General features: G+C 40.9%; 127 protein-coding genes, 11 tRNA genes, 3 rRNA genes, 2 pseudogenes and 1 other annotated feature (2 of these 144 running past the window's edge). Of the genes and pseudogenes, 40 read left to right on the top strand and 103 right to left on the bottom strand.

Features of this window, described 5'->3' with window-relative positions:
- Together MHH61_RS12130 and MHH61_RS12125 are read right to left on the bottom strand one after the other, a co-directional pair.
- On the bottom strand, positions 1-407 hold the 5' end (the start) of the coding sequence (locus tag MHH61_RS12130) for a DUF4179 domain-containing protein (protein WP_125587206.1). Its footprint begins 1039 nt before the window's first position; only the first 407 of its 1446 coding nucleotides appear in the window; the start codon lies at positions 405-407; its stop codon lies off the left edge, out of view.
- Complete coding sequence (locus tag MHH61_RS12125; RefSeq protein ID WP_041116055.1) at positions 376-921, bottom strand: sigma-70 family RNA polymerase sigma factor; 546 nt, start codon at positions 919-921, stop codon at positions 376-378. The genes MHH61_RS12130 and MHH61_RS12125 overlap by 32 nt, the downstream gene beginning before the upstream one ends.
- Positions 922-1100: 179 nt before the next feature.
- On the opposite strand from MHH61_RS12125, the gene MHH61_RS12120 reads away from it, so the two are divergent.
- Positions 1101-1274: a Fe3+ hydroxamate ABC transporter substrate-binding protein gene (locus tag MHH61_RS12120; protein WP_098676695.1), complete on the top strand. Its 174-nt coding sequence runs from the start codon at positions 1101-1103 to the stop codon at positions 1272-1274.
- Between the two features lie 45 nt (positions 1275-1319).
- Here MHH61_RS12120 and MHH61_RS12115 read toward each other — a convergent pair whose 3' ends face one another.
- Positions 1320-1889 (bottom strand): hypothetical protein, encoded by a 570-nt coding sequence (locus MHH61_RS12115; RefSeq protein ID WP_024426710.1) that lies wholly within the window; start codon positions 1887-1889, stop codon positions 1320-1322.
- Positions 1890-2030: 141 nt separating this feature from the next.
- Between MHH61_RS12115 and MHH61_RS12110 the strand changes: the two genes are divergently transcribed.
- The 5 genes from MHH61_RS12110 to MHH61_RS12090 all read left to right on the top strand — a co-directional run bounded on the left by MHH61_RS12110 (position 2031) and on the right by MHH61_RS12090 (position 5854).
- The gene (locus MHH61_RS12110) at positions 2031-2597 is read left to right on the top strand and encodes a GNAT family N-acetyltransferase (protein WP_125587205.1); all 567 of its coding nucleotides are present in this window, start codon (positions 2031-2033) and stop codon (positions 2595-2597) included.
- A gap of 749 nt (positions 2598-3346) precedes the next feature.
- Complete coding sequence (locus tag MHH61_RS12105) at positions 3347-4276, top strand: S8 family serine peptidase (protein ID WP_024424495.1); 930 nt, start codon at positions 3347-3349, stop codon at positions 4274-4276.
- A gap of 1 nt (position 4277) precedes the next feature.
- Positions 4278-5126, top strand: coding sequence for an SAR2788 family putative toxin (locus MHH61_RS12100; protein WP_125587204.1), 849 nt, complete (start codon positions 4278-4280; stop codon positions 5124-5126).
- On the top strand, positions 5102-5572 hold the full coding sequence (locus tag MHH61_RS12095; protein ID WP_024424493.1) for a hypothetical protein: 471 nt from the start codon (positions 5102-5104) through the stop codon (positions 5570-5572). Before MHH61_RS12100 ends, MHH61_RS12095 begins: the two co-directional genes overlap by 25 nt.
- Positions 5573-5644: 72 nt before the next feature.
- On the top strand, positions 5645-5854 hold the full coding sequence (locus MHH61_RS12090; protein ID WP_024424492.1) for a hypothetical protein: 210 nt from the start codon (positions 5645-5647) through the stop codon (positions 5852-5854).
- Between the two features lie 809 nt (positions 5855-6663).
- Here MHH61_RS12090 and MHH61_RS12085 read toward each other — a convergent pair.
- Positions 6664-6855, bottom strand: a pseudogene (locus MHH61_RS12085) (GMP synthase (glutamine-hydrolyzing)); the annotation flags it as partial.
- A 104-nt stretch (positions 6856-6959) separates the two neighbouring features.
- Here MHH61_RS12085 and MHH61_RS12080 point away from each other — a divergent pair.
- The 4 genes from MHH61_RS12080 (at position 6960) to MHH61_RS12065 (ending at position 11609) form a co-directional block, all read left to right on the top strand.
- Positions 6960-7847: an AraC family transcriptional regulator gene (locus MHH61_RS12080; protein WP_120208711.1), complete on the top strand. Its 888-nt coding sequence runs from the start codon at positions 6960-6962 to the stop codon at positions 7845-7847.
- 219 nt (positions 7848-8066) lie between these two features.
- Positions 8067-8331: a binding site (T-box leader), on the top strand.
- Positions 8332-8387: 56 nt separating this feature from the next.
- A complete protein-coding gene (locus tag MHH61_RS12075; protein WP_125587203.1) occupies positions 8388-10049 on the top strand; it encodes a 2-isopropylmalate synthase in 1662 nt (553 codons plus the stop codon).
- A complete protein-coding gene (locus tag MHH61_RS12070; protein ID WP_056767497.1) occupies positions 10050-11105 on the top strand; it encodes an AraC family transcriptional regulator in 1056 nt (351 codons plus the stop codon).
- Between the two features lie 18 nt (positions 11106-11123).
- Positions 11124-11609 carry a YbaK/EbsC family protein gene (locus MHH61_RS12065; RefSeq protein ID WP_125587202.1) on the top strand — a complete coding sequence of 162 codons (486 nt, stop codon included), beginning with the start codon at positions 11124-11126 and terminating at the stop codon, positions 11607-11609.
- A 79-nt stretch (positions 11610-11688) separates the two neighbouring features.
- Here MHH61_RS12065 and guaA read toward each other — a convergent pair whose 3' ends face one another.
- From guaA to MHH61_RS12040, 5 genes are all read right to left on the bottom strand, one after another.
- Positions 11689-13230: a glutamine-hydrolyzing GMP synthase gene (guaA, locus tag MHH61_RS12060; protein WP_024424487.1), complete on the bottom strand. Its 1542-nt coding sequence runs from the start codon at positions 13228-13230 to the stop codon at positions 11689-11691.
- A gap of 186 nt (positions 13231-13416) precedes the next feature.
- Positions 13417-15621: a transglutaminaseTgpA domain-containing protein gene (locus tag MHH61_RS12055; protein ID WP_125587201.1), complete on the bottom strand. Its 2205-nt coding sequence runs from the start codon at positions 15619-15621 to the stop codon at positions 13417-13419.
- Between the two features lie 9 nt (positions 15622-15630).
- Positions 15631-16716, bottom strand: a complete 1086-nt coding sequence (locus MHH61_RS12050) for a DUF58 domain-containing protein (protein ID WP_241218600.1) — start codon at positions 16714-16716, stop codon at positions 15631-15633.
- A gap of 101 nt (positions 16717-16817) precedes the next feature.
- Positions 16818-17780, bottom strand: a complete 963-nt coding sequence (locus MHH61_RS12045) for a MoxR family ATPase (RefSeq protein ID WP_024424484.1) — start codon at positions 17778-17780, stop codon at positions 16818-16820.
- Positions 17781-17882: 102 nt separating this feature from the next.
- Positions 17883-18782, bottom strand: a complete 900-nt coding sequence (locus MHH61_RS12040; protein WP_044335634.1) for a cation diffusion facilitator family transporter — start codon at positions 18780-18782, stop codon at positions 17883-17885.
- Positions 18783-19264: 482 nt separating this feature from the next.
- On the opposite strand from MHH61_RS12040, the gene gabP reads away from it, so the two are divergent.
- The 3 genes from gabP to MHH61_RS12025 all read left to right on the top strand — a co-directional run bounded on the left by gabP (position 19265) and on the right by MHH61_RS12025 (position 22928).
- Positions 19265-20653, top strand: coding sequence for a GABA permease (gabP, locus tag MHH61_RS12035; protein WP_024424482.1), 1389 nt, complete (start codon positions 19265-19267; stop codon positions 20651-20653).
- Between the two features lie 97 nt (positions 20654-20750).
- Positions 20751-22283 (top strand): multicopper oxidase family protein, encoded by a 1533-nt coding sequence (locus MHH61_RS12030; protein WP_024426720.1) that lies wholly within the window; start codon positions 20751-20753, stop codon positions 22281-22283.
- Between the two features lie 273 nt (positions 22284-22556).
- Positions 22557-22928 (top strand): carboxymuconolactone decarboxylase family protein, encoded by a 372-nt coding sequence (locus MHH61_RS12025; protein WP_034622193.1) that lies wholly within the window; start codon positions 22557-22559, stop codon positions 22926-22928.
- Between the two features lie 214 nt (positions 22929-23142).
- On the opposite strand, the gene MHH61_RS12020 is transcribed toward MHH61_RS12025, so the two are convergent.
- Positions 23143-24192: a hypothetical protein gene (locus MHH61_RS12020; protein ID WP_034622191.1), complete on the bottom strand. Its 1050-nt coding sequence runs from the start codon at positions 24190-24192 to the stop codon at positions 23143-23145.
- A 73-nt stretch (positions 24193-24265) separates the two neighbouring features.
- Positions 24266-24634 carry an RlpA-like double-psi beta-barrel domain-containing protein gene (locus tag MHH61_RS12015; protein WP_024424478.1) on the bottom strand — a complete coding sequence of 123 codons (369 nt, stop codon included), beginning with the start codon at positions 24632-24634 and terminating at the stop codon, positions 24266-24268.
- A gap of 209 nt (positions 24635-24843) precedes the next feature.
- Between MHH61_RS12015 and MHH61_RS12010 the strand changes: the two genes are divergently transcribed.
- The 3 genes from MHH61_RS12010 to MHH61_RS12000 all read left to right on the top strand — a co-directional run bounded on the left by MHH61_RS12010 (position 24844) and on the right by MHH61_RS12000 (position 26598).
- On the top strand, positions 24844-25518 hold the full coding sequence (locus MHH61_RS12010; RefSeq protein ID WP_034622189.1) for a hypothetical protein: 675 nt from the start codon (positions 24844-24846) through the stop codon (positions 25516-25518).
- 123 nt (positions 25519-25641) lie between these two features.
- The gene (locus MHH61_RS12005) at positions 25642-26109 is read left to right on the top strand and encodes a hypothetical protein (RefSeq protein ID WP_034622188.1); all 468 of its coding nucleotides are present in this window, start codon (positions 25642-25644) and stop codon (positions 26107-26109) included.
- A 138-nt stretch (positions 26110-26247) separates the two neighbouring features.
- Positions 26248-26598, top strand: coding sequence for a DUF4064 domain-containing protein (locus MHH61_RS12000; RefSeq protein WP_024424475.1), 351 nt, complete (start codon positions 26248-26250; stop codon positions 26596-26598).
- Between the two features lie 30 nt (positions 26599-26628).
- Here MHH61_RS12000 and MHH61_RS11995 read toward each other — a convergent pair whose 3' ends face one another.
- On the bottom strand, positions 26629-27063 hold the full coding sequence (locus MHH61_RS11995) for a hypothetical protein (RefSeq protein WP_034622185.1): 435 nt from the start codon (positions 27061-27063) through the stop codon (positions 26629-26631).
- Positions 27064-27308: 245 nt separating this feature from the next.
- Here MHH61_RS11995 and MHH61_RS11990 point away from each other — a divergent pair, with 245 nt between their 5' ends.
- Positions 27309-27845, top strand: coding sequence for a lipoprotein (locus MHH61_RS11990; RefSeq protein ID WP_024426726.1), 537 nt, complete (start codon positions 27309-27311; stop codon positions 27843-27845).
- Between the two features lie 130 nt (positions 27846-27975).
- Here the strand turns inward: MHH61_RS11990 and MHH61_RS11985 are convergent, their stop codons facing one another.
- The 6 genes from MHH61_RS11985 to groES all read right to left on the bottom strand — a co-directional run bounded on the left by MHH61_RS11985 (position 27976) and on the right by groES (position 31958).
- Positions 27976-28581 carry an FMN-binding negative transcriptional regulator gene (locus MHH61_RS11985; RefSeq protein WP_034622183.1) on the bottom strand — a complete coding sequence of 202 codons (606 nt, stop codon included), beginning with the start codon at positions 28579-28581 and terminating at the stop codon, positions 27976-27978.
- A 20-nt stretch (positions 28582-28601) separates the two neighbouring features.
- Positions 28602-29120: a GNAT family N-acetyltransferase gene (locus MHH61_RS11980; protein WP_125587199.1), complete on the bottom strand. Its 519-nt coding sequence runs from the start codon at positions 29118-29120 to the stop codon at positions 28602-28604.
- Positions 29121-29141: 21 nt separating this feature from the next.
- Positions 29142-29594, bottom strand: a complete 453-nt coding sequence (locus tag MHH61_RS11975) for a MarR family winged helix-turn-helix transcriptional regulator (RefSeq protein WP_125587198.1) — start codon at positions 29592-29594, stop codon at positions 29142-29144.
- Positions 29595-29712: 118 nt separating this feature from the next.
- Entirely contained in the window at positions 29713-29844 is a 132-nt protein-coding gene (locus tag MHH61_RS11970; RefSeq protein ID WP_254968466.1) for a hypothetical protein, read from the bottom strand.
- 139 nt (positions 29845-29983) lie between these two features.
- A complete protein-coding gene (groL, locus tag MHH61_RS11965) occupies positions 29984-31618 on the bottom strand; it encodes a chaperonin GroEL (protein ID WP_041108751.1) in 1635 nt (544 codons plus the stop codon).
- Between the two features lie 55 nt (positions 31619-31673).
- Positions 31674-31958 carry a co-chaperone GroES gene (gene groES, locus MHH61_RS11960; protein WP_024426730.1) on the bottom strand — a complete coding sequence of 95 codons (285 nt, stop codon included), beginning with the start codon at positions 31956-31958 and terminating at the stop codon, positions 31674-31676.
- 229 nt (positions 31959-32187) lie between these two features.
- Here groES and MHH61_RS11955 point away from each other — a divergent pair, with 229 nt between their 5' ends.
- From MHH61_RS11955 to MHH61_RS11945, 3 genes are read left to right on the top strand one after another with little or no spacing between them, the layout of a single operon-like run.
- A complete protein-coding gene (locus tag MHH61_RS11955; protein WP_024424466.1) occupies positions 32188-32922 on the top strand; it encodes a CPBP family intramembrane glutamic endopeptidase in 735 nt (244 codons plus the stop codon).
- Positions 32919-33113, top strand: coding sequence for a YdiK family protein (locus MHH61_RS11950; RefSeq protein ID WP_125587197.1), 195 nt, complete (start codon positions 32919-32921; stop codon positions 33111-33113). Before MHH61_RS11955 ends, MHH61_RS11950 begins: the two co-directional genes overlap by 4 nt.
- Positions 33114-33169: 56 nt before the next feature.
- A complete protein-coding gene (locus MHH61_RS11945; RefSeq protein ID WP_125587196.1) occupies positions 33170-33796 on the top strand; it encodes an NUDIX domain-containing protein in 627 nt (208 codons plus the stop codon).
- 38 nt (positions 33797-33834) lie between these two features.
- On the opposite strand, the gene tatC is transcribed toward MHH61_RS11945, so the two are convergent.
- From tatC to moaC, 4 genes are read right to left on the bottom strand one after another with little or no spacing between them, the layout of a single operon-like run.
- A complete protein-coding gene (gene tatC / locus MHH61_RS11940; RefSeq protein ID WP_125587195.1) occupies positions 33835-34593 on the bottom strand; it encodes a twin-arginine translocase subunit TatC in 759 nt (252 codons plus the stop codon).
- Between the two features lie 6 nt (positions 34594-34599).
- Entirely contained in the window at positions 34600-34779 is a 180-nt protein-coding gene (locus MHH61_RS11935) for a twin-arginine translocase TatA/TatE family subunit (protein WP_008355689.1), read from the bottom strand.
- 27 nt (positions 34780-34806) lie between these two features.
- The gene (locus tag MHH61_RS11930) at positions 34807-35460 is read right to left on the bottom strand and encodes a redox-sensing transcriptional repressor Rex (protein WP_008355687.1); all 654 of its coding nucleotides are present in this window, start codon (positions 35458-35460) and stop codon (positions 34807-34809) included.
- Between the two features lie 15 nt (positions 35461-35475).
- Positions 35476-35967 (bottom strand): cyclic pyranopterin monophosphate synthase MoaC, encoded by a 492-nt coding sequence (gene moaC, locus MHH61_RS11925; protein ID WP_024424463.1) that lies wholly within the window; start codon positions 35965-35967, stop codon positions 35476-35478.
- 138 nt (positions 35968-36105) lie between these two features.
- Between moaC and MHH61_RS11920 the strand changes: the two genes are divergently transcribed.
- Positions 36106-38028, top strand: coding sequence for an ABC-F family ATP-binding cassette domain-containing protein (locus MHH61_RS11920; RefSeq protein ID WP_125587194.1), 1923 nt, complete (start codon positions 36106-36108; stop codon positions 38026-38028).
- A 270-nt stretch (positions 38029-38298) separates the two neighbouring features.
- Here the strand turns inward: MHH61_RS11920 and tsaD are convergent, their stop codons facing one another.
- The 12 genes from tsaD to MHH61_RS11860 all read right to left on the bottom strand — a co-directional run bounded on the left by tsaD (position 38299) and on the right by MHH61_RS11860 (position 47492).
- The gene (gene tsaD / locus MHH61_RS11915) at positions 38299-39327 is read right to left on the bottom strand and encodes a tRNA (adenosine(37)-N6)-threonylcarbamoyltransferase complex transferase subunit TsaD (protein WP_024426735.1); all 1029 of its coding nucleotides are present in this window, start codon (positions 39325-39327) and stop codon (positions 38299-38301) included.
- A complete protein-coding gene (rimI, locus tag MHH61_RS11910; RefSeq protein WP_034622166.1) occupies positions 39320-39748 on the bottom strand; it encodes a ribosomal protein S18-alanine N-acetyltransferase in 429 nt (142 codons plus the stop codon). Before rimI ends, tsaD begins: the two co-directional genes overlap by 8 nt.
- Before the next feature lie 25 nt (positions 39749-39773).
- Complete coding sequence (tsaB, locus tag MHH61_RS11905; RefSeq protein WP_025092761.1) at positions 39774-40463, bottom strand: tRNA (adenosine(37)-N6)-threonylcarbamoyltransferase complex dimerization subunit type 1 TsaB; 690 nt, start codon at positions 40461-40463, stop codon at positions 39774-39776.
- Positions 40444-40875, bottom strand: coding sequence for a tRNA (adenosine(37)-N6)-threonylcarbamoyltransferase complex ATPase subunit type 1 TsaE (gene tsaE, locus MHH61_RS11900; RefSeq protein ID WP_231120778.1), 432 nt, complete (start codon positions 40873-40875; stop codon positions 40444-40446). The genes tsaB and tsaE overlap by 20 nt, the downstream gene beginning before the upstream one ends.
- A gap of 58 nt (positions 40876-40933) precedes the next feature.
- Positions 40934-41911 (bottom strand): thiamine-phosphate kinase, encoded by a 978-nt coding sequence (thiL, locus tag MHH61_RS11895; RefSeq protein ID WP_125587193.1) that lies wholly within the window; start codon positions 41909-41911, stop codon positions 40934-40936.
- A 273-nt stretch (positions 41912-42184) separates the two neighbouring features.
- Positions 42185-42261: transfer RNA gene (locus MHH61_RS11890), tRNA-Asp, on the bottom strand.
- Between the two features lie 4 nt (positions 42262-42265).
- Positions 42266-42342: transfer RNA gene (locus MHH61_RS11885), tRNA-Met, on the bottom strand.
- A gap of 18 nt (positions 42343-42360) precedes the next feature.
- Positions 42361-42476 (bottom strand): 5S ribosomal RNA (rrf, locus tag MHH61_RS11880).
- Between the two features lie 61 nt (positions 42477-42537).
- Positions 42538-45468: ribosomal RNA gene (locus tag MHH61_RS11875) — 23S ribosomal RNA — on the bottom strand.
- A gap of 182 nt (positions 45469-45650) precedes the next feature.
- Positions 45651-47199 (bottom strand): 16S ribosomal RNA (locus MHH61_RS11870).
- Together the 16S, 23S and 5S rRNA genes with 4 tRNA genes alongside form the textbook arrangement of a ribosomal RNA operon.
- A 131-nt stretch (positions 47200-47330) precedes the next feature.
- Positions 47331-47404, bottom strand: a tRNA-Gly gene (locus MHH61_RS11865).
- A gap of 11 nt (positions 47405-47415) precedes the next feature.
- Positions 47416-47492: transfer RNA gene (locus tag MHH61_RS11860), tRNA-Arg, on the bottom strand.
- A gap of 369 nt (positions 47493-47861) precedes the next feature.
- On the opposite strand from MHH61_RS11860, the gene gltP reads away from it, so the two are divergent.
- Positions 47862-49112, top strand: a complete 1251-nt coding sequence (gltP, locus tag MHH61_RS11855) for a glutamate-aspartate/proton symporter GltP (protein ID WP_024425437.1) — start codon at positions 47862-47864, stop codon at positions 49110-49112.
- 36 nt (positions 49113-49148) lie between these two features.
- Here gltP and MHH61_RS11850 read toward each other — a convergent pair whose 3' ends face one another.
- Complete coding sequence (locus tag MHH61_RS11850) at positions 49149-50168, bottom strand: S66 peptidase family protein (protein WP_125587412.1); 1020 nt, start codon at positions 50166-50168, stop codon at positions 49149-49151.
- Positions 50169-50246: 78 nt separating this feature from the next.
- Positions 50247-51122 (bottom strand): DMT family transporter, encoded by an 876-nt coding sequence (locus MHH61_RS11845; RefSeq protein WP_125587413.1) that lies wholly within the window; start codon positions 51120-51122, stop codon positions 50247-50249.
- Positions 51123-51419: 297 nt separating this feature from the next.
- Here MHH61_RS11845 and MHH61_RS11840 point away from each other — a divergent pair, with 297 nt between their 5' ends.
- Positions 51420-52145 carry an AzlC family ABC transporter permease gene (locus MHH61_RS11840; RefSeq protein WP_075610951.1) on the top strand — a complete coding sequence of 242 codons (726 nt, stop codon included), beginning with the start codon at positions 51420-51422 and terminating at the stop codon, positions 52143-52145.
- Positions 52142-52468, top strand: coding sequence for an AzlD domain-containing protein (locus MHH61_RS11835; protein WP_075610950.1), 327 nt, complete (start codon positions 52142-52144; stop codon positions 52466-52468). The genes MHH61_RS11840 and MHH61_RS11835 overlap by 4 nt, the downstream gene beginning before the upstream one ends.
- Positions 52469-52504: 36 nt before the next feature.
- Here MHH61_RS11835 and MHH61_RS11830 read toward each other — a convergent pair whose 3' ends face one another.
- Positions 52505-53167: an O-methyltransferase gene (locus MHH61_RS11830; protein WP_025093548.1), complete on the bottom strand. Its 663-nt coding sequence runs from the start codon at positions 53165-53167 to the stop codon at positions 52505-52507.
- Positions 53168-53315: 148 nt separating this feature from the next.
- Positions 53316-53501 carry a CsbD family protein gene (locus MHH61_RS11825; protein WP_024427790.1) on the bottom strand — a complete coding sequence of 62 codons (186 nt, stop codon included), beginning with the start codon at positions 53499-53501 and terminating at the stop codon, positions 53316-53318.
- A 123-nt stretch (positions 53502-53624) separates the two neighbouring features.
- On the opposite strand from MHH61_RS11825, the gene MHH61_RS11820 reads away from it, so the two are divergent.
- A complete protein-coding gene (locus MHH61_RS11820) occupies positions 53625-54176 on the top strand; it encodes a GNAT family N-acetyltransferase (RefSeq protein WP_125587414.1) in 552 nt (183 codons plus the stop codon).
- A gap of 4 nt (positions 54177-54180) precedes the next feature.
- Here the strand turns inward: MHH61_RS11820 and MHH61_RS11815 are convergent, their stop codons facing one another.
- Positions 54181-54768: a LysE family transporter gene (locus MHH61_RS11815; RefSeq protein WP_024425429.1), complete on the bottom strand. Its 588-nt coding sequence runs from the start codon at positions 54766-54768 to the stop codon at positions 54181-54183.
- A gap of 110 nt (positions 54769-54878) precedes the next feature.
- Between MHH61_RS11815 and MHH61_RS11810 the strand changes: the two genes are divergently transcribed.
- A complete protein-coding gene (locus MHH61_RS11810) occupies positions 54879-55442 on the top strand; it encodes a helix-turn-helix domain-containing protein (protein WP_024425428.1) in 564 nt (187 codons plus the stop codon).
- A gap of 32 nt (positions 55443-55474) precedes the next feature.
- Here MHH61_RS11810 and MHH61_RS11805 read toward each other — a convergent pair whose 3' ends face one another.
- The 6 genes from MHH61_RS11805 to MHH61_RS11780 form a co-directional block, all read right to left on the bottom strand.
- Complete coding sequence (locus tag MHH61_RS11805) at positions 55475-55768, bottom strand: hypothetical protein (protein WP_025093551.1); 294 nt, start codon at positions 55766-55768, stop codon at positions 55475-55477.
- A 350-nt stretch (positions 55769-56118) separates the two neighbouring features.
- Positions 56119-57171 carry an LLM class flavin-dependent oxidoreductase gene (locus MHH61_RS11800; RefSeq protein WP_024425426.1) on the bottom strand — a complete coding sequence of 351 codons (1053 nt, stop codon included), beginning with the start codon at positions 57169-57171 and terminating at the stop codon, positions 56119-56121.
- Positions 57172-57188: 17 nt separating this feature from the next.
- Positions 57189-57812 (bottom strand): nitroreductase family protein, encoded by a 624-nt coding sequence (locus MHH61_RS11795; protein WP_125587415.1) that lies wholly within the window; start codon positions 57810-57812, stop codon positions 57189-57191.
- Positions 57796-58269 carry a MarR family winged helix-turn-helix transcriptional regulator gene (locus MHH61_RS11790; protein WP_125587416.1) on the bottom strand — a complete coding sequence of 158 codons (474 nt, stop codon included), beginning with the start codon at positions 58267-58269 and terminating at the stop codon, positions 57796-57798. Before MHH61_RS11790 ends, MHH61_RS11795 begins: the two co-directional genes overlap by 17 nt.
- 108 nt (positions 58270-58377) lie before the next feature.
- Positions 58378-58920: a dihydrofolate reductase family protein gene (locus MHH61_RS11785; RefSeq protein WP_025093553.1), complete on the bottom strand. Its 543-nt coding sequence runs from the start codon at positions 58918-58920 to the stop codon at positions 58378-58380.
- Between the two features lie 77 nt (positions 58921-58997).
- Positions 58998-59549: a TetR/AcrR family transcriptional regulator gene (locus MHH61_RS11780; protein ID WP_125587417.1), complete on the bottom strand. Its 552-nt coding sequence runs from the start codon at positions 59547-59549 to the stop codon at positions 58998-59000.
- A gap of 149 nt (positions 59550-59698) precedes the next feature.
- Here MHH61_RS11780 and MHH61_RS11775 point away from each other — a divergent pair, with 149 nt between their 5' ends.
- From MHH61_RS11775 to MHH61_RS11765, 3 genes are all read left to right on the top strand, one after another.
- A complete protein-coding gene (locus tag MHH61_RS11775) occupies positions 59699-60322 on the top strand; it encodes a GNAT family N-acetyltransferase (protein WP_125587418.1) in 624 nt (207 codons plus the stop codon).
- 68 nt (positions 60323-60390) lie between these two features.
- On the top strand, positions 60391-60786 hold the full coding sequence (locus MHH61_RS11770; RefSeq protein WP_024425420.1) for a VOC family protein: 396 nt from the start codon (positions 60391-60393) through the stop codon (positions 60784-60786).
- Entirely contained in the window at positions 60783-61322 is a 540-nt protein-coding gene (locus tag MHH61_RS11765) for a GNAT family N-acetyltransferase (RefSeq protein ID WP_073204019.1), read from the top strand. Before MHH61_RS11770 ends, MHH61_RS11765 begins: the two co-directional genes overlap by 4 nt.
- Here the strand turns inward: MHH61_RS11765 and MHH61_RS11760 are convergent.
- Positions 61319-61588 carry a YesK-like family protein gene (locus tag MHH61_RS11760; protein ID WP_024425418.1) on the bottom strand — a complete coding sequence of 90 codons (270 nt, stop codon included), beginning with the start codon at positions 61586-61588 and terminating at the stop codon, positions 61319-61321. The two genes, MHH61_RS11765 and MHH61_RS11760, sit on opposite strands and share 4 nt — an antisense overlap.
- A 41-nt stretch (positions 61589-61629) precedes the next feature.
- Between MHH61_RS11760 and MHH61_RS11755 the strand changes: the two genes are divergently transcribed.
- Positions 61630-62103 carry a GNAT family N-acetyltransferase gene (locus MHH61_RS11755; RefSeq protein WP_125587419.1) on the top strand — a complete coding sequence of 158 codons (474 nt, stop codon included), beginning with the start codon at positions 61630-61632 and terminating at the stop codon, positions 62101-62103.
- On the opposite strand, the gene MHH61_RS11750 is transcribed toward MHH61_RS11755, so the two are convergent.
- The 4 genes from MHH61_RS11750 to MHH61_RS11735 form a co-directional block, all read right to left on the bottom strand.
- Positions 62095-62883, bottom strand: a complete 789-nt coding sequence (locus MHH61_RS11750; protein ID WP_125587420.1) for a GNAT family N-acetyltransferase — start codon at positions 62881-62883, stop codon at positions 62095-62097. The genes MHH61_RS11755 and MHH61_RS11750 overlap by 9 nt on opposite strands.
- Positions 62884-63069: 186 nt before the next feature.
- Positions 63070-64098 (bottom strand): acyltransferase family protein, encoded by a 1029-nt coding sequence (locus MHH61_RS11745; protein WP_125587421.1) that lies wholly within the window; start codon positions 64096-64098, stop codon positions 63070-63072.
- Positions 64099-64236: 138 nt separating this feature from the next.
- Positions 64237-65433: an MFS transporter gene (locus tag MHH61_RS11740; RefSeq protein WP_125587422.1), complete on the bottom strand. Its 1197-nt coding sequence runs from the start codon at positions 65431-65433 to the stop codon at positions 64237-64239.
- A 31-nt stretch (positions 65434-65464) separates the two neighbouring features.
- A complete protein-coding gene (locus tag MHH61_RS11735) occupies positions 65465-66070 on the bottom strand; it encodes a TetR/AcrR family transcriptional regulator (protein ID WP_122631434.1) in 606 nt (201 codons plus the stop codon).
- 420 nt (positions 66071-66490) lie between these two features.
- Between MHH61_RS11735 and MHH61_RS11730 the strand changes: the two genes are divergently transcribed.
- Positions 66491-66943, top strand: a complete 453-nt coding sequence (locus tag MHH61_RS11730) for a MarR family winged helix-turn-helix transcriptional regulator (protein WP_025093559.1) — start codon at positions 66491-66493, stop codon at positions 66941-66943.
- Positions 66944-66999: 56 nt separating this feature from the next.
- A complete protein-coding gene (locus MHH61_RS11725; protein WP_125587423.1) occupies positions 67000-67893 on the top strand; it encodes an alpha/beta fold hydrolase in 894 nt (297 codons plus the stop codon).
- Between the two features lie 35 nt (positions 67894-67928).
- On the opposite strand, the gene MHH61_RS11720 is transcribed toward MHH61_RS11725, so the two are convergent.
- On the bottom strand, positions 67929-69077 hold the full coding sequence (locus MHH61_RS11720) for a type II asparaginase (RefSeq protein WP_029707961.1): 1149 nt from the start codon (positions 69075-69077) through the stop codon (positions 67929-67931).
- Positions 69078-69354: 277 nt separating this feature from the next.
- Here MHH61_RS11720 and MHH61_RS11715 point away from each other — a divergent pair, with 277 nt between their 5' ends.
- Positions 69355-69723, top strand: coding sequence for a UPF0715 family protein (locus MHH61_RS11715; protein ID WP_025093561.1), 369 nt, complete (start codon positions 69355-69357; stop codon positions 69721-69723).
- 24 nt (positions 69724-69747) lie between these two features.
- On the opposite strand, the gene MHH61_RS11710 is transcribed toward MHH61_RS11715, so the two are convergent.
- From MHH61_RS11710 to MHH61_RS11685, 6 genes and pseudogenes are all read right to left on the bottom strand, one after another.
- Positions 69748-69873 (bottom strand): hypothetical protein, encoded by a 126-nt coding sequence (locus MHH61_RS11710; protein ID WP_277600443.1) that lies wholly within the window; start codon positions 69871-69873, stop codon positions 69748-69750.
- Between the two features lie 85 nt (positions 69874-69958).
- Entirely contained in the window at positions 69959-70720 is a 762-nt protein-coding gene (locus MHH61_RS11705; protein WP_024427808.1) for an SDR family oxidoreductase, read from the bottom strand.
- Positions 70721-70887: 167 nt separating this feature from the next.
- A pseudogene (locus MHH61_RS11700) lies at positions 70888-71016 on the bottom strand (MmcQ/YjbR family DNA-binding protein); the annotation flags it as partial.
- 102 nt (positions 71017-71118) lie between these two features.
- Positions 71119-72012 (bottom strand): alpha/beta hydrolase, encoded by an 894-nt coding sequence (locus MHH61_RS11695; RefSeq protein ID WP_125587424.1) that lies wholly within the window; start codon positions 72010-72012, stop codon positions 71119-71121.
- A 185-nt stretch (positions 72013-72197) separates the two neighbouring features.
- On the bottom strand, positions 72198-73637 hold the full coding sequence (locus tag MHH61_RS11690) for a DHA2 family efflux MFS transporter permease subunit (RefSeq protein ID WP_125587425.1): 1440 nt from the start codon (positions 73635-73637) through the stop codon (positions 72198-72200).
- A 79-nt stretch (positions 73638-73716) separates the two neighbouring features.
- The gene (locus MHH61_RS11685) at positions 73717-74289 is read right to left on the bottom strand and encodes a TetR/AcrR family transcriptional regulator (protein ID WP_368004472.1); all 573 of its coding nucleotides are present in this window, start codon (positions 74287-74289) and stop codon (positions 73717-73719) included.
- Positions 74290-74560: 271 nt separating this feature from the next.
- Here MHH61_RS11685 and MHH61_RS11680 point away from each other — a divergent pair, with 271 nt between their 5' ends.
- Positions 74561-75289, top strand: coding sequence for a glycoside hydrolase family 16 protein (locus tag MHH61_RS11680; RefSeq protein WP_041116776.1), 729 nt, complete (start codon positions 74561-74563; stop codon positions 75287-75289).
- 43 nt (positions 75290-75332) lie between these two features.
- Here MHH61_RS11680 and MHH61_RS11675 read toward each other — a convergent pair whose 3' ends face one another.
- Entirely contained in the window at positions 75333-75734 is a 402-nt protein-coding gene (locus MHH61_RS11675) for a MerR family transcriptional regulator (RefSeq protein ID WP_008346757.1), read from the bottom strand.
- Between the two features lie 208 nt (positions 75735-75942).
- On the opposite strand from MHH61_RS11675, the gene MHH61_RS11670 reads away from it, so the two are divergent.
- Together MHH61_RS11670 and MHH61_RS11665 are read left to right on the top strand one after the other, a co-directional pair.
- Positions 75943-76992, top strand: a complete 1050-nt coding sequence (locus MHH61_RS11670) for an NAD(P)-dependent alcohol dehydrogenase (RefSeq protein ID WP_047202481.1) — start codon at positions 75943-75945, stop codon at positions 76990-76992.
- Between the two features lie 228 nt (positions 76993-77220).
- Positions 77221-77682: a CarD family transcriptional regulator gene (locus tag MHH61_RS11665; protein WP_125587426.1), complete on the top strand. Its 462-nt coding sequence runs from the start codon at positions 77221-77223 to the stop codon at positions 77680-77682.
- A gap of 273 nt (positions 77683-77955) precedes the next feature.
- Here the strand turns inward: MHH61_RS11665 and MHH61_RS11660 are convergent, their stop codons facing one another.
- The 20 genes from MHH61_RS11660 to MHH61_RS11565 form a co-directional block, all read right to left on the bottom strand.
- Entirely contained in the window at positions 77956-78159 is a 204-nt protein-coding gene (locus MHH61_RS11660; protein ID WP_003214229.1) for a cold-shock protein, read from the bottom strand.
- A gap of 361 nt (positions 78160-78520) precedes the next feature.
- A complete protein-coding gene (locus MHH61_RS11655) occupies positions 78521-78898 on the bottom strand; it encodes a hypothetical protein (protein ID WP_125587427.1) in 378 nt (125 codons plus the stop codon).
- A gap of 437 nt (positions 78899-79335) precedes the next feature.
- Positions 79336-80136, bottom strand: a complete 801-nt coding sequence (locus tag MHH61_RS11650; RefSeq protein ID WP_125587428.1) for an alpha/beta fold hydrolase — start codon at positions 80134-80136, stop codon at positions 79336-79338.
- Positions 80137-80861: 725 nt separating this feature from the next.
- On the bottom strand, positions 80862-81296 hold the full coding sequence (locus MHH61_RS11645; protein ID WP_125587429.1) for a hypothetical protein: 435 nt from the start codon (positions 81294-81296) through the stop codon (positions 80862-80864).
- Complete coding sequence (locus tag MHH61_RS11640) at positions 81293-81745, bottom strand: hypothetical protein (protein WP_125587430.1); 453 nt, start codon at positions 81743-81745, stop codon at positions 81293-81295. The genes MHH61_RS11645 and MHH61_RS11640 overlap by 4 nt, the downstream gene beginning before the upstream one ends.
- A gap of 16 nt (positions 81746-81761) precedes the next feature.
- Positions 81762-82109, bottom strand: a complete 348-nt coding sequence (locus tag MHH61_RS11635) for a hypothetical protein (protein WP_125587431.1) — start codon at positions 82107-82109, stop codon at positions 81762-81764.
- Positions 82110-82430, bottom strand: coding sequence for a hypothetical protein (locus MHH61_RS11630; protein WP_125587432.1), 321 nt, complete (start codon positions 82428-82430; stop codon positions 82110-82112).
- 844 nt (positions 82431-83274) lie between these two features.
- Positions 83275-83358 (bottom strand) — tRNA-Leu (locus tag MHH61_RS11625).
- Between the two features lie 48 nt (positions 83359-83406).
- Positions 83407-83489: transfer RNA gene (locus tag MHH61_RS11620), tRNA-Leu, on the bottom strand.
- 7 nt (positions 83490-83496) lie between these two features.
- A tRNA-Lys gene (locus tag MHH61_RS11615) sits at positions 83497-83572 on the bottom strand.
- Positions 83573-83603: 31 nt separating this feature from the next.
- Positions 83604-83678: transfer RNA gene (locus MHH61_RS11610), tRNA-Gln, on the bottom strand.
- A gap of 20 nt (positions 83679-83698) precedes the next feature.
- Positions 83699-83770, bottom strand: a tRNA-Glu gene (locus MHH61_RS11605).
- Between the two features lie 9 nt (positions 83771-83779).
- Positions 83780-83870 (bottom strand) — tRNA-Ser (locus MHH61_RS11600).
- A 4-nt stretch (positions 83871-83874) separates the two neighbouring features.
- Positions 83875-83949, bottom strand: a tRNA-Asn gene (locus tag MHH61_RS11595).
- Between the two features lie 223 nt (positions 83950-84172).
- A complete protein-coding gene (locus MHH61_RS11590; protein ID WP_125587433.1) occupies positions 84173-86020 on the bottom strand; it encodes a sigma-54-dependent Fis family transcriptional regulator in 1848 nt (615 codons plus the stop codon).
- A gap of 103 nt (positions 86021-86123) precedes the next feature.
- Positions 86124-87503, bottom strand: a complete 1380-nt coding sequence (gene lpdA / locus MHH61_RS11585; protein WP_125587434.1) for a dihydrolipoyl dehydrogenase — start codon at positions 87501-87503, stop codon at positions 86124-86126.
- Between the two features lie 16 nt (positions 87504-87519).
- Positions 87520-88653 (bottom strand): dihydrolipoamide acetyltransferase family protein, encoded by a 1134-nt coding sequence (locus MHH61_RS11580; protein ID WP_125587435.1) that lies wholly within the window; start codon positions 88651-88653, stop codon positions 87520-87522.
- A gap of 17 nt (positions 88654-88670) precedes the next feature.
- Entirely contained in the window at positions 88671-89708 is a 1038-nt protein-coding gene (locus MHH61_RS11575) for an alpha-ketoacid dehydrogenase subunit beta (RefSeq protein ID WP_034622614.1), read from the bottom strand.
- Between the two features lie 19 nt (positions 89709-89727).
- Positions 89728-90705: a thiamine pyrophosphate-dependent dehydrogenase E1 component subunit alpha gene (locus MHH61_RS11570; RefSeq protein ID WP_125587436.1), complete on the bottom strand. Its 978-nt coding sequence runs from the start codon at positions 90703-90705 to the stop codon at positions 89728-89730.
- A 199-nt stretch (positions 90706-90904) separates the two neighbouring features.
- Positions 90905-91378: a SprT family protein gene (locus MHH61_RS11565; RefSeq protein ID WP_025093579.1), complete on the bottom strand. Its 474-nt coding sequence runs from the start codon at positions 91376-91378 to the stop codon at positions 90905-90907.
- 99 nt (positions 91379-91477) lie between these two features.
- On the opposite strand from MHH61_RS11565, the gene cmpA reads away from it, so the two are divergent.
- A complete protein-coding gene (gene cmpA / locus MHH61_RS11560; protein ID WP_008346893.1) occupies positions 91478-91612 on the top strand; it encodes a cortex morphogenetic protein CmpA in 135 nt (44 codons plus the stop codon).
- 19 nt (positions 91613-91631) lie between these two features.
- On the opposite strand, the gene MHH61_RS11555 is transcribed toward cmpA, so the two are convergent.
- The 14 genes from MHH61_RS11555 to acpS form a co-directional block, all read right to left on the bottom strand.
- Complete coding sequence (locus MHH61_RS11555; RefSeq protein ID WP_125587437.1) at positions 91632-93791, bottom strand: Tex family protein; 2160 nt, start codon at positions 93789-93791, stop codon at positions 91632-91634.
- A 76-nt stretch (positions 93792-93867) separates the two neighbouring features.
- Positions 93868-94467: a PP2C family serine/threonine-protein phosphatase gene (locus MHH61_RS11550; RefSeq protein ID WP_024427379.1), complete on the bottom strand. Its 600-nt coding sequence runs from the start codon at positions 94465-94467 to the stop codon at positions 93868-93870.
- Positions 94467-95255 carry an RNA polymerase sigma factor SigB gene (gene sigB, locus MHH61_RS11545; RefSeq protein ID WP_024427378.1) on the bottom strand — a complete coding sequence of 263 codons (789 nt, stop codon included), beginning with the start codon at positions 95253-95255 and terminating at the stop codon, positions 94467-94469. Before sigB ends, MHH61_RS11550 begins: the two co-directional genes overlap by 1 nt.
- On the bottom strand, positions 95221-95709 hold the full coding sequence (rsbW, locus tag MHH61_RS11540) for an anti-sigma B factor RsbW (RefSeq protein ID WP_024425393.1): 489 nt from the start codon (positions 95707-95709) through the stop codon (positions 95221-95223). The genes sigB and rsbW overlap by 35 nt, the downstream gene beginning before the upstream one ends.
- Complete coding sequence (locus tag MHH61_RS11535) at positions 95706-96035, bottom strand: anti-sigma factor antagonist (RefSeq protein WP_024425392.1); 330 nt, start codon at positions 96033-96035, stop codon at positions 95706-95708. Before MHH61_RS11535 ends, rsbW begins: the two co-directional genes overlap by 4 nt.
- A 59-nt stretch (positions 96036-96094) precedes the next feature.
- Positions 96095-97102: a PP2C family protein-serine/threonine phosphatase gene (locus MHH61_RS11530; protein ID WP_024425391.1), complete on the bottom strand. Its 1008-nt coding sequence runs from the start codon at positions 97100-97102 to the stop codon at positions 96095-96097.
- 10 nt (positions 97103-97112) lie between these two features.
- Positions 97113-97514 (bottom strand): anti-sigma regulatory factor, encoded by a 402-nt coding sequence (locus MHH61_RS11525; protein WP_024425390.1) that lies wholly within the window; start codon positions 97512-97514, stop codon positions 97113-97115.
- A gap of 2 nt (positions 97515-97516) precedes the next feature.
- Positions 97517-97885 (bottom strand): RsbT antagonist protein RsbS, encoded by a 369-nt coding sequence (gene rsbS, locus MHH61_RS11520; RefSeq protein ID WP_003214235.1) that lies wholly within the window; start codon positions 97883-97885, stop codon positions 97517-97519.
- A gap of 4 nt (positions 97886-97889) precedes the next feature.
- The gene (locus tag MHH61_RS11515) at positions 97890-98720 is read right to left on the bottom strand and encodes an RsbT co-antagonist protein RsbRA (RefSeq protein WP_034622604.1); all 831 of its coding nucleotides are present in this window, start codon (positions 98718-98720) and stop codon (positions 97890-97892) included.
- Between the two features lie 116 nt (positions 98721-98836).
- Positions 98837-99187 (bottom strand): type II toxin-antitoxin system endoribonuclease NdoA, encoded by a 351-nt coding sequence (gene ndoA / locus MHH61_RS11510; RefSeq protein WP_024425388.1) that lies wholly within the window; start codon positions 99185-99187, stop codon positions 98837-98839.
- 4 nt (positions 99188-99191) lie between these two features.
- Positions 99192-99473, bottom strand: a complete 282-nt coding sequence (locus tag MHH61_RS11505; RefSeq protein WP_003214273.1) for a hypothetical protein — start codon at positions 99471-99473, stop codon at positions 99192-99194.
- Positions 99474-99767: 294 nt separating this feature from the next.
- The gene (gene alr / locus MHH61_RS11500; protein WP_111927705.1) at positions 99768-100949 is read right to left on the bottom strand and encodes an alanine racemase; all 1182 of its coding nucleotides are present in this window, start codon (positions 100947-100949) and stop codon (positions 99768-99770) included.
- Between the two features lie 141 nt (positions 100950-101090).
- A complete protein-coding gene (locus MHH61_RS11495) occupies positions 101091-102107 on the bottom strand; it encodes a DUF4367 domain-containing protein (RefSeq protein WP_368004447.1) in 1017 nt (338 codons plus the stop codon).
- Between the two features lie 160 nt (positions 102108-102267).
- Positions 102268-102633 (bottom strand): holo-ACP synthase, encoded by a 366-nt coding sequence (gene acpS, locus MHH61_RS11490; RefSeq protein ID WP_024427373.1) that lies wholly within the window; start codon positions 102631-102633, stop codon positions 102268-102270.
- A 94-nt stretch (positions 102634-102727) separates the two neighbouring features.
- Between acpS and MHH61_RS11485 the strand changes: the two genes are divergently transcribed.
- Positions 102728-103333 carry a rhomboid family intramembrane serine protease gene (locus MHH61_RS11485; RefSeq protein WP_024425384.1) on the top strand — a complete coding sequence of 202 codons (606 nt, stop codon included), beginning with the start codon at positions 102728-102730 and terminating at the stop codon, positions 103331-103333.
- 54 nt (positions 103334-103387) lie between these two features.
- Here the strand turns inward: MHH61_RS11485 and MHH61_RS11480 are convergent, their stop codons facing one another.
- The 7 genes from MHH61_RS11480 to MHH61_RS11450 all read right to left on the bottom strand — a co-directional run bounded on the left by MHH61_RS11480 (position 103388) and on the right by MHH61_RS11450 (position 110838).
- Positions 103388-104884 carry a PH domain-containing protein gene (locus MHH61_RS11480; RefSeq protein ID WP_034622599.1) on the bottom strand — a complete coding sequence of 499 codons (1497 nt, stop codon included), beginning with the start codon at positions 104882-104884 and terminating at the stop codon, positions 103388-103390.
- Entirely contained in the window at positions 104874-105353 is a 480-nt protein-coding gene (locus tag MHH61_RS11475; protein WP_024425383.1) for a PH domain-containing protein, read from the bottom strand. Before MHH61_RS11475 ends, MHH61_RS11480 begins: the two co-directional genes overlap by 11 nt.
- A 115-nt stretch (positions 105354-105468) precedes the next feature.
- Positions 105469-106968: a DEAD/DEAH box helicase gene (locus tag MHH61_RS11470; protein WP_024427371.1), complete on the bottom strand. Its 1500-nt coding sequence runs from the start codon at positions 106966-106968 to the stop codon at positions 105469-105471.
- Positions 106969-107133: 165 nt separating this feature from the next.
- Positions 107134-107472 (bottom strand): glutamate synthase, encoded by a 339-nt coding sequence (locus MHH61_RS11465; protein WP_046313963.1) that lies wholly within the window; start codon positions 107470-107472, stop codon positions 107134-107136.
- 127 nt (positions 107473-107599) lie between these two features.
- On the bottom strand, positions 107600-108292 hold the full coding sequence (locus MHH61_RS11460; protein WP_024427369.1) for a carboxylesterase: 693 nt from the start codon (positions 108290-108292) through the stop codon (positions 107600-107602).
- A gap of 18 nt (positions 108293-108310) precedes the next feature.
- Positions 108311-109675, bottom strand: a complete 1365-nt coding sequence (gene murF, locus MHH61_RS11455; RefSeq protein ID WP_025093586.1) for a UDP-N-acetylmuramoyl-tripeptide--D-alanyl-D-alanine ligase — start codon at positions 109673-109675, stop codon at positions 108311-108313.
- Between the two features lie 80 nt (positions 109676-109755).
- Positions 109756-110838 carry a D-alanine--D-alanine ligase gene (locus MHH61_RS11450; RefSeq protein ID WP_368004446.1) on the bottom strand — a complete coding sequence of 361 codons (1083 nt, stop codon included), beginning with the start codon at positions 110836-110838 and terminating at the stop codon, positions 109756-109758.
- 184 nt (positions 110839-111022) lie between these two features.
- Between MHH61_RS11450 and MHH61_RS11445 the strand changes: the two genes are divergently transcribed.
- Together MHH61_RS11445 and fbpB are read left to right on the top strand one after the other, a co-directional pair.
- Complete coding sequence (locus tag MHH61_RS11445) at positions 111023-111343, top strand: thioredoxin family protein (protein ID WP_012008983.1); 321 nt, start codon at positions 111023-111025, stop codon at positions 111341-111343.
- A gap of 315 nt (positions 111344-111658) precedes the next feature.
- Entirely contained in the window at positions 111659-111808 is a 150-nt protein-coding gene (fbpB, locus tag MHH61_RS11440) for a Fur-regulated basic protein FbpB (protein ID WP_065215285.1), read from the top strand.
- A gap of 97 nt (positions 111809-111905) precedes the next feature.
- On the opposite strand, the gene MHH61_RS11435 is transcribed toward fbpB, so the two are convergent.
- From MHH61_RS11435 to MHH61_RS11420, 4 genes are all read right to left on the bottom strand, one after another.
- Positions 111906-112241, bottom strand: coding sequence for a hypothetical protein (locus MHH61_RS11435; RefSeq protein ID WP_017366657.1), 336 nt, complete (start codon positions 112239-112241; stop codon positions 111906-111908).
- A 117-nt stretch (positions 112242-112358) separates the two neighbouring features.
- Positions 112359-113126 carry an ABC transporter permease gene (locus MHH61_RS11430; RefSeq protein WP_125587438.1) on the bottom strand — a complete coding sequence of 256 codons (768 nt, stop codon included), beginning with the start codon at positions 113124-113126 and terminating at the stop codon, positions 112359-112361.
- Complete coding sequence (locus tag MHH61_RS11425) at positions 113119-114030, bottom strand: ABC transporter ATP-binding protein (RefSeq protein ID WP_025093589.1); 912 nt, start codon at positions 114028-114030, stop codon at positions 113119-113121. The genes MHH61_RS11430 and MHH61_RS11425 overlap by 8 nt, the downstream gene beginning before the upstream one ends.
- A gap of 127 nt (positions 114031-114157) precedes the next feature.
- On the bottom strand, positions 114158-115343 hold the 3' portion of the coding sequence (locus MHH61_RS11420; protein ID WP_024425376.1) for a dicarboxylate/amino acid:cation symporter. 56 nt of this gene lie beyond the right edge of the window; the window shows 1186 of its 1242 coding nt (coding positions 57-1242); the start codon falls outside the window, past its right edge; its stop codon occupies positions 114158-114160.

Here is a 115343-nt window from a genome sequence, read left to right as displayed (position 1 = left end):
GTATGGAGATTCTCCACCGTAAACGTATAAACAAGCCGCCCGGCATCATAGTACACGCTGTTTACTTTCACAGTCACCCCTCTTGATTCAGCCCCTTCATTGACATGCTTCACCAAATCACTCTGAAAAAGAGACATTCCTACTTTATCGTGAAACATCATATAAAACTGCCCAATAATCGGTACACGTGCCATTGCTGTATTAAGAGAAGGAAAAAGAAAACCTGAAGAAAAATAAAGGACGATGAGAACAATGACAGAGTATATTGGCGTTCTCCAGTTCCATTTGAACCAATGTCTTTTCTGTTCCGCTTTTACATCTCCTATTGCTTGGCGAATCGCAGAGGTTACTTCAACCATTGGTACATCAATCTCATCATAAAGCTTTTTCATTTCTTTTCGTTTCATCGACACTCTCCTCCTTCTCCAATGTTTGCTTTAATAACTTTCTTGCTCGATACAAATGAGTTTTAACCGTTCCTTCAGGCACACCCATCTGCTCAGAAATCATCGAAATTGAATAATCTTGAAAATAAAACAACTGAATGACCACCTGGTATTGCTCATCTAACACTTCAAGTGCATTTTTTAAATCGAGCTTGTCTTCCAAAAAATCATGACGCTCCACGCTTTCGTGTTGCTGTTCAAACGGAACAACATCTTGCTGTTTTTTCTTCATCGCAAAAATTGTATGAATCAAAATTCTCGTCAGCCAGCTAGAAAAATAAGCCGGTTCTTTCAAACCAGATAGATGCTTAAACGCTTTAAATACCGTCTCTTGAACAGCATCTAACGAATCCTCTTTATTTCTTGTGTAGAGAAAAGCTGTTTTATATAAACGCTCTTGATACATCAGCATTAATTTCTCAAATGCCGGGACATTCCCTTTTTGTGCTTTTTTAATTAGACGCACTTGCTTCATCACACTCACACCTCCTACACCTGTTAGAGCAAGCTTTCTTTCAAACGGTTTCAACAAATGGAAATTTCTTTTACTTAGCATATGTCGGATAAAAATAGAGAAAGTGAAGAACGAGCCGCAAAGAACATGTCGAACATTTGATATAATGGAAGAAATATGTACAAAAAGGAGTAAGTCGATTGTTTCTATTTGAAGAACCCACGTGTGCTAGCTGTCAGAAAAAGATAGAAGGAAACGAAGAAGTGTACGTCAAGCTGACCTATCCAAAGAGAAAAGGAATGACAGAGGTAAAGGCTTGGCTCAGGAATGAAGGGGTTTTTTATTGTAAGACATGTTATGGAAAAGAAACATAAAAACAAGCATTTCAATTGAAATGCTTGTTTTTACTTTCTACTTTTTTATTTCCGCTTACTACGAAGTTCAATGAGTGCTAGTTTATTGTCATTGAAAAAGAACTCCAGAATGATACCGTTTGATTGATCTTGATATTGTATACCTTTGCTATACCCTTCGACAAACCAGAGCTTCTTGAATTGATCTCCATATGTTTGTAGCACAGATGAATAATCGTCTCCAATAGTGATTCCCTTAGATGTTTTGAGTTTTTTCTGTTTTGACTGATTGTAAATAGATGTAACTCGATGATGTTGATCAACTGATACTACAAAATCTTGATTTTCTTTTTCCATATAGACCCTCTGTTTAGGATGGGAGAATTGAGTATTCTCCACAAAAGTATGATCTCTCTCAAATTTTTCACCAATCTTAAAATGACCTAGCGATTCATTTGTTAAAGATACAGAGTGAAAATTAAAAAACATAGCCACCCAAACAAATAGTGCGGTTCCTCCTAAAACAGAACCTACAATCACTAACACTTTAGAATGGATGATTCCCTTTTTAAACAAATAGATCGCTAAAGATACGATGATCATCACGATGACGATCATAATTAGAAAAATACCCATTTCAATTATCCTCTTTTGCTTTTAATCGAATTCTGTTTGTGAATTATCCCCGCAATCACATTCTCACATATTATACCAAAGCATTACACAAAATCGACCAGTACAGGTATAATTTAAATAAAATTGCACGAGGAGAAAAATATGTATAGACATAAACTGATATTCCCGCAATCATTTCCAACCATACATACCGAAAGACTAATCTTAAAACAAGCAACAATCGAAGACGCTGAGGATATGCACATCTACTTATCCAATGAAACCGTGTGCCGCTACATGGGCATTGATGCTCATGAAACGATTGAAGACACAAAAGGAGAAATCAAGTGGTATCACGACATCTTCAAAGAACAATCAGGCATCCGCTGGGGCATTTCTCTAAAAGATGATCCTGCGATCATCGGCAGCTGCGGCTTTCTCAACCTAGAAAAACAGCACTGCCGCACGGAAATCGGCTATGAATTACACCACGATCATTGGAGAAAAGGCATCATGAGCGAAGCAATTGCTGCGGTGTTACGATATGGGTTTCAGGAAATGTATCTGAATCGGATTGAAGCGATTATTGATCCAGCAAATACGTCCTCTGTTCAATTATTGGAGAATGTTGATTTTGTTCGAGAGGGTTTATTAAGGGAGTATGATCTTGGTCAGAATGGGTTTGATGATGTGTTTATTTATTCGATTTTGAAGAGGGATTTCAAATAAACTGAATGATTTTTAAACAGAAGCGTTAAAGTGAATGAATTAAAATTGCACAATTACCCAGTAAGAAACCTCTAGTCAAGTTTATGACTAGAGTTTCTTTGCATGGTAACCCTTCTAATTTACTTACAATTCCAGCAATATTCAACACCCTTTCTATAATTATAGTATCAGTAATAGTAAAAATTTTTGAACAAAATGCAGATCCACACTTAAGTAATTACACTATTTCACTTACTTTTCTTTTCTAAGTACAAGATTCAAATAAAAATAGCCTATTCTTTAATCTGTTTTAGTTGGAATAATTCATATTCCAAAAAAAGAACTTTTGTCCATTTGCAATTTCACTGATTAATTTAGATTTTTCATTTTCAAAATCTATTTTAGTGACATTATTTTTACGTTTACTTGTTTCGCTTTCAATTTTGGAGAACGTTGGACATGTGGAGTTGGAGTGAGGTTACAACAAGTAATGAATAAACTCATTGTGTTATCAGGTCATAGTTGGCAGTGGCAAAACATTTTTAATCAAAAAAATCATAGATAATTATTAAGTAAACGAGTCAAGAAGAAGAACTGGCATATTTACAGTAGTACACGCATGGGAAATTTTAAATATATAAGGATATATTACCTTAAATAACATTTACATCAAAATAAATATAGGTTAATATATTCTTGTATTTCATAAAAAGGGAAGGGAGGTATATTCTGTATTAATTCTAAATACTGCATGTGAGAAGGAAGCTTGAATGAAAAAGTCAAAAGCCTTATTACTATTTGTTTCGTGCCTAGTGATTCTTGCAATTGTATTATGTTGGGGACTATCTGGCGATGTTTCTGAGGATAATAGTAAATCATACAAGACAGAGAAGGAAAAAGACCTGCTATGGGGATATAAAGTTATAGGTCATGAAAAACCTAATAATCATAAGAATTATGTCAAAATTGCTATCCTTGATAGCGGTATTAATAAGTCACATAAAGAGTTTAAAGATTTAACTTTTTATGAGTACAATGCTATTAAACCAAAAAAATCTATCGAAGATGATTATGGTCATGGTACAGCAATTGCCGGAATAATCGCTGCAACTGGTGAAGAAATAAAAGGTATTTCACAGAATCCCATTATTTATGATGTCAAGGTACTAAATAAAAATGGCAAAGGAAAAGTTGAAGATGTTGTCAAAGGGATTAAATGGTGTATTGAGCAAAAGGTAGACATAATTAATATAAGTTTCGGATTTGGAAAAGACTACGATGAATTACGAAATGTTATAAAAATTGCTTTAGATAACAATATAACAATTACAGCTGCTTCTGGAAATACATTAGGTCTAACTGTTGAATACCCTGCAAAATATGAAGGCGTCTTATCGATATCCTCACTTAACGAAAAACTAAAAATTGATCCAATTTCAGCAAAAGGAAAAATTGACTTTTCTGCGCCTGGAGTAAATATTAAAACAACTGATATACACGGAGGATATACAAAGGTAAAAGGTACATCCTTTGCAACTGCGTTTGCAACAGGTGCTATAGGCTGTTTGTATTCTAAAAAATACAAATCTAAAGAGAATGTTCATCAAACACTCAAGAAAAATACAGTTGATCTTGGAAAGCTAGGTTATGACAGAGAGTATGGCAATGGGATGATTATTTGTAACAAGGGAGAGAATTAGATTGAAAAAGGTTTTAATAAAAATTCTTGTGTTAACATTGTTTTTGTGTGGAGTTGTTCCTGAATTTGCAAGTGCAAAATCAGGCGAAATTAATTCTGATGCTTTAAGAATAGAAGAGAATGCTAGTAAAGAATATGAAGTGAATGTTGAAAAAGAATTGGGGATAGAGCTAGAACAAGATATGTTAATGGAAGTTAAGGAAAGCCTAGATGAAGTTAATATATCTACTCAGCTTGAAGCTGAGAGTATGAATGTCCAAACTGACATGAAAATTAATCATGAGACAGGTGAAATCACAGTTGATGGTATTACAGAGTTAGAAAATGGGGAAAAAGAAACTAACAAATTCAACGTGTTAATTGAAGAGATTGAAGGAAATGATTTTACAGCAACCTTTGTGGATGATGAAACAGGAAAAGAGTATAAAGTTAGCACCATAGAAGCTCAGTCATCAATTGTTCCAGCAATAATAGTTGGAATTGTTTCTAGGTTTGGTATTCAATATGCTATTAAAAAATACGGAAAGAAGCTAATAATAAAAACTTTTAAAAAACAGGTAATTAAACAAGGTATAAAAAAAGTTTCTAAGTTTTCTGTTAGCAACAAACATCTTAGTAATGCAAAAGGTAGATACAGAAAATTTGATACCAAAAGCAAGAGCACAGTAAATAAATGGATAAAAGAAGCTTTACAATCTAAAAATGTTTCGTTTACTATAAACAATAATAAAAAACTATCCTTTGTCATCACTGCAAATCTGAAAAAGAAAATCGGAACAAAAGGTGAGACAAAAATAAAAATAGTTATAGGTTGGGATGGTAAAATATGGACAGCTTATCCAATCAAGTAGAATTTGATTATATGTTCACATCTGATGAGAAAGATATTCCAAAGAACATGAAGAAAGATCCATCAACAGCTCTAAGAGTAGAGGGAGAGTTTAAAATAGTTATAAATGGCGAAGTATATTTTGAAGAAAATATCGCCTTATTAGAATTTTATGCATCTTTGCACGACTGGATTAAAAAGATAAAGAAAAAAAACAAAGTTACAGAGTATAGATATTACACAATGGAGTATGAGGAAGACGACCCCATTATTTCAGTAATACCATTTGATAATAAGGCTCGACTCACCACTATTTGGGAAACTCAACAGTTATATAATGTATTCGATCTTAATTATATAATTGAACAAATGAAGGTATTACATGAAAACCTTGGACGTGACATTGAACAACATTATAAAATTTCACTAAAAAACTTTATTGGAAATATCCCATTAAGAAAATATTGAATAGAGAAAGGAACTCCTGGTTAGGGGTTCTTTTCAATGTTTTAGTAGGATGTTTTTAGAGGAGGTGTATTTTTGATTTTATATTTCTTAGCTGGTTTTATAGGAATCATAATAGCCACAATTATGCTAGGTATTGAAATCGAAGGATATACATTTTTGACAAGTTTTATTTTAAAGATGTTTGGGATGTCTATATTTGTAGGATCGATATGGCTAATAAATCAAAACAGAGAAGAATGCCCAAAAATAGCAATAAAAATGAAGAATGAAAGCTCATTGTAAAATTCGTCGTTACAAATATCTTTTATACCTATATCTCGAATTGCAAGCGGTCTTCCATCATTAATTACAAAAACCTTTATTTGATTTATTTTAGATAACTCATTAAAAGCATCATCTCTTGAACTGAAATTATGATAAAAATATCTCTTCCTTATTACTATTATCTATAAAAAAAGATTGTTCTATTAATCTTACATGGTAAATATCCCAAACTGTATTTAAAATGGGCTCAACAGTTTTTTTAGAGTACCCTCCAAATATTCTTATCAACACCACTTATATCGGACATTGAGCGTTCCATTAATGCAGTAGTAATATTATAATTGAATTGATTATTTTTAAAAAAATTTAGATAATCGAGAAATTCATTCTTCTGAATATTTTGTCTATAATCATTTAATAACCTGTTTAAATACGTCAAAATATTCAAATCAAAATGTACAACTTTACCAACTTTTATTTTCGGTAATCCCCTCCAATATAATTACTATCAAGAATCCACATTTTTGTATAGTCAGGAGAAATATTTTATAACCGTTAATTTCCCTATTTTTAAAACTTTCATTAATATTTGAATATTTTTATATGATCTGATTTATTAAAAAATTTTTCGAATATGATATTCTTTTCAATTGTATTATCTGCTTTAATTATGAGATCAATAATAATTTTAAGTTGTTCATTCATTGTATCCCCTTCACATCTGATTTTCCTTCAATATCCCTCAACCTACATTTATCTAATTAAATATTTTTTGCAGTTCTGCTGAAACTGTAATTAATCAAAGTGATAGCACCGATACCAATTGTTTAGTCGTATATTCTGGCGTCATCCATGGCACCTTTGTTGTGGATGTCTGGGAGAACCTCAAAATATTGTCAGATGTCTCACTCAAAGCCTAAGATGGAAATTTCTTCGAGTAGAATTAAATCTTATTCCCGGATGATTTCTAGATTTTCTTCAGAAACTCCACCCAGTACACGGATACCCAGTCCTGAACCTAGGACTATAAGGTCCATTCTATAATTGCAACACAGCACAAAAAGTCAAGTTTCCTAAAGAGCATTTCCGCTATACTAAACTCGTAAGGCAAGGAGGTGCTCGGTTGTCCTATCAAGAACATGAGAAAACGATTCAAGAAACATTGAATTATATTGAACAGCATCTGAAAGATGATTTACCGCTTCAAACTCTAGCGAAACACGCTGGTTATTCTAGGTTTCACTTTCACCGTATATTCAAGAAAGTGATTAAGAAGTCAGTTGTCGATTATATAAGGGAACGTCGGATGACCCAAGCGGCGAAGGATTTAATTCATACGGATCAACGGGCGATTGACATTGCATTGCAGTATCGATTTAGTTCACAGGAATCCTTCACTAGAGCCTTTAAGAAGATATATGATATGTCACCCGCACGTTATCGGAGATTACTAAGGAATGTCATTGATAAGGAGGAAACGAATATGGCTGCAAATAAGAACACACCTACTGGCTGGATTATGACGGGAGAAACACCATCTGATTATGAAACAGGTCTGGATGGCAGAATTGTACACAGTGGTACTACCTCAGCTTACCTGAAATCCAAGGATGAAAAAGCTCGAGGTTTCGCGACATTGATGCAGCAAATTAAGTCTGATCGTTACCGTGGAGAACGCCTTCAATTTTCTGCTTTTGTCAAAAGCGAAGATGTGAAAGGTTCAGCTGGTTTATGGATGAGGATTGACCATTCTTCAGGTGAAGTTCTTGCGTTTGACAACATGATGAACCGCCCCATTACAGGAACAAACGGCTGGAATCATTTTAGTGTAGTATTGGATGTTCCAGTCAAAAGTGAAGTCATTGCGTTTGGCATATTACTACATGGACAAGGTCACATTTGGATGGACGAACTTAGTTTTAAAATTGTAGATGAAAGTGTGCCAGTGACAGAACAAAATACTGTGGATCATTTAGAGGATGAACCAGTGAATTTAAATTTTGAAAGCTAGCAGACTGAATTTAAGAGGAGGTTCATTGCCATGAAAAAAATTGGTGCGATTTTATTGTTCGCTATGAATTCACTCACCTTTATTTGTGGCCTCGGAATTTTATTTGGTGAAGAGGATTAAAGATAAGCACCCATAGAACAAAAAAAATCAATTAAAAAAGATATCCCTATCACTATCTCTTTTTTATAGACTTGGTATAATAGAAAAAATCAGAAAAATGAGAATGCGATGATAAGGAATAGTACTTGCCGAAATGTTTTCAGAAAGTTGCTGGTTGATGAGAAGCAATAACAAAAAGGCAGGGAACTCACCTTAGAGTAGCCTTAGTGAAATGAAAAGTATTGATGTAGTTAAGGTCGGCACCCCACCGTTATATGGGAAGGATATAAGATTTAACAATCTGTATCCGAATAAGGGCATGATAATGTATTGTTATCATGAAACAGGGGTGGTACCGCGTAAGAAGAAGTCTTTCGTCTCCAAGTTAAATCTTGGAGATGATAGGCTTTTTTTATATTCCAATTACAGGAGGAAACGATGATGTTTAACCACAAAAAATACGAAAAGAAATACTTTTTGCCACCGAACCTTACGTATGATTGGGTGAAGAAAGAAACATTAGAAAGTGCTCCGATATGGTGCAGTGTGGACTTGCGGGATGGAAATCAAGCATTACCTATTCCTATGAACTTAGATGAAAAATTGGAAATGTTTCAGTTATTAGTAGAGATAGGTTTTAAAGAAATTGAAATCGCATTTCCAGCTGCTTCTGATACGGAGTTTAGGTTTTTACGGACACTGATTGATCATCATATGATTCCAGACGATGTCACGATTATGGTGATCACACAAGCGAGAGAGCATATCATCCGCCGAACCTTCGAAGCCATTAAGGGGGTACCGAAAGCGATTGTTCATTTATATAATTCGACTTCAGAAGCTCAGCGCAGACAAGTATTTAAGAAAACAAAAGATGAAATTAAACAAATTGCAATGGATGGAGCTATTTTAGTAAAAGAACTTGCCGAAAAAACAAATAGCGATATTTATTTTCAATATAGTCCTGAAAGCTTTCCAGGAACAGAAGTTGATTATGCGTTAGATATTTGTAATAGTGTTTTAGATATCTGGAAACCGACACCAACTCATAAAGCGATCATCAATATTCCGACAACAGTTGAATATTCAATGCCTCATATCTTTGCAAGTCAGATTGAGTATATACACAAAAATCTGTCTTACCGAGACAGTGTGACATTATCTGTTCATCCTCATAATGACCGCGGCTCTGGGGTGAGTGATGCAGAATTTGGTGTTCTAGCTGGCGCAGAAAGAGTCGAAGGTACATTATTTGGTATCGGTGAACGTACAGGGAACGTAGACTTGATTACCTTGGCGATGAATATGTATTCACAAGGTTATGATCCAAAATTGAATTTCAATAACCTAGAAGCTATTCGTAAAAAATATGAAAAACTAACAAAAATCACTGTTCCTGAGAGGCAGCCCTATTCTGGGGAGATGGTTTTCACCGCATTCTCTGGTTCACATCAAGATGCGATATCTAAAGGTATGAAATATAGAAAGGAAAATAAAGTTGATAAATGGGACGTTCCGTATATCCCAGTAGATCCCGTTGACTTGGGGAGGAATTATCAAGCGGATGTGATTCGAATCAACAGCCAGTCTGGAAAAGGCGGCATAGGCTATATACTAGAAACAAATTATGGCATTCAACTTCCTTATCAAATGAATGAAGCCATGGGATATGAAGCGAAGAAAGTATCTGATCAGGCAAGTAAGGAATTGTCTGTCGAAGAAATATATCATGTTTTTAAAGAACAGTATGTTGATTATCACCCTCATTTCCAGCTGCTTGATTATCAATTTCATAAAGGAGAGAAGCAGGAAGTTACCTTAACTTTGCTGAGAGATGATCAACAAATTGAAATACAAGGAACTGGCACTGGAAGTTTAGATGCCATCAGTAATGCGTTAAAAGCATATTTTCATCTCGAGTATGTTTTGGAAGTCTATGAGCAGAATTCTTTGGGCAAGGATTCTCAAGCACAAGCCTGTGCACAGATTGGAATTTCATATCAAGGAAACATGCATTGGGGTGCTGGAATTGATAAAGATATTATAGAAGCAACAGTGAAAGCCCTGGTGGTTGCAGTAAATAAACTAGAGGTTTGGATGTAGATGGAAAAAGATAAACTTGAAAAACATGAAGTGATGCAATATTTAAGAGAATATAACGAGCAAGAAATCTTTTATCAACAATACCAACAGAAAAAGCATGACAATCAATCATTGCAATTATTTTTGAAGGATTATGATAAACACAATTTAATGCATAAGCAAATATATATAGAAGAATTTTTGCAAAAAGGGCAGAACGAATTTGAAAAGGAAGATACCATGTGGTTAGGTCAGGAGAAAGATATCGAAGTGAGAAAGTATAGCCGTTTTATGCCTCAATTGTCGGCTATCCATGATTTCTTTGAAATGATCTATGTTCTGGAAAATGAGATGTATGTAGAAGTGGAAGATAAAAAAATGACTTTGAAATCAGGAGATATTGCCTTTATTCCTCCTGACACCATACACAAGCCAATTGTAATGGAGAATACAATCGCCATGCAAATCATGATCCGTAAGAGTACTTTTCAAAAAGTGTTTTTTAAAATGTTAAAAGGAAACAATGTCATTTCAGAATTCTTTTTGAATGCATTGTATATAAAAGAAAATAAAAATATTCTTATTTTCCATAGTCACTTGGATAAACATTTGCTAGACTGCTCTCTTCAACTATTTACAGAAAATTATAATCGGTTTCCTAGTTACCAGTTGATTATGAATAATTTGTTTGAGATATTATTGTGTCTCTTATTAAGATTCAAACCAAGTCATATGAACGTAAATCAGGTCAAACAATATCGTGATATACGTATTATTGAAATGCTCCAATATATTCAGCAATGTTGTGAGCATATCACCATCCAGGAGATGGCAGAGAAATTTAACCTTTCACAATCTTATCTGTCAAAATATATAGCTCGTAAGCTTGGCAAATCATTTCGTGAGATTCGACAAGAAATAAGATTGGAAAAAGCCTGCGAAATGCTCACTGGCAGCAATTCACAAGTAGATCATATTGCGGCAGCCGTAGGTTATCAAAATGTAGAGCATTTCATTCGTTTATTTAAGAGAAAGTATCACCTAACACCACATCAATATCGATTAAATAATAGATAATAAAGAGGAGAAATGATAATGTCCATCAAACAAGTAAAAGATTATTTTAAACAATATGATATGGATACTCGAATTCAAGAATTTTCAGTGTCTAGTGCCACCGTAGACTTGGCTGCTTCTGCATTGGGCTGCGAACCTGAAAGAATCGCAAAAACACTATCCTTTCTAGTAAAGGGACAAGCTATTTTAATTGTGACCTCTGGCGATGCAAAAGTTGATAACAAAAAATTCAAGGAATATTTTAAAACAAAAGCTAAAATGCTTTCTCCTCATGAGGTCGTTGACTTGGTCGGTCATGAAATTGGCGGAGTATGTCCTTTTGCTATAAAGAATGGCGTTTCTGTTTATTTAGATATTTCACTCAAACGTTTTGAGACAGTCTATCCAGCCTGCGGGAGCAGTAACAGTGCTATTGAACTCACAATAAAACAATTAGAAAAATACTCCGGTTATTCACAATGGATTGATGTGTGTAAGGGATGGAATGATTCATTAACACATTAAAATGGAAGGGAAAAGTGCAGTTAAAAATAAAAAAGAGCTAGAAACCCTTGATACACAAAGGTTTTTAGCTCTTTTACATTTATTCCCACTCTATCGTAGCAGGCGGCTTACTCGTAATATCATACACCACGCGGTTAATATGCTTCACTTCATTGACGATACGAGTTGAGATCTTTTCTAGCACGTCCCAAGGGATTCTTGCCCAGTCACTCGTCATACCATCAATAGATGTAACAGCACGGATGCCGATTGTGTAGTCGTATGTTCTTGCGTCACCCATAACACCTACGCTGCGGATGTCTGGGAGAACCGTGAAGTATTGCCAGATGTCGCGCTCAAGGCCGAAGTTGGCAATTTCTTCGCGTAGAATCGCATCCGATTCACGGACGATTTCTAGTTTTTCTTCAGAAATTTCACCTAGTACACGGATACCTAGTCCTGGACCTGGGAATGGCTGTCTCCAGACAATGTCATCAGGAATGCCAAGCTCTGAACCTAGGGCACGAACTTCATCCTTGAATAGTGTATTGAGTGGCTCAATCAATTCGAACTGCATGTCTTCTGGAAGACCGCCTACGTTGTGGTGAGATTTGATTGTTTGCGCCGTTGCTGTTCCGCTCTCAATGATGTCTGTGTAAAGTGTTCCTTGTGCTAAGTAGTCGATTCCTTTTAGCTTGTCCGCTTCGTCATCGAATACATAGATGAATTCGTTACCGATGATTTTACGTTTTTGCTCAGGATCAGACACACCTTTTAGCTTGTTTAAGAAACGATCTTTCGCATCTACTTTAATCACGTTCATGTTGAAACCTTCGCTAAATGTTTTCATAACCCCTTCTGCTTCGCCTTTGCGAAGAAGACCGTGGTCAACGAAAATACATGTCAGCTGATCGCCGATGGCTTTGTGGATCAATACCGCCACAACAGATGAATCCACACCGCCGCTTAGTGCGCACAATACTTGCTTGTCGCCTACTGTTTCACGGATTTTCTGCATTTCGATTTCAATGAAGTTCTCCATTGACCATTTGCCATCACAATCACACACGCCGAAGACAAAGTTTTTCAATAGGTCATTTCCGTACTCAGAGTGACGAACCTCTGGATGGAATTGAACGCCATAGAAATTCTTCTCAGCTAAGCTCATGGCTGAGTTTGGACAATGTGCACTTGTTGCATCGACTGTAAAGCCCTCTGGTACTTCAACAACGAGGTCACCATGGCTCATCCAAACGACTTGATCAGTCGGAAGGTCTTTGAATAAAGCAGGTGTTCCGTTAATATGGATATCTGCTTTTCCATATTCACGCTGGCTGGCCGCTTCTACTTTCCCGCCTAAATAGTGAGTCATGAGCTGCATGCCGTAGCAAATGCCTAGAACCGGAATGTCTAGATCAAAGATCTTTTCATCACAGCGGAAAGATCCTTCATCATAAACACTGTTTGGTCCACCAGAAAGGATGATTCCTTTAGGTGCCATTTCTTTAATTTCTTCAGCAGTTAAAGTGTGCGGATGAAGCTCACTGTACACACCAAATTCACGAATACGGCGTGTGATCAGCTGATTGTACTGACTGCCGAAATCGAGAACCAAAATCATTTCATTTACTAAATTTGTCATGGTGTCACCTCTATGTCCAATATAGTTTTTTATAAACGCACAGAAAAAATGAGAGGAGAAAACCTGCTCTCAGTGTGAATCACGCTTTTGAAGCGCCCAGACTCACATCCGAACGCTTCAATTTCATGTATTTTAGAAGGTTTTAATATTCACCTATTCTAACAACAGGAAGGTACGCGGTCAAGACTATCTCCTGTTTATTAAATTTTCCCATAACTTTGCCGATTGCTGCCAAAGCGCCGAGGCATCCTCTCGCCGGTAGAGCGCACGTTCATAAAGCTGGGTCAGCTCTGACATATGATGATCTCCATTCTTCTCATCAATCAACGAAGCGAATTCTCTTAGCGTCATACCTGGCTTTTTCTCGATTCCTCTGCGCCCTAGCTGCTTTAATAGAGCTCCATACGCATAGAAGAATGCTTCATCCTCTGGCAGACGTTTCACCTTTCTTACAATAAAGAATGGCAGCCATCTTGTTCTAAATCGATAAAGCATCCAGCTGATGAATCCAAGCAGGACAATAGCTCCTGCCGCATAACTTATAACCCAACCAACATGCACCATATTTGGCTTTGCCTGCGCTGTTTGTTCCTTTGGTTGTGCCGGCTGCTCTGTCTCCTGCTGCTTCGGCTGGTCTTGCTGCTTTTCTTCACTTGCATCAGAACTAGACTGATCTTCTTCTTCCTTTTGATCATCCGTTTGATCGCTTGAAACAGCTTCATTCGTAAAAGTCTCTGGGTTTGTAAATCCTTTTGTCGGTTCAAAGGTGACCCAGCCTCTGTTTGGAAAATAAACCTCTACCCATGAATGCGCATTGTTATTGGTCACTTCATACACATTGTTTCCATCCATTTGTGTTTCATATAACTGGCCAGACGTATACCCTTTCACCCATCTCGCCGGAATTCCGATCGAACGAAGCATCACAATCATAGAGGTTGAAAAATTATCACAATAGCCGATCATCGTATCAAATAAAAATTGATCCACATAATCTTCATTACGACCAGGCACAGCGACATTCTGCGTTTCATATGAAAACTTCGCAGATCCTAAATAATCCTCGATGGCTTTCGCTTTATCATACATATTATCCTTCGTTTCCGTTAAGCTGTTTGCCAAAGTTTTCACACGCTCTGGAAGTGACGATGGAAGCTGCAAGTATTCACGGCCAACCTGCTGATTCACCTGCTTCTTTGTCGGTACTTTGATTCTCTGCAAATCCTCCAGGATAAATGTAGGAGATAAAAAGCTGACTTGATAGTTCCCCAAATTTTTAGGTGGGTTTTGCATAGACGGGACAATTTTCTCCGTTTTGCCCATGATTTGCAGCGGAATGTTTTCCATTGGCGTCAGCATGATCGTTCCAATAGGATAAACAGCATGATTAAATCGATAATCCGATTCTATATCAATTCTTGTTTCATGCTCCTCTGTTTTCACTCGCTCAGTAAACCACCGATTCGGCACAGTGTCGTCCTTTAGCCGAGTAGGCTTCGTATCATTTGAAGCATCCTCCCAGCCCTTTCCTGTGTAAATACTTTTTGTTTCTACACGAAAGTATGATGGCTCCTTTCCGCTCCATTTAAAAACAGGTGTGCGGTCCTCACTAAACGGTCCGCCTAGCGCCGAATCATCTGCACTATATCCCACTTTATTCTGCCCGGCTGTCCCATCTTGATTCGTGACCGCCTTAAAAAACGGAACAGGATCGGGCCATTTCGGATCAGACTTTGGCAAAGAAGCACCCAGTGACGCTGATAGAAGGACAAGCGCCAGCATAGGCAAAAACCACTTTAGACGTGCTTTCTGTGACACCCGAACGCCCTCAGCTGAACGCAGTCGATCAAAATACAGCAATCCAAGCAAACAAAAGCCAAATACCATAATACGAACGATCGCAAAAGTCGCATCATATGGCGTAAACGTATCAAGAATCGTGACATACACAATCGTCATCAGTAAAAAGAAAAAGATACGCTGCTGATAGACCACCCAATAATGTAGCAAGTAGACAAGCAGCCACAGCAAAATATAAAACAACAATGTGCGGAAAGACGGGTACATATCACTCCACATGCCCATGCTCATTAACGTGATATTATCCTTGATATCAGCAAACAAAGCAGCCGGATAGCCTGGCGCTGATTGATAAAAGATCAAATATAAGGCGAGCAAAATCAGTCCAGCACAAATAGGAAACGTCACATACCACTTCAGACGAAAGAACGTAAACAAACACGTAAGCCCGATAAAAATGATGAAATAAGACGTATGGCTCGTCTCTGTAAAATCTTGAAGCGGTCGAAGCCACTCCCATAGCAGCAGAAAAGCTACAGCATAATAGATGAACAATTCAAAACGGCTTTGCCGCAGATGCGAATGCAGCATAAATGTTTGTCACCTCACAGTTCTTTCGTGCAGCCGGTCTTCAAATAAAAGGGTGATGCGTATTCCAGAGGCCTTGAGCCGGTCTACAAGCTGTTTTTCTTTTGTCGTGAAATGGTCAACGGCTTTCTTCACTAAAAGCACGGTGATGTTCTTTCTGTTTCGATTTCCAAAGAGACTTGCCGCAAGCTCCTCCTGCAGCTGACCCGTGACGACATATTTTCCTGAGTGCTGGTACTCACTCGCTGCTAACGGTTTATATTCTAGTGCGCGGGAAGGCTGATGCTGCACCCTTGTTAAATAATAAAGCATGTCCTGTAAATGAAGTTCTCCTTGATCGACTCGAAAGGCATGCTGATCTCCTAGAGAGACAAGACCTGACGGCACTCCTTTTTTCACAGCCGTTTGAAGAACAGATGCCGCAATAGAGACGACTGTTTCAAAAACAGCTTGATCAGTAAAATCAGCAAACACAACAAGGTCCTTTGCTTGATTCTGTTCAAATTCCTTCGTCATCAGCTGGCCTCTTCTGGCCGTCGTCTTCCAGTCCACCCAAGCAAAACGGTCTCCTTGCTGATATTCCCGTACGCCTGTTGTCACATGGGCCGGTTCATTGAACCACGAGTGAACCGCTTTGCCTCCATTTTCACTCACTGACTCAGCAGGCTCTACAGGGATATCCAGTACTTTTGGGTAGACAAGCAGCTTTTTCTCTAACGGAATGATGATTTCTTTTTCAACAAACCCAAACATATCACCCGTTTTGATTCTAACCGCTGTCAAATGATGCTCTCCCCGCATGACATCATTCAATTGATAGGAAAATCGCCAAGTTTTCCGAAACCAAGGAAAAAGCATTTGCTTCATTTCAATCTGTTCCTGTAAGTGAAAGGTATCTGGCGGAGCATCCTCTATCATGACGTAAACGTACGGAAATGGATGTGTCCGCTTGATTTCAAGGTCAACGGACAGCACATCCCCCGCCTTTAAGCTTGTTTGCTGTATTGTCCTCTTGGCTGTCGCGCGAAGCGGAATAAGTGCAAACAGCAATGCATACAAAGCATATGGTAAAAATGCATAAAAAAGGAACCAACTCACAAACCCTCCCTGAAACATGGCATAACAAAAGGCTGCCGCAGTGAGAATGATGAGCATCATCACCCTTAACCATAATGAAATTGCTACACGATGACGTGACTTCATTGAGTCATCGACTTTTGAACTGGCACGCCAATTTGCTCAAGCATTTGCCGCAGCAGTGTCTCCGCCTTCTTCCCTTCATATGTCGCTTCTGATGTCAAAATCATACGATGCGGTAATGTATAAGTCGCCAAATACTGTACATCATCAGGAATCACATAATCGCGCTGATTCAAAAGTGCATACGCCTGTGCCGCTTTCATCAAGGCGATCGATCCCCTTGGACTCACACCTAGATAAACAGATGGGTGTTTACGCGTCGCTTGAGCAATTTCAACAATATATTCTTTTATGGATGCATCCACATGAATGGTCTGAACAGCCTGCTGCAACGCATGGATATGTTCCTTTGTCATGACAGCTTGGAGCGTATCAATCGGGGATTGTTTCTCCTGCAAGTTGAGCACCTCCAGCTCCTCGAGCATGGTCGGATATCCCATCTGCAGTTTGAATAAAAACCGGTCCATTTGCGCTTCTGGCAGCGGATAAGTCCCTTCATATTCCACTGGGTTTTGTGTCGCCATGACGAAAAAAGGATCCGCAAGCGGCATCGTTTCTCCGTCCACTGTGACACTGCCTTCCTCCATCGCTTCAAGCAATGCTGATTGTGTTTTAGGAGAAGTCCGGTTGATCTCATCAGCTAAAATAATCTGCCCCATGATCGGTCCTTGCCTAAATTCAAATTCATTCGTCTTTTTATTGTAAATCGACACGCCTGTTACATCTGAAGGCAAAAGGTCAGGAGTGAATTGGATTCTCTTAAACTCACAGCCAATGGATTTTGCCAAAGCACGAACCATCATCGTCTTCCCTACACCAGGCACATCCTCGAGCAGCACATGCCCCTTCGCCAAAATCGCTACAAGGCTTAATATCGCAATGTCTTTTTTCCCAACCATGACTTTATTGATGTTATCTACGATTTTTTGTAAATCTGAATGCATCGGTTCATCAAATGCCATCCTGATCCTCCTATCACGTTTCTGTCAAATTTCATATAGTCTAACTTTACCATACAACGCGCATTTGCATATAACATCAGCACGTATAAAAAAGAAGCCTTCTCACGATGGGAAAGACTTCTTCTCTTCTTTTGACTTACTTGCTGGCTCCATATGAACATGAGAGTGTAAAATATCATGCTCCTGCTTCATTCTTCGTTCAATTTCATCTGCAATATCATGGCTTTCTGCTATGTTCAAGTTAGGCTCGACCTCAACCACTACATCCACATGGACTGTACTTCCAAGATAACGCGCTTTTATATCCTTTAAATCGCCTACTCCTGGTGTTGCTTCAATGGTCTCTTTATATTTAGACATATCTTTGATATGAAAACCGTCTGTTAACGAATGAGAGGCATCTCTGAAAATCTCCCACGCAGTTTTACAAATAATTAAGCCAATGACAAAGGCTGCTAGCGTATCAATCCATGCCAGCTGAAATTGAGAGGCCATAATTCCTACAAATGTTCCAATACTCACATACGCATCTGATTTATTATCAGCAGCTGCCGCATGGAGAGCCTGGCTATTAATTCGTTTGGACAGATTGCGGTTATAAATATACACACCGTACATCACAACAGCACTTCCTGCTGCTGTCCAAGCCGCGATCATATCCGGCGTTTGATGCTCAGATGAGAAGAGCGACTGGCCTGCACTCAGCAAAACTTGAAGTCCAACAAGCATCATGATAAAGGAAGCCACAAGAGACGCAATATTTTCCGCTCTAAAATGACCATACGGATGATCTTCATCAGGCGGCTTTTGAGAAATACGCAGCCCAATCAACACAGCAAGGGATGCAATAATATCCGTCGTGTTATTCAATCCATCTGCTGAAAGAGCCTCTGAATGAAACACATACCCAATAATGAGTTTGACCGCAGATAAGATCACATAGGCAATGATGCTGACCCAAGCACCTGTTTCACCTTGTCTTAATTCGTTATAGCGCTCCATGTTGAACCGCGCCTCCTCACACATCACTTTTCTATTATTTATCTTACAAAGCAAAGCCCGTGTGGGTCTACAGCAACATGATTCGCTTATGTCAGCAAAATAGGATAAATAGAAATGTGTTGACCTAAGTAAACTTATTTTTACAAGGTCAAATGACCTCAAGACCTACTCCCATCAACCTTTTTCCAATTCTCTTCGAAATGGACATATCGTCAAATCACTCTTCTCTGGTAAATTATCAGAATAATTTTATTTTGAGACACAACTTCCCTCCTTCCTTTTTTATGCTATTTTAAAAATAAACAGAGGGAAAAGAGGGAACATAATCTCTCAAATCCTTTCTACTTTTTAACATCATGTTAAGAGGTTTGAAATGTCAGTTTGATAACCTGTCCAATGCTGAATGACAATTCAGTATGATAAAATTTAAAATATTCTAAAAACAAATTCTCTATTCATGAGAAATGTTTGGAGGTAAAGAAATGTCCAACATGACAAACGGTCTTCAAAAAAACCTTAAAACAAGACATATTTCGATGATTTCCATTGCTGGGGTCATTGGGGCAGGGCTATTTGTTGGTAGTGGTGCTGTCATTCATTCTGCAGGGCCTGGATCCATTCTTTCCTATTCTTTTGCCGGACTTCTGGTGATCTTTATTATGAGAATGCTTGGAGAAATGGCATGTGCCTATCCGACAAGCGGTTCTTTCTCACAATATGCGAGCGATGCCATCGGTCCATGGGCCGGGTTTACAATCGGCTGGCTTTACTGGTTCTTCTGGGTGATCGTCATCGCCATCGAAGCCATTGCCGGTGCTGCCATTATTCAATATTGGTATGGAGATGCACCTGTTTGGCTCACAAGTCTTATCCTCACAATCCTCTTAACATTAACAAATATCTTTTCTGTTAAATCTTTTGGCGAATTTGAATATTGGTTTTCATTAATTAAAGTCGTCAGCATCATTCTCTTTCTACTCATTGGTTTTGCATTTATCTTTGGTTTTGGCGGTCATCATACTTCAGGTCTTGCCAATCTAACAGGGAACGGCGGTTTTCTTCCAAATGGATTCAGCTCTGTGTTACTCGGAATCGTCGTCGTCATCTTTTCCTTCATGGGAACGGAGATTGTGGCCATAGCGGCCGGTGAATCAGCAGACCCAGTCAAATCTGTGACGACAGCCACCCGCTCTGTTGTATGGCGTATTATCGTATTCTATGTTGGATCAATTGCTGTCGTTGTCACCTTGCTTCCTTGGAATTCCGCAAGTATTTTAACAAGCCCGTTCGTTGCGGTATTAGAATACATTGGTGTTCCATCAGCCGCTCAAGTCATGAACGTCATTGTCTTAACAGCTGTTCTATCTTGTTTAAACTCCGGTTTGTACACAACGTCCAGAATGCTTTATTCATTAGCAGAAAGAGGCGAAGCGCCAAAACGCTTTATGAAAATCAGCAAACGTGGTGTTCCTGTAGCGGCTACAGTCGCAGGTACCTTCTTTTCCTACATTGCCGTCATGATGAACTACTTTTATCCTGAAACCATCTTTTTGTTCTTAGTCAACGCATCTGGTGCCATTGCCCTTCTTGTTTACTTGGTCATTGCCGTTTCACAATTAAGAATGCGACGCAAAATCGAAAAAGAAAATCCAGAACAGCTCAAAATCAAAATGTGGCTGTTCCCATACCTCACGTACTTTACCATTTTGGTCATTTGCGCCATCTTGGCATCGATGCTGTTTATCGAATCCATGCGGCCACAGCTCATTTTGACGAGTATCATTACCTTTGGCGTACTGGCTGCTTATTTCATCTTTAAACCGAATAAAAAAGTGCCTGCAAATGCGGCGCTTGAAAATAAACACCCTTAATTCTCCCGCTGAAAAGCGGGTTTTTTTATTTTATTCACCTATTTGGATGTCCGCACTTATACTGTATCAAATTGAATTTAAGTGAGGATTAGTCAACATGAACCTAGAAAAATTTGTTGACGAGCTTCCAATTCCAGAAGTCGCGGAGCCCGTCAAAAAGAACCCAAGACAAACGTATTATGAAATTGCTATGGAGGAGGTATTCTTAAAAGTTCATAGAGACCTGCCCCCAACCAAGCTATGGACCTATAATGGCAGCTTGCCTGGACCAACCATTAAAGCTAATCGAAATGAAAAGGTCAAAGTGAAATGGATGAACAAATTGCCATTGAAACATTTTCTGCCTGTCGATCACACCATCCACTCCGGTCATCACGATGAACCAGAGGTGAAAACAGTCGTTCATCTGCATGGCGGCGTCACACCAGCAAGCAGTGACGGCTACCCAGAGGCCTGGTTTTCACGGGACTTTGAAGCAACCGGTCCTTTTTTTGAAAGGGAGACTTACGTCTACCCAAATCATCAGCAAGCCTGCACATTGTGGTATCACGATCATGCCATGGCATTGACACGACTAAATGTGTATGCCGGTTTAGCTGGGTTTTATTTGATCTCAGATGCATTTGAAAAGTCTTTAGAGCTGCCGAAAGATGACTACGACATTCCTTTAATGATTATGGACCGGACGTTTCAGGAAGATGGTTCACTGTTTTATCCTAGCAGACCAAACGACACACCAGAGGACAGTGACATACCAGACCCATCCATCGTGCCCTTTTTTTGTGGAGAAACAATTTTAGTCAATGGAAAAGTATGGCCGTATTTAGAAGTAGAGCCGCGAAAATACCGTTTTCGTATTTTAAATGCGTCCAATACTAGAACTTACGAGCTGCATCTAGATAACGACGCTACAATCTTGCAAATCGGTTCCGATGGGGGCTTTTTGCCAAGACCCGTTCGCCATCAATCCTTTAGCATCGCGCCTGCTGAACGTTTCGATGTCATCATCGACTTTTCAGCTTACGAAAACAAAACGATCACTCTCAAAAATACAGCCGGCTGCGGACAGGATGTGAACCCTGAAACAGATGCGAACATTATGCAATTCAAAGTCACACGTCCACTAAAAGGGAGAGTACCTAAGACATTACGTCCGATTTTCAAACCGCTGCCACCGCTTCGGCCAAGTCGAGCTGATAGAGAGCGTAAACTCACACTTACCGGCACACAGGATAAATACGGCCGCCCTATCCTATTGCTCGATAACCATTTTTGGAATGATCCTGTCACTGAAAATCCTCGTCTTGGCAGTCTAGAGGTATGGTCTATCGTCAATCCAACCAGGGGTACACACCCTATTCATTTGCATCTTGTTCAATTTAGGGTTTTAGACAGAAGACCATTTGATACAGAAGTCTATCAATCGACAGGAGAAATCGTGTATACAGGACCAAATGAAGCGCCTCCTTTACATGAACAAGGCTACAAGGACACCATTCAGGCGCATGCAGGTGAAGTCATTCGGATCGTTGCTCGTTTTGTTCCATACAGCGGCCGGTATGTGTGGCATTGTCATATTTTAGAACATGAAGATTATGACATGATGAGGCCGATGGATATCATTCAGTAAAAATGAAACCACTCTTCCGCCAATGCGTATAACTTGTATGAAACTGCTGATTACAAAGGGGCTAACGGACATCCAGTCATTAGCCCTTTTATGATCCATTTCAACATGGAAAAATAAATCGCATGAATCATTCCTTTGAAGAGCGTTCCATACTTAAAAAGTTGACGCAGCAACCGATAATACTACTATATACCCATTACATCTATCAAAAGGCACATAAGCCATAATGAACGAACAAATGGAAAATTGCGATAAAAAACGGAGGAGTTCAATTTGAATGAAGAAAAAGAGACTTGCCAGGTCAAACAAGAAACAGCGGCAGGTAACAGAGAGAAGCTTTCAATTTATGAAAACGAGAGCATTCGGTCAAACATTGAACAACTAACCATTGAACTCAGTGAACAAAAAGAATTCAATCACTTCATATTAGATGAAAAACAAAAGGCCATCAGCACATTATCTTCCCTCATCACAAAAGGCAATTGTGATGAAGAGTTAAAGACTCATTTTGAACAAGCATTACATATCGGACTTTCTGTTATAGAGATTATGGAGATTATTAAACACTGTACAAAGGTTGCTGGCTTTCCTCACTCCATTAATGCCCTGTTTATCTTTCAAAACTTATTAGATAAAAACAAATAAAACAGAGAAAACGAGATGTCATCAGTCCTCTCGTTTTTTTATGTTCACTCATATTACTCTTTTTCTTTTCCTCTGTCACATAAGCAAAATATGAAAATAGCCCTCGTATCACTGCTTAAAAATTGATTTTTCATCTATAAATCCACCATTTCTCCAGCATTTCAAGTGACAAAATAAAAAAACGTCCAGTTATATAAATAACTGAACGTTTCCTTTATCGATTGACAGTGAAATTGTTAACAATTCCGCCATCCTTCTCCCAAGCGGCTTCCACCGTTTTCTTCTTCATATTGTATTCAAAAATCGTTCTTACCTTCGCCTTTCGTCCGGTGTCATCCTTTAATTCTTCTGCGTTTTTTGCAACACCTAAGAAATAAACAGACGACCCGTCCGTAGAAAATTGCGGCTGTGCAGCACTTAAAATATGGACATTCTGGCTGTTTTTAACGAGTGTCGTTGTTTTTCCTGTTTCTACATCAAGCAACTTAATCGAGGATATTTCTTTTTCTTTACGAACCTTTACTTCTGTATAAATCAATTTCTTATGATCTGGAGAAAATGAAATATCATTGATCGTTTGTGAGATACGTGCAATGCGTTTCCCCTTCTTACCTGTTTGAAGGGTGATTTTCATGGTTGTTGGTTCAGGATCTCTGCCCTTTTCATTCGCTTCATCGGTTTTTTGATAATCTTCTTTTAAAGAATAATGCTGGATCGCCAAATCATTTGAAGTCGGATCATATGCAAAAGAACTCACCGTATCATCCTTGCTTTTTTCCGGATACAGCTCTTTCATTTTGTGTGTTTTCAAATCAAAAGATGCGACATAAAATTGCTCTCCAGAATCCTTGTTATACCTTAGAAATAACTTCTTTCCGTCACCAGACAGCCTCATACTGTCGATAGAATCGTCACTCGTAAACAGTGTTTTTTCTTCGTCAGATTTCACATTTAATTCCCGAATACTCACCTTTTGCGTGTCTTCATCCGTATACGTGTAATATAAAACTTGTTTCGTAGAATCATAAGCAATCGAAGGATATGCTGTCAGTTTCTCCGTATGAAGCGCCCGATCATGCAAGTAATAAGTATTGTTTAACTTTTGATCTGTAAATGAAACGAGCAATTCGTCTTTTGCATCTTGATTTGTTTTGACTTTTCCTGTATGTTTCGCCTCTTGCTCAGGCTTCATCATGAAGAAAATAACTGCCGCAATCACTGCGACGCCAATGACTGTGATGATCCACCATGTTGATTTTTTCATTGCCTTTCAGACCCTCTCTACAAGAAAAGAAGCCAGAAAATGAACTTTTCCCGCTTCTTTGCATGCCTATGTATTAATAAGTGTAATGCCCTTTTACGACACCTTTACTTGTTTTATACCCAAGTGCTTTGAATGCTTTTGGACTTACGTCTAATACAGCATTTGGCATTCTGCCTACATCATATTTATATACTGTAATCACTTTATGTGGTTTCGCTTTTGTTGTCACTCTTAGTTTTGTACCTTTTTTCGGTACGTCAAAGCCCATTTTAGTTGCTGCATCCCAATGACCGAGTTTTTTTCCATCTGCGCCTTTTTTGCCGACACCATTATACCAAGTAATATTGCCGCTTACTTTTTTTGCACTTGCTCCATGTGAGAAACTGAATGCTAAAAATAAACTAGCTACTGTTACGATTGTCGTGATAAGCTTTTTATTCATTAAGAAATCCTCCGTTTTTGGTTTCTGCACTCATTATACATGAAGATGAACCCAGTTATTTTACAGACACATTACAATTCAAATACAAGTTGACCACTTTATGACCGATAAAGTTCATAAATACTACCATAAACAGTCAGAACATGGTAAGCAGCCCCCCTCTTTCATTTTATATAATAAAAGTGAATCAAATTTAAGGGGGAATTTTCATGAAAAAGTGTTTCACCGTTTTGATTGTAAGTTTGGCCTTCGTTTTGATGTTTTCAAGTCTTCCTGCCTCAGCGGCTAGTCCTCGTCACGGCGCCATTGTGACACAAACGGATGAAGCCAAATGGTCAGGTATCTCTGCTGATATTGTCCTGCCGAAAACAGCCACCATTAAAAACGGTTATGCTGATTGGTATCTCGGTCTCGGCTCTGCCGTTGTAGAGAGCGGTATTTCAAAAACGGCTTCTGGCTACAAGGTTTTTCTAGGCAGCGGCTCACAAGGCGGCAGTAAATACTGGAACAGCGAATACGATACAAGTATTAAAGATGGCGCACGTGTCAACTTAAAGCTCATCAACAATGGTGATGGTACGGTGTCACTATATGTCAATGGGAAACTGCGCTATAAGCAGCCTGTTTACAACCCTAGCCGTCTGAAAAACCTTGATGTTGTCAAAATGGTACATGGCGTACAGGATAATGGAGCAAACAGCTATTCACAAGCAAGCTTTTCGAATGTACAGCTTCGTGCAAATACATCAGGAAGTGTCTATAAAAATTGGGACGGGTCAATCAAATCGTCACTTTTACGTAAAAATTTAGAATCCGGTGCCGCAGCTCCTAAATTCACCGTCATTTCTTCTATCCCATTAAGTACAAGCCTTTCAGCACAATAAGAAAAAAGCACCCTCCTTGGGTGCTTTTTATTGTTCACAGCTTATCAACACTTCTCTTTTAATCAAAACAAGGATTCGTGGTAACATAAACATACATCATTCGAAGAAAAAAGGAGAACGAACGTGAAAAAAAGTCTACTTGTTTTCATGAGTCTAGTTGCAAGTCTCTCCATTCTAGCAGCTTGCTCAAATACGACAAAAGAACAAAAACCAGAATCTAAGGCACTTCCTACGATTAATGAGCGCATTCAAAAAGAAACAAAAGAAGTAATGGAGCAGTCTAAGCTCATCAAAGACACTGACATCACCGTGGATCAAAAGAAAAAAGTCATTTCTTTAAACGTAACGGCTTCCTCTGATACCAATAGTGATTACGCTGAAGTCATCGGTTTAAACTTTGCAAAAACGCTGGCCATTGGAGCATCCACTGAAAAAGAAAACAATCTTCATAAACCGGAAAATGACAGCCTCGGCGCCCTCTATTCCTTTTATGACCTAAACATCACCGTGAAACAAAAAAACGGCAAAGTGCTCGCAAAAGGAAAGAAAACAACAAATGAAACAAAAATCACTTGGGAAAGAGCCCAATAATTGGACAAGAAAATCCTTTATGGATTTTCTTGTTTTTTTTAACAAAACTATTAACTTTATGAAAAGAATGCCGATTAGTAAGATTGTGTTGGTTCTTAAGTACCAATAATTCTTATTTACATATTGGAGGAAAGTATGATGAAAAGAACAACAGAATTTGTTTTAGGTTTAATTGGAGGTATTTTTGGATTTTTCGGCGCAATGTTTGCTCTTGCTTTCGGAGGAATCGATGCAGCATTTAGCGATTCAGGTACGAGTGAAATTACAGGATTAGGCTGGGCAGCAATGCTTTTCTCTATTCTTGCCATTGTCGCATCTGTCATCGTAAAGAAAAAAGCAAAGCTTGGTGGAATTTTATTATTAGTATCTGCTGTAGGCGGCATTATTTCTATTTCTATGTTCTTCATCCTTCCAGCTGTATTAATCATCATTGCAGGCTGCATGGGCGTGTTTAGAAAAGAGCCTGTCGTCAATAACACAACTGCATAAGAATAGAGAATAAAGCTTGTAGGGATTGCTCTACAAGCCTTTTCTCTCTACTCTTTGTAATTCATATTGAATCGCATCAACTAACTCTATTATGTTTTCATCTGTCCAAAGATCCAACATAAATAATATATCATTCACCATGTGTGACAAATCTTCTTGGCTCATCAATTCTTCTTTGTAAGCAGGGACAACAAAGAAATAGAGTAGATCAGCCAATTCAAGAACGACACGTACATCTTTTTCATCCATGATGGCTTTATGCAAAGAATGAATCAGCCATTTGAGGTCTTCATGATTTTCAATAGGAACATACATCAATTGGTGTATTTCATCGGTATCCCTATCACTTAGAATCCTCTCAGCAGATTCCTTTGAAAGAGCTCCAACTGTATTTGAAGATATATTCAGAAACAAGAATTCATGTTGATCCTCTCTATTAACCGTCTTGATTGACGAACCTTCCATCTCAATCACTCCCAATCCCTTATAATAATTCTATTATAAGGAAATTCAAGTTCGTTTTAAGTCACAAGAAGTGGATTTTATGTAATTTTAAGCTAACTGGTTTATAAAAAAACACTCCAAAACAATTATTTTCTATTTTTATCATTTTTTGTTGATTTTAAAGTACTTTTGTCCTATTATAATAGTCGTGGTCAATGTATAAGCACATGGCGCTTATATAAATTAAACAAAAGGGGATTTTCATTTTGAAGAAATTCTATGCTTTATTTTTAGCTTTAGGGCTAACATTTACACTGGCTGCTTGCGGCTCAACAGAAGATGTGTCTACAGGTGCATCTAAAGAAAAAGAGTCTACAAGCACAAAAACACAATCAAAAAACAAAAAAGACGATGGTTCAAAGAAAATAAATGCGAGCAAACACAAAACAACTGCTCAAGGAATGAAAGTAAACCTTGGCGAAATTAAAATTATGAAGGATAGAATCAATGTTGGAATGAATATCGAAAATACGACAGATAAAGTTCTAAACTTCTATCCAGATCAAGGTAAAGTTGTAGCTGGAAGCATGCAATTAGATGCGAATATGTTTATGACTGACGGTGATATTGGTGGCGAAGTTGAAGGTGGCGTTAAACAAGATGGTGTTATTCAATTCTTAGCTCCTGAAGGCAAAGAGATCAACATTAAAAACATCAAAGAATTAAAACTGAAATTTGGAAATGTCACAACTGACGATTACATGAATAGTAAAGACGTGACATTCACAGTTAAAGTAAAATAAACTTTCACTCATGCCCTTGAATGATGAGGGCTTTTTTTATCACCACTAAAAAACACTTTCCTAGAAGAAAGTGTTTTTGTTTATAAGTAACGTTTCATTCTTTTTATTAACTAATCTTTCGAGAAGTCTCTTAAATGGAACTCTTTTTCATCTCCTCAGCCATTTCCACTTCATCCTCTGCTTCCAGCTGTTCAATGATGCGGATATAATCCCTTTCGTGGCGATTTTGGCTTAATTTAAAAGCAGCCTGAACTTCATCAATGATGATCTTAAAGCCTACAATGCCTTTCATTTGCTTCTCTAACAGTTCCTCAGACAACGTATCCCATAGCACCGGCTGTTCTCTGTGACTTTCGTATGTCTCCAGCATTGTGGTTAATTCCTTAACCAGTTCCGATTTTTCAAGCAGTTCCGCCTTTCCATAAACATGAACAGCCTGGTAATTCCATGTTGGTACTGCTTCTTTTTCATACCATGAAGAAGATATGTAGGCATGCGGGCCTTGAAAGATGACGAGCGTCTTCTCGCTCTCTTCAAACGTTTTCCACTGAGGATTCCCAATCGCCATATGCCCTGAGATCACATACGAATCTCCAACTTGATGAAAACTCACTGGAATATGTGTCGCAATGGGCTTTTCATTCATTGTCGTCACAACTGTAGCAAATGAATGAGATTGAATAAATGATTTGATTTTCTCCATATCTTTCACTCGAAAAAATGATGGGATATGCATGTACCCTTCCTCCTTTTTGATCAGCTCAATGTTTTGGTCATAATGAAATCCATTTGCTCTTCGTCCCCCATGAGAAAAGCGTGCACCCCTGTTTGAACAAACCCAAGCTTTTGATAGAAAGCGATGGCCGCTTTATTGTGCTCCCACACCCCAAGCCAAACATCCTGTTTATGATGATTTTTCGCAATTTCAATGGCTTGATCGATTAAATATCTGCCTAATCCTTGCTTTTGAAAGGACTGCTTGATATAAATTCTTTCAATCTCTAACGCTTCACTCCCCATCTCTTCTGATTGGGCATCATCCATATTGATCTTCAAATAACCAGCTACTTCCCCATTCACTTGAACAAAATAAAACTGTGAAGAAGGGTGCTGTAATTCCTTTAACAGCTGGTTTAGGTGAAAAGCTGTCTTCACGTACGCTTCGATATGTTCCACTTTGTTTTGATCCAGAAAGGTTTCTATAAATGTATCGGTTCCAATTTTCTGAAGCTCCTTTACATGTTGTTCATTGCACCGAATGAAAGTGACGGTCATAAAGTCGTCCCTCCTTATTTATTAGTAGTCTCTCTTTATCCCTTTTTTCACACCTTCCCAGTCCTTTTCTATATTCTTTCGCACCCTGAGAAGATACTCATAAATCTGTTCCGCTTCTTCCTTAGAAAACCCATCCAGCGCCACTTGATTCGAATAATCATGTTCTCGTTTAATCATTGGGTAGACCGCTTCCCCTTTTTCAGTTGGAAACAGCTTTTTGATTTTTTTATTCACACGATCATCTTTTTTCTCAATAAACCCATTCAGTTCTAATTTTTTGATAGCCCGAGCCGCCGTAGTTCGATCCACTTTAATCATTTCCGCCAGCTTTTCCTGAATGATACCAGGCTCCTCACAAATACGCACAAGATACAAATACTGCCCCTTCGTTAAATCGTACTCTCTAAATTCAATATTACTTATAGAATCAAGCGCCCGAGCTATCACACCGATCTCTCGCAATATTTCTTTCATGTATTTCAACTCCTTTTGTTGTATTTACAACAATTCACTATAGCTAATATAACTGATAAAAGTTGTATTTGCAACAAAAACCCACTCCTTAATTGGAAGTGGGTTTTCAACTCTTTCCTTATTTATCACGCTTCTTCGATCCAAACAATCCAAACACGACAGCCAGTGCAACAATAATCGCCACCCATGTAGTGAAGCCCATATGATCACCGCTTTTCTTTTTAAAATACCGTGTCGGGTAAAGACCCATGAAATCACTTGCTCATATTTTAACGATTGAGAAGCAGTAAGGGTTTCAATTCATCAGCCTTGATACTTTTTATTGCATGTGATCAAAATCATGAAGACATAACAAAAACCCCTATATTTCAAGGGGTTTTCGAGGGTGTTTACATCATTCCGCCCATTCCACCCATGCCGCCCATATCTGGCATTCCGCCGCCTGAGCCGCCTTCTTCTGGTTTGTCAGCAACGACTGCTTCAGTTGTTAGAAGCATTGCTGCTACAGAAGCTGCGTTTTGAAGTGCAGAGCGAGTTACTTTTGTTGGGTCAACGATTCCTTTTTCGATCATGTTTACCCATTCGTTTGTTGCTGCGTTGAAGCCTACGCCAATTTCTTCGTTTTTCAAGCGCTCAACGATAACGGATCCTTCAAGACCTGCGTTGTGAGCGATTTGACGAATTGGCTCTTCAAGAGAACGTAGAACGATGTTTACACCTGTTTGAACGTCACCATCTGCTTCGATTGAAGCGACTTTGTTGTATACATTCACAAGTGCTGTACCACCACCGGATACGATACCTTCTTCAACTGCTGCACGAGTTGAGTTCAGTGCATCCTCGATGCGTAGTTTACGCTCTTTTAGTTCTGTTTCAGTTGCAGCACCAACTTTGATGACAGCGACGCCGCCAGCTAGTTTTGCAAGACGTTCTTGTAATTTTTCTTTATCGAATTCAGAAGTTGTTTCTTCTACTTGTGCACGAATTTGGTTCACACGTGCTGAGATTTGAGCAGAATCTCCTGAGCCCTCTACGATTGTTGTGTTTTCTTTTGTCACAACAACTTTAGACGCGCGGCCAAGCTGACCGATTTCAGTTGATTTCAGATCAAGTCCTAGGTCTTCTGTGATTAATTCTCCGCCAGTTAGAACAGAGATGTCTTCAAGCATTGCTTTACGACGATCACCGAATCCAGGAGCTTTTACTGCTACTGCGTTGAATGTACCACGAAGTTTGTTCACAACAAGAGTTGCAAGTGCTTCGCCTTCTACATCTTCAGCAATGAGCAATAATGGTTTTCCTTGTTGTACAACTTGCTCAAGTACAGGAAGGATTTCTTGAATATTTGTGATTTTTTTATCAGTGATTAAGATGTAAGGATTTTCAAGAACTGCTTCCATCTTATCAGAATCAGTCACCATGTATGGTGAAGCATATCCGCGGTCAAATTGCATACCTTCAACCACTTCTAGCTCAGTTGTGAATCCTTTAGATTCTTCGATAGTGATGACACCGTCGTTACCTACGCGTTCCATTGCTTCTGCGATTAGGCTGCCGACTTCTTCATCTGCTGCAGAAATAGCCGCAACTTGAGCAATTGATTCTTTGCCTTCGATTGGTTTAGAAATCTCGTGCAAGCCTTCAAGTGCTACTTTCACTGCTTCTTCGATCCCTTTACGAACGCCAACAGGGTTTGCACCAGCTGTTACGTTTTTCAGACCTTCACGGATCATCGCTTGAGCTAGAACTGTTGCAGTCGTAGTACCGTCACCAGCTACGTCGTTTGTTTTGCTTGCAACTTCAGCCACAAGTTTTGCACCCATGTTTTCAAATGCATCTTCTAATTCGATTTCTTTTGCGATCGTTACACCATCATTTGTGATAAGTGGAGAACCGAATTTTTTCTCAAGAACCACGTTACGTCCTTTAGGTCCTAAAGTTACTTTTACAGCATCTGCAAGTGCATCTACACCGCGTAACATCGCGCGACGTGCTTCTTCACTGAACTTAATATCTTTTGCCATAATAACGAAACCTCCTCAGTCTTTTTAAAAATTTATCTCAATGTTTTTTATGTGATTAACCAATAACAGCTAAAATGTCGCTCTCACGAAGGATTAAATATTCTTTGCCTTCATATTTCACTTCAGTGCCTGCATATTTTGAGAAGATAATGCGGTCGCCTGTGCTTACTTCTAACGCAACGCGCTCACCACTTTCAAGTACACGCCCTGAACCTGCTGCAACAATTTTACCTTCTTGCGGTTTTTCTTTTGCAGAATCCGGTAAAACAATACCGCTAGCGGTTTTTTCCTCAGATTCAACGAGTTCAATGATTACGCGATCGCCTAATGGCTTTAACATAAGAAACAACCTCCTCAATTTTTATATGTAGTCTTTTTTAGCACTCATCACCAGCGAGTGCTAACACATTTATTATAATAAAGAATGTCTTCTGCAATTTCAAGTGAAAACCTTTAAAAATTTTTACGCTTTCACGATCTTTTTTGGTCTCAGATTCTTTCCTTTTCATCGAAAAAGGAGACTTGTGTTACAATAAATCTAGTTCTTTTAGTAAAGGGGTTTTCGTTACTTGAAAAAACAATATTGGTACATCATCTTAACGTATATATTGGTGCAGGTTTCTGCGTTTCCTTATGTGCTCATTATGAAATGGCTGGGATTCATTCAATCACCGATGACTCAAACAGAGCTTTCAAAATTATCAGGAACGTGGACAATCATCAGTTTTTGTATCGGATTGATCATTATTCTGCTCATCCTTCGAACCGTCCCAAAAGCTTCACTGCGAAATGAAGCGCCAGTTTCAATCGGTTCTGCTATCGCATGGATCATTGGCGGTTTCTTTCTTTCTCTCTTTGCACAATCGATTGCGGGGGCGATTGAACAATATGCATTCGGCATTGGCCGTGAGTCAGAAAATACGCAAACCATTTTATCCATTATGGATGCCGTTCCTTGGCTTGTGATCGTCATCGCCCTGATTGGTCCAATCTTAGAGGAAATCATTTTCCGTAAAATCATCTTTGGTGTGATTTATGAAAAAACGAATTTCTTCATTGGAGCACTTGCCAGTTCAGTGGTTTTCGCTGCTGTACACTATGATTTTCCCCATATCTTGCTCTATACCGCAATGGGCTTTACCTTTGCCTTTTTATATGCGAAAACAAAACGAATCATTGTTCCAATCGGCGCTCATATGCTGATGAATTCACTTGTTGTTCTTGTGCAGATTGAGCCAGTGAAAAAAATGATTGAAGAACAATCTCAAACCATGCAAATGATTATTGGAGGCTTTTTCTCATGAGAAACCCAGTCGTATGGGGCATCATTTATTTTGCCGTAGGTATCGCTTTCACCTATATGGCCATTCAAAACCCAGGTGACATGTGGTCATTTTACAGCATTTTGCTGATGGTGTTTGCGGCCTATAATATCAATATCGCGCTTAAAATGTTTGCCTTCTCTGTCAAACTCAAAAAACAGCAGCAAAAATAAATCAAAAACCATTTTCCGCGGTTGGAAAATGGTTTTTTTATGGAGGATGTATCTTTATGGAACATGAAAAACTTCGCATCTTCAATGATCAACATGAAACGATTGGAGCTGCCGCTCGTTCAGATGTCCACGCCCAAGGTCTTTGGCATGAAACATTTCATTTTTGGCTTCTTAAAAAAGAGCATGGCACCGTATATCTCTATTTTCAGCTAAGAAGTCCCGCAAAAAAGGATTTTCCTTCTTTGTTTGATATCACCGCAGCGGGCCATCTTCTCGCAGATGAACAGCCTTCTGATGGCTTAAGAGAGATAGAAGAAGAACTTGGTCTTTCCATCCCTTTTGAGGACCTTACCTTTGCAGGTGTCATACAGGATGAAATCCATATGCCTTCGTTCATCGACCGTGAGTTCTGCCATGTGTATCTTTTTATGAATGAAGAAAAACACATGGAAGTTCATCTACAGAAAGAAGAAGTCGCTGGTCTATACAGAGCCAAGCTGCTTGATGCACATCAGCTGTTGACAGGAACTTGTGAAAGAATTCGAATCGAGGGCTTTCAAGTTGATGCAAACGAAGAACGACGTGAGGAAAGCATCGAAGTGGGTGTTCATGATTTTGTCCAGCATGAGCCCGCCTATTATGAGCACCTCTTTCATGCGATCAATCAATTTCTTTCACAATAGAAAAAGCATCGTGATCCTCATTGGATCATGATGCTTTTTTATGAGAAATAATGACTTTCTTTCTCCTCTGTTTGCTGCATTTTGCGGTAGGTCACTCTTGAAATGATAATGCTCACTTCGTATAAAACGAGCATTGGCAAGGTGACCATGAGGTGAGAAACAAGCTCTGGCGGTGTAATGAGTGCGGCAATGACAAGGAGGACAAAATAGGCATACTTCCGTATTTTTGATAAAAACATCGGTGTGATGATGCCAAGTCTTGTGAGAAACATCAACACGACGGGCATCTGAAACAAAAAGCCAAATGGAAGTGTTAACTGCATCAGAAATGTAAAATACTCATGAATCCCAATGACTTGCTCTACATTTAAATCATTCGACATTCGCATCATAAAGTCGACGACAAACGGAAACAAAATAAAATAAGAGAAAGCCACACCGCTCAAAAATAAAAGCAGTGCAATCGGAATGTAAGCAAGTGTCACCTTTCTTTCTTTCTCATATAAGCCTGGACTCACAAACGCCCACAGCTGATATAAAATAACGGGACACGTCAAAACCAAAGCAATGACAAATGCGAACTGCATAAACACGTACAGTGGATCTGTAAGCTTAAATGCGTTCAGCGTGAGTGTTGCCGCTTCATCGGTATTTTGTAAATACACAATGACCGGCTTAGCGAGAAAAAAACCAGCCACCATAAAGGCGACAAAAAACATCGCAATGATCACTAAACGTTTTCGCAGTTCCACAATATGCTCCATAAGCGGCATATCTTTGACATTCATGAAGCTCATCCTATTCTACTGATCTTCTTTTTTCTTTTTTTCTTCCTGATCATCAGCTAAGCCTTTTGTGGCATTTTTGAATTCACGTAATGTATCTCCTGCTGCTCTTCCTAATTCAGGAAGCTTTTTCGGCCCAAAAATAATGAGCGCTACAATCGCAATCAGAATCAAACTCCCAGGACCGATTGGACCCATTTGCTCCACCCCCTTTACCCCTTTTCGTCAGTCCTCCTGCGTAACAGAGTAATGCTTTAAGAAATACACAAGAGACTGAAGTTCAACCGCCAAATCTATATGATGAATTCGAATGTGTTCCGGCACATTCAATCGAGCCGGCGTAAAGTTAAGGATTCCTTTGATGCCAAGGGCAATCAAACGATCTGTAATGGATTGAGCTGCTACGGCAGGTACTGTCAAAATCGCAACAGGGATATCTCCTACCTCTTGAACATGCTCTTCAAGCTTATCCAAATCATAGACAGGCACGCCGCCTATCTCACTTCCTATTTTACTCTCATTGACGTCAAAAGCCATTGAAATTTTTGTATTATTATTTTTTATGAAATTATAGTGTAAAAAGGCAGTCCCCAAATTCCCGACACCGATGAGCATGACATTGGTCATTTCATCTTGGTCAAGGGTCTTTCTGAAGAAGGTCAAGAGATAATCGACATTATAGCCGTACCCTTTCTTCCCAAGTGCACCAAAGTACGAAAAATCTCGGCGAATGGTAGCAGAATCCACTTTGACTGCATCACTAAGCTCTGCTGATGACACCCTCTGTTTTCCTGATGCATGCAGATTTTTTAAAAAACGGTAGTATAGCGGCAAACGTTTGGCTGTCGCTTGTGGAATTTTTGACTGATCTATATTCATATAAGGTCCTCCAACTTAAATATCAGATGCTCTGTGAAAATCACCGTTTTTCCCGCCTGTCTTTTCAATTAGATAGGTAGGACCGATGATCATGCCTTTATCAATCGCTTTGCACATGTCGTAAACGGTCAGTGCACATACTGAAGCAGAAGTGAGCGCTTCCATCTCCACACCCGTACTTCCTTTTGTTTTTACCTGTACTTGTATGTTCAGGATGTGCGCATTTCCGTCTTCCTCCCAATGAAAGGAGATATCCACACCTTTTAATGCAAGCGGATGACACATTGGAATGATGGTAGATGTTTGCTTTGCTGCCATGATGCCAGCAACCTGTGCAACAGACAGCACATCTCCTTTTCCAATTTCACGTTGCTCTATTTTATGAAACACTTCTTTTATCATACGAACGCTTGAAACAGCAACGGCGGTTCTCACTGTAGACGATTTGTCACTAATGTCGACCATCTTTGCTCTTCCCTGTTCGTTAAAGTGGCTAAATTGACTCATCTTTCAACGCTCCCTCACTCAAATGATACACTATTTTTTCCTATCTGTCTTTCATTTGAATATGGCGATTGTATGTAACATTTGCCGGTTTACTGCTGATAAGCTACACTTAACATATTATAGCAGAGGTGAAGTTACATGATGATTCTACAAGTGAATCAGCTGTCCAAATCGTTTGGCGCTGATACCGTTTTAACGAATATAAAATTGGAAGTCAAAGCAAGGGATCGCATTGCCATTGTAGGTCGTAACGGTGCAGGCAAATCCACGCTTTTGAAAATCATTGCCGGTCAAATGTCTTACGAGCAAGGTGAGATCATCAAACCAAAAGACCTATCGATCGGCTATTTAGCACAGCATACCGATGTGACGTCTACACGTACGTTAAAGGACGAATTATTATCGGTTTTTGATCATTTAAAAGTGATGGAACAAGAGATGAGAACCATTGAGGAGAAAATGGCTTCCTCCACAGGTTCTGAGCTGGATGCCTTGATGAAAACCTATGACAGGCTGCAGCAGGAATTTAAAGATCAGGGCGGCTATCAATATGAAGCAGATGTCCGCTCCATTCTTCATGGACTCGGCTTTAGTCATTTTGAAGATGAGACAACCGTCCAATCCTTAAGCGGCGGTCAGAAAACCCGTCTAGCGCTTGGAAAGCTCTTATTAATGAAACCAGAACTCTTAATTCTGGATGAGCCGACCAACCATTTAGATATTGATACCTTATCATGGCTGGAGCAGTATTTGCAAAATTATACAGGTGCCATTCTCATCGTGTCCCATGACCGCTATTTCTTAGACAAAGTCGTAAACCACGTCTATGAAGTCTCAAGAACTTCGATGAAAAAGTTTGCAGGGAACTATAGTAAGTATCTTGAGCTGAAAGCAGAGCAGCTCGAGCGGGATATGAAACTATACGAAAAGCAGCAAGAAGAGATCTCAAAGCTTCAGGATTTCGTGGATCGCAACCTAGCAAGAGCTTCAACCACAAAGCGCGCTCAAAGCAGACGCAAGCAGCTCGAACGAATGGATCGTTTAGATAAGCCTTTAGGTGATGAAAAATCCGCAAACTTCCATTTTGATATTACGAGACAAAGCGGCAATGATGTGCTGAAGGTGCATGATCTCGATATTCGTTATGATGAAAAAACACCGCTCCTATCCTCTCTTTCTTTTCAGATTAAACGCGAGGATAGTGTGGCACTCATTGGTCCTAACGGAATCGGGAAATCAACCCTTTTAAAAACGTTAACGAACACATTAACACCAGTAAAAGGCGACATCACTTTTGGATCTCATGTCACGATCGGCTACTATGACCAAGAGCAAGCCAAACTGACATCCTCGAAAAAAGTGCTCAATGAGCTTTGGGATGACTATCCTCATATGAATGAAAAAGAAATTCGGACATGTTTAGGAAACTTCCTTTTTTCCGGTGATGATGTTTTAAAGCCCGTCCATGCATTAAGCGGTGGAGAAAAAGCACGCCTTGCACTGGCAAAGCTGATGCTCCAAAAAGCCAATTTTCTTATTCTCGATGAGCCGACAAACCATCTGGACTTAGATAGTAAGGAAATTTTAGAGAATGCACTAATCGATTATCCAGGAACCATCTTATTTGTCTCGCATGATCGTTATTTTATCAATCGTCTCGCCACGAAAGTATTTGAGCTTTCGCCTACAGAAACAAGAGAATATCTCGGTGATTATGACTACTATCTTGAAAAGAAAAATGAACAATTAGAGCTGGAAGCACTTCAAGAAAATGAGCCGCTTAAAAAACAGGCTGCACAGCCAGCAGAAAAGGCAAAGCTTTCTTATGCGGAAGAAAAAGAACTGAAAAAGAAAGAAAGACAAAAGCAGCGCAGAATCGAAGAAATTGAAGAACGCATTGCTGTCGTCGAAGACAAGCTCGGTGAAAATGAACAGCTGCTATGTGATCCTAATATTTTTCAAGATCACGAGAAGGTCCAATCCATTCAAACAGAAAATGATACGCTCAATCAAGAGCTGGAATCACTTTTTGCAGAGTGGGAAGAGCTGTCAGAATCTTAAAGAGTACCCTAAAAGGTACTCTTTTTTCTTTCAAAGAAAATTCATTATCCACAATGATACCCACAATAACTTCTTGATTATTCTTAAATACATTAGACTTATCCACTTTATCCACAGAGTTTTAATCACATATCCACAAAAAAGATCGTGTTTATACACACCCTCTTCATTTTAAAACGAAATTTTCTAACAATTGTGGATATATAACGTTTACATGTGAATAAATCGCTTTCATAAAAAAATAAAAACCCCTGTCATCCACAGGAGTTTTCATTCATATGAGACTAGCGGCAATCCTGGCTGGCCATTCATCGCCATATCGCCTCTGATTCCTTTTTCAAACGCAATGGTTCCAGCGGCAGCGATCATGGCTGCATTGTCTGTGCAAAGAGATAATGGCGGAATAATGACTTTCACTTCTGGCAGCTTCGTAAATGCTGAGGTTAAAGCTTTTCTTAGTCCTTTATTGGCAGCGACTCCCCCAGCTAGAACGACCTGCTTCACGCCATAGGCTTCAGCCGCTTTCAATGTTTTCCCAACAAGCACCTCAATGACGCTTGCTTGAAAACTTGCGGCCAAATTCTCTGGGGCAATCGTTTCTCCCTTTTGTGACGCATTGTGTAACGTGTTGATCACAGCTGATTTTAAACCACTGAAGCTAAAGTGATAAGACCCTTCTTCAAGCCATGCACGAGGAAGCTTAATTGTCGGCTCTCCTTCATGTGCTAACCGATCAATATGAGGTCCGCCTGGGTACGGGAGACCCATCGTCCGGGCCACTTTATCGTACGCTTCTCCAGCTGCATCATCTAAAGTTTCTCCGATGACCTCAAAAGATCCATGCTCCTTCATTAAAACAAGCTCAGTATGTCCGCCGGAGACAACAAGAGCTAAACATGGGAACTCCAATTCATCAACAAGCTGGTTTGCATAAATATGCCCTGCAATATGATGAACACCAACAAGAGGAATTTGATGGGCAAAGCTCAGTGCCTTTGCTGCATTGACACCAATCAGCAAAGCACCCACGAGGCCAGGTCCTTCTGTGACAGCAATCGCATCTAAATCCTTAAAGCTCATACCCGCCTGTGCCATCACTTCTTCTAATACGATGGTGACTTGCTCCACGTGATGCCTTGAAGCAATTTCGGGTACAACTCCGCCAAATCGTTTATGACTGTCTATTTGCGAAGCGACCACATTCGCCACGATTTCCTTTCCATTTTTGACAATGGACGCAGCTGTTTCATCGCAGCTTGTTTCTATACCTAATATGAATCGATCTGTTTGTTCACTCATTTATATTCACCCACATGACTAATGCATCTTCTCCATTATCCGTATAATAATTCTTTCGAATAGAAGCTGGTCTGAAACCGAGCTTTTCATAGAGGGATTGTGCTGGTGTATTTGAAACCCTCACCTCTAAAGAAAGATGATCTGTCTTTTTTTCTTTGCAAAATTCCATGACATATCGAAGCAATGCTTCCCCGTAGCCTTTTCCTCTATGCTCAGGGAGAATCGCAATGTTCGTAATTTGTGCATCGTCCATGACAATCCAGACCCCGCAATACCCAACAGGCTGCTTATTTTCTTCAATGAGGAAATAATGGCTGTATTGATTATGAAGAATCTCATACACAAACGATTCCTTTTTCCAAGGCGCTGTAAACGAATGCACTTCAATCGTATACACCTCTGGAATATCCGCTACTGTCATTTGTCGTATCTCTGCTATGTGAAGATTATTTTTGTCCTTCAAGCCATTTCACTTCCGCTTCTGCCAAACGAATATAGTTAGGAACAAGCTGATGGACATCTTCAGCAGGACGATCTGCGCCTAAAAATGCAAGCACTGAAGGTCTTGGGTTATGGAATGTCCCCTCTGCCAGTACAGCCGTTTCTCCTAAAATGGAGCGAATGCTCTCTTCATGAAGATGCACATCTTGTCCAAGAAATAGAACAGGCTTTCCTGTCTGCTTCAGTTCATGAAGCCAATCCGTGAGCAAGATATTTTGATCTGGTTCTACCTCTTTGATCTTACCCTTTTCAAACATATATAGTCCGGTATAAACTTGGCCTCTTCTCGCATCAAATAAAGGTGAGATATATCCATCAAAATATTGGCCATTTGCTGCAAGTGTTTCTAAACTCGAAACAGCTGATATCGGGATAGACAGCGTCCACGCAAGTGTTTTTGCGATGGTAACACCGATTCTGACGCCAGTGTAAGAACCAGGTCCTTTTGCTACAACGATTTTGCTTAGTTCGCTTGGTGATACACCACATTCTTTCATCAATGCTTCAACAGTAGGCATCGCTCGGACGGAATGGTTCTTTTTTAAATACGTAATGCTCTCCCCAATCACAGTGAAGTCTCTTACAAGAGCAATTCCTAGTGTATGGTTTGATGTATCAATGGCCAGTATGGTCAAATTTTTTCATCTCCTTACAAAGGGTCTCATAACGCTCCCCTTTTGCATCAAACGTGAGATGCCGTTCTTCTTCACGTTCTGTTCTCAGCATTTCAATTTTTAAATAGGAAGAAGGCAATTGAGGTTCAATAAGATGTGCCCATTCAACCAAGCATACACCTTCACCCTCAAAATATTCTTCGAGGCCGATCTCTTCTTCTGCATCTTCCATGCGGTACACGTCCATATGATATAGTGGCAGTCTGCCATCGGTATATTCTTTAATAATTGTAAAGGTGGGGCTGTTGACGATACGGGTAATTCCTAAGCCTTCCGCAAAACCTTTTGAAAAAGTGGTTTTACCTGCACCTAAATCTCCTTCTAATGTCAATACATCGCCTGGCATCACAAGTTTGGCCAATGCAGCGGCAATTCGTTTCGTCTCATCCGCACCTTTTGTCGTCCATGTTAATTTCACCGTTGATGTCACCTCATTTCTTAAAATGATTATATCCTTTTTTCATTAACATTGTTTGTTGATCATTGTCTTTTAACATAACACTGGCTGCTTGATCATCTTTGACTTGTCCAATACGTGTGATCTGAATGCCTTCTTTTTGACATTGCGATTCAAAGCTTTCCCAATCACATTCTGGTATCGTACCAGTTAAAACAAAATCTTCTCCCCCAAACAACACCCATTCAAGCCAGTCTTTGCGCAGCACCTGTAAATCTGGATGAATTGGAAGCTTATCAGCTTCTATCTCGACCATCACACAGCTCGCTTCGGCTATCTCATTCAACTCACTCGCTAATCCATCACTCACATCATTCAAGGTAACACGCGGGAAACTTGAACAAATGTGTCCAGCAGCAATATGAGGCTGAGGCATTTTATGACGCTTAAGAAAAAAATCAGCATCGACCGCTTTAGAAGGGGCTGCTTCGTTCATTAAGATTGATAACCCAGCAGCTGATGAACCAAGTTCACCTGTGACAAAGACAATGTCTCCAGTCTGAGCACTGTGACGATAACAAGCTTTTCCCTTTGAAACCTCACCAATGACCGTCACGGTAATGACAAAGTCACTGCGGGTGGCCACTGTATCTCCACCAATCAAATCCATATGATAAGAGTCAGCCAACGCTTTCATTCCCTCGTAAAGCTCCGTAACAATTGTCTCATCACCATGAGGCGGGATCGCAATTGAAACAAGATAATATTTTGGGGTCCCTCCCATTGCAGCGATGTCACTAACATTGACTGCCAGTGCTTTAAAGCCAACTTCAAATGGTGTTGAAAAGTCAAAACGAAAATGAACATGCTCCACCATTGTATCAACACAAACGACCTCTTCACAATGTGAATGAGGTTGATAAACACTTGCATCATCACCGATGCCCATGATCAAAGAGCGCTGATATGTATCTTTTGGTGTGATTCGGCGAATAAGATCAAATTCATCCATAAAAAGACAGCCCCTTCTTGCAATCAATTGGTTAAGTAGACATGAGGTCAAACACAGTTAGTATTAGTGTAGCGAATATAAGTCTCAGTTCCAACTAAAAATGATATAAAGAAAGCCTGGTGTGAAAAAACCAGGCTGAGTTGAAATAATCTATCTTTTCTTTCTTATATTGTAGCCAAACACACATCATTTCATTGCATCTTGGGTACTTCTAGAAAGAAAAAGACATAAAAAAAAACGAAACTATACGTTTTCGTTTACAAGTCATAAAAATGGCGGTCCGGACGGGACTCGAACCCGCGACCTCCTGCGTGACAGGCAGGCATTCTAACCAACTGAACTACCGGACCATTTTGGTTGCGGGGGCAGGATTTGAACCTGCGACCTTCGGGTTATGAGCCCGACGAGCTACCGAACTGCTCCACCCCGCGATGATATAAAGATAACAAGCTTGGCGGCGTCCTACTCTCACAGGGGGAAACCCCCAACTACCATCGGCGCTGAAGAGCTTAACTTCCGTGTTCGGTATGGGAACGGGTGTGACCTCTTCGCTATCGCCACCAAACCTGATGGAGAGAATGTTCTCTCAAAACTAGATAACAATGTTCATGCTTCACAATAGAATATAGGTTAAGTCCTCGATCTATTAGTATCTGTCAGCTCCACGTGTCACCACGCTTCCACCTCAGACCTATCAACCTGATCATCTTTCAGGGATCTTACTTCCTTGCGGAATGGGAAATCTCATCTTGAGGGGGGCTTCATGCTTAGATGCTTTCAGCACTTATCCCGTCCGCACATAGCTACCCAGCGATGCCCTTGGCAGAACAACTGGTACACCAGCGGTGCGTCCATCCCGGTCCTCTCGTACTAAGGACAGCTCCTCTCAAATTTCCTGCGCCCGCGACGGATAGGGACCGAACTGTCTCACGACGTTCTGAACCCAGCTCGCGTACCGCTTTAATGGGCGAACAGCCCAACCCTTGGGACCGACTACAGCCCCAGGATGCGATGAGCCGACATCGAGGTGCCAAACCTCCCCGTCGATGTGGACTCTTGGGGGAGATAAGCCTGTTATCCCCGGGGTAGCTTTTATCCGTTGAGCGATGGCCCTTCCATGCGGAACCACCGGATCACTAAGCCCGACTTTCGTCCCTGCTCGACTTGTAGGTCTCGCAGTCAAGCTCCCTTGTGCCTTTACACTCTGCGAATGATTTCCAACCATTCTGAGGGAACCTTTGGGCGCCTCCGTTACATTTTAGGAGGCGACCGCCCCAGTCAAACTGCCCACCTGACACTGTCTCCCTGCCCGATAAGGGCAGCGGGTTAGAAGGTCAATACAGCCAGGGTAGTATCCCACCGATGCCTCCACCGAAGCTAGCGCTCCGGTTTCCAAGGCTCCTACCTATCCTGTACAAGCTGTACCAACATTCAATATCAGGCTGCAGTAAAGCTCCACGGGGTCTTTCCGTCCTGTCGCGGGTAACCTGCATCTTCACAGGTACTATAATTTCACCGAGTCTCTCGTTGAGACAGTGCCCAGATCGTTGCGCCTTTCGTGCGGGTCGGAACTTACCCGACAAGGAATTTCGCTACCTTAGGACCGTTATAGTTACGGCCGCCGTTTACTGGGGCTTCAATTCGCACCTTCGCTTACGCTAAGCGCTCCTCTTAACCTTCCAGCACCGGGCAGGCGTCAGCCCCTATACTTCGCCTTACGGCTTCGCAGAGACCTGTGTTTTTGCTAAACAGTCGCCTGGGCCTATTCACTGCGGCTTCTCGGGGCTTTAACACCCTAAGAAGCACCCCTTCTCCCGAAGTTACGGGGTCATTTTGCCGAGTTCCTTAACGAGAGTTCTCTCGATCACCTTAGGATTCTCTCCTCGCCTACCTGTGTCGGTTTGCGGTACGGGCACCTCTCACCTCGCTAGAGGCTTTTCTTGGCAGTGTGGAATCAGGAACTTCGCTACTAAATTTCGCTCGCCATCACAGCTCAGCCTTCACGGGAAACGGATTTGCCTATTTCCCAGCCTAACTGCTTGGACGCGGATATCCAATACCGCGCTTACCCTATCCTCCTGCGTCCCCCCATTGCTCAAATGGTGAGGAGGTGGTACAGGAATATCAACCTGTTGTCCATCGCCTACGCCTTTCGGCCTCGGCTTAGGTCCCGACTAACCCTGAGCGGACGAGCCTTCCTCAGGAAACCTTAGGCATTCGGTGGACGGGATTCTCACCCGTCTTTCGCTACTCATACCGGCATTCTCACTTCTAAGCGCTCCACCAGTCCTTCCGGTCTGGCTTCACAGCCCTTAGAACGCTCTCCTACCACTGTTCGTAAGAACAGTCCGCAGCTTCGGTGATACGTTTAGCCCCGGTACATTTTCGGCGCAGAGTCACTCGACCAGTGAGCTATTACGCACTCTTTAAATGGTGGCTGCTTCTAAGCCAACATCCTGGTTGTCTAAGCAACTCCACATCCTTTTCCACTTAACGTATACTTTGGGACCTTAGCTGGCGGTCTGGGCTGTTTCCCTTTCGACTACGGATCTTATCACTCGCAGTCTGACTCCCAAGGATAAGTCATCGGCATTCGGAGTTTGACTGAATTCGGTAACCCGGTAGGGGCCCCTAGTCCAATCAGTGCTCTACCTCCGAGACTCTTACCTTGAGGCTAGCCCTAAAGCTATTTCGGAGAGAACCAGCTATCTCCAGGTTCGATTGGCATTTCACCCCTACCCACACCTCATCCCCGCACTTTTCAACGTGCGTGGGTTCGGGCCTCCATTCAGTGTTACCTGAACTTCACCCTGGACATGGGTAGATCACCTGGTTTCGGGTCTACGACCACGTACTCATGCGCCCTATTCAGACTCGCTTTCGCTGCGGCTCCGCATCTTCTGCTTAACCTTGCACGGGATCGTAACTCGCCGGTTCATTCTACAAAAGGCACGCCATCACCCGTTAACGGGCTCTGACTACTTGTAGGCACACGGTTTCAGGATCTATTTCACTCCCCTTCCGGGGTGCTTTTCACCTTTCCCTCACGGTACTGGTTCACTATCGGTCACTAGGGAGTATTTAGCCTTGGGAGATGGTCCTCCCGGATTCCGACGGAATTTCACGTGTTCCGCCGTACTCAGGATCCACTCTGGAGAGAATGACATTTCAGTTACAGGGCTGTTACCTTCTTTGGCGGGCCTTTCCAGACCTCTTCGCTTATATCATTCCTTTGTAACTCCGTATAGAGTGTCCTACAACCCCAAGAGGCAAGCCTCTTGGTTTGGGCTGTTCCCGTTTCGCTCGCCGCTACTCAGGGAATCGCATTTGCTTTCTCTTCCTCCGGGTACTTAGATGTTTCAGTTCCCCGGGTATGCCTTCTCATACTCTATGTATTCAAGTATGGATACTACTCCATTACGAGCAGTGGGTTTCCCCATTCGGAAATCTCCGGATCAAAGCTTGCTTACAGCTCCCCGAAGCATATCGGTGTTCGTCCCGTCCTTCATCGGCTCCTAGTGCCAAGGCATCCACCGTGCGCCCTTTCTAACTTAACCATTTCTTACTTTAGAAAGAATCACTATGTGTGATGAACTTTGCATTGCATTCAATGTGAATGTATTACTTATTGTTATCTAGTTTTCAAAGAACAATCCTGTCTCGCTAGAGACATGTTTTGAAGGAATGATCCTTCAAAACTAAACAAGACGAAAACGTACGCTGCTCCATATATCCTTAGAAAGGAGGTGATCCAGCCGCACCTTCCGATACGGCTACCTTGTTACGACTTCACCCCAATCATCTGCCCCACCTTCGGCGGCTGGCTCCATAAAGGTTACCTCACCGACTTCGGGTGTTGCAAACTCTCGTGGTGTGACGGGCGGTGTGTACAAGGCCCGGGAACGTATTCACCGCGGCATGCTGATCCGCGATTACTAGCGATTCCAGCTTCACGCAGTCGAGTTGCAGACTGCGATCCGAACTGAGAACAGATTTATGGGATTGGCTAAACCTTGCGGTCTTGCAGCCCTTTGTTCTGTCCATTGTAGCACGTGTGTAGCCCAGGTCATAAGGGGCATGATGATTTGACGTCATCCCCACCTTCCTCCGGTTTGTCACCGGCAGTCACCTTAGAGTGCCCAACTGAATGCTGGCAACTAAGATCAAGGGTTGCGCTCGTTGCGGGACTTAACCCAACATCTCACGACACGAGCTGACGACAACCATGCACCACCTGTCACTCTGTCCCCGAAGGGAAAGCCCTATCTCTAGGGTTGTCAGAGGATGTCAAGACCTGGTAAGGTTCTTCGCGTTGCTTCGAATTAAACCACATGCTCCACCGCTTGTGCGGGCCCCCGTCAATTCCTTTGAGTTTCAGTCTTGCGACCGTACTCCCCAGGCGGAGTGCTTAATGCGTTAGCTGCAGCACTAAGGGGCGGAAACCCCCTAACACTTAGCACTCATCGTTTACGGCGTGGACTACCAGGGTATCTAATCCTGTTCGCTCCCCACGCTTTCGCTCCTCAGCGTCAGTTACAGACCAGAGAGTCGCCTTCGCCACTGGTGTTCCTCCACATCTCTACGCATTTCACCGCTACACGTGGAATTCCACTCTCCTCTTCTGCACTCAAGTTTCCCAGTTTCCAATGACCCTCCCCGGTTGAGCCGGGGGCTTTCACATCAGACTTAAGAAACCGCCTGCGAGCCCTTTACGCCCAATAATTCCGGACAACGCTTGCCACCTACGTATTACCGCGGCTGCTGGCACGTAGTTAGCCGTGGCTTTCTGGTTAGGTACCGTCAAGGTGCGAGCAGTTACTCTCGCACTTGTTCTTCCCTAACAACAGAGCTTTACGATCCGAAAACCTTCATCACTCACGCGGCGTTGCTCCGTCAGACTTTCGTCCATTGCGGAAGATTCCCTACTGCTGCCTCCCGTAGGAGTCTGGGCCGTGTCTCAGTCCCAGTGTGGCCGATCACCCTCTCAGGTCGGCTACGCATCGTCGCCTTGGTGAGCCATTACCCCACCAACTAGCTAATGCGCCGCGGGTCCATCTGTAAGTGACAGCCGAAACCGTCTTTCATCCTTGAACCATGCGGTTCAAGGAACTATCCGGTATTAGCTCCGGTTTCCCGGAGTTATCCCAGTCTTACAGGCAGGTTACCCACGTGTTACTCACCCGTCCGCCGCTAACATCCGGGAGCAAGCTCCCTTCTGTCCGCTCGACTTGCATGTATTAGGCACGCCGCCAGCGTTCGTCCTGAGCCAGGATCAAACTCTCCGAAAAAGTACAAAACCGAAGTTTTGCTTTTCGCCAGTTTGACTGACTACCTATGAAGTATCATAGGATTTTTTTATAAAAACTCGAATTAACAGGTACGTTTTGTCTTGTTTAGTTTTCAAAGATCATGTTCAAAATGGAGCGGGTGATGAGAATCGAACTCACGACATCAGCTTGGAAGGCTGAGGTTTTACCACTAAACTACACCCGCGTGGTTTGTATTGGCGCGCCCGAGAGGAGTCGAACCCCTAACCTTTTGATCCGTAGTCAAACGCTCTATCCAATTGAGCTACGGGCGCTTAATCAGGCGACTTAATTATCTTAACATATCGTTTTTATTAAGTCAACATCTTTTTGAAATTTGTTTGTCGCATGCGTGTGAACGTCTGTGTTTCAAATACGTCATCAGCGACGAATAAAAATATACCATGGATCATATAAAAGGGTCAATACATTTTTCTAAAAAAGTTTCATGTTTTTTAAAAATGATTTTTTCTTAGATAAATAGACATGTAATAGCCCTATTTTCTTCTCTTTCTTCATAATTCCAATGATTCTTAAATAAAATCTTTCTAAATACAAAGGAGGACAAAACTTGCCCACATAGAATTTTTATTTATTGGAAAATTCTTAATATTTTTCCAAGCATTTAAAGGAGGTAGGAGATGATGAAAAAGTTTATCGCTTTTCAAATCATGATCGCTTTGGTGATAGGAGCTCTTATCGGCCATTTCTTCCCTGACTTCGGAATGGCACTGCGGCCAATTGGTGATGGATTCATCAGGCTAATTAAAATGATCGTTGTTCCAATCGTTTTCTCAACCATTGTTATTGGCGCAGCCGGCAGCGGCGGCATGAAGAAAATGGGCAGCCTTGGATTAAAGACGATCATTTGGTTTGAGGTCATCACAACCATCGTTCTTGGGATCGGGCTATTATTGGCAAATGGGCTAAAGCCTGGCGTTGGCCTCGACTTCTCTAAATTAGCTAAGAAAGATATTGGGGAGTTAGATGGTTATACAGAGAAAGTCGTTGACTTTAAACAAATGGTATTAGATATCATTCCAACCAATATCGTCGATGTTATGGCTCAGAATGATTTACTTGCTGTCATTTTCTTCGCCATATTATTTGGTGTAGCGGCAAGCGGTATCGGTAAAGCTTCTGCTCCTGTTCTCACCTTCTTTGAATCAGTGGCACAAATCATGTTTAAGCTCACACAGATGGTGATGGTGACAGCACCTATTGGGGTTCTTGCATTAATGGCTGCTTCTGTCGGCCAATATGGCATTGTTTTATTAATCCCAATGATGAAGCTTGTCGGGACTGTATTTTTAGGATTATTCATTATTCTCTTTGCTTTATTCCCTCTGGTCGCACTGATCTTCCGTTTTAACTACTTCGAAGTATTAAAAATGATTTGGGATTTGTTCCTTGTTGCCTTCTCTACTACGAGTACTGAAACTGTCCTTCCTCAATTGATGGAACGAATGGAGAAATACGGGTGTCCAAAAAGAATCGTTTCCTTCGTGATTCCATCTGGTCTTTCTCTCAATTGTGATGGATCAAGTTTATATTTATCGGTTGCCTGCGTATTCCTTGCACAAGCGTTTGGTGTCGACATGAGTCTGTCACAGCAGCTTTTGATGATGCTTGTTCTTGTGTTAACGAGTAAAGGGATTGCAGCTGTGCCATCCGGTTCACTCGTTGTTCTTTTGGCAACCGCTCATGCAGTAGGTCTTCCAGCAGAAGGCGTCGCCATCATAGCCGGTGTTGACCGAATTATGGATATGGCACGAACAGGCGTGAATGTTCCAGGGCATGCCGTTGCATGTATTGTCGTATCTAAATGGGAAAAAGTATTCCGTGAGTCAGCATGGGAAGTTCCTAAAGCAGGTGAAGAAACAAAAGGGATGTAATGTGATATGAAGGAAAGGGGTCGCCCTTTCCTTCTTTTATGCTAAAAATGTTTGCTTTAGTACGGCTTTTCCTTGAGGATGCAGCTGTACTTCTGCATATGCCCCATTAATCAGCGTCATTTGCGGCGGGACATGCCCACAATCTATATCGTAAAAAATGGGGATTTGTAGTTCCTTTTGTAATTCTTCATATACATCCTGATACTGATACCCCTCAACAGGCACATCTACTGCACTTCGCCCAAACATCATACCTGAACAGTGATCAAACCACCCTGCTAGTTTTAATTGAACAAGCGATCTCTTCACGCTTGCAGCATTTAATTCGCAGTTTTCGAAATACCAGAGAATTGGTTCATCTTTTAAGAATGTTTTTTGAAAAGCTTTGACATCTCCAAAAGGCGTCCCCGCTAGGTGGCGTATGACATCAATACAGCCGCCCATCAGTCTTCCCTTTATTATTTTTTCTTGTTGATCAACCGTATGCCATGCGGTCGATTCTGTTAAATGAAAGACATGTTTAATCGGATCGTCACGCTGCCATTCCTTTTGATACATAGATGAAGAAAACTGGCTTATGTCCATTTCTTCTTTTGTTGAAAGTACTTCTTCCCACATGACAGTCGTTTGATCAAGTTCTTCTCCCTGAAGATCTACTAAGTTCGGCCCATGCGCTGTGGCAATGCCTGTTTTTAATGTCAACGCCAGCAGGAGTGCACTCGTATCTGAGTATCCTAGAATCCACTTTTTTTGCATGGATGAGAAATCAAGGTGCTCTAACACTTCCATAAGCAGCTGTCCTCCCCATGGCGGGATGATGTGGTCAATCTCCTCACATGTCATCATGTATTGAAGTTCGTTTGCTCGTTCTATCGCAGGGGCAGATTTTGCCTTTTCCTGCTGCCAGACTGTCTCTCCACATATGACATCATAGCCTCTATTTTTCATTCGTTCACATGAAAGCTGAAACATGTCATGCAAAGATGGCTGTACACCTGAGGAAGGTGCTGTGACGCCAATTGTTTGTCCTTTTTGCAAATGCGGAAATTGTATCATTGTTCTTCCCTCCAACCTCTATCTCTCTTAACCTATCCATATTAAAGAAAATGCCCCTTTTATAAGGGACATCTCTTCTTATTCCTTTTGACGCAGTACAGTATAGACTCCTGCAAAGATACAGAGAATCCCAATGAATGAGCGTATCCCCATCTCTTCACCTAAAAGCAGCCAGCCAAGAGCTGTCCCTACGATCGGTTGAAAGAAAAAGAACAGACCGCCGCTCGAGGCATCCATCAATTGAAGCCCTCTATTCCACAAAAAGAATGCTAAAGCTGTTGAGATGATGCCTAGATAAAGAATACCGCCCCAAATCTCTGGTCTTGCCATCTGCTCCACATCTAGATGAGGTAAACGAAATAGAACAGGTGGTGTTAAGACAATGAATGCAATGATGATCGCATATGTGGTCGTCACGATTTGAGGGTACTTTCCTGGAACCCGTTTCAACAAAACAGACATGAGCGCCCATGTAAAAGCAGCGATGACGAGTGAGAGACCGCCAATAAATTCATCTGTTTGCACTGCGACTGGTCCAATCATGAGCCATACACCTGCTGTAGCAAGCAGGATGGATGCGCACTTTCGAACAGTCATGGCTTCTTTTAATAGAAAGAACGCAAACAGCACCATAAAAGCAGGGGTCGCAGATGTGATAACAGCCCCCATTTGTGCCGACGTATACATGGTGCCAATTTCTTGGGTCACAATTGATAGGAAATTTCCGATCAATCCGATCATGACAACAAGCGGGATATCTTTTTTATCTAATCGAAAGGAATAGCCCAACCGCCAAATGGTGCACACCAGCACGATTCCTGCTATAGCATATCTCATCCATACAAGCTCAAGCGGCGGAACCACCGCTACTGTTACTTTGACAACAACGTACATGCCGCCCCAAATACTTGCAGCGATTGCTAGGTAAAGGGCGCCTATATATTTTTCCTTCATCTTTTCCCCTCCGTTACTGGATATATTGATCGCCATATCCACAAACGGAGATCACTCTCCGTTATGGACGGAGGGTGTTTGGTACATCATGTTCAAATAAAGGCTTCCATAGCATTGTCGTCACCTCATTTATTTTTATTTTCAGACTACTTTATAACAAATTCTGGTTGACTTCAATCCTTTTTTGTCACCATTTTTCTTCATATAATAGAAGATAAACGGGTATTGACATGCTGAATTCGTTTTCATATAGTAAGTAAAACTATAGGTGGCCACGGAGAAAAGGAGTAGAGGACGTTGGAAATTGAAGCGAGGAAACACATTCCCAGCACGGAACATGAACCGTTTCTCGAGGGAATAAAAGATTGTGTGCCAACCCTGCTCGGTTATATGAGTATTGGGTTTGCCTTCGGAATTGTTGGAATTAGCGCACAGTTAAGTATATGGGACATTGCGCTTTTATCGATTTTTATTTACGCAGGTGCTTCACAGTTTATTATCTGTGCACTGCTTGTGACAGGGAGTCCCCTTTCCGCTATTATTTTCACTACATTTATTGTCAATCTGCGGCATTTATTGCTCAGCCTGACGCTTGCTCCTCATTTCACACGCTACTCTGTGAAACAAAATATAGGATTCGGTCTATTGCTGACTGATGAATCCTTCGGTGTAGCGATAAATAAATTAGCGCAGAAAGGAAAGCTGAATAACAGGTGGATGCACGGACTGAACTTAACGGCGTATTTATGCTGGATTGCGGCCTGCATACTTGGCGGCATTTTTGGACATTGGATTTCAAATCCTGAAGCGCTTGGTCTTGATTTTGCTTTATCAGCGATGTTTGCTGCACTGTTAGTCCTTTCGTTACAGACAGTACCCAAAAATAAGTTAACTCATCGCCTGTCACTTGTGTTGTATATGGTCATTGCTATGTTTGTTCTGCTTCATTTTGTTCCATCACATGTGGCTGTTCTCATAGCAACTGTACTTGTCGCAACTATTGGAGTGGTGACAGATAAATGATTAGCAGCTTTATGTTATGGCTCATTGTTGGTTGTATGATCGTCACCGTCATTCCGAGAGTCGTACCCTTTATATTTGTACGGAGTATTCAGCTGCCTGAAGTGGTGCTGAAATGGTTATCGTTTATTCCTATTTGTATCTTTACAGCTTTGATTGCAGAGCATCTCTTCATCCATACATCAACAGGCACAGGCGTCACCATTCACTGGATGTATCTTGCTGTCTTGACTCCTACTGTACTCATTGCTGTTTGGACAAAAAGCCTGTCACTTACTGTTCTTGTCGGCGTCATGCTGATGGGCACTGCTAGATGGTTTTTCTAAAAGAAAAAGCTTAACCACATGTGGTTAAGCTTTGTTTCATTTGACGATTCCGTATACAAATCCATCATAACCTTTTTCCCCAACAGTTTGAATCGCTGTTGCCTCTATTCTCGGCTCTTGTTTGAGTAAATCGAAAAATTCACGAGTTCCTTGTACTCGTTCATCCTCATCAGAGTCATGAAGGACTGCACCATTTCTGACGACATTGTCTGCAATAATGACTGTTCCCTTTTTCGAGAAATCTAACGCCCACTTCAGATATTTCGGATTGTTCGGTTTATCTGCATCAATGAAAATGAAATCGAATGGAAGCGCAGCCTTCTCTTTTAACTGAGATAACGTATCTAATGCCTTTCCTTCCAAAATGCTCACCCGTTCTGATAAGCCCGCTCTGCTGATGTTTTGCTGTGCGATCTGTACATGATGGCTGACAGCCTCTAATGTGATGAGTTCCCCATCCTCTTCAAGAGCACGAGCCAGCCAAATAGTACTGTATCCACCGAGTGTCCCGATTTCTAAAATGCGCTTTGCATTCTTCGTTTTTGCTAATAAATAAAGCATTTTCCCTTGGGCTGGTGACACATCAATTTCTGGCAGACCCGCTTGCTTATTATGAGTAAGGGTTTGCTCCAATACATCATCTTTAGGAATCAACTTGTCTGTGATATACTCGTCAACTTTTCCCCACACGTGCTCCATTTCATCCATCTCCCTTGATCATGTCTTCTCTCTCAAGTCTACATGATGATCGTGAGAACGTATAATCAATTCTTTTCACACATCTATTCATTTTTTTGATGAAAGACATGTGATGAGGAATACATGAAGCAACGCACTGGTTTCGGTTCTACTCGTTCAGCTTATTTTTGACATCCCCTTTTTTATCTTGAAGCTTTCCTTTTGCTTGATCCTTTTTCCCTTCTGCTTTCAAGTTTTGATGATCGGTTGCTTCACCAAGCTTTTCTTTGACTTGACCTTTGACTTGATTTGTTTTTCCTTTCGCTTTATCCATATGTCCTTTTTCTTTACTCATTTGTTCCACCTCCACGTTTGATACTATTCATTTAGCCTTTTTGAAAGATACAAAACATCTGAGTGTGCGATGTACACGTTTCAGGTATGATAGACATTAGAAGAAGGGTTGGTGTTCTATTTCATGATCATCTCTGAAAAAATATTCACAGTTCGTGGGTTGACCTATCATATTCGGTCCGCTTCAGCGGCCGATGCCAAACAGTTATCAGCTCTCAGACTGAAAATCGATGGTGAAACAGAATATTTAGACCGTGAACCGGGCGAAGCCTTTCTTGATGAAAAAGCATTTGAGGCTTTGATTCAAGAGGATAGCAAGCAAAGCCGGCATTTATTTTTGGTCGCTGCTATTGAAGGAAAAATTGTTGGTTTTTCAAGATGCGAGGGCCATTCACTCAAGCGCTCTGCTCACAAAGTGACATTTGGCGTCGCCATCCAGAAAGAGGCTTGGGGCTACCACATCGGGAAAGAGCTTTTAGCCGCTTCAATTGACTGGGCAGATCAGCAGGGCATTCAGAAGATCTCTCTTCAAGTGCTTGAAACGAACAAAAAAGCCATTCGGTTATATGAGAACCACGGCTTTTTGATTGAAGGCGTATTAAAAAACGATAAACGGCTGAGTGACGGATTATATTATGATACTGTTGTGATGGGCAGACAGCTGCCAAGCTCCTGACTACTTACATCACATAGCCCCATATCATCGAAATCGCACTGTATATCAGAAGCAGCCCCATCACATACTGGAACGGTTTTTCGTAGGCAGTCAAAAAACGCTTATACAAAGAGCCAAACAAGCTCCAGCTGAATGTACCGAGAAAGCCAATGAGTGCGAGAATCAGCGTCCATATGACATACTGCATATTAGATTGTCCATATGGCAAAACAAATGTTGAAATCACAGTCAATCCATACAAAATCGCTTTTGGGTTGATAAATTGCAGCATCATACCAGGGATAAAATGATTGTAGCGATCAAGTGTTTCGTCATCCCCGCCTTTACTTTTCATGATTTTGACCGCTAAATAAATCATGTATGCAGCTCCGATGAACGCCATGACCCAGCCTATTTTCGGCATCACTTGATAAAGGATGAGATTAAAGAAGCAGCTCAAACACAAAATAACGAGAAATCCGATACCTACACCTAAACAAAATCGAAATGTTTGCTTGACCCCATATTTATTTGTAAAGACCATGGCCATGATGTTGTTGGGCCCTGGGGTAAAGCTGCTAACAAAAGCATAGATCAACATGGATACAATCAAAATGCCGCCTCCCTTATACGTTATTTAGACTTTAATTACTTTATTGCGCACATTACGTTTTATTGTAACGTTCGGTCTTTATAAAGTAAATAGAGAAAGGAGCTTTTTTCATGGAAGACGTACAATCGATTATTTCTAAAAATGTGAGGCTTTTGAGAGATCAAAAAAAATTAAGCCTCGAAAAGATGGCAGAATTAACTGGTGTCAGCAAGACGATGATTGGACAAATTGAAAGAGGGGAATCAACCCCTACCATCACGACTTTGTGGAAAATCGCCAACGGATTAAAGGTATCTTTTAGTGAGCTCATTCACGCACCACAGCCTGAAATCAAGGTAGTACGCAAGGAAGATGCACAGGTTTTAACTGAAGATGATGGAAAATATCGTGTATACACGACTTTCCCTTTTGACGACCGGGGGAAATTTGAAATGTACCGAGTGGAAATTGATCGAGGCGGGTCGCTTCGTGCGAGTGAACACATTGGGGGAACAGAGGAATTGATCACTGTTTTTGAGGGAGTCCTTGATTTATCCATTGGTGATGAACAATACACCTTAAAAGCCGGAGACTCTATTCGTTTTAAAGCGGACCGGACGCACACGTATAAACAAACCGGAGAACAAATGGTACGGATGCAAATGATTCTTTATTATCCTCATGAAAAAAGCTGACAGGCTTGTCCACCTGTCAGCTTTGCGTTTATTTAATTAAATCCCGGATCGCGTACCACTGTTCCAGTAAATGTGACTCTATATTTTCCTAATCCTAATTCTTCAATAGAGGTTTGTTTTAATATCCCTACCCAGCCATCCTCTGCATATACAATACTTTCTGGGATGTTTGATGTCGTATATGTTCTTGTTACTGAAACAGTTCGACTGGCCTGAGCCGTTACTTCACTGTTTGTTTGCTCCTTTGCTTCCACTGGAGCAGTTGTGACCCCAGCACCCGTTAAGACAATTGCTCCAACCAAAACAGAAGACATGACCTTTTTCATAAAAAAATCCCTCCCTTTTTTGTTGAACGTATAAACTATACCATAATTTAGAACTTTTGTAAGTTTATTTTTTCATTTTTTAGAAAATTATGCTATCATTGTCTTATGCTGGATAGAGAGTGTTACATACTTCTATGCATTTATCCTCATCTCAATCTAGTGAAACAATTGTGAACGGAGGTGATTTCATGAAAAAATGGCTCATCTGTTTTCAACTTGTTTTCCTCTTCACCTTGACGACCACACCACTTGCTTCTGCTGCTTCATGCCCTACAGTGAAACCATGTGTTATTGATCCTTAAGCATAAGAAAAGGCCGATCAAGCCTATTCTCTTGATCGGCCTTTTTATTTATTTTTGCTCTGCTTCCCAGCGGGCAACCTCTTCTCTTACTTTAGGAGCCACTTCTTTTCCAAATAGCTCAATGGCTTTCAGCACTTGATCATGCGGCATTGAACCAACCGGTACATGAAGCATAAAACGTGTGATGCCTACATTTTTTCTAAGGTGAATGACTTTCTCTGCCACTGTATCTGGATCTCCTACATACAGCGCGCCTTCTAAAGTTCTCGCTGCATCAAACGTAGAACGAGTATAAGGTCCCCAGCCGCGCTCTCTCGCTAATGTGTTCATCACATGCTGTGTAGATGGGAAGAATTGATCTGCTGCCAGGTCTGTTTCTGCCGCAACAAATCCATGAGAATGTGATGCTACAGTTAATTTCTCAGGGTCATGTCCAGCGTGCACTGCCGCTTGCTTGTACAGCTGAACGAGCGGTGCGAACTGTCTAGGACTTCCGCCAATGATGGCAAGTACAAGTGGTAACCCTAGTAATCCAGCACGTACGACAGATTCACGGTTTCCTCCACTGCCGATCCAGATTGGAAGCGGATCTTGAACAGGTCTTGGGTACACCCCAACATCCTGAATGGACGGGCGATGCTTTCCGCTCCATGTTACACGCTCTGACTGCTGTAATTTCAACAGCAAATCAAGCTTTTCTTCAAATAATTCTTCATAGTCATCCAGGTCATAGCCAAAGAGCGGGAATGATTCAATAAATGAACCACGGCCTGCCATAATTTCTGCACGTCCGTTTGATAGTCCATCCAGCGTTGCAAAATCCTGAAATACACGAACAGGATCTGCTGATGAAAGAACTGTCACTGCACTTGTCAGACGAATATTTTTTGTTTGTGTGGCTGCAGCCGCTAAGACGACAGCTGGATTCGAAGCGGCGAAATCCTCACGGTGATGCTCACCTACGCCAAATACATCAAGACCGACTTGATCTGCTAAAATAATTTCTTCTACTACTTCTCGAATACGCTGTGCGTGACTGACTGTTTTTCCTGTTTGAAAATCGGGTGTTGTTTCAACAAATGTACTAATTCCTAGTTCCATGATGGGAACCCCCTGTCTTATAAATATGTCACAAATTCAGAAACTGGCTTTCTATAGCCTCTCGCTTGTCTGCTCTCTACTTTTTCTTTTCCGAGTGTAATCATTAACACAGGAACCAAATCTGATTGAATGTTTAATACCTTTTTCATGGCTTCGGGATCAAATCCGATCATCGGGCAAGTATCCCAGCCTTTATTTTTAGCGGCAAGCATAAACAGCATGGCAGATAAGGAAGCATTGCGGATCGCCTCTTCCTTCTGGAAATCGGCTCCTCTCTGCACATAAAAGCTCATGGTCTCTCTGACCATTTCTTCATATTGCTGCGCATTGATAATGCCTAGCATTTTTAGGCCTTCATATATGTTCCCTGCGTGCTCATAAGCTTTTGGATCTCCGAGTACGATGATCACTGCTGAAGCAGAGTGCACTTTATATTGTCCAAATGCCGCTTCTCTTACTTGTTCTTTCAGCTCTTCTGTTTGGACGACAACATATTGTGTATGCTGCAAGTTAAAAGCGGATGGTGCCAGCTTGACCTCTTCAAATATGCTGTTAAGCTCTTCTCTCGAAATCGAGATATTAGGCAAAAAATTTGATGCGGATCGTCTTTCACGTACCAACGTATCAAAGCTGAGTGTCATCTTGTTTCCCCTTTTCGCGAAGTTGTTTTGCACCTAAACCGATTTTTTTCAGTAATTCAATGAGCTGCTCTTTTTCTTCTTTTTCAATAAAGGCTAGATTTTGCGAAATGACCTCTGTGTGTTTAGGGAAAATATCGTCAAACAATTGCTTCCCTTTTTCCGTCAGCCGTACATGAAATACCCGCTTATCTGAAGGCGCACATTGCCTTTTCACCAGTTCTTGTTTTTCTAGTTTGTTCACGACATATGTCATGCTTCCACTTGGGATTGAGAGGATATCGCTAATTTTTTGAACAGGGTGAGGCCCTTTACTGTAGAGCAATTCAAGGATCTGAAAGTTTTCAAATCCGATATCATAACGTTCAATGTCTTTTTGGATATTTGTAAAAAGGGCTTGATAGGCTTTCATCCACACGCGGAATAGCCTTAAATCTAATTCATGATCATGCTGCACCATGGCAACTACTCCTTTTTCAAGAAATCCTAAAACTAGGATAAATTTATCCTAACACTAGGATATTTTCTTGTCAACGAGTTTATTTCATAAAAAAAAGACCACCTTGGTTCAGTGATCCTCTTCTTTTAAGATAAAATGCATTTCAGCAATTTGTTTATATTGATGTACATCCTGTAATGAAAACTTGGATTCCAGATCCGCCGGCGAAAAGAGAGGAATTCCTCTTCCAATGATGACAGGTACGATTTGAAGAAAAAGCTCATCAACCAATCTTTCTTTTATGAAAGATTGAAGCAGTCCCCCGCCGCCGACAATCCAAATATTCCGGCCTGTTTCATTCTTTAATTTTTTCACAAATGATAAGACATCTTCGCGAATGATATGGGTTCCTTCCAGACTGTCTTGTAACGTACGTGACATGATATAACATGTCTTTCCTTCATAAGGAAACTCATCTGGTGACAGCTGAAGAACTTGTTCATATGTATTGCGCCCCATGATCAGCGTATCGACTGACGCATAAAAGGTGTCGTAGCTCGTTTCTTCTTCGCCCTCTGTCCCTATCAGCCAATCGAGCCGATGATCCTCTCTCGCTAAATATCCATCGATACTCATCGCCCCATAAAAAAGCAGCTTCCTTTTCTCACTCACTCCCACCACTCCCTTACTTCAAATAAGAACATATATTCTATTTTATCAAAAAGGAAAGACAAAAGCTACATAACTTTTTACGATTCCTGTTCCACCTTGAGGAGAAGCTCGTATAATTTATGCGCGAGGTTGCCGGCATCAATGGTCATTTCTTCGTGAATCCATTCCTCGAGTACACCCACGACACCAGACACGACAAAAGAGGCCTCTATTTGCTCATTCTCTGTAATCGGCCGCTGATCAAGCTGCCATTCTTTCATGATTTTTTCTTTGAAAAATGCTTTGAATTGGTTTGTTGTTGGACCATTTGGTTTTACAAATAACGTCAACATATATTGATTCTCTTTCAAGTACTCCGTCGTTTTGTTTAAAAAGGAAAGCATATCAAGAGGGTCCTGACTTGGAAAGGTTTCATCATATAACCCTCCGAGCTGATCGAATAGTTCTTTCTCAAGCTGTTCATATAAATCAAACACATCTTGATAGTGCAAATAAAAGGTTCCCCTGCCTAAATCCGCTTTCCTTGATAGCTCTGATACCGTAATCTGCTGCACTTCCTTTTCCTTTAACAGCTCAAGGAAGCTTTCCCGAATGGCTCTTTTTGTTTTGATTGTTCGTCTGTCCTTCATGACAACCCCTCCATTGTTGAACAATCAGGCGCCAAATGTCTATTTATGAACAGGATCTCATCCATTGCCGATGTTCGATTGGTTTACTTCTTATTATACTCAACACATGTTCAATAATCTATATGTGTTCAGTAAAGGAGGACCAATATATGTTTCATTTTAGACTTGCTAGAGAGGATGAACTGCCTCAAGTGGCAGAGTTGTTAGATGATTCGTTTCAGGACTATTCATTTTTTGACCTATTATGTGAAAAGGTCTCAAACCGGTCTGCTTTCGCTCGTCAGCTGCATTTGGTCAATACAAAGGTGTATTTTCAGCATCAAATCTGTTTGGTCGGGGTTGAAAACGAGAACATTGTGTCTGCTGCCCTTTTAAAGCATCCGCGTCTTCCTGAACCAAGCGTCATGGATTACGTGTTATCAGGTGGGTTAAAGCTGCTCTTCATTGGCGGTATATCGGCGGTTCAGCATGTGTTCCGTGTGTTAAAGGAGGCGAAAAAGGCATGTTCTTCCTTAAAGCAGCCTTACTGGTATTTAGAAGCACTTGTCGTGGCAAAAGACCAGCAAGGAAAAAAACTCGGAAGCCGCATGTTAAAGCAATGCCTTTTTCCCTTTATCGCCCGGCAAGGCGGCGGACTGTTTACACTGATGACACACAACGAGGCCAATCGTCATTTCTACCGAAAAAATGGCTGGATGGAGTTTGATGAAAGGGTACTGCACGGAAAGGAAATGTCCTTGGAAAGCTGGAGCTATAAAACCGTGATTAAATAAGGTATCCTCTTCAGGTGATGATATAATAGAGTCAGTTCAATCAATGATCATACTTGGAGGAGAGACTGATGATACGACGACTTGATCATATCGTGTTGACTGTACAACATATGGAGGACACCATTCGCTTTTATACAAACGTATTAGGGATGAAGGAAGAAACTTTTGGTGAAGGCCGTAAAGCGCTTCGTTTTGGTTTACAGAAGATCAACCTTCATGAAGCTGGTCATGAATTTGAGCCAAAAGCGGCTCATCCTCTTCCTGGTTCTCATGATTTGTGCTTTATCACCGATTTAGACATGGACAGTTTGCTGCTGCACCTCCGGAAGCAAGTGGTCCCCATTGAAGAGGGGCCGGTCAGACGCACAGGTACATTAGGTCCTATTGAATCTGTTTATATCCGTGATCCTGATCTGAATTTAATTGAAATCTCTCGATATATAGAGGAGGGTGATCCGTCATGACTCGTATATTTTTGAGACCGATTGAAGAGCAAGATTATCCTGGTATTCAAAGAGGATGCCAGCATGCAGAAACACTTTATATGACTGGCACACGCAAAACGTTCACACTAGAAGAAATTCGCTCCGCCTATACCCGCTTTTTGCAGGATGACAGCAGACGAGATTTCGCCATTTGTCTACTAGACACGAAAGAGATGATTGGAGATGCGGCGATTGTGGACATTGATCCAATCAATCATACGGCAAGCTTCCGCATTGCGCTTCACGGGCCAGAGTATTTTCAAAAAGGCTATGGCACTGAAGCTGTTCGGATGGTTCAAGCATTTGCCTTTGACACATTAGAACTCAACCGTCTAGAGCTTGAAGTCTTTTCCCACAATCCAAGAGCCTTTCGAAGCTATGAGAAAGCCGGATTTCAATATGAAGGAAAAAGACGCCAAGCGCTCTATTTCAACGGTACATACTCAGATGTCATCATCATGGGCATCCTTCGTGAAGAATATAAAAACATGATGGATACAGATGCTCCTGCTTAAGAAGGGTCATCTTTTTTAAAAAATTGAATCCCAGTGACGATGATTAAACAAATGATGGAAGAGAGAACGATAGAGATACTCGCTAGACTAAGCACCATGCCTTCCCATCTGCCAATAAAAAAACTAACAATCAATAAAACCAAACCAAATAAAATCAAGCATATTGGGACAATGAACCCCGCATGGCGCTGCCGGCGTCTTTTCCCTGCCCACCACGAGAGACACAAGACAACGATTGTAAAAAAGGCGGTTTGCAGCCAGAACATGTGATATCAACTCCTAACCCATAACAATGGAGGTACTTCAAATGAACATTAGACCCATTGAGCAAAAAGACAACCCGTATATCGCAGCGATTATCCGCCAGTCACTAGAATCAGCGAATCTAGCGATTGAAGGAACAGCCTACACTGATCCCCAACTTGACCAGCTTTTCGAATACTATCAATCATTGACTCATGCAGCCTATTGGATTGCTGAAGAGCAGGGTGAGATTGTGGGCGGTGTAGGGATTGCTCCATTTACAAAGGGAGTATGTGAATTACAAAAGCTTTATTTAAGTCCAAAAGCACAAGGAAAAGGTGCGGGCAAAAAACTGATGGATACGGCACTGGAATATGCCTCTGCATACTACGAAGCGTGTTATTTAGAAACCCGCCGGGAATTAACAGCAGCTATAGGCCTTTATCAGCGATATGGCTTTTCTCTTCTTTCAGAACCGCTTGAAGGCTCTGAGCATTCTGCAATGGATGCTTGGTTTCTCAAAACCTTCTCATCTTGAACCATAAAACAATCGATAGGTTTTGAGCCTCTGAAAGCCTAACTTCTCTGCTAGTTTGATTGAAGCTAGGTGATGGACATCGCAATCCCAATGCGGCGTCCTCTCTTTTTCAAGACAGATGCTGATCATATGCTGAGCTGCCAGCAGCGCCAAATCTTTTCCGCGATAAGACTCATCTGTCCAAATATCTATCTCCGCACGATCCATACTTGAAAAAATAGAGACGCATTCACTTACCACGTTCTCTCCATTTAAAATGGCAATCCCGATTCCCTTTGATAGAAAACGAGCTGTTTCTCCCCAATAGGCTTCGTAATAGCTAGGAGGGAAAGCACTGCTTGCAGTCATCACCTGCTCATTTGTCCGCTCTACTCTATAGCCTGGATGAGGCTGAGTGGCATGAGAATATGCCTGTGAATAAACGTACGCATGTCTTTCCATTTCATTCAGATGTAACCCAAGACATTTTTTCATCATTGCATCTGTTAATGGATTTGCTGAAAATAAGGTGAATCGGCCGTTTTGTCTTTTCTGCCTTTCGTACACATCCACAATGAAGGCTGAGCAGCGTAACAGCTCCGCTTCACTCCTTCCTGCTACATAATAAATGCCGCATGAAGCTTCGAGAAAATAAACAAGCGGATGCGCTTCATCATCTACATAAAGATGTCCTTGTATCATGCCATCCATGACCGCATCTACAAACACTGGATATGCCGGATCGATCTGTCTAATTCCTTTTTTCATTAATGGTGTCTTTTGCTGCTTCAATAGATGCACGATGCTCCCTCCTATCCTTCCATTATAAAGAAAAAGCAGCTGACATAGAGAATTCTTTGCAAAAAAAGGGATTTTGCAAAGGCGCAATTTTTTTAAAAAAGAGACCTCATTTAAAAGGTCTCTTACATTCTGGATGATATTATTCTACTCATGCTTCTTCTGTCACCTTCCCCTTCCAAATCAGGGTTAAGCGACTGTTTTTCGTCTCGTTCTGTTGATTTTACCGACAAACATATAGCCATATTTATAATGATTCGCTAACCATGACAATAGGATAGATCCAGCAATTGCTAGTGCTGATATTATGATTGTCCCTACAAAGAATGGATAATCTTTTAATTGTCCCCATAGCAACACAGAGATACCTAGAAAATACCCGTGAAGCAAATAGATGGTGAATGAATATTGACTAATGACAGCTACGAAAGGTGGAACGCTTTTCACTTTAGAAAACAAGAGAAAACATAAGAAGACAATACTGATTGTATAAAGAACAACGTCTGGCCTCTTAGAAGAAGGCTCGAAAAAGCCTACATATGAATTGCTTAGAAGGGTCGCTGCGGAAATCAAAACAAGTCCATACACGGCATACTTAAAACGATGAAGTCTTGTGATAAACTGCTGATAATTCACTCCACAATAATAGGCTAAACAAAAATAGAATAACCACCCTGGAAATGGAATCCATTCTAAGCCAAACATTGGATTAGGTAATTGAGGTTGTGGGATTTTGACGAGGTTCATGACACTTAAATAACCAACTGTGATGATAAAGGAGATCGGCAATACCCATTTGGCTGAGGTACGCTTAGCAATTTTGTGAAAAAACATATGCAAAAAGTAAAATTGAAAAATAATCAGAACAAAATAACCAATATAATTTCCCAATAAGACATTTGCTGAAGCTCTTTTAAAAAAGTCAGCTGCCCCTCCATTTAACGATGCCGAATGCATAAATCCATCGACAATCCCAATAAATACAAATGGGAAAAAGATGGCTTTCACTCTCTTCCACATAAATCCTTTAGGTGTACCATTTGGATAAGCATGCGCCAATAAAAACTCAGAAATGAAAATAAAACTCGGTGTACTGAACATGAGTAGTGCTACAAGAATCGATGATGATTGAGGACTAGATAAAATGGCTATTGCATGAATGAGCACAACACTCAAACACGAGATACACCGAATAAAAAAAATCTCTTTAATTTGCATTGAAAATCCCCCTCCTGTATTTGGTAAAACATGTATTAGATTAACATGAATAACACCTTATCAACAGGGACCTTGTGATTATATTCAAAAATCTATCCAAAAGGAACAAAAAAAAGAGCCCTAGTTAGAGCCCCTAATCTAATCAGATTCAACCGTTTCCTTCCCTTTCCAAATAAGGGTTAAGCCTAATCCAAGAAATAAGACAACACCTGCGAATAAAAATGGGAAATGAATATTTTGATCGAATAAAATGCCGCCAAGTGCCGGCCCGAAAATCGTACCTAGACTTGTGTAGGTGGAGTTCATCCCTGCTACAAATCCTTGCTGGTTGCCAGCGATTTTGGATAAGAAGGTCGTTAATGCTGGACGCAATAAATCAAACGCAAGGAAAATGACACATGTGACAATCAGAACAACCAAAAAGCCTGAAACAACGGTTGAAACGAAAGCAAGGACAGCCCCGATAATCAGACATAGCTGAATGACTCTTTTTTCTCCTAGGGCATTTACCAGTTTACCAAACACAAGTACTTGGATGATGACTGCCACAATCGAGCTGACGGTAATGATGACGGCAATATCTTTTGGACCAAATCCAAACTTATGATTTGTGAACAAGCTAAAGACTGTTTCATATGCAGATAGTCCAAATGCGAGGACAAACACAATGATAAAGGCGATGAGGTAGCTTGGATGAATTGATTTTTTCAAATCTTTAAAGAAAGTCGATTCTTTCACTTCATTCATTTGCTTCTCTCGCTCTTCTTTTGTTAAAGGCTCCTTCAGCATAAACATAGACGAAATGACGGCAATAAACGCAATTCCTGCCGCAAAGAAGAATGGCAGGCGTACGCCGTATTCTGCTATAAACCCGCCAATTCCCGGGCCGATGATAAAACCGGTACTAATGGCCGCAGAGACATAGCCCATCGCCTTTGATCTTTCTTGAACGGTCGTAATATCTGCGACATATGCAGTGACAGCCGGCATAATAAATGCCGCACTAATACCGCCTAGAAGCCTTGCAAAATACAGAACATACACGTGTGTACCAAGACCAAAAACGAGTTCTGATAACGCGAATAGAAACAGCCCAGACACAATCATAATCTTTCTTCCGTAGCGGTCTACCCATCTACCTGCAATAGGTGATGCGATGAGCTGGGCAACGGCAAACGCCGCCACAAGGTATCCCATTGTACTCCCTGTTAGATGCATGACATTCATGAATAGCGGCATGACAGGAATAATGAGACCAATGCCTAAAAACGCAATAAATATATTACTTAATAAAATCACGAGTACTGCTTTTTGCTCACGAATCGGTTTTTGCATGATGTTTGTTTCCCCTTTACTGACTCACTTGTTACTCATGATGGTTGATCCCGTGAATAAACAATGAGATCGCCTCTTTTTGTAACTCTTTCTTCTGCTCAATGGTGTCATTTTTATATAACACGTCTAATCCATAAAAAACGGAAAGTAATATTTTCACTTTTGACTCCACATGCTGGATCGACCAGCTGCCATCTTCATTTCCCTCAAGTAAGATATCTCTCATCACATCATCAAAATCGACATCAATCTTGTTCAGCCGCTCCATGACTTCGTCTGATGTAAAAGCACTGGCACAAAATTCCTCACTCGCTCTCATTAATGGGTAGTTAATGCCCATTTGACTGAGCATCTCTGCAAATGCAGCGAGCTTATCGACAGCCCGGTGCTGTGTTTTCTTCTCCTCATGCCACGTTTCCATCATCAAACGGTGATCCTCTTCCATAATATGAAGAAACAAAAACTCTTTTCCTTTGAAATGATGATAGAGATTGCCTTTACTCACCTCAGCAGCCTCTAAAATATCGCGCACGGATGTTTCTGAATATCCTTTTTTCGCAAATAAATCACGAGAAGCGGTGACGATTTTTTGCTTCGTCTTCTCACTCTTTCCAGCCCCGCTTTGTGTACTTGTCATGTGTCACAATCCCTTTCTACCCTGCATTTCTTCATACGGACAAAATAAAACCGACCAGTTGGTTTATTTTTTTATTATAAATGGATTTTTATCATAATACAATGAAAAAGGCATTGACTTCATAAGGAGTGATTCATGTGAAAACAAACAGAACAGTCATTTGCGCTATCACCAAAAAGGACTTATACGTATTTTTCTTCTGCGACCTTTTCATGGCTACTTTGGCGTACTACGTGTTCAAATTCAAGCCAACGACATTTTATGAATGTGCGGGAATCATGGGAAGTATTCTTTGTCCCTTTTTGATGAAAAAGTGGATATACCGATGATCTCCCTTTCAGTATATCCGTCATTCATTTAACTTTTCTTTATATTTAACTTCACTTAAATATAAAGATTGCCTATAATAGAAAAGAGGTGATGTCATTGGATGAGGAAATCATTCATTACGGTAAAAAGATCATTGAATACTCAAATGCTCTAGGCTCAATTTATGTAGAAGAGTATCAGCGATTTTTAAAACATGAGTATGCAGATTTATCAGCCAAACAAGAGCTGACACTTGAGCTATTGCGCACGAAAACGAGAACAATCAATGAATTAGCTGATTACTTTTCGATTTCTGCGAGCGCAGCTAGCCAGCTTGTATCAAAGCTTGAGAAGCTCGGCTATGTCAAACGAGAAATTAATCCACATAACCGAAGAGAAATCATTGTTGATTTTGCTCAAAAGGGCCATGACTATCACAAGAATACGGAAGACATTCAACTGCACCTTATACAAAAATATTATGCAAAGCTTCCAAAAGAAGATTTAAAAACATTACTATCTCTATACGAAAAAATCTATCAGATTGCAAAAGAAGCGCCTTAATACGGTGTTTCTCTCATCAACACTTAAGTTATCTAAACTATTAAGGGGATGAAAATATGCAAAGCATTCATTTACAAGATGGCCGGTACATCGGTTTGACTCAATACGGTGATCTTGAAGGGTTTCCAGTATTCTTTTTTCATGGGACACCTGGATCAAGAGTGATGTTTTTAGATGATGATCCAATCTCTCAAGAACTCGGCATTCGTCTCATCTGTGTTGATCGACCTGGATTTGGTTTATCTACCCCTCTACCTGACCGTACAATTTTAGACTGGGCAAAAGACGTGCTAGAAGTGGCAGATGATCTTGGTATTCAACATTTTTCAGTGATGGGTGTATCTGGAGGCGGCGCATTCGCTGCTGGTTGTGCCTATCAATTGCCGGATCGCGTCCTTTCAGCTGCACTGATCTCAAGTACAACCCCTTTTCAGAACGGGAAACCGCCGAAAAACATGCTGAAAGAAAATAAATTAGCCTTTTTCCTTAGTAAGAAGTTTCCTTGGCTATTGAAAGCAAGCTATCATTCCCAAAAGAAAATGATTGAGAACAAACCAGAGAAATTTAAGAAGCTGGCCAAAAACGGTAACAAGCATTTACATCCGTGGGATCGGCAATTCCTTCAAACCGATGAGCAGTTAGAGATGATGATGACCCATTTATACGAAGCAACTCGTCAATCGGTGGATGAATGTATTCGTGAACCCATTTTACTCTCGAAACCATGGGCATTCGATATGAAAGATATTCAAATCCCTGTTGATGTCTGGCACGGAAAAGAAGATACAATGGCTCCATTTGTAGAAATAGAAAAAATAGCTCAGGCGATTCCAAACGTCAAAACCCATTATATCGATCAAGCAGGGCACTTTCTTACTGATGTAGACGATATTTGGCGAGATATTTTACTCTCTTTAAAGGAGCGTGCTGAACTTCAGGAACATGCATAAAAAAAGACCCAATATGACTTGGGTCTTTTTCTTCATTAATACTGTTCATAATACCTTTGCACTTTAACTGGATCTTTTGTCTTCGTTAGTGCCAGCATGAGCAGAATACGTGCTTTTTGCGGGTTTAATGAATCAGACGACACAAAGTGATGTTCATCATCCGTTTTTTCATGGGTGACAATTCCATTACCCGTACGGCTTGACCTCACAAGAACCACATCTTTTTTCACTGCATCTGTTGCCCCTTTGATGGCTTCTGTTGACATCGTTCCATTTCCTACTGCAGCGACGACAATCCCTTTCGCACCTGCTTTTACTGCTGCATCATACATATATTTTTGATCATTTTGATAGCCATATAAAATATCGACTTGCGGTAATTCTTTTATCTTTGATACATCAAATTCACTTTCAGTCGTATGTTTTCTTGTCGGTTCGTTATAAAAGGACACCACTTCACCAGTAACTTCTCCGATGTATCCTTGCTCAAGTGACTTGAACGCATCGGTTGTGGTCGTGTTTGTTTTCGTAACAAATCGAGCTGATGCAATTCGGTCATTTAATGTGACCATGACCCCTTTGCCCTTTGCTTCTTTGGTTGATGCAATTTTCACCGCATGATACAAGTTAAGCGGACCATCCGCACTGATTGCGGATGCTGGTCTCATTGAGCCAACGACCACCACAGGCTTATCACTTTTAACAACCAGATGTAAAAAGTAAGCTGTTTCTTCAAGTGTATCTGTTCCATGCGTGATGACAATGCCATCTACTTGATCATCTTTTAATAGTTCATTCACTCGCTTGGCTAATTTTAAAAGAAGAGCGTTATCAACATTTTCACTGCCGACATTCGCAACCTGCTCACCCGTGACATTTGCAATATCCTTCAGCTGTGGAACGGAAGCAATGACTTTATCAATGCCGAGTGAACCAGATTTATAGCCCGTCGTATCTGTATCACTGTCTGAACTGCCAGCAATCGTCCCGCCCGTGGCTAATACCTTAATATTTGATAAGGACTTATTCCCTGTTTCAACCGCCTTGTTTTTCTCTTTTGTTTCATTGGATACGTTTTCTTTTTCGCTTTGAGTATTCTCTTGAGTGCCTGTGTTCGCACAGGCTGCTGTCACCAATAATAAAACAGAAAGAAGGACAGCACCTAACCATTTTGTCATGTTCATTGGATCATCTCTTTTCCTCATTTGATGGATTTCATGGCTAAATCTCTTTCTATAGGCTTTACTTTATACCATACCTTCATTCATCGACATGAGGCTAAAGATATAGAACCAAATAAAGGTAAAAAGGTCGTTATATTAATGATTTATTCAATTCTTATTACCTAAATTTGCTGTAATTCAGTTGAGTATTGAAGGTAGCGTATTTTAAAAATAACCGATGCTTGATAATGAATTTATGATAAAATATAGTAAATTTTACAAAAAAGGAGTATACATTTTGCATTCGCTTCAACCCTTTTACAAAATCCTCATCACACTATTCATCAGCTCTATTTTACTCGGCTTGTTTGTCTGCTTATTTCCACCTATTCAAGCTGAACCTGCGTTTCTGATATTTTATATTCCTATCTTTTTTGTTTTTTATTTCGTCTTTGCGGTTCCTTTGCAGTTATTGTTTTCTTTGCAGCCAAAGGCTTTCCATCCTCTTTATTTAGCTGCGTATTTACTGATTGCAATGGTTGTCATGCTCTTTTTCATCGATGGTATTGGGAGCCAGGCGTCTTTACCAATTATCATCATGAGCAGTCTTATCTACTGGACTTGTGATTCTTTGTTTTATCAAAGAATGCATGAAAAAAACACCTAACGCGAAGGTGTTTTTTCATTTTCTTTAAAGCATGTCTATCTTTTTCCCATCAAATAATCGGTATCCATCTTGAGCGATCTTCCTAGGACGTACAAAATCCTGTTCTGTATAGTAATGAAGGGCAATTTTGTGATGCTTCATCGCCTTCACTTGTTACATTCCTCCTTTGCTTGACCACACAGTCAATCACACCATAAAAAAATCACTGAGGATATCTACCTCAGTGATGGAATCTTTATTTCATAACTGTACCAGCGTGTGAAAAGATCGGATCTTTTAATTCAAATTCGAATGTCTTTCCGTCCACAATACCGACTGTTTTTTCACTGTCATAAAGCTCAAGCATACAAGCTGCCATTTCTTTTGATGTATGATATTTCTTGAAATTGCCTTCATATTCAAATTCGTCAACATCCAATGAACGCTTTGCAAATTCTGATTCTGTCGCGGATGGCGCTAATACTTTTGCCTGTAATTTGGCTCCTTTTCCTTTCAACTCTAGGGCCAGCCCTTCTGTAAAGGCGCTCACGTAAAACTTCGTTGCTGAATAGGTGACGGCATTGCCGACGACTGTATAACCGGCTCGTGAAGAAATGTTAATGAGCTGCGCTCCCTCTACTTGCTCATAATCACGAACAAATAAAGTGGATAGAATCGTTAATGCTTCGATATTCAGATGAAGCATGTCCCCAATTTTACTTAAATCTTGTTCTCCTATAGAGCCAAAGTGACCAAACCCTGCATTATTTATAAACGTATCCAGCTCATAATCTGATAATGATTCATAAAATGAATACACTTGCTCTTTGTTTGTTAAATCGACTGACTGTATGACTACTTTGATATCGGGATATTGATCATGAATCTTCATCTTCAATTCTTGGAGTTTATCAAGCCGGCGTGCAGCTAATATAAGATTTTCCCCTCGTGCTGCAAAGGCGAGAGCCGCCTCATATCCAATACCTGAGCTTGCTCCTGTAATGACTGTATAGCCCATTTTATATCCCCCTATTCGTGTCTTCTAACTGGTTAAATTATAACGACAGCGTTTCGCTCAAGTCAATTTTGAAGAGAGTCAAAGGGCATTATGTCTAACTGAGATACAGCTCCTCAGTCACTTCCTTTTGAATCATTTTGGAGGATGTCATGTTGAGATTTTTTTGTTCATTTTTGAAAAACCAATTGGTAGGAATGTTCAATTACCTCCACTACAAATGAGGATGGAATGTCTGCATGAAGGTAAATGGAATTCCAATGAGTCTTATTCATATAGTAGCCAGGGATAATTCCTTGAGGAAAGATATCTGACCCTTTTTACATTCACTTTTCTTTTTCAGAAACAGTAATAAAAGCACAGGCTCATTGTCTCCTGTGCTTTTGAATCACTCTGCTTTTTTATTCAAACGCTTTCTTTAGTTGATCCCCCATCAGATGCCAAGCCCCTTCAGCTATGGCTAAATCTCCGGCGTGCGTGAAGCCGTGTGGAACGCCTTTAAATTGTCTGTACGTGACGTCTATCCCAGCTTCTTTTAACTTGCCAGCATATTGCTCAGCTTCTTCAGCCAGCGAATCCTTCTCTGCTGTGATGACGAGAGCTGGAGGCATTTGTGCCAAGGATGAACGATCTGCAAAAACCGGAGAAACGAGCGGATTGCGCGGATCTTGGCCTTGCAGATAGAAGGAATTAAAGAGTCTCGCCAATTCAACTGGAATCGCTTCTTCAAACGCTGGCTTTTGTGCTGGATCAGTGGCTAGATCAAGCGGCGGATAATCAAGCACCTGATAAACAATTGGGAGTGTATTTCCTTTTTGAATATTCAATAGACAAGCAGCCGTTGCCAAATTTCCTCCTGCACTATGTCCGCCAACGGCTAATGCATTCCGATCGATTTGAAGCTCGTCAGGATGTTCATACAACCACTTCAGTACATCGTAGCATTCATGAAGAGCGGCTGGGAAAGGGTGCTCAGGTGCAAGCTGATACTCGACATTGACGACGATACATTGCGCCCGGTCTGCAATGACTGGACACCATGGATTATCCATTTCAGCACTGCCCATGATAAATCCGCCACCATGTAAATTCACAAAAACAGGAAGCGGCTGCTTTGATGTGTTCACTGGCTTAAACACCCACACCTTTGTTTCGCCAGCACTTGTTGGAATGTCATATTCCATTTTGTTCACATCAGGAGGATTTACTGGCTTTAGTTCCGATTGACTCGCTAATGAATCTTCAGATGGCTGGCGTAATGAAGCAGCGATTTTGATTTGTTCTTCTAAGTTCATGATCTCAGACTCCTATCTTATTCATTTCTTAGTTACTCATTCGTTTCCTTTTCCTCCTACTGAATCAGCAGCAATTTTCATTTGTTCACTTTTTACCTATCTCCCCTTTTTCTCTCTCTTTGAAACAACCATTGAACAAATAAAAAAGCACTGCGGCGCTATGTCCACAGTGCTTTTCATTTCTCTTATGATACTTGCTGTTCTACCTTCACTCGTTTAATGAAGAAGGCAATAACCAAACCGATGATCGTCATGATCACTGCAAAAATAAATGCATGCTGGACGCCATTTGTAAAGGCAAGCAGTTGATTCATCGGATTTGCGGGATCAGACACATTTTCCATAAAGCTGCGGGCTCCTGATGAAAGGATCGAGATACCGATCGCAGTACCAATGGCTCCTGCCACCTGCTGCAATGTATTCATAATCGCTGTACCATGCGGATATAGCTCTGGCGGCAGCTGATTCAATCCATTTGTTTGAGCAGGCATCATGATCATCGCAATTCCGATCATTAATGTAATATGAAGGGTTACAATGAATCCAATCGACGTATTCACACTTAGATTCGTAAAGCCAAACATCGTCGCTGCGACAATGACAAGACCTGGAATGACAAGCCATTTTGGACCAAATTTATCAAATAGACCACCCATGATTGGGGATAGCAGTCCGTTGATAATTCCACCTGGCAATAGCATTAAACCTGCTGTAAATGTAGAAAGCGCCAAGGACGTTTGCAGATACAATGGCAAAATCATCATAGCAGACAGCATCACCATCATACACACTAAAATCAAAAGTAACCCAATGACAAACATCGGATATTTAAACGGGCTTAAGTTCAGCATTGGTTCTTTCATGTTCAACTGTCTTAAGGAGAACACGAGAATCCCTATGACACCAACTACAATAGCAACGATGACATGCATACTGCTCCAGCCGCCGCCTTCTCCAGCACTGCTAAAGCCATACACAATTCCGCCGAAACCAATGGTTGAAAGCACAATTGATAAGATGTCGATTTTCGGTCTTGTTGGTTCTGTAATATTTTGCATAAAGATATAACCAAATACGAGTGCAGCAATTAATAAAGGAAGTGAAATCCAGAAAATCCAATGCCACGTCAGCGATTTCAGAATAAGACCAGAGACGGTTGGGCCGACAGCTGGTGCAAACATGATCACAAGACCAATAATCCCCATTGATCTGCCTCGTTTATGAGGCGGGATGATGACCAAAATCGTATTAAACATCAATGGCAGAAGCAATGCTGTGCCGACTGCCTGCACGACACGTGCTACCATTAATATACTAAAGACCGGCGCAACCGCCGCAATAAATGTTCCGATAATTGAAAAGACGAGCGATGTAATGAAAAGCTGTCTTGTCGTAAACCATTGAAGAATGAGTCCTGAAATCGGTACGAGAATACCAAGTGTTAATAAATATCCTGTTGTCAGCCACTGAGCAGTCGTCGCTTCAATTCCAAAGTCTAACGTTAAACTTCTCAGCGCCATGTTTAATGCCGTTTCACTGAACAGGCCAATAAATCCAGCCGTGATAAAAGAAATAATAATGGGCAGCGTTCGAATTTCAGAAGCTGCTGCTTTCTGTTTGTCCATATTAAGTTGGCTCCTTTTCTTTTTCAATTTAGATGAACCTTAGGAAGTCAGGGTGGTCAGAAATGAGCCACTTTCATGTCTATTGAAAGACGGATAAAATCTGTTTTTCTGCAGCAAATTGAGCAATTTTTTCGATTGAATAGCCAGATTCATGTATATAAAACATGAGCTCAGGCGTCATTGGAGAGGACATACATAACATTGTCAGTTCTATATCCTGTATATTTGCTTCTCCTTTTTCTCTCGCTTCCTCAAGCAAATCACGAATGATTTGTCTAAGTGATTGACTGTAATGACTCTCATACACTTTACTTGTCTGCTCTAAATTCCCAGAGATTGTGAGCATCCGAATCCAGTCTAGATGGTGACCGACGATCAGATGAATTTCTTCGAGAACATAGCGCAAACGTTCACGAACCGGCTGATCACTTATTTTGCTCAAGTAAAGATGCAAAGCTGGGATCAGCTGTTCAAATCTCTCCCCAAGGATAGAAAGGCACAAATCACTTTTATTGGCGTAGCGGCGGTATAAAGTGCCCTGCCCAACACCAGCTGTTTTCGCAATTTTATGCATGCTGACATTTTCTACACCAAATTCTTGAAACAAGGAGAATGCGATCTCTTCAATTTCCTCCCCAATATCCTTTTCCACCATGCTCACCTTCTTTACCTTCATCCACATGACACTTATCTCTATGTGTTAAATCAAAACACTTTAGGTTTTTCTTAGGACAATTATCCCGATATTATCTTACGGACAACTGTCCGCAATGTCAATCATTATTTTTCACTTATAATCCTTCTTTCAATTCTATTAAATAATGCACACTGTTTATCATTATTTAGACCGATTTTCCCTTTTGAAAGAATCATGTATGATCAATAAAGAAAGCGCTTCCATAAAAGGAGAGGAGAATGCGAATATGTACCGTATGAAACGAATGTTGATGCTGCTTGTCACTGGATTAGTCTTGAGTTTGTCCACATTTACACCGGGTGCCTCGGCACAAACGGGTGGATCGTTTTATGAACCTTTTAATAACTATAATACGGGGTTATGGCAAAAAGCCGATGGATACTCGAATGGAAACATGTTTAACTGTACGTGGCGTGCAAATAACGTGTCGATGACATCATCAGGTGAAATGCGTTTATCGCTTACAAGTCCCGCCTATAACAAGTTTGACTGCGGAGAAAACCGCTCCGTTCAAACGTACGGCTATGGGCTATATGAAGTCAACATGAAGCCAGCCAAAAATGTGGGGATCGTCTCTTCTTTCTTCACTTATACGGGACCGACTGATGGCACGCCTTGGGATGAGATTGACATTGAATTTCTAGGAAAAGATACGACAAAGGTACAGTTTAACTACTATACCAATGGTGTAGGAAATCATGAAAAGATCGTCAACCTTGGTTTCGATGCAGCGAACTCTTATCACACGTATGCATTTGACTGGCAGCCAAACTCTATCAAATGGTATGTCGATGGACAATTAAAACATACCGCCACCACTCAAATTCCTCAAACACCAGGGAAAATTATGATGAACCTGTGGAATGGTGCAGGTGTCGATGAATGGCTTGGCTCCTACAACGGTGTTACCCCGCTCCACGCACATTATAACTGGGTGCGTTACACAAAAAGATAACTCTATCAAAAAAACCTGTGACAAGTCACAGGTTTTTCTTCGTTTAATTAGAATGAGTTTTCAGCTGATGAGCGAGTTTTTTCTCATGATTGTGGATAATATCTTCATAACTTTCTATTTTGAAATCCAATCGCTTAATGGTCTCTTCGATTTCCTTTTGTTTTTGGACGAGTCTTTCTCGTTCATTGACCAAAATGTTTTTTCGCGAAGATAACGTATGATCATCATCCTCAAAAAATAAGGCTGTATATTCTCTAAGCGCATCAATCGAGAGCCCTGCATTTCTCATACACTTGATAAATTCAATCCATTGAAGATCATCCTCTGTATAATCACGAATCCCATGATCGTCACGTTTGATTTCCCTAATCAAACCAATATTTTCGTAATATCTAAGTGTCGCAGTGGATAAATCGAGCTGTTTTGCTGCTTGTGCTATTTTCATTACGCCCTCCTTCTTTCTCTTACCTTCCGATCTCCCTTTCCTCATCATCTCCATTTTGAAAAAGAAAGCAAGATGCTTTTGGCTCAATTCTCGATTCAAGAATGTTGAATTCGTTATTACAGAAGGTTTCTTGTTGACTTATAGTTCACTTTAAGAAGTACAGTATAGAAGAAAGAATCGAATCTTATTTTTGAAAGGATGATCAAGAATGTGTCAGACGCACCAATCAAATGTTTTAAGTGTTTCACGCGCAAAAGCGAATTTTGAACGGACGACCATTGAACGAAGAGCGCTTCGTCCACATGATATTTTAATTGATATTCAATTTAGCGGGATCTGTCATTCAGATATCCACAGCGCTTTTGATGAATGGGGCGGCGGCATTTTCCCGATGGTTCCGGGTCATGAGATTGCTGGGGTCGTTGCAGCTGTAGGTGATGATGTGACGAAGTTTCAGATCGGAGACCGTGTAGGTGTTGGTTGTTTTGTGGATTCCTGCGGCATTTGTGAATATTGTCAAAATGGAGACGAGCAGTATTGCACAAAAGGGGTCGTCCAAACCTATAACAACCTTGACTATGACGGGAAACCGACTTATGGGGGCTATAGTCAAAAGATTGTCGTGACAGAGCGATTTGTCGTCAGCATTCCTGATCAACTGCCTCTTGATGCCGCTAGTCCTCTTCTCTGTGCTGGCATTACCACTTATTCTCCATTAAAACACTGGAAGGCAGGTCCTGGAAAAAAGGTCGCCATTGTCGGAATGGGCGGACTCGGTCATGTCGCCATTCAATTCGCGAGTGCTCTGGGCGCTGATGTGACGGTATTGAGCCGCTCTTTGAATAAAAAAGAAGAAGCACTATCATTTGGCGCAAAAGACTATTTTGCTACAAGTGATCCTGAAACGTTTCAGACACTAGCCGGTCAGTATGACCTCATTCTCAATACGGTCTCTGCCAACATTAATGTGGATGCCTATCTGTCCTTACTCCGTGTAGATGGAACCTTGGTGAACGTCGGTGCACCGCCTAAGCCGGATCAATTCCACGTCTTTTCATTAATTTCCGGCCGTCGCAGCATTGCTGGTTCACTCGTTGGCGGCATCCAAGAAACACAAGAAATGCTCGATTTCGCAGCTGCTCACAACATCGCACCACAAATTGAAGTGATTAACGCGAATCAAGTTGATGAAGCGTATGAACGTGTGCTGAAAAGTGATGTGCGTTACCGGTTTGTGATTGATATTGCTACGTTGTGATTGATATTTGTTTTAAGAGACTAGCCTGATTGGCTGGTCTTTTGTTATGTTTCAACCTTTTCCTTTTACACAGGTGTATGCAATGGACATTTCACAGCAAAAATCCTCTGAAATTCGCACAAAAAATATTGACATAAAAATAAAAACCATGTTATTATTAAAAATTTGGTTATTACACCTTCATTTGTGATACCCTTATAGTAGATACAATTTATGGAGGTGGATGAAATGTTTCAAATTGGTGATAACATTGTTTATCCAATGCACGGAACAGGCATAATTGAAGCCATAGAAGAAAAAGAATTCTCTGATGAAAAACAACAGTATTATGTGATTAAAATGTCAATCAGTCATATGAAAGTAATGATTCCAACACGGAAAATGTCAGGTTCACGTATTAGACCTGTTACAGATATACTGGCTTTAAAGAATGTGATGCACATTTTCCAGCATGGCAAATCAGATCAATTACTGACGTGGAAAGAACGACATACAATCAACACAAACAAAATAAAAACGGGTAACATCCAAGACGGTGCTGAAGTTGTGCGTGATCTTATGCGTATGAAGAAAGAGAAAGCACTAAATGCTAGTGAAAAGAAAATGCTGGATGATGCCCATGAATTTTTGCTAAGTGAATTAGAAGTCATCAAAGGGATTACAGAAAAACAAATAAAAAGTTTCTGTTAAGAACCTCTTCCACGCTCACCATTTTTGAATACATGTTCTCTACGAACATTTCCACCCTTCATTTTATTTAAAAAAGAATTTATTTAGGCAAATTCCGCATATTGTAAATCCAATATGCTATACTGTTGATAAACCTTTGAAGCATGAATTTTTTTACGATTACCTTGTAACATCTCCCTACTTGTACGCTGAGTAGGGTTTTTTATTAAAAAAATGCGTGAAAGCATAAAAAAACAGGCTCTCTACAGAGAACCTGTTTTAAAAGGATAAAGATTAAGCAGTTTTTTGAACGTTAGCAGCTTGAGCTCCACGAGAACCTTGCTCTACGTCAAATGTTACTTTTTGACCTTCGTCTAAAGATTTGAATCCGTCACCTTGGATAGCTGAGAAATGTACGAATACATCGTCGCCTTCTTCACGTTCGATAAATCCAAAACCTTTTTCTGCGTTAAACCATTTTACTGTACCTTGTTCCATGTTTGTTGCCTCCTCGTGCGTATACCACACAATGTATTATACTATCCTTGCCCAAAGTATCCTCAAGACGAAAAGTCTTTCTTCATGCTATCCTTTACGCCGAACAAAAATAATTATTCTTATTGTAGCATGAATCGGAAATAATTGCAATTTAGGATTTAAAAGAACAAAATCAACAATCCCACATAATTTTGTTCTTCTCAGACTTTAAGATATTTTTGCAAAAAGGGTGTTCAATCCGAAAGGAATAAACAAGTTTATAACGTCAATCCGTTTTCAGACACCTATCAGCTTTATTTAAAAATGGGTATAACGAAAACATTACTGTACTCTTAGAAAATTGATATCATTTTTATTTCAGCTAAGATTTAACATTTTTATTCCTATCTATTATTAAAGTTACTATAAGACTAGCTATGCTGACTATAGTTCCTGCGATAGAAACAACAATTGTCAAAAAGCCATCTGGAATAAGAAACCCTATTGGAATTAGCATCAGAAAAGATAGAACAATAAAACACTGGTATACACCAGATATAGTTCTCACAATCAAGTTACTGAAAAAGGACATCACCAAAGGAGGAATGAATAAAAATACCAATATTCCAAATGATATTATTAAGATGCGAGGCTGATCAAATGAAATAACATTATCTCCAGGAGAATTTTTGGCAGCTACTAGCAAAACAACTATAGACATCATGAGAGTAAGTAAAACAAGAGAAAGCCTTTTTATCATGTTATAACTCCTTTGGTTGATCTTATGCGACCTAATTTATTTTTAAAATTATCTCATTATTACCTTCATTTAACAATATAAAAGATGAAAGGAAACTCTTAATAAAAGAGCTTATTCAGTTCTTTTATGGACAACAATCGCATCATGATTGTCAACGATTCTTTAGAGGTAATTAAAGTTGCAATATGATTTCATACCTAAGATAATCTGATGTGGAATCGTTCATTCAAAAGTGAAATTAATATTAAAATGACCGGGCATATTTCCACTTAGCATACAATTGCTGTATCTTGTTATCTCTTTATAGTAAAAGAGCACATAAAAAAATACCAAAGGTACACGACCCTTGGTATTTTTTAGAGATGCCCGAGAGGACTTGAACCTCCCGGGGTTATTCACCCCTGACTCCGATTTGCACATATTTTGCACAAGAAAATCTATTTCTTTACATTTTCCGACTCAAGTCTATTTAACCAATTATCGACTAATGAGTTAAATACATCGGGTTGTTCAATCTGAAGATTGTGACCACCCATATCAAGCACCGCAAAAGTGGCTCTTGGATAATCTTCGATGAGCCGCCACGCATCGTGATATCCCACTACATTGTCCTGACGCCCTGTGATAATGAGCGTTGGATACTTAAGTTCAGATGAAACATCGAAGGTAAAACCATAACCATTTTGTTGAATGTTGTTGATGAAGTCATGATTTGTTTGTTTAGAAGGAAGGTAAATTTCATCTCGAAATCTTTCCCATTCCGTTTTTCCTTGCACAACTGCCAGGGAGCAAAATTCATCTGCCTCCTCTGAAGACAATTGTGATATGAAGCTGCTGTCACTTTTTAAAACCGTCGCCTCTGGTACGACTCTTTTATCGAATTCTGGTATAGTCATTGGCGCCACAAGCAGTAATCCACGAACAGTTTCCTGACGTGAACGAACGATGCCTCTGGCTATGTACCCTCCATATGAATAACCACAAACAATAAACTGTTCATCAGGGATAGCCTCGTCCAAAAGTCTCAATATCGCTTCTAGCATATCATCAGAGTTCTGAATTGACGGATGTGGCTTTGAATGTCCCATACCTGGTAAATCTATGTAAATTCTCTTCCAACCGCTTCGTTTTTCGAATATCGGTTCCAATGCATGTAACATTACTTGATGGTCAAGTGTCCAACCATGCAATATCACGATTGGATACCCATCTCCAATGACTTTATGGTAAATTGACATGTATTTATTTCCCCTTTCCTAGTAACCTCAACATTTTATCACAATTTTTAAAAAATTATTTGATTCACTGAATTTGATATCATCGCAAACTATCATATATAACTGTGTAAATTACTTAGGAAGCACAAAAAACCAAAGGTTTACCACCTTTGGTATCATTGATGCGACCGAGAGAACTTAAACCTCACAGTTTATTCACCCACTAGGTTCTTACTAAAATAATAGCATAACACTAGTTATAAAACCTGTCATTTCAAGCATTTGGTTTTTGGATGCTCTACTTACCCTTCTCCTTGTCAATAAAATAAGAAAATGCTTCATTAATTAATTCATATTCATCATTTGTAAAATTTTAATTTTACGATATTCTTATTCTCAGCTGCGTTTCGTCCTTTATTGTAAGTCTTTTGTTTATTTCCAGATATTAGTAGCAAATAAAAGAGCAGACATAAAACTATTCTTCCAACTTTGTTACTGTTTATTTAACTTCTTCGTAACCAGGTTCTTATATAAATCGATCCAACCCTCATCTCCATCGGTAGGCATCTGTACCTTTCCTCGCTTTCATTTACCTTTTTCATAGTATTATATAGCAGACACACACGCCCTCTTTATATACTACATCCGGGTCATACATAAAAAACCCCACAAAAACTTCATCATTTCAATGTAACCTTCATACTCTTCCATGACTCGAAAATACATATTTATACCATCCTTTATGATTATGAGGGTTTCTTCAACGAATTCTCTGCTGGAATACTTCCCTGAACTAATAAAAAGATTACAACTCTTTTTAAAAAGTTAGTGGATATAGATATCCCAAAACCAATAATAGATAACGCATCGCCTGCAGTTGGAAAGATTCTATTTAATGATACAAGTAAAGTTAGAGTAACGAATCCAATTAAAGAAATCATAATCGCAATTATGGTCAAGCGATAGGAAATACTCTCTTTTTTTAATCTATGTATAATTTTTAGAGAATGGATTTCATGAGCTGCAGCAATTAGAACCATTATTACAGAAATCAAAAATGACGATACACTTACAACAAATACAACGGAAGGATTGAAATAAAAGAATCGTACAATACCTAGGGTTAAAAATAAAAAGAAAAGAACTATTTGAGCTATAGCATATGATTCTTTTGGATTCATTTTTTGCTTTTTTCTAACGCATTATTATTTTTATCTAAATCTATACCAATCCTTTTATGAAGAAAACCTACATATGAAAATATTTCTTGTAATTCTTCTAATAAAACCTGCTCACTTTTACTCTTTGTTATCATGATACCTGTTGTATATGTAACGGATCTGCGTTTCTTAAACTCATGAACACTCAAAGTACCATATACAATACTATTTAAATTAAATTCAGCAATATAATTCTTTGTTTGCCTTAATGTATTATTTGAAATTTTATAAAAAGTCGGTGCTATTAACTTTATTGCTTCTATTTTATCTTCTACAACTAATGCAATGTTCATTATTTCATCATTAGGTAAATTCACCTTCGTAAAATATGCATTCATCTCTTCTTTGTAGTTATATTTTATTTTTAATTTATTCAAAACATTATCTAACATTAAATTAATTTTTGTCATTTCTACAACTCCCTACTCATACAAGCCTTATAATATTAACTTCTGTTATTTCTTCAAATAAACTTTTTTTCGTTTCACTATGATATATTACTCCTAATGATCTGTTAGAGAATAAAGTAATGATCATTTTTTTTGTCTGGTCAATCACTTTTTTTAACTTCCTGCTATCAATACTTTCTGGCAATCTAAACTCTAACTGTCTAGGGGTAACAAAAAGAAATAATTCTAGATCTTCTTGAACCCCGCTAGCATTTGATTTATTTATTTTTTTCATATTAATGTTTAAAAATTTTTCGCATTCACTAAGTAGTTTCTTAAACTTCAAAAAATTGGATTCTAAGACTAATGTAAAAGAATAGTTCATTCAATCCCATCCTCCTAGAACATATTTAGTCAACTTCTTAAGAAACCCCGAATTATATTTTTGTTCAATTTCTTTAAATGTTATATCCGCATCAATAAACTTCATTATTTTGTCTAAATCAAGATTTTCAGTATCCCATTCTCTATGAATTTCTTCCAACTGAGTAGTCAAAGTTACTGAAGGACAATTTTTTATTACTGCTAACCTTTTTTCAACCGAATATGTCTTTATTGCAAACTCTTTAATCTCAGCATCAGTTTCCGGCTCTTCTGAACTTAACTTTAATCTTAATACGTTATATTCTTCTTTTCTTTCTTTCAAAACCAAATACTTCTCATAGTCTATCAATCCTCAACTCACCACTCTTTTTCAAAAAAATCTTCTCTCTATTTAGATAAATAGTCCTGTTAATTTAATATTAAATCTAATATTTCTTTAGCTATATTATAAAGCAAACAATCCTATTAATGAAGAATTTTGTAAAATAAAGTATTGAATTGTATTTTTTATTCCTGATTATTCAGCTCTATTCTCCAGAATCATCAGGGGACTCCCTCACCGTTATGCAGGAACAAACGGTTGTTTGTTCAATACCAGGAGGATTTTGGGTGCGCTGAATATGTCGACTCCTTATCCTCACTCCGTTCTGGTATCGTTCACACATACTTTAATCGCTTCTGTTTAAGAGCGATAGCAGTCTATTTAAAACCTTAAACGACCATGTCCCTCACCTCAAGCAAGATTTAGACCCAACATCTTTTCTTGTTTCTCTCTCATCAAAGCATTTATTGCAGCTTGCGCCAGTTCATTTTTGAAACTCTAACGGGTTTGCTTGTTTAACCCCTAAAATATTCTTAAATACCTTTAATTGGACATTTGAAAGTCAGCCACTATTATAAAAGGTGAATTTATTGTTACTAAATTAAAATTAGAACATTGGAAACGACATCAAAAAAATTATTCAAATCGTTGATAATTCCTCATTCAAAAAACACTTATATATTTCAATATAAGGATACACCATCATCTATATCCTAACAAACAGACAGAAACAGACGACAAATAAGACGACATACTATAAGTTAGTGGACGCTTTTGGTCACAAAACACATTCTTTGAAAGAAATAAAAAACACCAAAGGTCCGTAAACCTTTGGTGTTTTAGATGCGGCCGAGAGGACTTGAACCTCCACGGGTTATTCACCCACTAGGCCCTCAACCTAGCGCGTCTGCCATTCCGCCACGACCGCGTGTATGATGTGCTCATATATTCATAAGTGCACTGTTTGAAAAAACAATGCGGGTGAAGGGACTTGAACCCCCACGTCATAAAGACACTAGATCCTAAGTCTAGCGCGTCTGCCAATTCCGCCACACCCGCGTGACAATGGTGAGCCATGAAGGACTCGAACCTTCGACCCTCTGATTAAAAGTCAGATGCTCTACCAACTGAGCTAATGGCTCATCTGCTATGCAGAAAAACATATATAAAAAATGGCTGGGCTAGCTGGATTCGAACCAACGCATGACGGAGTCAAAGTCCGTTGCCTTACCGCTTGGCTATAGCCCAACGAATCAAAAAACAAAACATGACCCGTACGGGATTCGAACCCGTGTTACCGCCGTGAAAGGGCGGTGTCTTAACCGCTTGACCAACGGGCCATACAATAATGGCGGAGAAGGAGGGATTTGAACCCTCGCGCCGCTTACGCGACCTACACCCTTAGCAGGGGCGCCTCTTCAGCCACTTGAGTACTTCTCCATTATGGCTCCGCAGGTAGGACTCGAACCTACGACCGATCGGTTAACAGCCGATAGCTCTACCACTGAGCTACTGCGGAATAATAAGACATGTTTCATTATATCTATGCCAGAAAAATGTGTCAAGAATTTTTAAGTGTTTCATTCCTGTCTCATTAGCGACGGCTTTTATAATTTAACATATACTAATATAACAGTCAAGCCTTTCTTCCTTCCTTTTTGTTTTCTGTTTAGACATGACAGAAAGACCCCGACCTCTAACTGAAAGACCAAGGTCTCCTTGCTGCTGCGCTCCCTATAGGTTCATGACAGCTTATACTTTCGCATCCACTTATAAAAGGTGCTTCTTGGCACCCCTGCTGACCTCGCTGCTTCTGACACATGACCTTTTGTTTTGTGCAGTGCTTCTATCACTGTTTGCTTTTGAATGCGTTCCCTAAACGTGAGCTCTTTTGGAATCTCGGTACATTCTACTGGAGGCAGCTTCTGCTTTTTCTGATCCATCGTCTCTAATACCGCCGTATATTGCGATTCACCAATCCATCCTCCTTTAGGAAACAGAACCCTTATATGTTCAAACAGATTAAAAAGCTCTCGTATGTTTCCAGGCCAATGGTACGCTTCTAGCTTACGAAAAAAGGATTCAGGAAATGCTGCATTCCATTGGTGTTTCTTTTGGTAGTAACGATATAAATCAACAATGTCTTCTTTTCTTTCTCTAAGCGGCGGGATGTTGATTGGGTAGACATGAAGTCGGTAATACAAATCTTCTCGTATTTCACCTTCCTTCATCAGTTCGTTCATATTTCGGTGTGTCGCTGTAATGATTCTAATATCCAAAGGGATTTCGTGTGTCCCGCCGAGCGGTACGACTTTTCTTTCTTCAATGACCCTAAGAAGCGCCACTTGCATCGCATAAGGGATTTCGCCAATTTCGTCTAAAAAGAGCGTTCCTTTATGCGCCTGTTCAAATTTCCCCTTTCCTCCATGACGTTTTGCCCCTGTAAAAGCTCCTTCAGCATAACCAAATAGTTCGCTTTCTAACAGGCTTTCTGGTATGGCTCCACAATTAACGGCAATAAACGGTCCTTTATGTCTTTCACTAGCTAAGTGAATCGCTCGAGCGGCCAGTTCTTTCCCTGTACCAGTTTCTCCCCAAATATATACATTTACATCTGTTTGTGCCGCTCGTTTCAATTCGCTGAGCGTCTGCTGAAATACTGTACTTGTTCCAGATTCCCCGGGAAATTGAGCAAAAGAAACGGTTATATTACTCTTCGCTGCTTCTTCAAGAGAAAAAGACATCCCAAGCAGCTTTCCGTCTTGTTCTGACTGAATGATCTGCTTGCCCCGTGTAACAAATGTATCAGCCATGAGCAGCTCAACATCCATTCCGTACCAGTCTGAAAACCGGTCTCTAATCGGCTTGCTTGCCAAAACAATCTGCTTTTTCTCATTACAGACAACATACGGCTCGTCCACTTCTACCTGCTGGAGACAAAGACTGACCAGCTCCATCTCTTTCCTTTTTTGCTGGACCTGAATTTCTCTCTCGATGGCATATGCAACTGTTGAAGCCATTCCAAGCATAAAAGGATGATTTTGATCCGCCATACAGGAGATATCAATGACTCCTATGATCGTGCCGTCTGCATCACGAATAGGGGCCGCTGAACAGCTCCAATGGTGGGAAGCGACTGAAAAATGCTCAGTTCCGTTGATCGCTACGGCTTCCCCAATGACCAGTGCCGTTCCAATAGCGTTCGTTCCCACATCGGCTTCGGTCCAGCGCGCGCCCTCCATAAAATTTATTTTTTTCGCTTCGACCAGCGTCCTTTGGCTTCCTGTCAGACTTAGCACATAACCATCTGCATCGATAAGTAATGCCATCATGTCTGATTCTTTTAATTGCTGACTGATTTTATTTAAGTAAGGAAGAGCAGCATTTAGGAATAGTGAGTACTTCTTTTTTTGAATACTGAATAATTCCTTTTCTAACAACGACTGTCCTTTATCTAAATACGGGTTCACATTTGCCTGTTTACATCTGTGCCATGACTCCATCACTCTCTTATCCAGACGAGACCTATCAAGCAAACCTTCATGAACAAAACGTTTCCAAGTATTTAAATAACAAGGCGTCGGATTCATTCCATCCTCTCCTCTGGGGGCTTTTTATCCATTATAGATAATTATAAAAGCGCTTTCAATTATTGGCTGACCCAGGAAGTCATTCAGATAGAAAGTTTATCTATCAGCAGTGCACCGCTCGTCCATTTGTTTGCAGCAAGGCTTCGTGTATCGCCTCAGAGAGTGTCGGATGTGCCGCAATAAACTGCTCTAATGTATCAGCTGTCAACTCTGTATGCATCATTACCGCCGCTTGTCCAATCAGTTCTGTTGCATTCGGCCCGATGATGGATACACCTAAAATTTCTTGATATTGCGGTTCAACAATGACCTTTACTTGACCAGCTGGCTGATTTAAAATTAATGCTTTTCCATTTGCAGAAAATGCGAATTTCCCTATTCGAATCTCCCCATATTGTTTTCTAGCATTCTCTTCATTTAAACCGACACTAGCGATTTCTGGAGACGTGTAGATGCACCTTGGAATCACTTGTTCATTGACCTTTACATCTTCACCTGATGCATGTGATGCCGCAATCGTTCCTTCATGAAAAGCAACATGAGCAAGCTGAACGCCGCCTGTCACATCACCGCACGCATAGATATGCGGGAGATTGGTTTGCATATGCTCATTCACACAGATGCCGTTCCTGTCAAATTCAATGCCGATCTGCTCAAGATTCAGCTCTCCCAGCCTCGGCTTTCTGCCAATGGCGACTAAACAATGATCAGACTGGATGTCACAGCGCTCCCCATGATCCTTCTCAATGACCACTTTTTTTGAAATTGCATCAAGCTGTTTGACTGCTGCTGATGTCAAAATCTCCACACCTGCTTTTTGAAGCTGATCGTGAAGACATTTAGCCGTATCGTGATCTTCTTCAGGTAAAATGTGTGCTGCCTGTTCCACCATGACAACCTTTGATCCCATTCGGCTAAAGATGCTTGCAAACTCACAGCCGATCACCCCTCCACCAATGATACAAAGCGAATCTGGTATTGAAGGGAGCGTCATCGCATCCTTACTATCAATGATCCACTCTCTGTCAAATGGGGCGAAAGGTAAAGCAGCAGGTTCTGATCCTGAAGCAATAATGATTTGTTTTGCCTGAATGATTTCAGATTTCCCTTCACTTTCTATCAATAGCTCATGTGCTGAAAGAAATGATGCCTTCCCATTTAACACGCTGATTTTGTTTTTATTCATCAAATAACGAACGCCATCAGTCAGCTGCTTGACGACTGACCGTTTCCGCCTTTGAACGGCATCCCAATGAATGACAGGCTCCTTCCCTGGAAGCTCAATTCCAAAGTGTCCAGCTGATTTCACATGCTCGTACATATCAGCGCTTTGCAAAAGTGCTTTCGTTGGAATACAGCCTTCATTCAGGCAGGTACCTCCTAACAGGCCTTGGTCGATTAGTAAAACCTCTCTGTCAAAACGGGCGGCTGTTATTGCCGCCACATATCCTGCTGGCCCGCCTCCTATAATGACAAGCGTCATTCATTTCACCTTCTTCCTATAAAAGAATGGATACTGGATTTTCTAAATACGCTTTAACAGTTGATAAAAATTGTGATGCCGGAGCCCCGTCCAGCACGCGATGGTCAAATGTCAGACTGAGTGGCAGGATCGTCCCTTTACATAATTCATTCCCATGATATACAGGCATGTGATCCGCTTTACCAACGCCAAGAATACCTGCTTCCGGCGGATTCAAAATCGGTGTAAAATGTTCCACACCATAGGCGCCTAGGTTAGTGATTGTAAAGGTAGAGCCTTCAATTTCATCGTGGAGAAGTTTGCCTTCACGTGCTTTTTTGCCATACGATTTGATGCTCTTCGCCAGCTCAATAAGTGAAAGTTTTTCCGCGTGCTGAATAACAGGCACTGCCAGACCGTGATCTAAAGCAGCAGCGATTCCAAGATGAACATACTCAAAAGTTTCGACTCTATCATTCTGATATTGACTGTTCATTGCAGAATGCTCTAGCAGGGAAAGAACCACTGCTTTGGCTACAAAATCGGTCATGGTTAATTTCATATCGTGTCGTCCTGCGGCTGTTTCGTTCAACTCAGACTGTAATGCTGTCAGCTTTGTCACATCCGCTTTCATCGTTATTGTTAATTGTGCACTTGTTTGCAGGCTTTCCATCATTCGCGAGGCAATGGTTTTCCGCATCATGCTGACTGGCTGAGGCTTTGTTGGTTCATTGTGTTGTTTTTCTTTTTCATCAGGAAGTGCCCGAAGCACATCCGCTTTCGTGATTCTCCCATCTGGACCTGTTCCCACTAGTGTATGAATATCCAGATTAGCGCTTTGAGCAATCTTACGTGCCACAGGGGAGATTTTCTTTCTCTCTTTCTTTTGTTTTGGCGGCAGGTCTTTTTCTTTCTTTTCCTCGACCTGTTCATTTCCTTCACCGATATAGCAGATGACCGTGCCAGGCGGTACACCTTCTCCCTCAGGCACTTTTATATCCAATATGGTTCCTTCTGCAGGTGATTCTATCTCCATTTCAATTTTTTCAGAGTTGATGCTTGCAATGCTTTCCCCTTTATTTACGGTCTCTCCGATCTCTTTATTCCAGACAGATACCGTTCCTTCTTTCATTGACATGCCCAATTTCGGCATCACAACCTCGACAGCCATCTCCCTCTCTCCTTTCTTTAGTTCAAGATCTTGTCATGACTCTTTCCAACCATCTCTAATACGGTGTTCACAACCTTTTCAGGTGTCGGCAAATAGATATCTTCAAGCGGTGGTGAAAACGGAACCGGTGTATGAGGAGCCGTCACTTTTTTGATTGGAGCGTCAAGTAAATCGAACCCTTTATCCGCAACCAGAGAAGAAATATCTGCGGCAATTCCGCACCTCGGATTTGCTTCATCTACAATGACAAGCCGATTTGTTTTTTCTACTGAAGTTAGAATGGCCTCTTCATCGAGCGGTGACAAGCTTCTTGGATCAATCACCTCTGCTTCAATTCCTTGGGCAGCTAATTGCTCGGCCGCTTCGAGTGCTGTATGAACTTGTTTACCTACTGCAAAAATGGTCACATCTGAGCCTTCTCTTTTCACATCTGCTTTGCCAAGCGGCAGCGTGTAGTATCGCTCTGGAACATCTCCTGTGATATTGTAAAGCGTTTTGTCTTCAAAAAAGATGACAGGGTCCTGATCCTCGATGGCTGCCAGCAGCAATCCTTTGGCATCGTATGGTGAAGAAGGCACCACCACTTTCAATCCAGGGATGCTTGTAAATAGCGCATACAAGCTTTGCGAATGCTGAGCAGCTGCTCTAAAACCCGCCCCATGTGTCGTTCTGATCGTGATCGGTACCTCTGCTTTTCCGCCAAACATGTATCGGAATTTTGCTCCTTGATTCAGCACTTGATCCAGACAGGTGCCGATAAAATCATTAAACATGAGTTCTGCAATTGGTCTTAGCCCTGTGGAAGCTGCTGCCATGGCCGCACCTACATAGCCAGCTTCACTAATCGGTGTGTCAAGAACTCGCTCACGCCCAAACTCCTGAACGATTCCTTTCGTTACACCAAGCACACCGCCCCATGCTTCATCATCCTGTAAGTGATCGACATGAGCGCCTCCAGCAACATCTTCCCCCATTAAAATGACATCCTCGTCTCTTCTCATGGCAAGTTTAATCGCTTCATTTAATGCACTAGACATGCTGATTTCTCTTGTCATTTTCCTCTCCCCCTTTGATTTATTGATACGAAACATACACGTCGGTCAATAATTCGGCCTGATCTGGATATTCACTTTCTTCACTGAATGTAACGGCTTCATCTATCGCTTCTGCTACAGCCGCTTCAATATTTGATAGCTCCCCATTCGTCAGCAGCTGCTGCTTGATCAATTCATTTTTAAAAAGAGCGATCGCATCTCTCTCTTCTTGATGTTCTATTTTTTCTTGATTGGTTTTGTAACGCTGGGCGTCTCCTTCGAAATGGCCATAATTTCGATATGTCATGCATTCTATCAATGTCGGACCTTCTCCATTTTTTGCTCGTTCAATTGCTTGCTCTGCGGCTTGATAAACGGCCATCACATCTTTTCCATCTACTTGAATCCCAGGAATGTCATAACCGGCGGCTCGATCTACGATTGATTTGCAGCTTGAAGCATAGGAAAATGGTGTCGCCTCCCCGTACCCATTGTTTTCTGCAATGAAAATGACGGGCAGTTTCCAGATGGCCGCGAGATTGATTCCTTCGTGGAAAGTCCCTTGATTGTTTGCACCATCTCCAAAAAAGCAAACGCTTACATTTTCTGTCTTTTTATATTTAGCTGTGAGGGCTGCCCCGCACGCAAGAGGAAAGCCCCCTCCAACAATTCCGTTGGCACCAAGCATTCCTTTATCAAAATCTGCAATGTGCATGGATCCGCCTTTGCCTTTACAGAGACCTGTTGCTTTCCCATAGATTTCTGCCATCATTCCTTTTAGATCACAGCCCTTCGCTATACAGTGGCCGTGGCCCCGGTGTGTACTTGTAATACTGTCTTTTTCATTCAGATGAGCACAGACTCCTACGGCAACAGCTTCTTCGCCAGCATAAAGATGGACAAACCCCGGCAAGATTCCTTTTGTAAAAAGCGTGTGCACTCGGTCTTCAAATTGGCGGATTTCCTGCATCTTTTGATACATCCATACGGCTTTTTCTTTAGTCAATGCCATTTCCATTTAGTAAAACCTCCTATCTTTTTTGCTTGCACTACTATACAAGCAAAAATCGTGCCAACATGACGACGCATGAACACTTAGGATTTGAACGAATCATACCGATGAAAAAAGAGACAAAATGAGACATGCGTCTCTTTTTGTCTCAATATGTCCACACATCTATAGAAACAAAAAAAGCACCCCCATAGAGGAATGCTTGTCACAATGAATCGGTTGTACGCTGCCACTTTAATTTCCCTTTGCAGACGCCGCATACATAACGAGAGGTATCAAACCGTCTTTTCCTTATAAAAGACCGGCCGCATCCTGTGCAAATATATTCATGACGTTTCTCCGCACGGCGCTTATTTTGTACGGTCTTTAGCGGTGTACAAAAACGCGGGGCTCCTACTTGTTTTAATAACGCTTTAAAATCACGGTCACGGTGCTGATAGCCCTTTCCCTCAAGGTGCAGATGATAATGACACAGCTCATGCTTGATGATTCCGATTAATTCTTCTCGTCCATGCTCCTCTAGGTATCGGCGGTTCAGTTCGATGTTGTGTGTACCAAGTAAATATCGTCCGCCTGTCGTTTTTAGACGGTCATTAAAAACAGCCTGATGGCGGAATGCCTTGCCAAAGAACTGCTGGGAAATGTGCTCTGTTAACTGCTGTAACTCTCTCTCGTTCAATCAAGATCGTTCCTTTCTATAAAAACCTCGAACGGGACAATTTCCCCTATGCATACATTGAAGGTACATCCACTGTTTCGATCAAAGGAGGAATGGGCGATGCCCAACTGGCTGAAAAATCAGATGCAGAAGGCATTTTATGAGAAAAATCATTATCAAATCAAATTGCTGAATCAATGCTGGTACTTCTATAGAAAAAAACATTCAGTCACATCAAGGCACACCCCATCCTAAGGTGCGCCTCGTTTTTTTGTTACTCTGGTTTCAGCATGGAGAGGGCAACACGGCCTTTCGTCTGGTCAACGGAGTCCACCCATACGGTCACAATGTCACCAACTGATACAACGTCAAGCGGATGCTTCACAAAACGATTGCTTAGCTTGGAAATATGCACAAGCCCATCCTGCTTTACACCAATATCAACAAATGCACCGAAGTCCACAACGTTTCTCACCGTTCCTTGCAGCTCCATTCCTTGCTTCAAGTCTTCCAATTTCAACACATCTGTTTTGAGCAGCGGTTTTGGCACTTCATCCCGTGGATCACGCTCAGGTCTTGTCAGCTGATCAATGATATCTTGAAGTGTAATTGTCCCAATGTCCAGCTGCTGGGCTGCTTCGTCCAGTTTCACTTCAGCAATTTTCTCTTTTAACTGCTCTGTGCCAAGATCGTCTGGCGTCATGTTGATCATGCGTAAAAACTGTTTTGTTTCTTTATAGCTCTCAGGGTGAATACCTGTACGATCAAGCGGATCTTGTCCGTCTGTAATGCGAAGGAAACCGATACACTGCTCATATGTCTTAGCACCGAGCCTTGGGATATCCTTCAATTCTTTTCTGCTTGTGAATCTCCCAATCTCTTCGCGGCGCTTGATGATATTCCCTGCGACGGCTTTTGAAAGGCCTGATACATATTGCAGCAGCGCCTGTGAGGCGGTATTGACGTTTACACCAACTTGGTTGACGACTGTTTCTACCACAAAGGTTAACGAGCTGTTTAATTGCTTCTGGCTGACATCATGCTGGTATTGGCCCACACCGACAGACTTCGGATCAATTTTCACGAGCTCTGCTAAAGGATCTTGTAATCTTCTAGCGATTGAGATGGCGCTTCGCTCTTCGACTTGCAGATCTGGAAACTCTTCTCGTGCCAGCGCTGATGCGGAGTAAACACTTGCTCCAGCTTCATTCACGATCAAATAAGACACCGGCTGATCCAGTTCTTGAATCAAGTCTGCAATGAATTGTTCTGTCTCTCTTGAGGCTGTACCGTTTCCAATCGCAATGACTTCAATGTTTGATGATTGAATGATCTCTTTGACTTTTTGTTTCGCTTCCGCTTTTTTCTGCACGGGCGGATGCGGGTAAATGACGCCAATATGATGGACTTTGCCTGTATCATCCACGACGGCTAATTTGCAGCCTGTCCGAAATGCGGGGTCGACTCCAAGTACACGTTTCCCTTTCATCGGCGGCTGAAGCAGCAGTTTTCTTAAGTTTTCAGCAAAAATATGAATCGCTTGTTCCTCTGCTTTTTCTGTCAGCTCTTTTCGTATTTCTCGCTCGATGGAAGGCTGAATGAGGCGTTTATACGCATCATCGATTGCCGCTTCAATAAACGGTCTCGCCGTCGTCTGTTTGCCTTTTAGAACTTGTTTGTCGAGATAGAAGCGAATATTTTCAGCAGGTGGTTCGATGGCTGCCTTTAAAATGCCCTCTTTCTCCCCGCGGTTGACCGCTAGTATACGGTGCGGGACAATCTTTTTGATTGGCTCTTGATAATCGTAATACATTTCATAGACGTTTTTCTCATCGCTTTCGACGTCTTTTCCTGATGTGACCAGACTACCCTTTTGGTACGTTTCACTGCGAATCCATTTTCGCATATCAGGATCATCTGCAAGCTGTTCAGCAATGATGTGCTGCGCACCCTCAAGTGCCTCTTCTACATTTGCCACTTCTTTTTCTTCGTTAATAAAAGCAGCTGCTTTCTTCTCGATCTGATCGCTTGGCAGCGTGAGTAAATATTCTGCCAGCGGCTCCAGCCCTTTTGCTTTGGCTACATTCGCCTTTGTTTTGCGCTTTTGTTTGAATGGCCGGTATAAATCTTCGACCTCTTGCAGTTTATGCGCTTGTTCAATTTTCTGTTTTAATTCATCAGTCAGTTTGTCTTGTTCAGCAATTAAACGAATGACTTCTTCTTTTCGGTTCATGACATTTTGGATATATGTATAGCGCTCTGAAATGGTTTGAATTTGCACCTCATCCAGTGAGCCTGTCTGCTCTTTCCGATAACGGGCAATAAACGGGACGGTGTTGCCATCCTCTAAAAGCTTGATCACACTTTCAATTTGTTTTGTTGAAAGCTTTAATTCTGTCGCAATTTGTTTCAATAAAAAGTCAGATGTCTTCATACTTTGCATCCTCTCACTGTGTCTTCTCTTTTAGTGTATCAAAAAAACCGGCAAAACAGAAAAAAGGTCAGCTATTTTACGTGAGCTGACCAAGTACATAGGTGAGATCGTCCTTTTTGTCTTGTGTGTATGTTTCAAGCTGTTTGGCGATGTCTTCAACTGAATGTCCATGCTTTAAACACATGCGCATGTTTGGCACATTCAGTCCGTCTGAATACATAATGAATATCGATCCTTTTTCGTAGGAATAGGTGTATGTTTTATATTTTCTAGGTTTCCCTGATAAGTATCCTGATGTCGGAAGTGGATAAATATAGTCGCCAGAAGGTGCATTCAAGATAAACCGAATATTACCAACCGAACAATAGGTAAATTGCTGCTGGGAAAAATTCACCTTTAATATGGCCACAGTGGCCCCGCGTTTATTTTTCATAGCCTGATTGCATCTGTCGATGAGGGCCGCCACATCCTCATGTCCATATTCTTCGACAATTTCGCTGACTAAAGAAGATGATTCATTGGCGTACTGGCCGCTGCCCAATCCGTCTGCTACAGCACAAATTAGTTCTTCATCATCTGCTTTAATAAAAAAACTGTCCCCGCAGCATGCTTTTCCTTCTTTATTCGATTGATAAATAATGGCGTTTACATGCTCATGCTGTTCAATCTGCTTCATTACCCTAGCTCCATAGACGCATCTTCTGATAATGCATCTCGCAGTTTTTTCACTGCCTTTCGCTGCAGTCTCGATACATGCATTTGGGATATACCAAGCAAATCGCCTGTCTCTTTCTGACTCTTATTTTGCAAGTAAGTCAGATTGATAATCTCTTTTTCTCTATCCGACAGCACATGAAGCACACTCTCAAGCATCATTTTTTGATTCACACGTTCGTAGCCCTCTTCCTGTGAGCCGACAACGTCTAAAATCGTCACAGTACTTCCTTCAGAATCAGCCTCTACGCCTTGGTCAACAGACAGTGCTTGATAGCTTTTGCCCATCTCCATGGTTTCAAGTACTTCTTCTTCTGTTACATCTAGGTATTCTGCAATTTCTTGGACTTTAGGTGATTTCTGTGTCTCTGTTGTCAAATGATCAACTGCCATTTTGATTCTTGGTCCAAGCTCTTTAATCCGCCTTGGTACATGGACACTCCATGTCTTATCTCGTAAAAAGCGTTTGATTTCCCCGATGATGGTTGGAATAGCAAAGGCTTCAAATGATTTACCGACGAGCGGGTCGTATCGTTTAATAGCGCCAAGTAAACCTATCATTCCAACTTGTCTAAGGTCCTCATGAAAGCTTTTTCCTTTAGAATATTTTTTCGCCAGCATATCAACCAAGTTTGTATAGCATTCGACCAGCGTCAGCTGCGCCTGCTCGTCTTGATTGGTTTGATAGCTTTGGATGAGGCGGTCTACTTCATCTTTAGTTAGTTTCATAGTTTTGGATGGTTGTGTCATGGTCAACTCGCTCCCTGTTTAAAAACTTTGTCATCGCTACGGTAACTCCGGAGTTTGCTTGCACCTCGACTTCATCCATCAATGTTTGCATTAAGTATAAACCAAGACCTCCTTCTGCCAATTGATCCACCGTATGAGCAGATGTGTACGGTCCGAGGTCTTCCTGTTTTTGCTTAAAGTCAAAGCTACCGCCTTTGTCAGCGACAATGATTTCTAGACGATCCTCGTAGACAAGAAAGCGAACAGCCACCTCTCCATCTTCGCCGTCTTCACCTTTGTAGGCATGCTGAACTGCATTTGTACAGGCCTCACTGACGGCAATTTTTAAGTCCTCAATCTCTTCATAGGCATAGCCCATCCGGCTCGCTACGCCTGACAGAGTCAAGCGAATGATGCCTACATATTCTGGTTTTGCCGGTATTTTCATCTCGATTAGATCTACTGATTCGTTCATTGTACCCCACCCTCTGACTTTGCAGAAATGTCAATGATGTCCTTTAATCCAGTGATTTCAAACAACCTTACAAGCCGTTCTGACAAGTTCTCAAGCTTTAATGTGCCACCTGCTTTTTGAGCAGCTTTAAACAGCCCAACGAATACACCTAAACCTGTACTATCCATATACGTAACATCCTTTAGACAGATTTCAAGATGCTCTCCCGCCTCAGCTTTAGGCATGAGCGTTTCTCTTAGCTCAGGAGCGGAGTACACATCAATTTCTCCGCTGACACTGATTTTCGTTTTTTGATCTATTTGATGCTCTTTTACAGACATATTCATTATGCATTCACCTCGAAATTCTTGTTTCCTAAAGTTTTATATACCCGCATGTTCACTTTCTAAACCTTTCTTTTGAGAACAAGTAAAGTAAAGTCATCGTGCAGCTGAAAATCCTGCAGTTTGAGTAAGCTGGCGTAGATGGCATCCACCATTTCTTGAGCTGAGTAGGATAGGTGCTCAGATATGAGTGTTTTGATGTCCTCCCGCTCTAAGAAACCATCCTCTGACTTGGATTCTGTGACCCCATCAGAGAATAAGATCACCATGTCTCCTGCGTCCAAATGCTTCTCGTACTGTCTGTAGTCAAAGTCTGGTGCGATCCCAAGGACAAGCCCTTTTGCATCTAAATCGTAAAATGTGTTCTCTTTTTTGCAATAGAAAAAGCCCGGCTCATGACCAGCCGATGCGTATTTAAACTCATGCGTTTCTTTATTATAGCTGCCATAGAACATCGTGATAAACATACTTGGGTCTACGTTTTGCTCGACTACACGATTCAGGGTTTTCAGCACCTTTGTTGGGCCGCTCCCTGACTCTGGCAAGGAATCCATCGCATATTTAATCATCGACATACAGAGCGCAGCCGGGATTCCCTTTCCAATGACATCTGCGATCGCGATATTGATTGTATCGTGATCCGTTACAAAGTGGTAATAATCTCCACTCATCTGTTTTGCCGGTACACTAATTGCACCAATATCAAAGGTATCTCCTTCTGGAATTTTCGTTTCCAGAAGGGTTTGCTGAACATTTGCAGCAATTTCGATTTCAGATTTTATTTCTTGCTGGATGCCTCTGAGTGTTAAATGTTCTTGGTAGGCAAGTCCGTACCCAATCATGACTTCAATTAAGAAGTCTAGTGAATGAAAAACATCTTCCGGCAAATCAGGGTAAAGCTCCTGAATCACTTTTCGGTGAACACTCACTATTTCTTCAGGAGGTATTTGATGCTCAATGGTTTTACGGCTAAATTTTTGAGCTTGATAAAGCGATGTTTCAGTTAAATCACTGATATAACGACTGAGCAGCTGATGGTACCGCTGCTCCATTACCTCCTTAAAATCCATGGTTTCCCTCCTAGCGAAGCCACTTAACAGCTTGTATCTCCGTTCCTTGTTCTGGTGCAGAATCTAATTTAAATTCATCCATCAGTCGTCTGACGCCCGGAAGACCTGCTCCGAGTCCGCCTGATGTTGAAAATCCGTCTTCCATTACTTTACGTATATCCATGATACCTGGCCCCTCATCGGCTGCGATGACTTTGAGTCCACGCTTTCCGCGCTCCATCACTTCATCTATACAAATCTGACCTTTACCAGCGTATAAATAAATGTTTCGAGCTAATTCTGAAATGGCCGTCGTAATTCTTGCTTGGTCAACTGTTCCAAATCCAAGTTCTTTTGCAACATTGCGCCCCAATTGTCTTGCTGCGACTATGTCCCATTCCGTCAATATTCTTACACAGGATTGGTCTTTCATATCTATTCCCCCAATTCCCGCTTCAGTGTCTCAAGCCCTTGTTCAAGATCTAGTGCTGTCTGAATTTCTTCAAGCGATATTCCAAGTTCAATCAGCGTCACAGCGACTGCCGGCTGTATTCCTGTTAATACAACTTTTGCCCCCATGAGCTTGGACATCGTGATCACATCACCTAATACCTTTGCAATAAAGGAATCAATCATGTCAACGGATGTGAGGTCAATGACAACACCGTTTGCTCCTGTTTCATGAATTTTATTCAGCAAGTCTTCTTGAAAGTGGAGAGCTGTTTGGTCATCAAGCTCCCACTGTATCGAAATCAGAAGACAGTTATATAGTTTTAAGATTGGAATCTTCGGGTGATTTCTCACTGGGTTATCCCTCCAATGAAACAATTTTTCGATTTGTCATTTCCAAAGCAGTTTGAATTCCTTTTTGAAGGGTATTCTTTGTTGTAACTTGAGATAAATCAATTCCAAGGTTCACAATGGTTTGGGCTATTTCTGGACGAATACCGACAAGCAAGCACTTCGCACCTACTAATCTCACAGCCTCTGATGCTTGAATGATATGATGCGCCACCATTGTGTCAACGACAGGTACACCCGTAATATCAATTAAGACGACTTGTGAGCGATGTTTGACGACACCGTTGAGCAGATTCTCCATAATTTTTTTGGCACGTTCTGTGTCAATTGTTCCAACAAGCGGCATGACGGTAATGTGCTCAAATACTGGGATCAGCGGGGCAGAAAGTTCCTGCAGCGCAATTTTTTGAAGGTTGACTGTTTTCTCCCATGAGATGGAATACTGGTTTAAGATCTCGTTATGAATAGGTGTGATGAATCGATCAATTTGCCAGATGAGGTCATGACTTTCTTCTGTTGTATCTTTGTCATCGTTCATTTTTTGATATAAATGTGAACGGATTTCTGTTAGACCATTTGCCAGTAACTTAAGTGATATACCCATTTGAACAATTTTTAAAGCAAAAGTTTGCACTTTTTCTTCAAAATCTTCAGCATACCCTTCTGAAAGAGATGTAATGATTAATTGAACATATTCCGAACAGATGGTTTCATACATATTGTCGTTCAGCATCATGTCCGTTTCTTTTTCTCCGAGTCGTTTCAGTATTTCCGTCCACTCTTTTTGTAATTCCTCTCGATGCTCTCTTGCAAAAGCTAACACGATATGATTCGACATGTTTTACCCCCTACGTACATAAACAGCACTTCTTTTAGTCTTCCTTCATTATAACGTTAATAAAAATTGAACACAAAAAAAAGTTGCTCCCAAGAGAGCAACCAAATCTCACCATATTAAAAATCAATAAGAGCCAAACTAACTTGTAAGGCTTCATCAACCTTCTCCATCATCTCATCATCAAGATGTGTGATTTTATCTGTCAATCTTTGTTTATCGATTGTACGAATCTGCTCCAAGAGAATGACAGAATCTCGCTCAAAGCCGTAGCGCTTTGCATCAATTTCGACGTGAGTCGGTAATTTCGCTTTTTGTATTTGGGCTGTTATGGCTGCAACGATAGCAGTCGGGCTGAAGCGATTTCCAATGTCATTTTGAATCACCAATACTGGGCGAACCCCGCCCTGCTCGGAGCCAACAACAGGAGATAAATCAGCAAAGTAAACATCACCGCGTTTAACAATCAAATGTTTAACCCCCGCTGACTAATCGCTCAACTGTATTCTCAGCCTCAAATTCTGCGTATTGTGCCTCTGAAGAGATATTCAGATTAATTTTCGCCATCTCCATGTAGCCGCGTCTCATCGATTCACGATTTTGTCGAATATTACGTTCACGAATATACGTTTTTGTCGCTCGGTAGATCAATTCATTTCTTGTTACCTTATCCTGCTCTGCTACTCGTTCGATTTCAGACATCAAAGCCTCCGGTAGTCGAATCTTCATTTCGTTTGTTGCGCTGGATTCAGACAAAAAACATACACCTCCACAAAACTTACGGATACCGTTTCGATCCATTCCAAGACTAATCATACCATTATTCAATGCGCAAGCAAAGCTGTTTTTTCATGATTTCTTATTAGAACATGAAGCGGCTGTTCACCCGTAAATCAAAGATGATAATGGAGTTCCTCTTTCACATTATACGCTTTTTTCCGAAAATCATACGGTATTTCCAAAATCTCTAAAAAAGGGAGAATGTTTACCCCTTCTTTGTAGAATAAAAAGGAACGATGTCAGTTTGACGATCGTTCCTGTGAAAGCTGCTTAGAAAAAGCTTGACCCGCCTTGAAGCAGCGGATTCCGCACATGCACCCTTTTGCCGTCCTCTATATATACTCTTGGGACGCGGTGGCCAATGGAGCAAGTGACTTCATAGTTAATGGTTTCAAGCCTTTTTGCAATTTCATCGACTGATACCATTTCTTCACCTTGTCCACCAATCAAAACGACTGGCTCCCCTGCTGAAAAATTCTCTTTCAGTTCAACCATGAATTGATCCATACATACCCTTCCGGCAATCTTCCGGCGCTTTCCGCCAACAAGTACTTCCGTGCCTGCCAGCTTCCGGATCCACCCGTCTGCATAGCCGACTGGTACCGTACCGATCCATGTATCTTGATTGGCGGTATACGTCGCCCCATAGCTGACACTCTCACCCTTTTGAATGAGCTTCACATGGGCGAGCTTTGTATGAAGAGACATGGCTTCTTCCAGCTTGAAAGGAAGTTCATCTTTGATTTCCTCTGATGGTGACAGCCCGTACATACTGATGCCGAAACGAACCATATTAAACAACACTTCTTTAAACCTTAAACCCGCTGCACTATTGGCACAATGAACGAGCAGCTTCTCCGTATGAAGCGGCTGAAGCAGGGTTTGAAAGGTGTCGACCTGCCGATCAAAATAGTTCTCATCCTTTTCATCCGCGGTCGCAAAGTGAGTAAATACACCTTCCAGCTGTAAATAAGCATGCTCGCTGACAAGCTTCTTTACTTCGCTGACTTGCTCCAACGTTTTCACACCTAAACGGTTCATTCCGCTGTCTATTTTCAAATGAAAACGAATGGGTTGTCCCATCTGCCCTTTCACCATATGGGCGACTTGCCTCAGCCACTCTATGGAGTAAGCGGTCATGATCACATTGTATCGAACAGCGGTTTTGACATACTCCGGCGGTACTGCGCCGAGTACAAGAATTGGTGCTTTAATGCCTTGATTTCTTAAAGAAATGGCCTCATCTAAAAAGGCGACAGCTAACAAGTCTGCTCCTGCTTCGAGTGCAGCTCTTGCTACTTCTATATCTCCATGTCCATATGCATTGGCTTTCACAACAGCCATCAATTGAACATTTTGACCAATATGATCTTTCATATGTGAAACATTGTGCTTGATTGCGGTTAAATTAATTTCTGCCCATGTGTCTCTATAAAAGGCATTTGTGTCCATCAGTCACACTTCCCTATTGAATGATTCAATCCCTTCATATGATACTAAAAATCAAGAATAATGTGAAACAAATCAAAGAAAATCAGCCCTTGCACAGGGCTGATGCTTCATTTATCAAGGCTTTCCGCCTGAGAATCTCATTTATTTAGCTGACTGGCCTTCTACACTCTTTGCAACCATCAAAAGCTCTTCTTTCGATAGATCACTTGAGGAAATTAAGTAGTCAACTCCGTCAGATGTCCATGAGAGGGATTGATCTGTCAGAACCCCTACTGTCATACCAAGATCGACCGGCTCACCGTTCATCGTGACAGGCGTAGATGCTTCAGCTACTCGCGCTTTTTCCTGAATGAGTGTGAAGGATTTCTTGCCGCCGTACGTAATCACATAACGCTTCCCAGCATCTGTCGTCATTTCTTTCTTTTCCATCTTCTTCACGCCTTCTGGCATATCAACTGGTGTTTTCACCGCAAAGCTGTCAGATGGGTCTGCACTTGTGGCAACATCCATTTGAGAGAGTGTCATGTTTTTCTTCTCATCAAATGCATCTTTGTCAAAGGATTTATTGAATTCAAAGTGAGAGAATTCCACTTTCACCATTGGCTTTTTGTCGCTATCCAGCACTTTCACACTGGCAGGCGCCATTGTTTTCTTATGAAAGGTAATCTCTTGGGTAGGCAGCATTTGGTTGTGCTGATAATTGGTCTTCGTTTCGAACACATACTTTGACTCTTTCGCTTTGAACTGAGCTGCGCTGTCATTTTTAATATCCTTCACAAGTGATTCGAATAAATAGACCTGACTGCTATTATTCGGCCAATCACTATGGAAACGGAAGCTCTTGTTCAATGAAGGTGTCAGCACAAACACACCATTGCCATTTCTTAAAATGACTTGACTCTGATCCTTTTTCGGATTTTCTAAATAGACACGGTAAAGCTCCGGCTTTTTGTACCAAATTTCTACCTGGTACTCCTGCGGGTCATTTCCTGTCTCAATGGTCATTTTTGCTTTGGCTTTGTATGATGTCATTTCCTCTGCCTTTTTGTTTAAATCTCCAACGATATCTTGCTGAGATTTTTGACCGCATGCGGAGAGAATCAGTACAAAAAGGATTCCCGTTACAAGCAAAACAAAGCTTTTTCTCACCCTTTTCAACCCCTTCGTTAATTGTGTTAAAAGGAAGAAACCGCTTGTTTGACTTTAACAGTACGCCTCAAGAGTTAACTGCGTACCGCGAACCATCAAAGCCTGTTAGCAACTCGCCCTTCCTTATCGCACTACCCAATATATGAAGGGGGGACAAACAATATGCAGACTAGCTTGACAACCTTTCAATTAAAACTTGTGCAGCAGCATATTCCTTTGTATGGGTAATGGACACATGAACCTGATCTCCCTCCGCTTTCTTGCTTTTGATAAAGGGTTTTCCCTTATCGTCTTTTTGAATGTCTATGTCATGAAAGCTTAAATGCTGACCGATTCCTGTTCCGTATGCTTTAGCGAAAGCTTCTTTTGCCGCAAAGCGCCCTGCCAAAAATTCCAGCTGTCTTTTTTCATTGAGTGTACGAAAGACGTCCTGCTCACTTAAAGTCAAAATGCGTTCCGGTAAACGAGGCTGTCTGCTGAGTACTCGCGAAAGACGGTCGATCTCTACAATATCAATGCCTATGCCTTTAATCATGAGGTACCTCCTATGATACTCGTACTAATTTAAGTGTTCGCTTCATAAACGTGTTACTATAAACTTACCAATATCTAGTCAAAAGGGGTTTGTTATGTTTATTCGAACGGAGAGCTTTCAACAATTTATTAGATCGTATCCAATCGTAACAGCGATCCTTGCTTTACAAATTGGCCTGTGGCTTATATTTGCGGTTCCTATCCCTATTATACAGCTTGGACAGGATCATCTCGTCGGTTTCAATTATGGTGTAGCGGCTGGGGAATGGTGGCGGCTCGTTACACCTATTTTTCTTCACGGAAGTCTCACGCATATTTTATTTAATTCCATGTCCCTTTTCTTATTCGCCCCAGCGCTTGAACATTTGCTTGGGAAGGTTCGATTTCTGATCATTTATCTTGGTGCAGGATTCATTGGCAATCTCGGAACCTATTGGGTGGAGCCTTTAGAGTATGTACATGTTGGCGCTTCTGGTGCGATCTTCGGTTTGTTTGGGGTTTATCTATACCTTGTCCTGTTTAAACCGCACATGATGGACCGCGGGAATTCACAAGTGATTTTAACGATTCTTGCTGTTTCTGTCATTATGACGTTCGTCAATTCGAACATCAATATCATGGCTCACTTATTTGGATTGATCGGCGGTATGCTTCTAGCACCGATTACGCTGCTTTTCCATTCGAAAAAAAGACGCTATTAATCTCATAAAAAATGTCGATCACTCCTCAAGCAGGAGCTGATCGACATTTTTCGTTTAGGACGATTGATTTTTTTCATATGAATACCAATCAAATACACGTGCCGCATCTTCTTCCTCAAGGTGATGCACACCAAAGGAATCAAGCAGCGCAGAGGATTTCACAAAGGTGTGAATACTTGCGACCCGGCCTTTCTTTTGGAAAAAAGATTGCGTCATCGTATAGTTTTGCATTCGTTTTCTCAAGACAATGCCAGTGGTCTTGCCAATGCCTCTTGATGTCATTTGAATCAATGAATCTTTGATTGTATATCCTGATTGTTTATAAGCTAAATAGCCGAAGAATAGAGCAAGCGGTAACGGAATGAGTCCCAAATACCCCCATGGTGGAAAGCGTACCGACAGGATGACACCTGCAAGTAACGGCACAAAGCCATATGAGATCAGGTAGCGTTTGAGTGAACGCTTTGGCACTTTTTTCAGCTCTGTTTCTGGTGCTACATGATAATGATCGGTGAATTGTGACAGCAATTCATTTATTTTTTTCTTCCGAATGAGCGGAAATAAGACGGAAGAGGTTTCTTTCTCTGTAATTGAACCTCCTGCACTAACAAGCATCACGGTCGCAAAACCAAAAGGCTCACGGATAATATTCTCCTTGATTTTCACTGCTTGAATTCTCGCAAGTGGAATGGTCATTTGATGTCTCTCGATGAGCCCTCTTGTAATGATGATGTCATTCCCTTTTCGTTTTGCAGCAAAATTCGCATACTGAAGTGCTGTTACCCCAACACTCAAGATCCAAGCGATCAATACGGCAAGAAATATCAAAATCGCATAGATTTCAATGCTCGCATGGCTTAAAAAAGAGAACTGCTTGAAGAACCCGTCCAAAGGGAGAATTTCATCTATTTGCGTGTAGATGGCGAGACACCCTGAGATAATGACACCGATACCGCTTGAAGTGGTCGCAGCCAAAAGCAATTCTGGCACACCCATACGATAGGAGACATTGATTTCTTCCTGCATAGGTTTTTGCGCAGTCAAATGGCCATTCAGATCACCTGCTTCATCCGTCATTTCTTCTTCCTGCAAGCTTTTCTTCCGGTTGAAAATCGACTGCTTTAATTGTTCCGCTTCTGCTTTTGTAATCGCGGTCAGGCTCACTTCTGGACCATCCGTTCCGCCTGCCGTTTCGATTTGAACCCGCACTAAACCGAAAATCCGCTGGAAAATGCCTTCACTTGTATTAACCGTTTGAATTCGTTCTAACGAGATATATTTTTTCTTTTTCGTAATCACACCCGATTCCACACGAAATTCATCGTCTTCCATCCGGTAAGTGAATCGTCTCCATTCTAAAATGGTAAAAACGGCTTTCCACAAAAGAAGCACACCAAGAATAATAAATGCATAAAAGCGAATGCTCGAATTCGAGTTCACAAAAATCAACACGAAAAAAGGGATAATGAAGTTTTTGATCATGGATACAGCATCTGATATAAAATCAATGAACATCGAAATGGGATGTACACGTTTTGGTTCAGACATCATCTTCCGTCACCCTTGCTAAACGAGATATGTAATCACGAAGCTCATCTGCCTCTTCTAATTCTAGCGCCGGTATATCATGAACTGTGGCAGCAGTCGAAATTTGAACAGATGCCAAACGGTAGCGCCTTAAAAGCGGCCCTTGAGATGTATCAACATGCTGAACACGAACCATTGGCACAATGACACGTGTGACGCGAATGAGTCCATGCTGTATTTCAATTTCATTTTCGAATACTTCGTAGCGCCAGATGTGGTGGCGGATTTTTGGTATGAGCCAAATGCCAAAAATGACCTGTAAGACCCATAAACCAGAAAGAATCGCTCCAATCCAATATGGCCATTGAAAATAGTAGCTGGCAACAAATACCCCAATGATGATGAGTAAGAAAATCAATGAGATAATTCCATTTTGAAGACGCCATACCTTTAAACCATTTAAACTAATTTGACGTTGCGGCTGTTTTCTCACATTCTTCCCCCATTCTCTTACTTTTCTATCAATATATTACGTAACAAAGCCTAAAAAGTTTCAATTTCAGCTTGTTAAAAAAAAGCGAACCCTGCAAAGGATTCGCTCTTGTATGTTAGTTGTTATAAGATTTCTTTTGACGACGATCGTTAGAAGAACGATTGCGGTCATTTGAAGAACGCTTTTTATCACCATAAGATGAACGGCTGTTCTTGCCTTTTCCACGGTAGCCTCCGCCTCCGCCACCGTCTCTGCGTTTAGAAGAGCTGCGGTTGTTACGATGACGTTTAGAAATCATCGGTGCTTCATCTGTTAAACGAACAGGCGTTGCATCCGGCTCTTTTGTCATCATTTTGATAGCAGCTGCAACCACTGTTACAGAATCATGATCTTCCAACAATTCAGCAGCAGCTGTCATGTAGAAGTTCAAGTTGTTTTCACTGATGATTGTGCGTAGACGGTCAACTGTTACTTGCTGTTGTCCTTCAATCGCCTCATCTAGTGTAGGCTCTTTCATACGATCCATTTTACGTTTAGTCGTTTGCTCAATCGCACGAAGCATATCTTTTTCACGTGGTGTGATGAATGTCATCGCCATACCTGTACGTCCAGCACGTCCTGTACGTCCAATACGGTGCACGTAGCTTTCTGGATCTTGCGGTACGTCAAAGTTATACACGTGTGTTACGCCTGAGATATCAAGTCCACGTGCTGCAACGTCTGTTGCGACAAGAACATCGATTGAACCCTCTTTGAATTTACGAAGCGCAACCATACGTTTTGCTTGAGTCAGGTCACCATGAATTCCTTCAGCTGTATAACCTCTAAGGTTAAGTGCTTCAGTCAATTCGTCAACACGGCGTTTCGTACGGCCGAAGACAATTGAAAGCTCAGGTGATTGAATGTCAAGAAGACGAGTCAATGTATCAAACTTCTTACGTTCGTGAATATCCAAATAGAACTGTTGGATGTTAGATACAGTCATTTCTTTCGCTTTTACTTTTACGTGTTCTGGGTTTGTCATGAAACGCTCTGCAATGCGCTTAATTGGTGCAGGCATTGTCGCAGAGAATAAAAGTGTTTGGTGTTCACTTGGTACATTTGAAAGGATCGCTTCAATGTCTTCGATGAAACCCATGTTTAGCATTTCGTCTGCTTCATCTAGCACAACTGTTTCAACGTTTTGAAGACGCATTGTACGACGGTTAATGTGATCGAGTAAACGTCCTGGAGTCCCTACGATGATATGAGGATTTTTCTTGAGCGAACGGATTTGACGGCCGATATCTTGTCCACCGTAAATAGGAAGTACGCGTGCACGCTTGTCTTGGCCGATTTTATATAGCTCTTCAGATACTTGAATCGCTAATTCTCTTGTTGGCGCAATGATAATCGCTTGGATATTTGGAGACGCTGGGTCGATTTTTTCAACCAGAGGAATACCAAATGCTGCAGTTTTTCCTGTTCCTGTTTGTGCTTGTCCGATGACATCTTTATTTTGAAGACCGAGAGGAATCGTTTCTGCTTGAATCGGTGTTGCTTCTTCAAATCCCATGCGGTTAATAGCCTTCATGAGACTTTCGCTTAATTGAAAATCTTGAAACGTTATAGTCAATTTATTCAAACTCCTTCTAATTGCTGTTTCAGTAATCTCGTGAATGATCATTAAAAACTGCCCTTTTCTGAAAGGACAGGTCCATTATATACAAAGCCCGAATTACCCTACCTTATATCTTACCATTACACTATTTGTTTTTCAACAAGACAGAAATGGATATATCTACTGTTCTACAATGACAGATTCACCTTCACTTTGATCTCCGTCCATCCATTTCCACTTTTCAAACAGTTGAATTTTTCCGTTATCCAGCTGCTTTGGAGTGGAATTGCAAGTCCCGCTTCTCATACTGCCGTCCTTGCTTACATGGTGGTATCTAAAATGAAGTGTTCCATCCTCATTCACAGTTCCTACAAGTACGCCAGATATAATACTGCCGCCTTGATATGTGCCCGTTAATATATTCCCGTCCTGACGATATTGAAATATGGTTCCTGCTGATACTTCTCCGTTACTCGAATTAGACTGCGGGATAAAGGTTTTTCCGTCATATTGAAACAACCGAATCAACCACCTTTTCTTTCCTATTGTACCATATGCCTGTCACTCATTCGACAAAAATGATGCAAATTTTAACAAGTGGGATTCAATTTATATTAGTTTAGCCACATTTTAGCTTTTCTATATATTAAATTGCTTTTTTTAGAAAATGTTCTACTTTCTCAAACAATTGCTGGGCACATGGCTCATGACAAACATGATGTTTACAATCGGGCAAATAAAACATTTCTTTCTGGCGAGACGGGACTTTATGATAAATAAATTCTGCACTTGAAGCAGGCACAATCCCGTCGCTTTCACCTTGAACAATTAACACAGGCAGATGAAGCTTCTCAAGCGAATTCTTCGTTTGCTTTACCAGCTTCATAAATTCTATCGCAGCTGAGAGCGGCGTGCTTGTGAGCTTATGGCGATATCGATCATATAAAGGGTTTGTATCAATGATCCCTGACAGGGACTCCTTCACCATCTGCCTTGTGTCTTGCATCATTTGTTTTGGGTTCACATATTTAGCCGCAGCACTTAATAGGACGAGACGGGCAACTGGGTACTTCGCTGCTAAGTAAGAAGCAATCATTCCGCCCATAGAAAAGCCGATCAAATACACGGTGTCACAAGTTCTGTAAAGGGATAGAAGTTCGAGTTCAGCTGTCGCTATCCATTCTTGATAAAGAATGCCTTTTAACTGAAGCTCATCCCCATGCCCCGGAAGCGTGACAGACTGCACTTCCCAATCTGCCGTCTGTTTTAAATATTGCGCCAGCGGTTCTACTTCATAAGGGGCACCCGTAAAACCGTGGATACATAAACAGCCAATCATTCTGTCACCTTCTCACTTTTATAGTGCAGTAATGACTTCTTCCAATTTCATACCGCGTGAGGCTTTGACAAGCACAACATCGTCAGGCCCTGCCACTTCAGCTAGTTTTTTCTTCAGGTCCTCTTTGTCCATAAAGGAGAATACGTGCTCAGCCCCGAATGATTTTTTCGCTCCTTCAGCAATGAATGCACCTAGACGGCCATACGTCATGACATGATCAATAAATTCCGGCTTGATGTAACGGCCAAGTTCATAATGATACGTTTCTTCTTCGCTGCCCATTTCGAGCATATCTCCAAGTACAAGAATACGATTTGCGAAGCCGTCCATATCTCCCACAAGATCAATGGCTGCTTTCATAGAAGTAGGACTTGCATTATACGCATCATTAATGACAGTGATTCCTTTATCTGTTTTAAACAGCTCAAGACGCATCCCCGTCAACTTCGTTTGCATCAGTCCCTGGGCTATTTGTCTTTCATTCAGCCCAAAATGCTGGCCAATAGCAATAGCAGCAAGTGCATTCTTCACATTATGTTTCCCTAATACAGGAATGAGAAAACCTTGGGCATACCCTTCGACCTGAAATTCTGTTCCTTCTGCAAGCTGGTTGATGTGCGTTACCTTGATATCACAGTCCTCTGCTTCTCCAAAGGTTTTTACCCGCTGAGGGAGTGAACTTGCTCTTTCGCGAAGCAAAGGCTCATCACCTAAGTAATAAAAAATGCCGTCTTCTTTTAACCCTTTGACGATTTCACATTTGGCATCAGCAATGGCTTCTCTTGATCCTAAATCTTGCATATGAGATTCCCCGATATTTGTGATGACTGCCGCATCCGGCTCAGCGAGATTTGATAAAAATTCGATTTCGCCTTTTGCACTCATGCCCATCTCCAAAACCGCAATATCGGTTCCTTCTGGCATTGCAAGAATGGTGAGCGGAAGACCGATATGATTATTAAAGTTACCGTCTGTTTTATGAACTCGATACGCTGTCTGCAAGACGGAATGAATCATATCTTTCGTTGTGGTTTTCCCATTACTTCCTGTAATACCGACAACACGAGGGTTTTCTTCTTTTAAGTATGATTTCGCCAGCTGTTGAAGCGCAGCTAGTGTATCCTCTACAAGAATTACTGGAACGCCTTCTGGCGGATTGGCTTCTTTTTGATTCCAAAGAACAGCTGAGGCTCCTAGCTCCACTGCTTTTGAAGCAAATGTGTGACCGTTAAAATGTTCTCCGATAAGCGGGATAAACAGGGCGCCGTTTGATACTTTTCGTGTATCTGTTGTCACTCCGTGAATCTGTTCTTCGCCAAAAGCTTGATTAGATAGGGTTCCACCAGCCATTTGGGCGATTTGTTTCACTGTACGTTTGATCATGATTTTTCGCCTCTCTTTCTCATTTCACGTTTGAAGGAAAAGAGACACTACCTAAGGATAGTGTCTGCTTGCTGCTCACATTAAAAAGTTGTTTTAATGGTTTGTTTTTCTCGATGGCGTTCAATTGCAAGTGACACCAGCTTTTCAATTAACTCTGGATACTCTACACCAGTGTGCTTCCAAAGTAATGGGAACATACTAAATGGTGTGAATCCAGGCATTGTATTCACTTCATTGATCAACACTTCACCTTTTTCTGTCAGGAAGAAGTCTGCACGTACGAGACCAGATCCATCGAGGGCTTTAAATGCCTTAATCGCCATGTCATGAATCGTCTTATATTCATCCTCTGACACACTCGCCGGAATGATCAAATCTGTATCGCCATCTTCATATTTTGCTTTGTAATCATAAAAATCTGTTTTAGGTGCAATCTCACCAACGACAGAGCATTTCGGCTCATCATTGCCTAATACACCAATCTCGATTTCTCTTCCAACGACGCCTTCTTCTACGACCACACGACGATCATATTGGAAAGCGAGGTCAAATGCAGTCTGCAGTTCTTCTTCGCTGCGGCATTTGCTAATTCCAACACTTGATCCCATGTTGGCAGGTTTCACAAAGCATGGATAGCCCAGTACTTTTTCCACCTGTTCTAAGCTGACTGGTGTCGCTTTCTCGTAGTCTTTTTTATTGAAAGAAAGGTGCTTTGCTTGTGCAAGTCCTGCTTGTGCAAAAACATCTTTCATCATGACTTTATCCATACCCGCGGCAGACGCGAGAACGCCGTTGCCGACATACGGGATATTTAACAGTTCAAGTAATCCTTGCATTGTGCCATCTTCTCCATTTGGTCCGTGCAGCAACGGGAAGACAACATCAATTTTCTCATCAGCCGATGCAGGCTGTGGAAACATGCTTTCATTTAAAGAAGTTGGTAAAAACGTCTTTGCGTTCTGTTCAAATTGAAGCATTTTGACGTTTGATACTGGTTCAGTGAGTTTTTCTCCTCTTAACCATTCACCCTCTTCTGTAATATAAATTGGATGTATATCGAACTTCTCAGTGTTAAGTGCTTTTGTAACTGCAAGGGCTGTTTGCAGTGATACATTATGTTCGGCTGACTTTCCGCCGTAAATCAATCCTAAACTTATTTTCAATGGATACTCCCCCCACTAAAATTCATCTTTACTATCTTATCACTTTCAAGCAAAAATGCTCTAATTAATTTTTGTTGTTACGTAATTGAAATGATTTGTAAAGGTTGTAAGCGCCTCCCGAGCATTTGTATGTCATTCGCCTTTATTTTATATTAAAATGACATTGAAAAGGAGTTGTGACAAATTGAAAAAAATCACAAGTACTGAACAATTCAATGAAATTATTCAATCAGACAAAGAAGTCATCGTTAAATTCTTTGCAACATGGTGTCCTGACTGTACAAGAATGGACATGTTCATTCCAGACATCCTAGAAGCTTATGCTCACCATGAATGGTTTGAAATAAATAAAGATGATTTCCCAGAATTAGCTGAAACGTATCAGGTAATGGGTATTCCAAGCCTGTTAATTTTCAAAAATGGTGAAAAAACAGGTCATTTACACAGTGCAAATGCAAAATCGCCTGAAGAAGTGACAGAATTTCTTCAAGAGCACGTTTCTTAATTGATGAAACGAAGGACATCAGCAAACTCTTGCTGATGTCTTTTTTCTTTTTAAATCTCTTCATAAGACGAGCTTCACAGCCAAAACGTTTCAAATTGATGTTTCACTTACGACAAGTCATGACAAAATTATTTCCTGGGAAAGAATGCAGCGTCGAACCAGCTTGGAATATGTCGGTTACGTGAATTTTCTGAATTGAATCTTTACTTCTGACATTTGTCTTTGTATAATGTAGTTGCTAATTGAAAATGATTATCAATTTCATCTATGTGAAATATTATAGACGTCCATTCTAATAAGGGAGCGATAAGTCACATGTCTAAGAAGAAAATTAAAACCTATCAGCAATTGATTGAAGAGAATAAAAAGGCCATCATGCGCGATCCTCAAATGATGGAAAGTATTTACGAAACCATTGACAAAAAACACCAGAAGCAACTTGCAGCTGCTGGGCGTGAATCATAAGTACAAGAGGAGCAGTCATCACTGACTGCTCTTTTGTCTGCTTCAACAAAATAAAAAAGCCGATAAAATCTGTTATTCGATTTTATCGGCTTTTGTTTTAATGTGATTTCGCTACACGGTCCTGCTTCATTCCTAAATAAATGAGCATATATGTGAGATAACCCATTGTCATCGTTAAACCACCGAAGAAAAATTGAGAAAAGACTGGTTCCTCAAATGTCGTGACGGCAGCAAGAACGATCCAGCTCGCATATAAATAGACCATGAACCATTTCATGTTTCTTTTAAGTGTATACAGAAAGAAAAGACCCGCTAACGAAAAGATCCCCAGCGCTAGTCTGAAATAAACAAGGTGATCAAACTGGAAGGCAAAAGACACAAACGAAAACGACAGCAGCAACAAAATTGGTAAAGCCGTAATGAAATTTTTCACGATAGTGCCACCTCCATGACTCCTTCTTATTATAAGACAAAATCAGCCGGTTATCGTGAAATACAGACTCGTTTTCACAAAGATGTCACGAATTTTTCTTGTTATTTGACACAATTTTTACACATTTACATCACGTTTCCAAAAAAGAATCCAAGCCGATCCAATAAAGAAAACAAAATGCGCCCCTATTATAAATAGAGAAAACAAAATGCTCATCCCATGAAAAGGCGGCGGTCCTTGAAAGCTGTACTGAGTAAAGTCCGTATTCGCGAAAAGGAGGATTTTCCCCCACTGATTTTCTAAGAGAGACATGATCGGTACAAGTGATTTCGCCGCATATAAAACAAAAAACGAGGTCACAAGGGCAACAAGACTGTTTCTAAACAAACTGGAACACATAAAAGCAAAGCTTGCCATCATGATCACTTCCACCCACTGAGATCCAATGACGGCAAACGTATGCTGAAATAATTGCCCCGTTCTTTCATCAAAATCAGTACCGAAGAAAATAAGACCAAATAGAAAAGCCAAAACATAATAAAAAACAAACAAATAAATGACTGTCAGTACAAGTGTGATGTATTTTGACAGAAAAATGTGCAGTCTTGTTTTTGGCCGGATCAATAGAAACTTGATCGTCCTTTTCTGAAACTCTGTTGAGATCAAGGTCGCACCAATAACAACAGCAAGTACCTGCAAAATAAACACGACGTTCGTGGAATAAGCAAAATAGTTCGCGACTGTGTCTTGTCCACCAAAGCTTGATATGACTCGTTTCAAGGTTAGAGCCATGGCCAGTTGAAATACAACGATCAATAAAAGAGCAATGAATGTGATCTTTTTCATCATGATTTTCTTATGCTCATTCTTGATGAGGTTAAGCATCTGTCGTCCCGCCTTCCGTCCATTTCATAAATGCCTCTTCAATTGACTGCTTTTGAGGCATCATTTCAAGTACATCAAACCCCGCCAGCACAAGCTGTTTGTTCAGCTCTGGCACACGTTCTTTGTTCAGTTGAAGCAGTACACGCGCTCCATTTCGTTCATATGTATAGTCGTGTGCGTCAAGCCATGAGACCGCCTTTTCTACTGGCTGAATATTCATCAGCACCTGCTCTTTCCCCTCCATATCCCGGAGATGAGTACTAGCTTTGATCTGTCCCTTTTGAATGATAATCATTCGGTCACATAGCTCCTCTACCTCATGCAATAAATGCGTCGCAAATAACACCGAGGTTCCTTCTTCCTTTACAAGCATTTGTAAGTGCTCCCGGAATTCCTTCATTCCTGCAGGGTCCAGTCCATTTGTCGGTTCGTCTAAAATGAGCAGGTTCGGACGATGCAAAATAGCTTGTGCAATCCCAAGCCTTTGTTTCATCCCTAGTGAATACGTCTTGACCTTCTGATGAATGGCATCCTCAAGACGAACTCTTTCCACCACTTCCTGAATGCGTTCCTCCGTCACGCCATCGTGCATCGCTGCATACATTTCAAGGTTTTCAAAGCCCGTTAAATACGAATAAAATTCTGGGTTTTCTATGATCGCACCAACAGATGACATCGCCTTAAGAAAATCCTCATCTTGTGAATATCCATTGATCATGATGTTGCCATTGTTTTTTTTCATCAAGCCAACGATCAATCGAATCAAAGTTGTTTTTCCAGACCCATTGGGTCCAAGTAATCCAACAATTTCTCCTTGCCCAATGTCTATAGAAATATCCTGCAAGATCATTTTCCGGCCAATTTGTTTATCGACTTTCTCTACTTTTAAAACAGCAGACTGCAAAGTGGTTCCTCCTTCTGATGTAAAGCCTGTGGCGGCAGTTATGACCGCTCATCCTGTAAAAAGTATATCACGCGAGACAAATCAATCCATGAAAAAAAGGACTGATCCATTCAGCCCTTCTTGCTTATTACAGTGATAAGTTAGGTGTCGGCGCTTCTTTCTCGTGTTTCTTTTCGGTTTCAGAAACAATGACCGCACATGCTGCGTCACCTGTAATATTAACTACGGTTCTTGCCATATCTAATAAGCGGTCTATGCCAAGGATCAGCGCTATTCCCTCAACAGGAAGATTCACGGAATTTAACACCATGGCCAGCATGATGAGTCCTACCCCTGGGACACCTGCTGTACCGATACTTGCTAAAACAGCTGTTAAGACAACCGTCAGCATTTGAACAAGCGTCAGTTCAACCCCATACACTTGAGCGATAAAAATGGTCGCAACACCTTGCATAATGGCTGTGCCATCCATATTAATGGTTGCACCCAGCGGCTGCACAAAGCTTGAAATAGGCTCTGGCACCTTTAAACGCTTTTGCGCTGTTTCCATTGATACCGGCAGTACTGCATTACTGCTTGATGTACTAAACGCAACAACCATCGCTGGTGAAAATCCTTTAAAGAATGCCATTGGATTTCGTTTAGCTAAGATAGCAATGGTTGATCCATATGTCAGGAAGAAATGCAGGATAAGCGCAATTAACACGACCGAGAAGTAAAGTCCCATCGCTTTCATGGCATCCAGCCCCTGACTGCCGATTGCCGTTGCAATCAAACCGAATGTCCCGTACGGTGCAAATTTCATCACAACACCGACAAGATACATCATTAATTCATTTCCTTGTTCAAACAGCTTCAGTAAGCCTTCCGTTTTTTTACCAAGCATGGCTATGCCAAGACCTAAAAATACACAGAAGACGATAATTTGAAGCATATCTCCTTCAACTAACGATTGGACTGGATTGGTTGGAATAATGTTGAGTAGTGTTTCTGCCATTGATGGGGCTTCCTCTGCGGAATAATCAGCCGCTTTTGTATCAAAATCGCCGAAGGCTCCCGGCTTGATCAATAAGGCTAATGAGATGCCAATGATGATGGCAAAAGTCGTAGTGAGCAGGAAATAAGTAATGGTTTTTGCGCCGATTCTGCCTAGCTTCTTCGGATCGCCAAGGCCTGCTACACCGAGCGTGATCGAAAAGAATACAATGGGCACAACAAGCATTTTAATCAGGTTTAAGAAGATTTGACCTAGAGGTGTAAATAAATAAGGGTCTAACACTTTGAATACATTTGGAGCAAAAAGGTTGAGCAGC

Source organism: Bacillus sp. FSL K6-3154 (assembly GCF_040869395.1).
GTDB classification, from domain to species: Bacteria; Bacillota; Bacilli; order Bacillales; family Bacillaceae; genus Bacillus; species Bacillus safensis.
This window is presented reverse-complemented; position numbering and strand designations above follow the sequence as displayed.

Coding starts and splice junctions, on each gene's coding strand:
- MHH61_RS12125 (WP_041116055.1), bottom strand. CDS start 921: ATGAAGCAAGTGCGTCTAATTAAAAAAGCACAAAAAGGGAATGTCCCG.
- MHH61_RS12115 (WP_024426710.1), bottom strand. CDS start 1,889: ATGGGTATTTTTCTAATTATGATCGTCATCGTGATGATCATCGTATCT.
- MHH61_RS12110 (WP_125587205.1), top strand. CDS start 2,031: ATGTATAGACATAAACTGATATTCCCGCAATCATTTCCAACCATACAT.
- MHH61_RS12105 (WP_024424495.1), top strand. CDS start 3,347: ATGAAAAAGTCAAAAGCCTTATTACTATTTGTTTCGTGCCTAGTGATT.
- MHH61_RS12095 (WP_024424493.1), top strand. CDS start 5,102: ATGGACAGCTTATCCAATCAAGTAGAATTTGATTATATGTTCACATCT.
- MHH61_RS12075 (WP_125587203.1), top strand. CDS start 8,388: ATGTTTAACCACAAAAAATACGAAAAGAAATACTTTTTGCCACCGAAC.
- MHH61_RS12070 (WP_056767497.1), top strand. CDS start 10,050: ATGGAAAAAGATAAACTTGAAAAACATGAAGTGATGCAATATTTAAGA.
- MHH61_RS12065 (WP_125587202.1), top strand. CDS start 11,124: ATGTCCATCAAACAAGTAAAAGATTATTTTAAACAATATGATATGGAT.
- guaA (WP_024424487.1), bottom strand. CDS start 13,230: ATGACAAATTTAGTAAATGAAATGATTTTGGTTCTCGATTTCGGCAGT.
- MHH61_RS12055 (WP_125587201.1), bottom strand. CDS start 15,621: ATGCTGCATTCGCATCTGCGGCAAAGCCGTTTTGAATTGTTCATCTAT.
- MHH61_RS12045 (WP_024424484.1), bottom strand. CDS start 17,780: ATGGCATTTGATGAACCGATGCATTCAGATTTACAAAAAATCGTAGAT.
- MHH61_RS12040 (WP_044335634.1), bottom strand. CDS start 18,782: ATGGAGCGCTATAACGAATTAAGACAAGGTGAAACAGGTGCTTGGGTC.
- gabP (WP_024424482.1), top strand. CDS start 19,265: ATGTCCAACATGACAAACGGTCTTCAAAAAAACCTTAAAACAAGACAT.
- MHH61_RS12030 (WP_024426720.1), top strand. CDS start 20,751: ATGAACCTAGAAAAATTTGTTGACGAGCTTCCAATTCCAGAAGTCGCG.
- MHH61_RS12020 (WP_034622191.1), bottom strand. CDS start 24,192: ATGAAAAAATCAACATGGTGGATCATCACAGTCATTGGCGTCGCAGTG.
- MHH61_RS12015 (WP_024424478.1), bottom strand. CDS start 24,634: ATGAATAAAAAGCTTATCACGACAATCGTAACAGTAGCTAGTTTATTT.
- MHH61_RS12010 (WP_034622189.1), top strand. CDS start 24,844: ATGAAAAAGTGTTTCACCGTTTTGATTGTAAGTTTGGCCTTCGTTTTG.
- MHH61_RS12000 (WP_024424475.1), top strand. CDS start 26,248: ATGAAAAGAACAACAGAATTTGTTTTAGGTTTAATTGGAGGTATTTTT.
- MHH61_RS11995 (WP_034622185.1), bottom strand. CDS start 27,063: ATGGAAGGTTCGTCAATCAAGACGGTTAATAGAGAGGATCAACATGAA.
- MHH61_RS11985 (WP_034622183.1), bottom strand. CDS start 28,581: ATGCATATCCCATCATTTTTTCGAGTGAAAGATATGGAGAAAATCAAA.
- MHH61_RS11980 (WP_125587199.1), bottom strand. CDS start 29,120: ATGACCGTCACTTTCATTCGGTGCAATGAACAACATGTAAAGGAGCTT.
- MHH61_RS11975 (WP_125587198.1), bottom strand. CDS start 29,594: ATGAAAGAAATATTGCGAGAGATCGGTGTGATAGCTCGGGCGCTTGAT.
- MHH61_RS11970 (WP_254968466.1), bottom strand. CDS start 29,844: ATGGGTCTTTACCCGACACGGTATTTTAAAAAGAAAAGCGGTGATCAT.
- groL (WP_041108751.1), bottom strand. CDS start 31,618: ATGGCAAAAGATATTAAGTTCAGTGAAGAAGCACGTCGCGCGATGTTA.
- groES (WP_024426730.1), bottom strand. CDS start 31,958: ATGTTAAAGCCATTAGGCGATCGCGTAATCATTGAACTCGTTGAATCT.
- MHH61_RS11950 (WP_125587197.1), top strand. CDS start 32,919: ATGAGAAACCCAGTCGTATGGGGCATCATTTATTTTGCCGTAGGTATC.
- MHH61_RS11945 (WP_125587196.1), top strand. CDS start 33,170: ATGGAACATGAAAAACTTCGCATCTTCAATGATCAACATGAAACGATT.
- tatC (WP_125587195.1), bottom strand. CDS start 34,593: ATGAGCTTCATGAATGTCAAAGATATGCCGCTTATGGAGCATATTGTG.
- MHH61_RS11935 (WP_008355689.1), bottom strand. CDS start 34,779: ATGGGTCCAATCGGTCCTGGGAGTTTGATTCTGATTGCGATTGTAGCG.
- MHH61_RS11930 (WP_008355687.1), bottom strand. CDS start 35,460: ATGAATATAGATCAGTCAAAAATTCCACAAGCGACAGCCAAACGTTTG.
- moaC (WP_024424463.1), bottom strand. CDS start 35,967: ATGAGTCAATTTAGCCACTTTAACGAACAGGGAAGAGCAAAGATGGTC.
- MHH61_RS11920 (WP_125587194.1), top strand. CDS start 36,106: ATGATGATTCTACAAGTGAATCAGCTGTCCAAATCGTTTGGCGCTGAT.
- tsaD (WP_024426735.1), bottom strand. CDS start 39,327: ATGAGTGAACAAACAGATCGATTCATATTAGGTATAGAAACAAGCTGC.
- rimI (WP_034622166.1), bottom strand. CDS start 39,748: ATGACAGTAGCGGATATTCCAGAGGTGTATACGATTGAAGTGCATTCG.
- thiL (WP_125587193.1), bottom strand. CDS start 41,911: ATGGATGAATTTGATCTTATTCGCCGAATCACACCAAAAGATACATAT.
- gltP (WP_024425437.1), top strand. CDS start 47,862: ATGAAAAAGTTTATCGCTTTTCAAATCATGATCGCTTTGGTGATAGGA.
- MHH61_RS11850 (WP_125587412.1), bottom strand. CDS start 50,168: ATGATACAATTTCCGCATTTGCAAAAAGGACAAACAATTGGCGTCACA.
- MHH61_RS11845 (WP_125587413.1), bottom strand. CDS start 51,122: ATGAAGGAAAAATATATAGGCGCCCTTTACCTAGCAATCGCTGCAAGT.
- MHH61_RS11835 (WP_075610950.1), top strand. CDS start 52,142: ATGATTAGCAGCTTTATGTTATGGCTCATTGTTGGTTGTATGATCGTC.
- MHH61_RS11830 (WP_025093548.1), bottom strand. CDS start 53,167: ATGGAGCACGTGTGGGGAAAAGTTGACGAGTATATCACAGACAAGTTG.
- MHH61_RS11825 (WP_024427790.1), bottom strand. CDS start 53,501: ATGAGTAAAGAAAAAGGACATATGGATAAAGCGAAAGGAAAAACAAAT.
- MHH61_RS11820 (WP_125587414.1), top strand. CDS start 53,625: ATGATCATCTCTGAAAAAATATTCACAGTTCGTGGGTTGACCTATCAT.
- MHH61_RS11810 (WP_024425428.1), top strand. CDS start 54,879: ATGGAAGACGTACAATCGATTATTTCTAAAAATGTGAGGCTTTTGAGA.
- MHH61_RS11805 (WP_025093551.1), bottom strand. CDS start 55,768: ATGAAAAAGGTCATGTCTTCTGTTTTGGTTGGAGCAATTGTCTTAACG.
- MHH61_RS11800 (WP_024425426.1), bottom strand. CDS start 57,171: ATGGAACTAGGAATTAGTACATTTGTTGAAACAACACCCGATTTTCAA.
- MHH61_RS11795 (WP_125587415.1), bottom strand. CDS start 57,812: ATGACACTCAGCTTTGATACGTTGGTACGTGAAAGACGATCCGCATCA.
- MHH61_RS11790 (WP_125587416.1), bottom strand. CDS start 58,269: ATGGTGCAGCATGATCATGAATTAGATTTAAGGCTATTCCGCGTGTGG.
- MHH61_RS11780 (WP_125587417.1), bottom strand. CDS start 59,549: ATGAAGGACAGACGAACAATCAAAACAAAAAGAGCCATTCGGGAAAGC.
- MHH61_RS11775 (WP_125587418.1), top strand. CDS start 59,699: ATGTTTCATTTTAGACTTGCTAGAGAGGATGAACTGCCTCAAGTGGCA.
- MHH61_RS11770 (WP_024425420.1), top strand. CDS start 60,391: ATGATACGACGACTTGATCATATCGTGTTGACTGTACAACATATGGAG.
- MHH61_RS11765 (WP_073204019.1), top strand. CDS start 60,783: ATGACTCGTATATTTTTGAGACCGATTGAAGAGCAAGATTATCCTGGT.
- MHH61_RS11760 (WP_024425418.1), bottom strand. CDS start 61,588: ATGTTCTGGCTGCAAACCGCCTTTTTTACAATCGTTGTCTTGTGTCTC.
- MHH61_RS11755 (WP_125587419.1), top strand. CDS start 61,630: ATGAACATTAGACCCATTGAGCAAAAAGACAACCCGTATATCGCAGCG.
- MHH61_RS11745 (WP_125587421.1), bottom strand. CDS start 64,098: ATGCAAATTAAAGAGATTTTTTTTATTCGGTGTATCTCGTGTTTGAGT.
- MHH61_RS11740 (WP_125587422.1), bottom strand. CDS start 65,433: ATGCAAAAACCGATTCGTGAGCAAAAAGCAGTACTCGTGATTTTATTA.
- MHH61_RS11735 (WP_122631434.1), bottom strand. CDS start 66,070: ATGACAAGTACACAAAGCGGGGCTGGAAAGAGTGAGAAGACGAAGCAA.
- MHH61_RS11730 (WP_025093559.1), top strand. CDS start 66,491: ATGTCATTGGATGAGGAAATCATTCATTACGGTAAAAAGATCATTGAA.
- MHH61_RS11725 (WP_125587423.1), top strand. CDS start 67,000: ATGCAAAGCATTCATTTACAAGATGGCCGGTACATCGGTTTGACTCAA.
- MHH61_RS11720 (WP_029707961.1), bottom strand. CDS start 69,077: ATGAACATGACAAAATGGTTAGGTGCTGTCCTTCTTTCTGTTTTATTA.
- MHH61_RS11705 (WP_024427808.1), bottom strand. CDS start 70,720: ATGGGCTATACAGTCATTACAGGAGCAAGCTCAGGTATTGGATATGAG.
- MHH61_RS11695 (WP_125587424.1), bottom strand. CDS start 72,012: ATGAACTTAGAAGAACAAATCAAAATCGCTGCTTCATTACGCCAGCCA.
- MHH61_RS11690 (WP_125587425.1), bottom strand. CDS start 73,637: ATGGACAAACAGAAAGCAGCAGCTTCTGAAATTCGAACGCTGCCCATT.
- MHH61_RS11680 (WP_041116776.1), top strand. CDS start 74,561: ATGTACCGTATGAAACGAATGTTGATGCTGCTTGTCACTGGATTAGTC.
- MHH61_RS11675 (WP_008346757.1), bottom strand. CDS start 75,734: ATGAAAATAGCACAAGCAGCAAAACAGCTCGATTTATCCACTGCGACA.
- MHH61_RS11670 (WP_047202481.1), top strand. CDS start 75,943: ATGTGTCAGACGCACCAATCAAATGTTTTAAGTGTTTCACGCGCAAAA.
- MHH61_RS11665 (WP_125587426.1), top strand. CDS start 77,221: ATGTTTCAAATTGGTGATAACATTGTTTATCCAATGCACGGAACAGGC.
- MHH61_RS11660 (WP_003214229.1), bottom strand. CDS start 78,159: ATGGAACAAGGTACAGTAAAATGGTTTAACGCAGAAAAAGGTTTTGGA.
- MHH61_RS11655 (WP_125587427.1), bottom strand. CDS start 78,898: ATGATAAAAAGGCTTTCTCTTGTTTTACTTACTCTCATGATGTCTATA.
- MHH61_RS11650 (WP_125587428.1), bottom strand. CDS start 80,136: ATGTCAATTTACCATAAAGTCATTGGAGATGGGTATCCAATCGTGATA.
- MHH61_RS11645 (WP_125587429.1), bottom strand. CDS start 81,296: ATGAATCCAAAAGAATCATATGCTATAGCTCAAATAGTTCTTTTCTTT.
- MHH61_RS11640 (WP_125587430.1), bottom strand. CDS start 81,745: ATGACAAAAATTAATTTAATGTTAGATAATGTTTTGAATAAATTAAAA.
- MHH61_RS11635 (WP_125587431.1), bottom strand. CDS start 82,109: ATGAACTATTCTTTTACATTAGTCTTAGAATCCAATTTTTTGAAGTTT.
- MHH61_RS11590 (WP_125587433.1), bottom strand. CDS start 86,020: ATGAATCCGACGCCTTGTTATTTAAATACTTGGAAACGTTTTGTTCAT.
- lpdA (WP_125587434.1), bottom strand. CDS start 87,503: ATGACGCTTGTCATTATAGGAGGCGGGCCAGCAGGATATGTGGCGGCA.
- MHH61_RS11580 (WP_125587435.1), bottom strand. CDS start 88,653: ATGGCTGTCGAGGTTGTGATGCCGAAATTGGGCATGTCAATGAAAGAA.
- MHH61_RS11575 (WP_034622614.1), bottom strand. CDS start 89,708: ATGACAAGAGAAATCAGCATGTCTAGTGCATTAAATGAAGCGATTAAA.
- MHH61_RS11570 (WP_125587436.1), bottom strand. CDS start 90,705: ATGGAAATGGCATTGACTAAAGAAAAAGCCGTATGGATGTATCAAAAG.
- cmpA (WP_008346893.1), top strand. CDS start 91,478: ATGCCCAACTGGCTGAAAAATCAGATGCAGAAGGCATTTTATGAGAAA.
- MHH61_RS11555 (WP_125587437.1), bottom strand. CDS start 93,791: ATGAAGACATCTGACTTTTTATTGAAACAAATTGCGACAGAATTAAAG.
- MHH61_RS11550 (WP_024427379.1), bottom strand. CDS start 94,467: ATGAAGCAGATTGAACAGCATGAGCATGTAAACGCCATTATTTATCAA.
- sigB (WP_024427378.1), bottom strand. CDS start 95,255: ATGACACAACCATCCAAAACTATGAAACTAACTAAAGATGAAGTAGAC.
- rsbW (WP_024425393.1), bottom strand. CDS start 95,709: ATGAACGAATCAGTAGATCTAATCGAGATGAAAATACCGGCAAAACCA.
- MHH61_RS11535 (WP_024425392.1), bottom strand. CDS start 96,035: ATGAATATGTCTGTAAAAGAGCATCAAATAGATCAAAAAACGAAAATC.
- MHH61_RS11530 (WP_024425391.1), bottom strand. CDS start 97,102: ATGGATTTTAAGGAGGTAATGGAGCAGCGGTACCATCAGCTGCTCAGT.
- MHH61_RS11525 (WP_024425390.1), bottom strand. CDS start 97,514: ATGAAAGACCAATCCTGTGTAAGAATATTGACGGAATGGGACATAGTC.
- MHH61_RS11515 (WP_034622604.1), bottom strand. CDS start 98,720: ATGTCGAATCATATCGTGTTAGCTTTTGCAAGAGAGCATCGAGAGGAA.
- alr (WP_111927705.1), bottom strand. CDS start 100,949: ATGGACACAAATGCCTTTTATAGAGACACATGGGCAGAAATTAATTTA.
- acpS (WP_024427373.1), bottom strand. CDS start 102,633: ATGATTAAAGGCATAGGCATTGATATTGTAGAGATCGACCGTCTTTCG.
- MHH61_RS11485 (WP_024425384.1), top strand. CDS start 102,728: ATGTTTATTCGAACGGAGAGCTTTCAACAATTTATTAGATCGTATCCA.
- MHH61_RS11480 (WP_034622599.1), bottom strand. CDS start 104,884: ATGATGTCTGAACCAAAACGTGTACATCCCATTTCGATGTTCATTGAT.
- MHH61_RS11460 (WP_024427369.1), bottom strand. CDS start 108,292: ATGATTGGCTGTTTATGTATCCACGGTTTTACGGGTGCCCCTTATGAA.
- murF (WP_025093586.1), bottom strand. CDS start 109,675: ATGATCAAACGTACAGTGAAACAAATCGCCCAAATGGCTGGTGGAACC.
- fbpB (WP_065215285.1), top strand. CDS start 111,659: ATGTCTAAGAAGAAAATTAAAACCTATCAGCAATTGATTGAAGAGAAT.
- MHH61_RS11430 (WP_125587438.1), bottom strand. CDS start 113,126: ATGCTTAACCTCATCAAGAATGAGCATAAGAAAATCATGATGAAAAAG.